This is a genomic window from Stenotrophomonas sp. Steno-C18, from assembly GCF_056393195.1.
The window spans coordinates 113,479-228,821 of record NZ_JBWJOX010000007.1; the positions used below are offsets into that span (position 1 = coordinate 113,479).

The 115,343-nt window shown below is 67.7% G+C and carries 94 protein-coding genes (2 of these 94 only partly in view); 27 read left to right on the forward strand and 67 right to left on the reverse strand.

From position 1 onward, the window contains the following. Positions 1-357 carry the beginning of an SDR family oxidoreductase gene (locus tag AC06FE_RS15005; RefSeq protein WP_192287837.1) on the reverse strand. It extends 420 nt beyond the left edge of the window, so the window shows 357 of its 777 coding nt (coding positions 1-357); the start codon lies at positions 355-357; the stop codon falls past the left edge of the window. A gap of 91 nt (positions 358-448) precedes the next feature. Here AC06FE_RS15005 and AC06FE_RS15010 point away from each other — a divergent pair, with 91 nt between their 5' ends. After that, entirely contained in the window at positions 449-679 is a 231-nt protein-coding gene (locus AC06FE_RS15010; RefSeq protein WP_313252476.1) for a hypothetical protein, read from the forward strand. 156 nt (positions 680-835) lie between these two features. On the opposite strand, the gene sppA is transcribed toward AC06FE_RS15010, so the two are convergent. The 4 genes from sppA to AC06FE_RS15030 form a co-directional block, all read right to left on the reverse strand. Then, entirely contained in the window at positions 836-2,746 is a 1,911-nt protein-coding gene (gene sppA / locus AC06FE_RS15015) for a signal peptide peptidase SppA (RefSeq protein ID WP_478073493.1), read from the reverse strand. A gap of 69 nt (positions 2,747-2,815) precedes the next feature. Further along, a complete protein-coding gene (locus AC06FE_RS15020) occupies positions 2,816-4,180 on the reverse strand; it encodes an MATE family efflux transporter (protein WP_192287840.1) in 1,365 nt (454 codons plus the stop codon). 130 nt (positions 4,181-4,310) lie between these two features. Then, positions 4,311-4,877, reverse strand: a complete 567-nt coding sequence (locus AC06FE_RS15025; protein WP_478073494.1) for a DUF3106 domain-containing protein — start codon at positions 4,875-4,877, stop codon at positions 4,311-4,313. Continuing rightward, positions 4,864-5,859, reverse strand: a complete 996-nt coding sequence (locus AC06FE_RS15030) for a hypothetical protein (RefSeq protein WP_478073495.1) — start codon at positions 5,857-5,859, stop codon at positions 4,864-4,866. Before AC06FE_RS15030 ends, AC06FE_RS15025 begins: the two co-directional genes overlap by 14 nt. 427 nt (positions 5,860-6,286) lie before the next feature. Between AC06FE_RS15030 and AC06FE_RS15035 the strand changes: the two genes are divergently transcribed. Beyond that, entirely contained in the window at positions 6,287-8,482 is a 2,196-nt protein-coding gene (locus AC06FE_RS15035) for a primosomal protein N' (RefSeq protein ID WP_478073496.1), read from the forward strand. A gap of 11 nt (positions 8,483-8,493) precedes the next feature. Here AC06FE_RS15035 and AC06FE_RS15040 read toward each other — a convergent pair whose 3' ends face one another. The 11 genes from AC06FE_RS15040 to AC06FE_RS15090 form a co-directional block, all read right to left on the reverse strand. After that, positions 8,494-8,763: a hypothetical protein gene (locus AC06FE_RS15040; protein ID WP_478073497.1), complete on the reverse strand. Its 270-nt coding sequence runs from the start codon at positions 8,761-8,763 to the stop codon at positions 8,494-8,496. A 34-nt stretch (positions 8,764-8,797) separates the two neighbouring features. Continuing rightward, positions 8,798-10,276, reverse strand: a complete 1,479-nt coding sequence (locus tag AC06FE_RS15045) for a hypothetical protein (RefSeq protein WP_478073498.1) — start codon at positions 10,274-10,276, stop codon at positions 8,798-8,800. 362 nt (positions 10,277-10,638) lie between these two features. Further along, entirely contained in the window at positions 10,639-12,465 is a 1,827-nt protein-coding gene (locus tag AC06FE_RS15050) for a sensor histidine kinase (protein ID WP_478073499.1), read from the reverse strand. Beyond that, the gene (locus AC06FE_RS15055; protein WP_478073500.1) at positions 12,462-13,118 is read right to left on the reverse strand and encodes a response regulator; all 657 of its coding nucleotides are present in this window, start codon (positions 13,116-13,118) and stop codon (positions 12,462-12,464) included. Before AC06FE_RS15055 ends, AC06FE_RS15050 begins: the two co-directional genes overlap by 4 nt. Before the next feature lie 196 nt (positions 13,119-13,314). Further along, a complete protein-coding gene (locus tag AC06FE_RS15060; RefSeq protein ID WP_478073501.1) occupies positions 13,315-14,751 on the reverse strand; it encodes a glycoside hydrolase family 47 protein in 1,437 nt (478 codons plus the stop codon). Further along, positions 14,751-17,459, reverse strand: coding sequence for a beta-mannosidase (locus AC06FE_RS15065; protein WP_478073502.1), 2,709 nt, complete (start codon positions 17,457-17,459; stop codon positions 14,751-14,753). Before AC06FE_RS15065 ends, AC06FE_RS15060 begins: the two co-directional genes overlap by 1 nt. Before the next feature lie 144 nt (positions 17,460-17,603). Beyond that, positions 17,604-18,842 (reverse strand): AGE family epimerase/isomerase, encoded by a 1,239-nt coding sequence (locus AC06FE_RS15070; RefSeq protein ID WP_478073503.1) that lies wholly within the window; start codon positions 18,840-18,842, stop codon positions 17,604-17,606. Beyond that, positions 18,839-19,834 carry a carbohydrate kinase family protein gene (locus AC06FE_RS15075; protein WP_192287850.1) on the reverse strand — a complete coding sequence of 332 codons (996 nt, stop codon included), beginning with the start codon at positions 19,832-19,834 and terminating at the stop codon, positions 18,839-18,841. The genes AC06FE_RS15070 and AC06FE_RS15075 overlap by 4 nt, the downstream gene beginning before the upstream one ends. A 211-nt stretch (positions 19,835-20,045) precedes the next feature. Then, complete coding sequence (gene fucP, locus AC06FE_RS15080; RefSeq protein WP_478073504.1) at positions 20,046-21,353, reverse strand: L-fucose:H+ symporter permease; 1,308 nt, start codon at positions 21,351-21,353, stop codon at positions 20,046-20,048. Between the two features lie 40 nt (positions 21,354-21,393). Then, a complete protein-coding gene (locus AC06FE_RS15085; protein ID WP_132865885.1) occupies positions 21,394-22,455 on the reverse strand; it encodes a LacI family DNA-binding transcriptional regulator in 1,062 nt (353 codons plus the stop codon). A 98-nt stretch (positions 22,456-22,553) separates the two neighbouring features. Continuing rightward, positions 22,554-25,016 carry a GH92 family glycosyl hydrolase gene (locus AC06FE_RS15090; RefSeq protein ID WP_478073505.1) on the reverse strand — a complete coding sequence of 821 codons (2,463 nt, stop codon included), beginning with the start codon at positions 25,014-25,016 and terminating at the stop codon, positions 22,554-22,556. A gap of 656 nt (positions 25,017-25,672) precedes the next feature. Here AC06FE_RS15090 and AC06FE_RS15095 point away from each other — a divergent pair. After that, complete coding sequence (locus AC06FE_RS15095) at positions 25,673-28,753, forward strand: TonB-dependent receptor (protein ID WP_446539810.1); 3,081 nt, start codon at positions 25,673-25,675, stop codon at positions 28,751-28,753. Positions 28,754-28,756: 3 nt separating this feature from the next. On the opposite strand, the gene AC06FE_RS15100 is transcribed toward AC06FE_RS15095, so the two are convergent. From AC06FE_RS15100 to AC06FE_RS15110, 3 genes are all read right to left on the reverse strand, one after another. After that, positions 28,757-29,056, reverse strand: a complete 300-nt coding sequence (locus tag AC06FE_RS15100) for a hypothetical protein (RefSeq protein WP_478073506.1) — start codon at positions 29,054-29,056, stop codon at positions 28,757-28,759. Between the two features lie 119 nt (positions 29,057-29,175). Further along, entirely contained in the window at positions 29,176-29,796 is a 621-nt protein-coding gene (locus tag AC06FE_RS15105; RefSeq protein WP_192287854.1) for a glutathione S-transferase family protein, read from the reverse strand. Between the two features lie 43 nt (positions 29,797-29,839). Beyond that, a complete protein-coding gene (locus AC06FE_RS15110; RefSeq protein ID WP_478073507.1) occupies positions 29,840-30,706 on the reverse strand; it encodes an NYN domain-containing protein in 867 nt (288 codons plus the stop codon). Between the two features lie 134 nt (positions 30,707-30,840). Here AC06FE_RS15110 and AC06FE_RS15115 point away from each other — a divergent pair, with 134 nt between their 5' ends. Continuing rightward, a complete protein-coding gene (locus tag AC06FE_RS15115; protein ID WP_313252504.1) occupies positions 30,841-32,124 on the forward strand; it encodes an NAD(P)/FAD-dependent oxidoreductase in 1,284 nt (427 codons plus the stop codon). A gap of 66 nt (positions 32,125-32,190) precedes the next feature. Here the strand turns inward: AC06FE_RS15115 and AC06FE_RS15120 are convergent, their stop codons facing one another. From AC06FE_RS15120 to rhlB, 7 genes are all read right to left on the reverse strand, one after another. Then, positions 32,191-32,592 (reverse strand): GFA family protein, encoded by a 402-nt coding sequence (locus AC06FE_RS15120; protein ID WP_478073508.1) that lies wholly within the window; start codon positions 32,590-32,592, stop codon positions 32,191-32,193. Positions 32,593-32,753: 161 nt separating this feature from the next. Then, positions 32,754-33,629 carry an RNA polymerase sigma factor RpoH gene (gene rpoH / locus AC06FE_RS15125; protein WP_192287858.1) on the reverse strand — a complete coding sequence of 292 codons (876 nt, stop codon included), beginning with the start codon at positions 33,627-33,629 and terminating at the stop codon, positions 32,754-32,756. A 181-nt stretch (positions 33,630-33,810) separates the two neighbouring features. Next, complete coding sequence (gene ung, locus AC06FE_RS15130) at positions 33,811-34,539, reverse strand: uracil-DNA glycosylase (protein WP_478073509.1); 729 nt, start codon at positions 34,537-34,539, stop codon at positions 33,811-33,813. Continuing rightward, entirely contained in the window at positions 34,536-35,378 is an 843-nt protein-coding gene (locus AC06FE_RS15135; RefSeq protein WP_165931219.1) for a response regulator, read from the reverse strand. The genes ung and AC06FE_RS15135 overlap by 4 nt, the downstream gene beginning before the upstream one ends. 7 nt (positions 35,379-35,385) lie before the next feature. Then, a complete protein-coding gene (gene ftsX / locus AC06FE_RS15140; protein WP_478073510.1) occupies positions 35,386-36,333 on the reverse strand; it encodes a permease-like cell division protein FtsX in 948 nt (315 codons plus the stop codon). A 10-nt stretch (positions 36,334-36,343) separates the two neighbouring features. Then, positions 36,344-37,030, reverse strand: a complete 687-nt coding sequence (ftsE, locus tag AC06FE_RS15145) for a cell division ATP-binding protein FtsE (RefSeq protein WP_132865894.1) — start codon at positions 37,028-37,030, stop codon at positions 36,344-36,346. A 106-nt stretch (positions 37,031-37,136) separates the two neighbouring features. Beyond that, positions 37,137-38,801 carry an ATP-dependent RNA helicase RhlB gene (gene rhlB / locus AC06FE_RS15150; RefSeq protein ID WP_446539806.1) on the reverse strand — a complete coding sequence of 555 codons (1,665 nt, stop codon included), beginning with the start codon at positions 38,799-38,801 and terminating at the stop codon, positions 37,137-37,139. A 196-nt stretch (positions 38,802-38,997) separates the two neighbouring features. Here rhlB and trxA point away from each other — a divergent pair, with 196 nt between their 5' ends. The 3 genes from trxA (at position 38,998) to AC06FE_RS15165 (ending at position 42,505) form a co-directional block, all read left to right on the forward strand. Next, positions 38,998-39,327: a thioredoxin TrxA gene (gene trxA, locus AC06FE_RS15155; RefSeq protein WP_132865896.1), complete on the forward strand. Its 330-nt coding sequence runs from the start codon at positions 38,998-39,000 to the stop codon at positions 39,325-39,327. 289 nt (positions 39,328-39,616) lie between these two features. Beyond that, positions 39,617-41,308, forward strand: coding sequence for a transcription termination factor Rho (gene rho, locus AC06FE_RS15160; protein WP_478073542.1), 1,692 nt, complete (start codon positions 39,617-39,619; stop codon positions 41,306-41,308). Positions 41,309-41,668: 360 nt separating this feature from the next. Further along, positions 41,669-42,505: a class I SAM-dependent methyltransferase gene (locus tag AC06FE_RS15165; protein ID WP_192287862.1), complete on the forward strand. Its 837-nt coding sequence runs from the start codon at positions 41,669-41,671 to the stop codon at positions 42,503-42,505. A 264-nt stretch (positions 42,506-42,769) separates the two neighbouring features. Here AC06FE_RS15165 and AC06FE_RS15170 read toward each other — a convergent pair whose 3' ends face one another. The 12 genes from AC06FE_RS15170 to AC06FE_RS15225 all read right to left on the reverse strand — a co-directional run bounded on the left by AC06FE_RS15170 (position 42,770) and on the right by AC06FE_RS15225 (position 55,830). After that, a complete protein-coding gene (locus AC06FE_RS15170; protein ID WP_478073511.1) occupies positions 42,770-43,660 on the reverse strand; it encodes an energy transducer TonB in 891 nt (296 codons plus the stop codon). A gap of 89 nt (positions 43,661-43,749) precedes the next feature. Next, the gene (locus tag AC06FE_RS15175) at positions 43,750-44,628 is read right to left on the reverse strand and encodes an energy transducer TonB (RefSeq protein ID WP_478073512.1); all 879 of its coding nucleotides are present in this window, start codon (positions 44,626-44,628) and stop codon (positions 43,750-43,752) included. Between the two features lie 68 nt (positions 44,629-44,696). Continuing rightward, a complete protein-coding gene (gene aceK / locus AC06FE_RS15180) occupies positions 44,697-46,427 on the reverse strand; it encodes a bifunctional isocitrate dehydrogenase kinase/phosphatase (RefSeq protein WP_478073513.1) in 1,731 nt (576 codons plus the stop codon). A 526-nt stretch (positions 46,428-46,953) separates the two neighbouring features. Then, positions 46,954-47,370 (reverse strand): roadblock/LC7 domain-containing protein, encoded by a 417-nt coding sequence (locus tag AC06FE_RS15185; protein ID WP_132865912.1) that lies wholly within the window; start codon positions 47,368-47,370, stop codon positions 46,954-46,956. Continuing rightward, the gene (locus AC06FE_RS15190; protein ID WP_132865913.1) at positions 47,363-47,911 is read right to left on the reverse strand and encodes a GTP-binding protein; all 549 of its coding nucleotides are present in this window, start codon (positions 47,909-47,911) and stop codon (positions 47,363-47,365) included. The genes AC06FE_RS15185 and AC06FE_RS15190 overlap by 8 nt, the downstream gene beginning before the upstream one ends. Beyond that, the gene (locus AC06FE_RS15195) at positions 47,908-48,873 is read right to left on the reverse strand and encodes a hypothetical protein (protein ID WP_478073514.1); all 966 of its coding nucleotides are present in this window, start codon (positions 48,871-48,873) and stop codon (positions 47,908-47,910) included. Before AC06FE_RS15195 ends, AC06FE_RS15190 begins: the two co-directional genes overlap by 4 nt. Before the next feature lie 272 nt (positions 48,874-49,145). Next, positions 49,146-51,377: an NADP-dependent isocitrate dehydrogenase gene (locus AC06FE_RS15200; protein WP_478073515.1), complete on the reverse strand. Its 2,232-nt coding sequence runs from the start codon at positions 51,375-51,377 to the stop codon at positions 49,146-49,148. Positions 51,378-51,778: 401 nt separating this feature from the next. Further along, a complete protein-coding gene (locus AC06FE_RS15205) occupies positions 51,779-52,261 on the reverse strand; it encodes a hypothetical protein (protein WP_132865916.1) in 483 nt (160 codons plus the stop codon). A 49-nt stretch (positions 52,262-52,310) separates the two neighbouring features. Then, positions 52,311-52,610, reverse strand: coding sequence for a LysM peptidoglycan-binding domain-containing protein (locus AC06FE_RS15210; protein ID WP_132865917.1), 300 nt, complete (start codon positions 52,608-52,610; stop codon positions 52,311-52,313). A 97-nt stretch (positions 52,611-52,707) separates the two neighbouring features. Continuing rightward, the gene (queF, locus tag AC06FE_RS15215; protein ID WP_313252526.1) at positions 52,708-53,520 is read right to left on the reverse strand and encodes an NADPH-dependent 7-cyano-7-deazaguanine reductase QueF; all 813 of its coding nucleotides are present in this window, start codon (positions 53,518-53,520) and stop codon (positions 52,708-52,710) included. 82 nt (positions 53,521-53,602) lie between these two features. Next, on the reverse strand, positions 53,603-54,466 hold the full coding sequence (locus AC06FE_RS15220) for a DUF4261 domain-containing protein (RefSeq protein ID WP_478073516.1): 864 nt from the start codon (positions 54,464-54,466) through the stop codon (positions 53,603-53,605). A gap of 47 nt (positions 54,467-54,513) precedes the next feature. Further along, entirely contained in the window at positions 54,514-55,830 is a 1,317-nt protein-coding gene (locus tag AC06FE_RS15225) for an amidohydrolase (RefSeq protein ID WP_132865920.1), read from the reverse strand. 330 nt (positions 55,831-56,160) lie between these two features. On the opposite strand from AC06FE_RS15225, the gene AC06FE_RS15230 reads away from it, so the two are divergent. The 3 genes from AC06FE_RS15230 to AC06FE_RS15240 are packed head-to-tail and all read left to right on the forward strand — an operon-like array spanning position 56,161 to position 63,797. Next, positions 56,161-57,399: an efflux RND transporter periplasmic adaptor subunit gene (locus AC06FE_RS15230; protein ID WP_478073517.1), complete on the forward strand. Its 1,239-nt coding sequence runs from the start codon at positions 56,161-56,163 to the stop codon at positions 57,397-57,399. Positions 57,400-57,446: 47 nt separating this feature from the next. Then, entirely contained in the window at positions 57,447-60,671 is a 3,225-nt protein-coding gene (locus AC06FE_RS15235) for an efflux RND transporter permease subunit (RefSeq protein WP_478073518.1), read from the forward strand. 9 nt (positions 60,672-60,680) lie between these two features. Then, positions 60,681-63,797 (forward strand): efflux RND transporter permease subunit, encoded by a 3,117-nt coding sequence (locus AC06FE_RS15240; protein ID WP_478073519.1) that lies wholly within the window; start codon positions 60,681-60,683, stop codon positions 63,795-63,797. Between the two features lie 552 nt (positions 63,798-64,349). Here AC06FE_RS15240 and AC06FE_RS15245 read toward each other — a convergent pair. From AC06FE_RS15245 to AC06FE_RS15290, 10 genes are all read right to left on the reverse strand, one after another. Next, entirely contained in the window at positions 64,350-65,849 is a 1,500-nt protein-coding gene (locus AC06FE_RS15245) for a vWA domain-containing protein (RefSeq protein ID WP_478073543.1), read from the reverse strand. 197 nt (positions 65,850-66,046) lie between these two features. After that, positions 66,047-67,411 (reverse strand): 2-oxoadipate dioxygenase/decarboxylase HglS, encoded by a 1,365-nt coding sequence (gene hglS, locus AC06FE_RS15250; RefSeq protein WP_478073520.1) that lies wholly within the window; start codon positions 67,409-67,411, stop codon positions 66,047-66,049. A 168-nt stretch (positions 67,412-67,579) separates the two neighbouring features. Then, positions 67,580-68,143 (reverse strand): hypothetical protein, encoded by a 564-nt coding sequence (locus tag AC06FE_RS15255; protein ID WP_478073521.1) that lies wholly within the window; start codon positions 68,141-68,143, stop codon positions 67,580-67,582. Between the two features lie 2 nt (positions 68,144-68,145). Then, a complete protein-coding gene (locus AC06FE_RS15260) occupies positions 68,146-68,883 on the reverse strand; it encodes an HAD family hydrolase (RefSeq protein WP_478073522.1) in 738 nt (245 codons plus the stop codon). A gap of 103 nt (positions 68,884-68,986) precedes the next feature. After that, positions 68,987-69,343: an EF-hand domain-containing protein gene (locus AC06FE_RS15265; protein ID WP_132865927.1), complete on the reverse strand. Its 357-nt coding sequence runs from the start codon at positions 69,341-69,343 to the stop codon at positions 68,987-68,989. Between the two features lie 224 nt (positions 69,344-69,567). Further along, a complete protein-coding gene (locus AC06FE_RS15270) occupies positions 69,568-69,948 on the reverse strand; it encodes a hypothetical protein (RefSeq protein WP_478073523.1) in 381 nt (126 codons plus the stop codon). 51 nt (positions 69,949-69,999) lie between these two features. After that, the gene (locus tag AC06FE_RS15275) at positions 70,000-70,677 is read right to left on the reverse strand and encodes a M15 family metallopeptidase (RefSeq protein WP_478073544.1); all 678 of its coding nucleotides are present in this window, start codon (positions 70,675-70,677) and stop codon (positions 70,000-70,002) included. Positions 70,678-70,687: 10 nt separating this feature from the next. Then, positions 70,688-72,235: a serine hydrolase gene (locus AC06FE_RS15280; RefSeq protein WP_478073524.1), complete on the reverse strand. Its 1,548-nt coding sequence runs from the start codon at positions 72,233-72,235 to the stop codon at positions 70,688-70,690. A gap of 57 nt (positions 72,236-72,292) precedes the next feature. After that, a complete protein-coding gene (locus AC06FE_RS15285) occupies positions 72,293-75,301 on the reverse strand; it encodes a TonB-dependent receptor (protein WP_192287876.1) in 3,009 nt (1,002 codons plus the stop codon). A 47-nt stretch (positions 75,302-75,348) separates the two neighbouring features. Next, entirely contained in the window at positions 75,349-76,731 is a 1,383-nt protein-coding gene (locus tag AC06FE_RS15290; RefSeq protein WP_478073545.1) for a transglutaminase-like domain-containing protein, read from the reverse strand. Between the two features lie 246 nt (positions 76,732-76,977). Here AC06FE_RS15290 and AC06FE_RS15295 point away from each other — a divergent pair, with 246 nt between their 5' ends. The 5 genes from AC06FE_RS15295 to AC06FE_RS15315 all read left to right on the forward strand — a co-directional run bounded on the left by AC06FE_RS15295 (position 76,978) and on the right by AC06FE_RS15315 (position 82,858). Beyond that, entirely contained in the window at positions 76,978-78,426 is a 1,449-nt protein-coding gene (locus AC06FE_RS15295; RefSeq protein WP_446539788.1) for a C40 family peptidase, read from the forward strand. Continuing rightward, positions 78,423-79,520 carry a dipeptide epimerase gene (locus AC06FE_RS15300; protein ID WP_446539787.1) on the forward strand — a complete coding sequence of 366 codons (1,098 nt, stop codon included), beginning with the start codon at positions 78,423-78,425 and terminating at the stop codon, positions 79,518-79,520. The genes AC06FE_RS15295 and AC06FE_RS15300 overlap by 4 nt, the downstream gene beginning before the upstream one ends. Before the next feature lie 391 nt (positions 79,521-79,911). Beyond that, positions 79,912-80,760 carry a MurR/RpiR family transcriptional regulator gene (locus tag AC06FE_RS15305; RefSeq protein WP_323438606.1) on the forward strand — a complete coding sequence of 283 codons (849 nt, stop codon included), beginning with the start codon at positions 79,912-79,914 and terminating at the stop codon, positions 80,758-80,760. Positions 80,761-80,777: 17 nt separating this feature from the next. Continuing rightward, positions 80,778-81,569: a L,D-transpeptidase family protein gene (locus tag AC06FE_RS15310; protein WP_478073525.1), complete on the forward strand. Its 792-nt coding sequence runs from the start codon at positions 80,778-80,780 to the stop codon at positions 81,567-81,569. Then, positions 81,566-82,858: a dicarboxylate/amino acid:cation symporter gene (locus AC06FE_RS15315; RefSeq protein ID WP_478073526.1), complete on the forward strand. Its 1,293-nt coding sequence runs from the start codon at positions 81,566-81,568 to the stop codon at positions 82,856-82,858. The genes AC06FE_RS15310 and AC06FE_RS15315 overlap by 4 nt, the downstream gene beginning before the upstream one ends. Positions 82,859-82,936: 78 nt before the next feature. Here the strand turns inward: AC06FE_RS15315 and yiaA are convergent, their stop codons facing one another. Continuing rightward, positions 82,937-83,371 (reverse strand): inner membrane protein YiaA, encoded by a 435-nt coding sequence (yiaA, locus tag AC06FE_RS15320; protein WP_132865935.1) that lies wholly within the window; start codon positions 83,369-83,371, stop codon positions 82,937-82,939. A gap of 160 nt (positions 83,372-83,531) precedes the next feature. Between yiaA and AC06FE_RS15325 the strand changes: the two genes are divergently transcribed. Next, positions 83,532-84,689, forward strand: a complete 1,158-nt coding sequence (locus tag AC06FE_RS15325; RefSeq protein ID WP_478073527.1) for a PQQ-dependent sugar dehydrogenase — start codon at positions 83,532-83,534, stop codon at positions 84,687-84,689. A 37-nt stretch (positions 84,690-84,726) separates the two neighbouring features. Then, on the forward strand, positions 84,727-85,905 hold the full coding sequence (locus AC06FE_RS15330) for a hypothetical protein (RefSeq protein WP_478073528.1): 1,179 nt from the start codon (positions 84,727-84,729) through the stop codon (positions 85,903-85,905). Positions 85,906-85,912: 7 nt separating this feature from the next. On the opposite strand, the gene AC06FE_RS15335 is transcribed toward AC06FE_RS15330, so the two are convergent. The 5 genes from AC06FE_RS15335 to tsaD all read right to left on the reverse strand — a co-directional run bounded on the left by AC06FE_RS15335 (position 85,913) and on the right by tsaD (position 91,815). Continuing rightward, positions 85,913-86,395 carry a CcdC protein domain-containing protein gene (locus AC06FE_RS15335; RefSeq protein WP_478073529.1) on the reverse strand — a complete coding sequence of 161 codons (483 nt, stop codon included), beginning with the start codon at positions 86,393-86,395 and terminating at the stop codon, positions 85,913-85,915. Between the two features lie 108 nt (positions 86,396-86,503). Beyond that, the gene (locus AC06FE_RS15340; protein ID WP_478073530.1) at positions 86,504-88,678 is read right to left on the reverse strand and encodes a glycoside hydrolase family 3 N-terminal domain-containing protein; all 2,175 of its coding nucleotides are present in this window, start codon (positions 88,676-88,678) and stop codon (positions 86,504-86,506) included. A 208-nt stretch (positions 88,679-88,886) separates the two neighbouring features. After that, positions 88,887-90,146, reverse strand: coding sequence for a mechanosensitive ion channel family protein (locus AC06FE_RS15345; protein WP_313252565.1), 1,260 nt, complete (start codon positions 90,144-90,146; stop codon positions 88,887-88,889). 100 nt (positions 90,147-90,246) lie between these two features. Then, complete coding sequence (gene folB, locus AC06FE_RS15350; protein ID WP_192287887.1) at positions 90,247-90,606, reverse strand: dihydroneopterin aldolase; 360 nt, start codon at positions 90,604-90,606, stop codon at positions 90,247-90,249. A gap of 174 nt (positions 90,607-90,780) precedes the next feature. Further along, positions 90,781-91,815, reverse strand: a complete 1,035-nt coding sequence (gene tsaD, locus AC06FE_RS15355) for a tRNA (adenosine(37)-N6)-threonylcarbamoyltransferase complex transferase subunit TsaD (RefSeq protein ID WP_313252566.1) — start codon at positions 91,813-91,815, stop codon at positions 90,781-90,783. Between the two features lie 122 nt (positions 91,816-91,937). Here tsaD and rpsU point away from each other — a divergent pair, with 122 nt between their 5' ends. From rpsU to AC06FE_RS15385, 6 genes are all read left to right on the forward strand, one after another. Next, positions 91,938-92,153 (forward strand): 30S ribosomal protein S21, encoded by a 216-nt coding sequence (gene rpsU / locus AC06FE_RS15360; protein WP_002808376.1) that lies wholly within the window; start codon positions 91,938-91,940, stop codon positions 92,151-92,153. Between the two features lie 136 nt (positions 92,154-92,289). Then, positions 92,290-92,736 (forward strand): GatB/YqeY domain-containing protein, encoded by a 447-nt coding sequence (locus AC06FE_RS15365; protein ID WP_132865943.1) that lies wholly within the window; start codon positions 92,290-92,292, stop codon positions 92,734-92,736. 197 nt (positions 92,737-92,933) lie between these two features. After that, positions 92,934-93,812 (forward strand): YihY/virulence factor BrkB family protein, encoded by an 879-nt coding sequence (locus AC06FE_RS15370; protein ID WP_478073531.1) that lies wholly within the window; start codon positions 92,934-92,936, stop codon positions 93,810-93,812. Between the two features lie 189 nt (positions 93,813-94,001). Then, complete coding sequence (gene dnaG / locus AC06FE_RS15375) at positions 94,002-95,738, forward strand: DNA primase (protein WP_192287890.1); 1,737 nt, start codon at positions 94,002-94,004, stop codon at positions 95,736-95,738. A 22-nt stretch (positions 95,739-95,760) separates the two neighbouring features. Then, positions 95,761-96,252 carry a protein tyrosine phosphatase family protein gene (locus AC06FE_RS15380; RefSeq protein WP_478073532.1) on the forward strand — a complete coding sequence of 164 codons (492 nt, stop codon included), beginning with the start codon at positions 95,761-95,763 and terminating at the stop codon, positions 96,250-96,252. 40 nt (positions 96,253-96,292) lie between these two features. After that, entirely contained in the window at positions 96,293-97,270 is a 978-nt protein-coding gene (locus tag AC06FE_RS15385) for a bile acid:sodium symporter family protein (protein ID WP_478073533.1), read from the forward strand. Between the two features lie 147 nt (positions 97,271-97,417). Here AC06FE_RS15385 and cyoE read toward each other — a convergent pair whose 3' ends face one another. From cyoE to AC06FE_RS15405, 4 genes are all read right to left on the reverse strand, one after another. Further along, positions 97,418-98,311 carry a heme o synthase gene (cyoE, locus tag AC06FE_RS15390; RefSeq protein ID WP_132865948.1) on the reverse strand — a complete coding sequence of 298 codons (894 nt, stop codon included), beginning with the start codon at positions 98,309-98,311 and terminating at the stop codon, positions 97,418-97,420. Between the two features lie 4 nt (positions 98,312-98,315). Then, a complete protein-coding gene (locus AC06FE_RS15395) occupies positions 98,316-99,479 on the reverse strand; it encodes a COX15/CtaA family protein (protein ID WP_323437691.1) in 1,164 nt (387 codons plus the stop codon). Positions 99,480-99,489: 10 nt separating this feature from the next. Then, complete coding sequence (locus AC06FE_RS15400) at positions 99,490-100,065, reverse strand: hypothetical protein (RefSeq protein ID WP_132866241.1); 576 nt, start codon at positions 100,063-100,065, stop codon at positions 99,490-99,492. 214 nt (positions 100,066-100,279) lie between these two features. Beyond that, positions 100,280-100,999: an SURF1 family protein gene (locus tag AC06FE_RS15405; protein WP_478073534.1), complete on the reverse strand. Its 720-nt coding sequence runs from the start codon at positions 100,997-100,999 to the stop codon at positions 100,280-100,282. A gap of 57 nt (positions 101,000-101,056) precedes the next feature. Between AC06FE_RS15405 and AC06FE_RS15410 the strand changes: the two genes are divergently transcribed. Further along, positions 101,057-101,275 (forward strand): twin transmembrane helix small protein, encoded by a 219-nt coding sequence (locus AC06FE_RS15410; RefSeq protein WP_132865951.1) that lies wholly within the window; start codon positions 101,057-101,059, stop codon positions 101,273-101,275. Positions 101,276-101,342: 67 nt separating this feature from the next. Here AC06FE_RS15410 and AC06FE_RS15415 read toward each other — a convergent pair whose 3' ends face one another. The 6 genes from AC06FE_RS15415 to AC06FE_RS15440 all read right to left on the reverse strand — a co-directional run bounded on the left by AC06FE_RS15415 (position 101,343) and on the right by AC06FE_RS15440 (position 106,071). Beyond that, positions 101,343-102,218, reverse strand: coding sequence for a cytochrome c oxidase subunit 3 (locus AC06FE_RS15415; RefSeq protein WP_192287895.1), 876 nt, complete (start codon positions 102,216-102,218; stop codon positions 101,343-101,345). 22 nt (positions 102,219-102,240) lie between these two features. Next, the gene (locus tag AC06FE_RS15420) at positions 102,241-102,834 is read right to left on the reverse strand and encodes a cytochrome c oxidase assembly protein (protein ID WP_132865953.1); all 594 of its coding nucleotides are present in this window, start codon (positions 102,832-102,834) and stop codon (positions 102,241-102,243) included. Next, on the reverse strand, positions 102,831-102,962 hold the full coding sequence (locus AC06FE_RS15425; protein WP_263863716.1) for a hypothetical protein: 132 nt from the start codon (positions 102,960-102,962) through the stop codon (positions 102,831-102,833). Before AC06FE_RS15425 ends, AC06FE_RS15420 begins: the two co-directional genes overlap by 4 nt. A gap of 10 nt (positions 102,963-102,972) precedes the next feature. After that, positions 102,973-104,583 carry a cytochrome c oxidase subunit I gene (gene ctaD / locus AC06FE_RS15430; protein ID WP_132865954.1) on the reverse strand — a complete coding sequence of 537 codons (1,611 nt, stop codon included), beginning with the start codon at positions 104,581-104,583 and terminating at the stop codon, positions 102,973-102,975. Positions 104,584-104,650: 67 nt separating this feature from the next. Further along, a complete protein-coding gene (gene coxB / locus AC06FE_RS15435) occupies positions 104,651-105,580 on the reverse strand; it encodes a cytochrome c oxidase subunit II (protein WP_478073535.1) in 930 nt (309 codons plus the stop codon). Between the two features lie 2 nt (positions 105,581-105,582). Further along, complete coding sequence (locus AC06FE_RS15440) at positions 105,583-106,071, reverse strand: DUF2244 domain-containing protein (RefSeq protein WP_132865956.1); 489 nt, start codon at positions 106,069-106,071, stop codon at positions 105,583-105,585. 293 nt (positions 106,072-106,364) lie between these two features. On the opposite strand from AC06FE_RS15440, the gene putA reads away from it, so the two are divergent. After that, complete coding sequence (putA, locus tag AC06FE_RS15445; protein WP_478073536.1) at positions 106,365-109,574, forward strand: bifunctional proline dehydrogenase/L-glutamate gamma-semialdehyde dehydrogenase PutA; 3,210 nt, start codon at positions 106,365-106,367, stop codon at positions 109,572-109,574. Positions 109,575-109,829: 255 nt separating this feature from the next. Here the strand turns inward: putA and AC06FE_RS15450 are convergent, their stop codons facing one another. After that, a complete protein-coding gene (locus AC06FE_RS15450; protein ID WP_478073537.1) occupies positions 109,830-111,197 on the reverse strand; it encodes an outer membrane protein transport protein in 1,368 nt (455 codons plus the stop codon). Between the two features lie 205 nt (positions 111,198-111,402). Between AC06FE_RS15450 and AC06FE_RS15455 the strand changes: the two genes are divergently transcribed. Together AC06FE_RS15455 and AC06FE_RS15460 are read left to right on the forward strand one after the other, a co-directional pair. Further along, on the forward strand, positions 111,403-112,095 hold the full coding sequence (locus tag AC06FE_RS15455) for a rhomboid family intramembrane serine protease (RefSeq protein WP_192287900.1): 693 nt from the start codon (positions 111,403-111,405) through the stop codon (positions 112,093-112,095). Positions 112,096-112,116: 21 nt separating this feature from the next. Then, on the forward strand, positions 112,117-112,440 hold the full coding sequence (locus tag AC06FE_RS15460) for a DUF1820 family protein (RefSeq protein ID WP_446539772.1): 324 nt from the start codon (positions 112,117-112,119) through the stop codon (positions 112,438-112,440). A 42-nt stretch (positions 112,441-112,482) separates the two neighbouring features. Here the strand turns inward: AC06FE_RS15460 and AC06FE_RS15465 are convergent, their stop codons facing one another. Then, entirely contained in the window at positions 112,483-113,958 is a 1,476-nt protein-coding gene (locus tag AC06FE_RS15465) for a S41 family peptidase (RefSeq protein ID WP_478073538.1), read from the reverse strand. 154 nt (positions 113,959-114,112) lie between these two features. Then, on the reverse strand, positions 114,113-115,343 hold the 3' portion of the coding sequence (locus AC06FE_RS15470) for a murein hydrolase activator EnvC family protein (protein ID WP_478073539.1). It continues 113 nt past the right edge of the window; 1,231 of the gene's 1,344 nt are visible here — the last part of the coding sequence; the start codon falls outside the window, past its right edge — the gene reads right to left on this strand; the stop codon is at positions 114,113-114,115.

The window sequence follows — 115,343 nt, forward strand, 5'->3', positions numbered from 1 at the left end:
GTTCTCGAAGATGCCGCGCCATTCGTCCTCGGTGTAGTCGTTGGCCGGCCGGCTGATGTTGCCACCGGCGTTGTTGACCAGCAGGTTCAGGCCGTCGCAATGGTCTTCGACCCAGTCGAGGATGGCATGGCGGTCCTCCTCGTCGGACACGTCGGCCGACAACCCGTGGATCCCGCGTTCGGGGAAGGCATCGGCCAGTTCATCACGCGCGGTTTCCAGCGCATCGGCATCACGGCCGACGATCAGCACGTCGGCACCGAAACCCAGCAGCTCACGGGCGATCGCCAGGCCGATGCCGGCACTGGCACCGGTCACCAGTGCGGTCTGTCCATCCAGTCGCCAACGCTGCGGGTTCATTGCGCTTCCTCTTGCTTGCTTGCGGCGCCACGGAAGGACGCTGCGGGGGGATGCGGCTAGGATAGCGGCCACAGCCCCGCGGAGCATGCCGATGAAATTTCTTTCCTGCCTGATGCTGCTGTCCCTGGTGACGCTGGCCGGTTGCGGCAAGCCGCAGCCACCGGAGACCGAGCGCCGCCCGGATCCCCAGGCCACGGCGATGCGCGATGCCATGGCCAAGCCGCTGGAAGAGGCCAAGGCGGCGCAGGCCGCGACCGAGCAGGCGACCAAGGCGCAGGATGCGGCATTGGATGCCGCCACCGGGGATGCCTCGCCGCAGTAAGTCGTGCGGGGCGCGCAGTGAAGCGCCCCTCCCCTTCGCTGCGTGAAAGGACGAGGGCAACGCGGGGCCGCCCTGCAAGCCGCCACGAACCCGACTCCTCAAACGAACAACGCCGCCCCTCGGGCGGCGTTGTTCGATCCATCGCGGCGTTAGGGCTTACAAGCCGCAGAAGCAATAGGCCAGCGACTTCACCGGGGCACCGTTGCGATCCTTGACCGCGTCCTCGACGAAACGCAGCTGGGTGTCCAGTTCCGGCATCTGCCGGGCCAGCATCATCCGCGCGATGCCGGAGTCGGCCAGCATCCACGCACCGGCGCGGCTGCCGGCGAAACCGGTCATGAACTGCGCGAACGGCGTGGCGCCCTTCTCGATGTAACGCACGCGGTACGCGTCGCCTTCACCCAGCTTGGCGCGGTTGGCGGCATCGGCGACGGCGGCCTTCAGGCCACCGAAGGCATCGACCAGGCCGCGCTCCTTGGCCTGTGCACCGCTCCACACGCGGCCACGCGCCACTTCGTCAACGGCCTCGACCGGCTTGTTGCGCGCCTGGGCGACCTTGCCGGTGAAATCGGCGTAGCCCTTGTTGATCACCGACTGGATCACCTGCCCCACGGCCGGGTCCATCGGACGGGTCACGTCGAACGCACCGGCGAAACGGGTGGTGCCCACGCCATCGGTGTGCACGCCGATCTTGTCCAGGCTGCGCGCGAAGTTGGGGATCATGCCGAAGATGCCGATCGAGCCGGTGATGGTCGATTCGTCGGCGTAGATGCGGTCGGCGTTCATGCTGATCCAGTAACCACCGGAGGCCGCCATGTCGCCCATGGACACCACCACCGGCTTGCCGGCGGCCTTGAGCGCTTCCACTTCGCGGCGGATCTGCTCGGAGGCGAACACCTCGCCACCCGGCGAATCCACGCGCAGCACCACCGCCTTCACGTCGTCGTCGTCGCGCGCCTCGCGCAGCAGCGCCGAGGTCGACACGCCGCCGATGCGGCCGGCCGGCAGGTCGCCGCCGGCGATCTCGCCCTCGGCCACCACCACCGCCACCTGCGGACGCGAATCCACCGGCGAACGACGGGCGTCAACCTGGGTCAGGTAGTCGCTCAGGCCGATCTGGCGGAAGCCACCTTCGGCATCGCTGTCGGCGGCGCCACGCTCGGCCAGCAGCGCATCGACTTCCTCGCGCGTCTTCAGGCCATCGACCAGCTTCTGCTGCAGGGCGAAGCGGGCCAGGTCGCCTTCGACGGCGGCGATGCCTTCGGGCAGCGTATCGATGCCGGCCGCCAGCTGCGCCGGGTCGAGCTTGCGCGCCTTGGCGATGTCGGCCAGGTAGCGCTGCCACACGTCGCTCATCCAGAACAGGTCCGCTTCCTTGGCCTGCGGCGAGGCCGCGTCCAGCACGTACGGCTCGGCGGCGGACTTGTACTCGCCCACCTTGAACAGGTGCACGTCCACGCCCAGCTTTTCCTGCAGGCCGGTACGGAAGTACTGGCGGTAGCGACCGAGGCCTTCCAGCAGCAGGCTGCCCATCGGGTCGAGGTAGACCTCGTCGGCCTGCGCGGCCAGCAGGTACTGCGACTGGCTCAGGTTCTCGCTGAAGGCCACGACCTGCTTGTTGGCCGCGCGCAGGTCCTGCAGCGCGTGGGTGACCTCGCGCATGGAGGCGAAGCCGCTGGGCTGGAGCTTGTCCAGGTTCAGCACCACGCGCTCGATCTTCTTGTCGTCCCTGGCCGCTTCGATGGCGCGGATCAGGTCGCGCAGCTGCAGTTCCTCGGCGTTGCTTTCCCCCAGCGCCTTGGCCAGCGCGCGGCTGACCGGGTCGGTGCTGTACTGCTCGACCAGCCGGCCTTCCGGCGCGATCACCAGCGTGGTGCGGTCCTGCAGCACCTTCGCCGAGGAGGCGCCCTTGCCCAGGATCACCATGAACATCATCAGCGCCAGGAACAGCAGGCCGAAGAACAGCAGGTTGAGGATCAACCGGCGGGTGAAATTCATTACATCCCACAGACCCACGAAGAAGCTGGCGATGGGATTGCGACGCGGCAGGGGGGGAGGGGAGGACATGGACGCTCCGGAAGGGGCTGGTTGCAAGGCAGGATAACCACTACCGGCAAGGCCGGCATGGCCTTTAAGTCAGGGTGAAGCCTGGAGAATCAAGCGCCGGCTGCTCACCCGCAGGCGCCAGCCGAGCAGTATCGCGGCCACCGTCAGGCCCATGATCAGGCCCACCCACATGCCCTGCGGTCCCCAGCCCAGGCCCAGGCCGAAGCCCGCGCCCAGCGGCATGCCGATGCCCCAGTAGGCCAACATGGCAATGAACATCGGCACGCGGGTGTCCTTGAGCCCGCGCAGCGCGCCGGCCGACAGCACCTGGATGCCATCCGGGATCTGGAAGGTCGCCGCGTACAGCAGCAGCGTCGATGCCAGTGCCGCCACCGCCAGGTCGTCGGTGTACAGGCGCACCACCGCGTTGTGGCCGAGCAGCAACGCGGTGATGGAGACCAGCTGGGTCACCATCACGATCGCGTAGCCGGCCCAGGTGGCGCGGCGCACGCCCAGCGGGTCGTTGCTGCCGACCGCGTGGCCCACGCGCACGGTGGTGGCCTCGGCCACGCCCATCGGGATCATGAAGCACAGCTGGGCGACGTTGATCGCGATCTGGTGGGCACTGGCTTCCACCGCGCCGATGCGGCCGATCAGCAGCGCGGTGATGATGAACAAGCCGCCTTCCATCAGCACGGTGATGCCGATCGGCAGGCCGGTGCGCAGCAGGTCCCAGATGGCGGCCAGGCGCGGCAGCTCAAAGTGCGTGAACAGCCCCAGGTGCGCGAACCGCCGGGTGACGGCCAGGTAGGTGGCAAAGGCCAGCGCCTGCACCCACATGGTCACCGACGAGGCGATACCCAGGCCGGCGGCGCCCATTTCCGGGAAGCCGAACCGGCCGTTGCACAGCGCATAACCCAGCGGCCCCAGCACCAGCAGGCCACCGAAGCCGATCAGCATGGTCGGCAAGGTCCAATGCATGCCTTCGCTCAGGTAGCGCATGCAGAAGTACAGCGTCAGCGCCGGCACGCCCCAGCGGATGGCATGCAGGAAGTCGGTCGCGCCCGGGACGATCTCCGGGGCGATGCCGAAGGCCGGCAGGAACGCCGGCACCACACTCAGGAACAGGAACATCAGCGCGCTCAGGCCCACGCCCAGCCACAGCGCCTGGCGGAACAGCGGCCCAATCTCGCGCTCGCGGCCAGCGCCGTGCAGCTGCGAGACCGACGCGGTCAACGAGATCAGGGTGCCGATCGGCACCAGCATCGGCAGCCACAGCAACGCCGTGCCGATGCTGACCGCGGCGAACGTGTCGGTGCCGTGGTGGCCGGCGATGGTGTTGTCGACGAAGGAGATCAGACCGGTGGAAACGTGGCCAAGCACCAGCGGCAAGGCGAGCAGACCGGTCGTCCGCACTTCATGCGAGAAGCGCGGCGTAGCGGGAGAACTGGACATAAAGCAGAAGACGCGGACTGCGGCCGGCGCAGGGAGTGCGCGGATGCCGGGTCGCGGAGTGTGCGTATTCTAGCGTGGTGATGGCGTCATGACCCTGCCCGGGGCATGAATGCTCTGTCCCGCCGACTGCTCAATGGCCAACCTTCTCGCGCAGCCACGCCGCGCGCTGGGCCGGCGCCACCGCCAGCAGCGCCTCGCGCAGCGCGGCCCGGTCCTGCGGTGGGGTGCGCAGCGAGATCAGGCTCAGCTGCTCCAGGCTGTCGGCATCGAGCTGCTCCAGCAGGCTGAGCATCGGCTCGCGCTGCGCTGCCGGCAGGTAACCCAGCAGCGGCTGCAGGCGCGCATAGGCCGCGCCCAGGCGCGGGCCGAGCAGCCAGCCTTCGCGGTGCATCTGGTCCATGCCGGCAAAACGCGCCTGCAGTGCCTGCCGCTCCGCGGCCGGCATGGCCACCAAGGCGGCGCCGGCGCGGCGCACGCGCAGCTTCTCGGCGTCCGGCAAGGCCTGCCAGGCGGCGTAGCGGGCGCGCAGGTCGCGCTTCTGCTGGGGGGTCATCGACGCCCATGCCGGCTGCGCCGAGGGCGCGCTGGCCGGTGCCGGCTGTGGCACCCCGGGCAGGCCGTTGGGTGTCGTCGCGCTCGCGGCACCGGCCAGGGCCAGCAGCACGCCGCAGGCACGCAGGCGATCAGTTCTCCGCATCGACCGTCTCCAATGCCGCGCCGGCCGGCTCCGGCCGGCTCGGCTGCGGTTGAGATTCGTCCACCGGCAATGGCCCGCCGGCGGCGTACCAGGCCAGGAAGTCGGCCTCGCTGGCCACCGCCAGGTCGGGATCGGCCAGCATCGCGGCGTCACCGGCGGCATGCGGGTCCTGGCCAGGACCGGCCGGGGTGCTGCTGTCAGGCAACGCTTCCACCTGCACCGGGTCCTCGCTGGCCAGCCCGGAGGGCGGATCGACCGCACCGCCGAAATGGGAACGCCACCACCACAGCGCCACGGCGACCAGCAACAGCAGCGGCAGGCACAGCAGCAGCCAGGTCACCAGGCTCCACGGCGCGCGCGCGCGGCGGCGCGGCGACGGACGGCGGTCTTCGGCCTTGGCCGGTTCGGCCTTGGCAACCGCCGGCCGGGCCGGCAGCACGCCGCTGATCACCGACTCGCGCAGTTGTTCCAGTTGGCGCACGCGCGGCTGCGACAGGTCGCGGATCTGTACCTGCACCTGTTCGGCCAGGGCGCGCCAGCCGGCCGCATCCGGGTTGCCGCCGGCGTCGAGCGGACAGGCCGCCGCCAGCGCCCGGCGATAGGCCGAAGCGTCCACGCCGAGCACGGCCGAGGCCATTTCCTCGTCCAGCCCGGCGCCGATCCGCAGCAGCAAGGCCAACCGTTCGGCCGGGGCCAGGGTCTGCAGGTGGCCCAGCGGGCCTTCCCAGTAACCACTGGCCGGCGGGTTGAGCAGCTGCGGGGTGCTGCACAGCAGGCCCCAGAAGCGGGCCGGCCATTCGGCCATCTGCAGCGCGGCGGCCGGGCCGACGAAGGCGCGCATGGCAACCGCCACCGCGCGTTCGGCCAGGCCGGAGTCACCGGTCTGCAGTTCGGAAACGACCAGCGCACGCCGCTCCACCCCCCGCAGGAACGCGGAAAGGGCATTGGCTGCGGCCGGGGAAAGAGGGGCTGGTGCAGCCATCACGTGAACTCCGTCATGCCCGGAATGATACCCAGAGCGCCCCGCACTGCCGATCCGCTGCACATACGCTTCACGGGCGTTGCGCATGGCGTGCCGCAACTTGTGCACAGCGTCAAGACGCGGTAACAGTCGCCGTGTCCAGCGCTCGCCGCGCTTGCATTTCGTTTTTGTTTCACGGCTAAGCCATTGATTTTCATTGAATAAACAATGTGGCGATTTTTTGTCCAAGTTGACCCTGAGGCTTGAACCATCGCCCAAAGCGCGTGGAGCACAACGCTCACCCACAGAGTTATCCACAGCAAATGTGGATAAGCCGAAATCCTCAATCGGGGCGAGCGTTTACATGCCATTTATGGATCCGCGCACAACAAACCGACGCAAGTGAACGGCCGCGGCGCGATGGTCTGCTGCGGCTACACTTCCCGCCATGCCTGCCTGCCCCACCCTGCGCATCGCCCTGCCGGTGCCGTTGCCGCATCTGTTCGACTACCTTCCGCCCGATGGCAGCCCCGCTCCGGTGGAGGGCGACATCGGCCGGCGGCTGCGCGTACCGTTCGGGCCGCGCGAACTGGTGGGGGTGGTCGAGGGCATCGGCCAGGTGGACGACCCGGCACCGCTGCGGGCCGCACTGGAATGGCTCGACCCCACCCCGCTGCTGGCCGGCGAGCTGGCAGCCTCGCTGCTGTGGCTGGCCCGCTACACCCACGCACCAGTGGGTGAAGTGATCGCCACCGCGCTGCCGGCGCCCCTGCGCCGCGGCGAACCGCTGCCCGCTACCCATGGCTGGGCGTGGCAGCTGACCGAGGCCGGGCGCACCGGGCTGTCCCGCCTGCGCGCCGGCACCCGCCCGCAGCGCCTGGCCCAGGTGCTGCAGGACGGCGCGGTCAACGAGGACCGCCTCGACGACCTGCTCGAGGACTGGCGCAGCGCCGCCCGCGCGCTGGCCAAGCGTGACTTCGCCCATCGCATCGAGGTGCCAGCGCAGGTGCCGGTACCGCACCTGCATCCCGGGCCGGTCCCGAACCCGCAGCAGCAACTGGCCATCGATGCCATCGCCGCGGCGCCCGGCTTCCAGCCGTTCCTGCTCGACGGCGTCACCGGCAGCGGCAAGACCGAGGTCTACCTGCAGGCGATCAGCCGCTGCCTGGAACAGGGCCGTCAAGCGCTGGTACTGGTGCCGGAAATCGGCCTGACCCCGCAGATGCTGGCGCGCTTCCGCAAGCGACTGGGCATCCCGGTGCATGCGCTGCATTCGGGCCTGAACGACAACGAGCGTGCGCGGGTCTGGGCGGCAGCCTCACGCGGCGAGGCGCGGGTGATCGTCGGCACGCGCTCGGCGGTGTTCATCCCGTTGCCGCAGCCGGGCCTGATCGTCATCGACGAGGAGCACGATGGCAGCTACAAGCAGCAGGACGGCATCCGTTACCACGCCCGTGATTTCGCGCTGGTGCGTGGCAAGGCATTGGACGTGCCGGTGGTGCTGGGCAGTGCCACGCCCTCGTTGGAATCGCTGCACAACGCGCGCAGCGGACGTTACACGCACCTGCGCCTGAAGCAGCGCGCCGGCGACGCCAAGCCACCGGGCGTGCGCATCTACGACGTGCGCAAGCGGCCACTGCAGGATGGCCTCTCGCCCGAAGTGCTGGCCGGCATCGGCCAGCACCTGCAGGCCGGCAACCAGGTGCTGGTGTTCAAGAACCGCCGCGGCTATGCACCGGTGCTGCTCTGCCATGACTGTGGCTGGACCGCGCCCTGCAAGCGCTGCAGCACGCCCCTGCACAGCACGCCGATGACCGTGCACGGCGCGGGCCGACGGCTGCAGTGCCACCACTGCGGCGCGCGCCAACCGGTGCCGCTGGCCTGCCCGGACTGCGGCAGCTTGGCCCTGCAGCCGCAGGGCATCGGCACCGAGCGGCTGGAAGAACGCCTGCTGCAGCTGTTCCCCGAGTACCCGGTGCTGCGCATCGACCGTGGTACCACCGCGCGACGCGACGCGCTGGAGCAGACCCTGGCCACGCTGGGCGAGCAGCCCGGCATCCTGGTCGGCACGCAGATCCTGGCCAAGGGCCACGACCTGCCCAAGCTGACCCTGGTGGTGGTGGTCGGCATCGATGAAGGCCTGTTCTCGGCCGACTTCCGCGCCAGCGAGAAGCTGGCCCAGCAGCTGATCCAGGTCGCCGGCCGCGCCGGCCGCGCCGACCGCCCCGGCGAGGTCTGGCTGCAGACCCACCACCCGGACAATGCGCTGCTGCACACGCTGGTCAACGGCGGCTACCACGCCTTCGCCGAAGCCGAGCTGGTGCAACGCGAGGCTGCGAGCTTTCCACCGTTCGCGCACCTGGCATTGCTGCGCGCCGAGGCCAAGCAGGTGGAACAGGCCAATGCCTTCCTGGCCGCGGTGAAGCAGTTGGTCCCCACCGAGAGCGTCGTCGAGCGTTATGGCCCGATGCCGGCACCGATGCCGCGGCGGGCGGGATTCCAGCGCACCCAGTTGCTGCTGTCAGCCACGCAGCGGCGGCCCCTGCATGGCCTGCTGGATGGGCTGATGCCACAGGTGTATGCGTTGCCGCAGGCGCGGCGCGTGCGCTGGTCGCTGGATGTCGACCCGATGGACCTGTACTGACGTGGCAGCGTTCAACCGCCAATGGAGGACGCCGCGGCGGCCTCCATGCGGGTGATCACCGAGGCGAACGCCTGCTGCTGCGCGATCACCGTGCGCCAGGCATCCCGGTTCGCATCGCGCTCGATGCAGCGCCGCAGGTCCGGGTCGTGGACCAGCCATGCACCTGCAACCGGCCCCGCGGCGGGCCAGCGGATCGGGCTGCACGCGCGCCACGCGTTGTTCTGCCGGCCCGGCGCGCCCTCGGCACGACGTGCCTGGACCATGCACCTGAAAGTGTTCATGACGCCCCCGCATCGCTGGCGCGGATCGAACGACCTACAGATCCACGCCGAAGCCGATACCGCCTGATTTCTCGCTGCCACTGAATGCGCCCCCCAGCGAGAACGAGCCGCGCGCACCGAGCTTGCGGCCGTAGCCGATCGACAGGGCCTTCTCGCTGCCCTGGAAACCCGCGCCGACCGAAACGCGCCCGCCATTGCTCTGCGAACCCGCCGCATTCACCGCCATGTTGAGCATCGCGCTGCTCATCGCGCCCATCCGGTCGATGCGACGGTCCTGGCGGGTGAAGCGGTCATCCATCTCCCGCCGCAACCCGTCGAACTGCAGGTCCACGGCCTCGAAACGGCTGTCGGTATAGCTGTTCGCGGCGGCGACGGCCTGGCTGGCGGTGCCATCGGCGTAGCTGCGGGCCGACTGCAGCGTGGTGGCATCACCGCTGTCGGCATGCGCCTTGGCCGAGGACAGCACGTTGGCGTCGGCGGTGGCCATGTCCGTGCGGATCGCGGCTTCACGGTTGTCGGTATGACCGTTGGCCGCCGCCAGGGTGGCTGCATCACCGCTGTCGGCATGCGCCTTGGCCGAGGACAGCACGTTGGCGTCGGCGGTGGCCATGTCCGTGCGGATCGCGGCTTCACGGGTATCGGTGTAATTCCCGGCCGCGTCGATGGCGGCCGCATCCCCCGCATCCATCTGCCCCTTGTTGACTGCATGGTCGGCGGCGGTGCCATCGGCCACGCCCGCCACCTGGGTCCCCCCCGATGTTCCCCCCGAACCCGAGCCGGAGCCGGAGCCGCCGTCAAGCGTCAGCGAGGCCTTGCTGGCGTCGTCGTAGTACACCGCCAGGTCCGCGCGGCCCTTGATCGCGGTGAGCTGGGTATCGATGGCCGACAGCGCGGCACCGACATTGCCGTAGCTGTTGCCCTGGACGGCGAAGGTCGGCGCGGTGAACACGCCGCCGCTGTAAGCGGCCCCACCGCCCAGCCAGGCCGCGACCCCACCCAGGTTCGCATTCAACGACGTGCCCAGCGCGGTGAGCTGGCCCACATTGGCGGCATCGGTGGCGGCAACGCCGGCGGCAACGTTGACGACGCGCCGTTGCTGGCTGGCCGAACCGACCGACACCACGTTGGCCAGGCCGGCATCGGTGCTGCCCGCCCCCAGTGCAACTGAACTGCCGCCCGTTGCCTTGGCATTCCTGCCGATGGCCACGTTGTTGTCCGTACCTGCGGTGCCAGACGTGCCCTTGAAGCCACAACAGCCTTCCTTGCCATCGCCGCCGTTGCCCGCCTCGCTGCCATCGCCCAGAGCGATGTTGTAGTTTCCGCCGGCACCACCATCTCCGCCGGTGCCGCCGGCACTGCCGTCGCCGGCCTTACCGCCATTGCCGGCGCTGCTGCCGGCACCAAAGGCGAGGTTGTAGCCTCCACCGCTGCCACCCACCCCACCGCTCCCACCGGCCGTCCCGTTGGCACCTTGCCCGCCCATGCCGACCGAGCTGCCCTTGCCGATCGCCATGTTGCCCGTCGCATTTCCCAAGCCGCCGGCCGAACTGGAGTAACCGAGCTGGTATGGCCCAGACGCACCGTCACCGCCCACCCGACTGCCGTCCAGGCAGGCCAGGGCACCGGTACTTGCATCCTGAGTGCAGGGGGCCGTTGGCGTGGTTCCACCGACCACTTCGGCTGCATCAGCAGGCAGCGATGGGAACAAGATGAGCAGGCCGGCGACCGCCAGTGCCGCGGCTACTCGATCAGCCTTTGAAATGACACGGCCGCGCATGATGGTGTCCCCCGATTCAACAAGGGGCAAACCCTATCGCCATCGTTGCAGGATCAGCATCCACGAAATCAGGTACGCAGGTGTCCTTAGGACGCGGATCAACGGGCGAGGTCGAGCTCCAGCTGTACGCGGGTTCCGTTCCGGTCATCGGCCGGACCCACCTGCAGGTCACCGCCCATGCGCCTGGCCCGCAGCTGCATGCTGGCCATGCCGGCGCCGCCCACTGCCCTGCCTGGGACGGTCGCCGGCAGGCCGATGCCGTCGTCGTCGATCTGCAGCTGCAGCCGGTCACCGTCCCGTCGCAGGGTGATGTCCACCCGTGTCGCACGGGCATGCTTGAACGCGTTGGTCAGGGCTTCCTGCATCAGCCGCAGCAGGTCCAGGCTGCGTGAGGCGCCCAGTTCCACCCCGCGCAGGTCCTGCAGGTGCCAGTAGGTATCGATGCCGCCGGCTTCCAGCAGGGTGCTGGCGCGGTGCCGCAAGGGCACCAGCATCTCGGCCAGGTCGGCATGCTCGCGTGCGGTGCTGTCGATCACCAGGCGCAGGTCGTCGCGCATCTCGCGCAGCAGTTCGATCACCTTGGAACGCGGCATCTCCTGCGGGGCCTGCTCCAACCGCGCGATCGCCCCGACCAGGGTGCCGCCGAAACCATCGTGCAGGTCGCGCACCAACTGCAGACGCTCGCCGGCGCGGCTGTGCGCCAGCTCCAGCGCATGCTGCGCGTTCAGGGTTTCCGACAGCTGGGACGTGGCCTGCTGTACTTCATGGCGCAGCTCGGCGTTGAACCCTTCCACGCGTTTCATCGTGTTGGCGAAACGGTAGGCCAGCACGAAGCCCATGCCCAGCAGCATCAACGGCGAGGTGAAGGATCCCAGGTAACTGACCCCGCCGTACCAGCCCATGTACACGCCCAGGTCGTGCAGCGACACCAGGATCGGCAGGACGATGCACAAGGCCAGCACCTGCGCGTCACGACGGCCACTGCGCAGCGCATAGCCCATGAAGGTGAACGACACCACGTACAGGAAGGCGATGAGCGGCACCAGGTAGAGGTTGCGGTGCGGCCCCATCCACTGCGGCCACAGCAGCGCCGCCGCCATCGCCACCGCCGCCAGGCCCATCAGCACGCGCTCGAAGCGTGGCCAGCGTCGCTCGCTGAAGCGCAGCAGGAACACGGTGTGCGCCGCCGCAGCCACCACGTAGCAACCAGCGATGAAGGCCTGCCAGCCATCGGTGGTGGAAAACGGCCACGGGCTGGTGGCCACGAAGTTGGTGTCGTACATGCGCCCGAACACCGCGCTCAGCGCATACCAGCCGTACATCGCCTCCTTGCGCCGCAGCAGCCAGAACAGGCCGATCACGCCGGCCAGCACGAAGCCGATGGCGGTATCGAGCAGCTGCAGGTCATGCCGCACGCGTACTTCCTGCCGGTAGCGTGCCTGCAGCACGGCGGCATCACCCACGTCGACCACGCCGAACGATGGCTGGTACGCCGCCCGCCCCGACACCCGCACCAGCAGTTCGTTCTCACCCTGCCGCAGCAATGGCGACTGCAGCAGGTAGTAGCGCGGCACATGCCAGCTGCGCGACAACGGTTCGACCAGCGACGGATCGCGGTCGATCAGGCTGCCGTTGAGGTAGACCGCCGCGGCCAGGCAGGTGTAGTCCAGCAGCAGGCCGGTGGGTTCGCCGGCATCGCCCTGCTGCCAGCGCAGCCGGTACCAGACCACGCCGTCGTGGTCGGGCCAGCGCGCCTGCCATTGGTCGGCCAGGGTCACCGGCTCCCACCCCTGCAACGGTGGCGCCTGCGCCTCCCAGCCGCTGCGCACCGCTTCGGCCTGCACGATGCGCGCCACCGCCGGCGGAGCGGCCAGCGCGCCCCCCATCACCAGCAGCAACAGCAGGCCCAGCAGCCCGCGGATCATGGCAGCAGCCCGAGCACGCGCGCCTCGAACACCGCCGCGGTGCGCGAACCGACGGCCAGCTTGCGGTAGATGTTGCGGGTATGCGCCTCGATGGTCAGGCGCGACAGGCTGAGCAGCTCGGCGATCTCGCGGTTGCCGTAGCCCTGCGCGACCAGCCCGAGGATGCCCAGCTCGCGTTCAGACAGCGGCACGCTGGCCGCCGGAGCAGGTGCCGTGGGTGTCGCCGCGGGCACGAAGGCAAGGATGCGCCGGGCGATCATCGGGTCGATCGGTGCGCCGCCACGCTGCAGGCTGCGCAACGCCACGCGCAGCTCGATGTCATCGCGGTCCTTGAGCAGGTAGCCCACCGCACCGGCACGCAGCGCGGCGAAGATCGCCTCTTCCTCGGCGAACGCGGACACGATCACCGCCTGCGCCTGCGTGACCTGCTGCTGCATCCACGCGATCAGATCGGTGCCGGTGCCGTCGGGCAGCTGCATGTCCACCAACGCCAGCGCGAAGGATTCGCGCTGCAGCAGGTCGCGGGCATCGGCAAGGTTGGCGGCGGTCCGGAGCCGCACCGGCTGCGGGTCCAGCAGTTCGGCCACGAGCCGTGCCAGCCGCGCCAGCGACGCCGCGTCATCATCGACAATCAGGATGGAAGACAACTCCATCAGCGCCCGCCTCGCTCCCCGTTGCGGTGGAGTTTAGCGCGCTCTTACGGCAAGTCTCGTGCCTGCCCGGATGAATGAGCGCGCCCTCCACCCCCTCCCCCGCAGGCGGGAGAGGGGCTTTGAGCAGAAAGCCGATGCAGATCTGAACCCCACCCCCGCCTGCGGGAGCGGGGGTGGGGTGAGGGTCGCTTTCGCTTTACCAGGTCTTCCGCAGCGGGTGTGCTTCGGTGTTGAACACCACGCCGTCGAAGTCCAGGGTCTTGGCCGGCGCGAACAGCAGGTAGTAGTACTTGAAGGTCTCGGCGAACAGGAAGCTCTCCATCGAGTCGTCCTTCTCCTTGCTGCGCACATCCTTCAGCGCGGCAAAGCCGTGCTCGGTGCGGGTGTGCTTGACGAAGTCGTCGAAGAACTCCTTGCCCATGCCGCGGTAGCGGGTGTCACCGGTGTAGTGGTGCAGGTAGTAGGCCGACTCGACGATCTCCGGACGCAGCGCGTAGCCCGGCGAGCGTACTTCCATCGCCGCGTAGTCCAGCGACTCCGGCTCGATGCCGTGCAGGCGCCACATCTTCAGGTTGGACTCCTGCAGGCGCTTGGCGCGGTCCAGGTCGCCGCCCAGCGCGAGCAGGCCCGGCATGAACGCATCCAGCGCGCCGTAGGTGGTGGAGGTGCGCGCGCCGGTGTTCATGTCGGCGTGGCCGTACCACAGCTCGCCTTCACGCACCTCGTCGGCCAGGTACTGGTTCAGCGGGCCGATGCTCTCGTCCCACATGCGCTTGCAGTCCTCGTCGCCGAACAGCTTCCAGCACTTGAGCAGGTACTCGTAGTACGAGTCGATACCGCCGGCGATGGAGGCGTCGGTGTTGGTCCACTCGCCGGTCTCGACGTTGATGTTCAGGCCGACCAGGCCGATCTTGGAGCGGCGGTTGTGGGTTTCCACCAGCGCGCGCTTGGCCTTGTCGTAGTACTCCTGCTTGCCGGTGAGCTTGGCCAGGGTGCCGAACTCCAGCAGCAGCGTGCCGGTCTCGGCCGGGTTGCTGATGGTGCCGCTGGTCTTGCCGGTGCGCAGGTTGACGTGGGTGTACGGCAGGCCGGTGGGGCTGTCGAACACCGGCGACAGGCGGGTGCCCAGGTCATCGGCGAGCTTGAGCAGGCGCTCGTCGTTGGTCATCTGGTAGGCCGACAGCAGGCCACCCAGCAGGCGGATGGTGACCTCGAAGTTCTGCACGTCGATGTCCTGGTCGAAGGACAGCTGGCTGACGATCAGCTCGCGCGCTTCGTTGGCTTCCTTGTCCATGCCCAGCAGCAGCAGGGTATCCAGGGCATCGACCGGCGACATCAACAGCGGCTGCGGGTACCAGTCGCGCGGCTTGGCGCTGAGCGGCTTCAGGTCATCGTGGCCCTTGGCGTACTGCATGTAACCCTGCCAGGCGTGGCGGGTGGCTTCGCGGACCTGTTCGGCCATGCGTGCCGCTTCGGCCTCGTCGACGGCCGGCACGGTGGCCAGGGTGGGCGTGGCAGCGGCGGCGGCCGGTGCGGCGGGCGTGCTGTCGCTCGGGGCGGGCGACGGGTTGCAGGCGCTCAGCGCCAGCATCAGGGCGGCGACCAGCGGGGCGGTGCGCAGGGCTCGGTTCATCATCGGGTCCTCGGAGTGGGAACGTCTTGCGGTGGTGCAAGGGTGGAGTGCAGCGTGTCGCCCAGCGTCTGCAGACGCAGCGCGGCACGCAGGGTCGACAGGTCGGCGCGGCTGCGCACGACCACGTCGCGGGGGGAAGCGGGCAGCAGGTCGAAGGCGTTGTCCTCAACGCGCGCGTCGACGTTGCCGAAATCAATCCACAGCGCACGCGCCAGTGAGGGGCTGCGCAGGCGCAGCAGGTAATGGTCGCCCTGCGCGACGAGCGCGCTGGCCACCTGCCCGGCCGCCAGCGGCTGGTCCTTGGCGGCGGCGAAATAGACGACCCGCTCGGCGATGACCGTATCGCCCTGCTGCAGCTCGAACACGGCCAGGCTGCGCCGGGGGTCGGCCCCCTGCAGCAGCGCGGCATCGCTCAGGCGCGCGACCTCGGTGGCCGCCTGCGCGGCCAGCGTCACCGCCTGTTGCTGCTGGTGGAGCTGCCTGCCGTCGACATCGAGCACGCGGATCCGTAGCTGCGCCTGCAGCGCGCTGCGGCCGTCATTGAGCAGGCTGACCCGGGTCACGCCCTCGTCACGCAGCGCCGCCACCGCGACATCGGCGAAGAAGCGCCGCGCATGGAAGTGCAGCGCCTTCCAGTGGCCGTAGTAGTCCACGCTCGACCACGACGCACCGGGCCAGACATCGTTGAGCTGCCAGTACAGCGATCCCATCGTGTACGGCCGCGAGGCGCGGTGGTGCAACGCCGCCAGCGCGATGCCCTCGGCCTGCATCACCTGGCTCAGGTAGACGAAGTCGGCGAACGAACGCGGCGTGCCGTACTCCATCTGGATGTAGTGCAGCAGCCGCTCGTTGCCCTTGCCGGCCATGAACTTCTGGTGCGCCTGGATCACCGGGCCGTCGATCTGCTGTTCCTGGCCGGTCGCGAAGGCGTCGATGGTGGATTGTTGCGGCCACGCCTGCAGCCCGTACTCGGACATGAAGCGCGGCGTCTCGCGCAGGTAGGCGGTCACCGGCAATGCCGGGTTGCCCCAGACCTGCCAGTAGTGCTTGTCGCCGCGGGTGGAATCATTGGCCTTGGCATCGAGGTCGTTGCTCGGCGAGCTGGACCAGTACGGCACGCCCAGGCCTTCCTCGGCCACCACGGCGCGCAGGTCGGTACCGAACAGGTCCACGTAGCCCTGCCAGACCTTGGCCGCGAACACCGGGTCGGCGGCGGTCAGGTCCTTGCCGTGGCCCCAGTCCTTCCACGCGGTTTCTTCCTCGTTGTTGCCACACCACAGCACGATGCTGGGGTGGTGGCGCAGCCGGCGCACGTTGTCGCGCGCCTCGGCCACCACGCTGGCGCGGAACGCCGGGTCGTAGCCGGGCTGCATGCCGCCGCCGAACATGAAGTCCTGCCAGACCAGCAGGCCGAGCTCGTCGGCGATGTCGAAGAACGCATCATCCTCGTAGTAGCCACCGCCCCAGTTGCGCAGCATGTTCATGTTGGCATCGCGCGCGGCCTGCAGGTCGCGACGCAGGCGTTCGCGTGTGACCCGCGCCGGGAACGCCTCGAACGGGATCACGTTGGCACCCTTGGCGAACACCGGCACACCGTTGATGACGAAGGCGAAGCCCTGCCCGCCCTGTGCATCGTTCTCACGGCGCAGCTCCACCGTGCGCAACCCGGTGCGCAGGCGCGCCTGCTGTTCATCGCTACGGCCACCCTCGACCCGCGCCTGCACCGTGTAGCGGTCCTGCGCGCCCTGCCCCACCGGCCACCAGCGACGCGGCTGCGCGATGCTCACCGGCAGCTGCAGGCCGTTGTTGCCGGGGCGCAGCATCACCTTCCGCTCGATGCGCTGCACGCGCTTTCCGTCCGGGTCCAGCACATCCACGGCCACGCTGGCGCTGCCGGCGGCGTCGCTTTGCTCGACCTGCAGCAGCACCATCAGCGCGGCATGTGCCTCGTCCAGCGCGTCGGTGCGCACCGCCAGGTCGGTGATGCGGTTGTCATCCCAGCTGGACAGCTGCACCGCGCGCCAGACACCGGCGGTGACGTAGCGCGGGCCCCAGTCCCAGCCGAAGTGGTAGGCCGGCTTGCGCGCGAAGTTGCCGACCATCGCGTCCTTCGGCTCGTCGCCGTAGGGCGAGGGATAGTTGCCGGCAATCTTGTGCGGCATCGCCTGCACCTGCGGCAGCAACGTGCGGATCGGCGAGCGGAACACGATGCGCAGCTCGTTGCCGGTGGCCTTCAGCCGCCCATCGACGCGCGCGCGCCAGGTGCGGTGGGCATTGTCGGCGCGCAGCAGTGGCGCACCGTTGAGGCTGACCTCGGCAAACGTATCCAAGCCGTCGAAGCGCAGTTCGGCATGGCGGCGCTTGAGCGTGGTCGCCTCCACGTCGAAACGGGCGCGGTATTCCCAGTCGCCCAGGCCGATCCACTGCAGGCCGGCCTCGGCCGCGCCGACGTAGGGATCACCAATCGCGCCGGCGGCCTGCAGGTCGGTATGCACGCTGCCCGGCACCTGTGCCGGCCGCCACGCATCCAGCCCCGGATGGGCCTGCAACTGCGCATCGCCCGGCAGCAGCCGGAAGCTCCACTGCGCCTGCAGGGGAGCCGCCGACGCAACGCCCGCCACGGTGCACGACACCACCAGCAGGGCCAGCCCACCGAACCGGATGAAACGATTTTGTATCGATCCAAATTTCGTGCGCACGTACTGCATGCGAGCTCCTTCGTGCTGCCGGTTGCGGGAGGGCCACGCCTGCCGGCGTGTCGTTCATTGCATCCACGGCACCGGGGCGCCGTGGGGATTGCCGGTGATGCCCGGACGCCCGCAGTCACGCAGGCGTCCGCTGTTCAGTGCTGCTCAGTGCGCGCCACGCACCACGTTCAACACTTCGTGGCAGGCACCCATGGTGTGGTAATCGGTCTTGCCGGCCGGGCTCTTCTCGTTGCTGTACTTGTGGTTGTCGGCGTCCAGGATCCGGAACCAGGCACCGTAGGTGTGGTCGACCATGTGTTCCCACGAGTACGCCCACAGCCGCTCGTACCACTGCCAGTAGGCATCGTCGCCGGTGCGCTGGGCCAGCAACGCGGCCGCGGCCAGCGACTCGGCCTGCACCCAGAAGTACTTGTCGTCGTCGCAGACGAAGCTGTCGGTGCCGATCGGCGCACCGTGCATGTCCGGCTGGCGGCGGGCTTCCGGCGCGAAGCCGTAATACAGGCCACCGCGCGTGGCGTCCCAGGAATTGGCCACCGCCACGTCGAACAGGTGGCGTGCGGTCGGTACCAGCCAATCGGCCTGCACGTGGCGGTCCAGGATCATCAGCAGCTTGGCCCACTCGGTCTGGTGGCCGGGCTGGAAGCCCCACGGGCGGAACAGGTGCTTGGGATTGTCCAGGTTGTAATCCCAGTCGATGTTCCACGCGGTGTCGTAGTGCTCCCACACCAGGCCACCGGCCTTGGCTGCCTGGCGGCGGGTCATGTTGTCGGCCAGCTGCAGCGCACGGTCCAGGTAGCGCTGCTCGCCGCTGGCTTCGAACGCGGCCAGCATCGCCTCGCACATGTGCATGTTGGCGTTCTGGCCGCGGTAGCCGGTGAAGTTCCACTGCGCATCGGCCTCGTCGCGGTACAGGCCGTGCGGCGCTTCCCAGAAGTGCCGCTCCAGCAGCTGCCAGGTCTCGTCCATCCATTCCCGGCCCTGCGCGATGCCGGCTTTCAGCGCACAGCTGTAGGCCAGCAGCACGAAGGCCAGGCCGTAGCAGTGGTTCATGTCGTCCTCGACCTTGCCATCGCGCAGGGTCCAGGCGTAGCCGCCGGTGGCCGGGTTGCGGTGCACGTTGCGCAGGTAGTCCACGCCGTGCTTCACCGCGGCCAGGTATTCGGCGTTGCCGAACTCGCGGTAGGCCATCGCATAGTTGAAGACGAAGCGCGTGCTGCTGACCAGGTGGCGGTGGCTGGCGTCATACACCGTGCCGTCGTCCAGGTAGTAGTGGAAGAAGCCGCCGTTCGGGTCGATGCAGTGCGGGTGGTAGAACGCCATCGTCCTGGCGATGTGGGCGCGCAGGAACTCCGGCGAGCGGAACGCGGGCGATGCGGTGGTCATGCGGTTTGCTCCTGTTGCTGCAGCAGGTGGTGCACTTCGGCACGGTCGGGCATCGCGGCGAACGCGCCCTTGCGGGTGACCGCCAGCGCGCCGACGGCGGCACCGAAGCGCAGGGTATCGGTGATGGCCTGCGGGTTGGCGCAGAACGCGGCAAAGCCCTGGCCGGACCCCTCGCGCTCGCTCATCGCCACCAGCACTCCGCCGACGAAGGCATCGCCGGCCGCAGTGGTATCCACGGTCGCCACCTTGAAGCTGGGCACCTGGCCATGGCCGTGCCGGGTATGCCATCGCAGCGGCGCGGCGCCGTCGGTGATGATCACCCAACCGGCACGCGCGGCCAGCAGGCGCGCGATCACCCGGGCTTCGCCATCCTCGCCCAGCGGCGCGGCCAGGTAGTCCAGTTCCTCGCGCGAAAGCTTGACCAGGTCGGCACGCTCCAGCGCCTGCCACAGCCACGGCGTGGGATCGGCATCGGCCGGCCACAGCGCCGGGCGCAAGTTGAGGTCCAGGCTGACCATGGCACCGGCCGCGCGCGCGCGGTCCATGCCGGCGTAGGTGGCCGCGGCAATGGCCGGCTCGGTCAGGCTGTTGGAGCAAACGTGGAAGCAGGCCGTCCCGTCGAAGCAGGCCGGCACGAAATGCGCGTCACGGAACAGCAGGTCCGCCGCCGGCGGACGATAGAAGCTGAAGCTGCGCTCGCCCGCAGCATCCAGCGCCACGAACGCCAGCGCGGTCTTGGCCGCATCGGTACGCACCACGCAGTCGGTCGCCACGCCGGCCTGCGCCAGGCTCTCGGCGAGGAAGTCACCAAACATGTCGCGGCCCAGCATGCCGGCGAAATGGCTGCTGGCACCCAGCCGCGCGGCGGCCACCGCGACGTTGGCCGGCGCGCCACCGGCGTACTGCAGGAACGCGCGCGGGGTATCCGGCGTGGCCGGCGGCTGCGCGAGTAGATCGATCAAAATTTCGCCGAAACAAACAATCTTGCCCATCTGGCCTCAGTCTCCTTGGGCGATGACGGCGGCGGGCGACATGCCCGTCCTGCCATGGGATAGCGGATGGCCGCACTGCGGCACGGAACCTTCGTCACCGGACCACGCGCCGGCAACGGAGGTGTAGGGAAAACTTGGCCCTGCCCCGTCCTGCCGGGGGCCGGAGCGGTTGGCGCACGGGGATGGCATGCGTGGAGTACTCATGGCTGGCTCATGCGGCCCCAGTGGCGGCCGCGCCGCGGCGGGCACCGAACAGGCCATAGAAGATGATGTAGCCGTAGCACAGCAGCGGCAGCACGAACGAATGGTGCAGACCGATGCGATCCGCCAGCTGGCCCTGCAGGTACGGCACGATCGCACCACCGACGATGGCCATGATCAGCAGGCTCGAACCCTTGCTGGTCAGCGGCCCCAGGCCCTCGATGCTGAGCGCGAAGATGGTCGGGAACATGATCGAGTTGAACAGGCCGATGCCGATCAGGCTGTACACCGCCGGCATGCCGGTGCTGCTCATGGTGGTTATCAGCAGCGCGATGTTCACCGTCGCGAAGATCGCCAGCAGCTTGCGCGGTGACAGGTTGACCATCAGCGCCGAGCCGGCGAAGCGTCCCACCATCGCCAGGAACCAGTACGCCATCAGGTACTTCGAGGCCTGTGCCTCGGTGATGCCACCGATCTCCGGCAGCGAGAAATAGTTGACCATCAGGCTGCCAACCGCCACTTCCGCACCCACGTAGAAGAAGATGCCGAGCACGCCCAGCACCAGGTGGCGATGGCGCAGCACGTCGGCCCAGGTGTGCGAGCCCGCGTCGGCCTTCTCGGTGGTCTCGGTGAGCCTGGGCAGGCGGAACAGGAGCACGAACACCGCCAGCAGGAACAGGAAGATGCCCAAGCCCAGATAGGGCCCCTGCACCGCACTGGCCTCGTGGGCGAAGTACGCCGCGCGCTCGGCGTCCGGCAGCACCGCGATCTGGTCGGTGGTCTTGACCGTGTTGGACAGGATCAGCACGCCACCGAAGTACGGCGCCAGCGTGGTGCCCAGCGAGTTCATCGCCTGCGCCAAGGTCAGCCGGCTGGAACTGGTGCGCTCCGGGCCCAGCAGCGCCACATACGGGTTGGCCGCCACCTGCAGCACGGTGATGCCGGTGGCCAGCACGAACAGCGCGGTCAGGAACGCGCCATACACGCGCAATTCCGCCGCCGGCCAGAAACCGATGGCACCGATGCCGGCGATCACCAGCCCGATCACGATGCCCTGCTTGTAGCCCACGTGCGCGACCAGCCGCCCGGCCGGCAGCGACATCAGGAAATACGCCCCGAAGAACGTGAACTGCACCAGCATCGCCTGCGCGAAGTTGAGCTGGAACACGCTCTTCAGGTGCGGGATCAGGATGTCATTGAGGCAGGTCAGGAAGCCCCACATGAAGAAGATCGTGGTGACCACCGCCAGCGCCACCTTGGTGTTGACCACCGGTGCTGCAGCTGTGGATCTCAGCGGGGATGGAGGAAGTGTCGGCATGGGAAGGCGCCTTGCGGTGGATGCGGTGGAAAGGGGGCGGTCAGCGTGGCAACGCCGCGCTGCTCTCACGGACACGCAGCTGCACCGGCGCGACCACGCGCATCGGAGCCGCGTCAGGGTTGTCCAGGCGCTGCAGCAACAGCGACGCCGCCTGCCGGCCACGCTCGCGCGGGTCGGCGGTCAGCGTGGTCAGCGGCGGGACCGCCACCGACGCTTCGGAGATGTCGTCGAAACCGGTCACCGCGAAGTCGGCGCCGGGACGGATGCCACGCGAGGTCAGGCCCAGCATCAGGCCAAGGGCGACGGTGTCGTTGTAGCAGACCGCGGCGCTGGGACGCTGGCCACCCTCGAACAGCTCGCCGGTGCGTGCGGCGGCCTCCAGGCGGTTCGGTGCCGATTCGATCAGCCAGTCCTGGCGCAGATCCAGGCCTGCTTCGGACAGCGCACGCTGGTAACCGATGCGGCGCTGGTGGCACGAGCTCGACGCGGCATGCCCGCCGAAGAAGGCGATGTCGCGATGGCCCTGCTCGATCAGGTGGCGGGTGGCCAGGTAGGCACCGTTCTGGTTGTCCATGGTCAGGAAGTCCCAGTCGGCGCCTTCCAGCTCACGGTTGAACAGCAGCACGTTGGCGTTGACGCCGAGCACCTGGCGCAGCGCCTGGGTGTCGCTGCCTTCGGCCGGCGACAGGATGAAACCGGTCGGGGTGTGTTCCATCAGCGTGGACAGCACCGCCTGCTGCCGGGCCGGCGACTCGGAGGTGCTGCCCAGCAACGTGACATATCCCTTCTCGCCCAGGGCTTCGTCCACGCCGGAAGCGAATTCGGCGAAGAACGGGTTGGACAGGTCGTTGATCACCAGCGCGATCGAGGAGGAGGTGCGGCGGCGCAGGTTGGCCGCGGTGCGGTTGTAAACGTAGCGCTGGCGACGCAACTCCGCCTCCACCTTGGCGCGCGTGTCCACGTTGACCAGCGGGCTGCCACGCAGCACCAGCGACACCGTCGCACGTGACACGCCCACCGCCTGGGCGATGTCGGTCACGGTCACCGCACGTTTTGCTTCCTTGCCGGCACGCTGGCTGGCGGCGGGTTTCTTATCGTTCATGGCTCAGGCTGACGGCTCGATTCGCGGAAATCCTAAAGGATCGGGGCAGCGCGTCGACGCGCCCTGCCCGGACCCACTGGCAACGGCGTCGCAGCAGCTCACTTCATTTCACTGCCCGGCGTGGCGCAATAGGACACCGGCAGATCCGCAATGGCCGTACCCCAGCCCTGCGTCGGAACGTCTTCGCCCAGCTGGAACTCCACCGTCCCACCCTTGCTCAGCCGCTCCCAGTCGAGCCACACCGTGTTGAGCGGCTTGCCCTCGAACTGGACGGCGTGAATGTACTGCAAGCGATTCGCATCGGCACGCTGTGCCCTCAGCTGCAGTCGCTTTCCGTTGCCGAGATTGATTTCAGCGCTGGAAAACCGCGGCGTATGCAGCAGGAACTGTCCCGTACCCGGCACCGCCGGATACAGCCCCAGGGCACTGAACAGATACCAGGCCGACATCGTGCCCAGGTCGTCGTTGCCGGTCACGCCGTTGGGCGCGTTGGTGAACAACTGCTGCGCGGCGCGCACCACGGTGGCCGTCTTCCACGGCTGGCCGATCAGCGTGTACATCCACGGTGCATGCAGGTCCGGTTCGTTGTTGGGGTTGTAGCGGTACTGGTTGTAGTAGCTGTACGGCCCGACCACCCATTCCTTGCGCGCGGCGGTCTGCGGCGACTTGAGCAGTTCGTCATAGGCGAAGAACGCATCCAGCCGGCGACCGGCCTCCTCGCGGCCATGCATCGCCGTCACCAGGCCCGGGATGTCCTGCTGCGCCAGCCACTGGTACTGCCAGGCGGTGCCTTCGTGGAAGCCATGCTGCGAGCGCGGGCTGTAGTGGCCATCGGCCGGTGTGTACCACTGGCCGCCTTCGGCACGCGGACGCGGGAAGCCACTGAAGCCGGCGTCGGCGTCACGCACGTCGGCGTCCCACACCTTGTGCCAGTTGCCGCCGCGGGCGCGCAGCACCTGCGCATCGTCGGCATGGCCCAGGCCATCGGCCATCTGTGCCAGCGCGCAATCGGCCAAGGCGTACTCCAGCGTGGCCGAGCCGCCGTGGTGCGGGTCCACGTCCATGCCCCTGGACGGGAATGCGCGGTCATAGGCGACATACCCGTCGGCAAGATAGGTGGCATTGCCCGAGCGGCCGGCATGGCGCGAGTTGATCGGCGGCATCGAGAACGCATTGCGACGCAGCGCGGCCCAGGCCTCGGCCTCGCGGCCGGTCAATGCACCGAAACGCCACAGGTCGACCAGGAACGGCGTCACCGGGTCACCGGTCATCACGTTGGTCTCGAAGTTGGCGTAGCCCCAGCGCGGCAGCCAACCGCCCTGCGCATCGATGGCCAGCACGCTGCGCGCGATGTCCCGTGCCACGTCCGGGCGGGTCAGCGCCAGCCACTGGTTCTGCGAGCGGTAGGTGTCCCACAGCGAGAAGTACTCGTAGTAGGTCCAGCCATCGGCACGGTGGATCGCATCGTCGTAGCCGCGATAGCGCCCATCGGCGTCACTGCCGGTCATCGGCTGCAACAGCGCGTGGTACAGCGCGGTGTACAGCACCACGCGGTCATCGGCACTGGCGCCCTGGACGCGCACGCTGTCCAGCTGCTCACGCCAACTCTGCTGCGACAGCGCGCGCATGCGGTCAAAGCCGAGCAGACGATCGCCCTGCTTGCCGTCGGCGCGCAGGTTGTTGCGTGCGCCCTCGGCGTCAACGTGCGAGATCGCGCTGGTGGCGGTCACGCTGCGACCGTCGGCCAGGTCGAAGCTCAACCAGGCGCCGTTGGGCTTGAGTTCGCCTTCCATGCTGTGCCGCGCATCGGGCAGGCCGCCGTTCTCGCCCCAGGTGCCATGCGCCTTGAACGGGCGGTCGAACTCGATGCGGAACCACGTCGTGTACTGGTGTCCGCCGCAGAAGCTCTTGGTCACCAGCTTGCCCTCCACCGCGCGGTCGCCGACCACGTCGACGACGCTGCCGATGACCGAATGGCGCTCGTTGGCCTGGCCGACGTTGACCAGCACATGGCCCAGCCCGCTGCCGGCGGTGAACGTATACCGCTCGGCCGCGGCACGGGTACGCGCGGTGGTCTCCACGTCGATGCCGCCGTAGTCGGTCAGGCGCACCTTGTAGTAGCCGGCCTGGCCCACTTCGCCGTCGTGCGCATAGGCCGAGGCGTAGCTCTTGTGGTCGAAGCGCTTGGCATCGCGGGTGTCGAAGTCGCCGCCCGGACCGATGCTGCCGGTCACCGGCAGGACCGAGACCTGCCCGCCCTGTTCCCAGCAGCCGGCGCCGGAGATGAAGGAGTGGCCAAAGCCGCGGATCTTCTCGTCGTCGTAGCGCCAGCCCGAGTAGTGGCTGCCGATCGGGCTGACCTGGATCAGGCCGAACGGGGCCGACGCCCCCGGGAACGTATTGCCGTCGTCCTTGCTGCCGATGAAGGTGTTGACCTCGCGCTCCAGCGCCACCGGCGCGGCCTGCAGCAGCGGGACCACGGACAGGGCCAGCACGCAGGCCAGGCGCGCCAGCGGCCGTGGCCGGATCAGGCGGGAGGAAACAGACGGCAATCGGCTCATGCGATGGATCCTTTGGGTCGATGTCGGTACGGCGTCGTCAGGTTGGCCCGGCCGAAGCCGGGCCTGTGAGGCCGGCCCGTCCGTCGGCAGGACGGGGGAGAGAGTCGGCCTCAACAAGCGGGCAGGCGGCTGCCGATGGAAAAGCCCAGCGGCGGCGATCAGGTGGACAACGGCATCGATCAGCTGCCGATCAGCCCGCCATGGAGGCAGGAAAACCAGCATTTCAATCGGTGCAGGTCCGCCCTCCTGCAAATTTAGATCGATTTAAGTAGAACACGAGATTTTCTGGACTTGCATTCTGCGGCGCACCATTGCGCCTGCGGATCGCCCTACACGTCATCCGGTGCCCGCCCCCTCCCGGACCGGACGCCCGTGACCTGAGCCCCCTGCCCCGACACCGGCCCAAACGGCCAGGCCCCGCTCATATTGCGCAGCAGCATGCGTCGCACCCGGCTGCTGTGGTAAAAATTTGCCGCCAATCGTTTAGATCGATCCAAATAACTCGGTCGCGATTGCCTGATCGTGAAAGGCGCAAAGGACCGAGGCAACGCCACGGGCAACACCTGCAACGTCAAAAAGAAATCGGCTTCAAAAATTAGATCGATTCAAGTTTCCGTATCAGCTACCAGTTCAATCCAGGAGAGGGAGAGAGTGGAATGAAACAGATCACCCGCATGCAGGGCCGCGACGCATTGTCCGCCGCCATTGCCGCTGCATTGTTCGCCGTCGCGATCGCACCGGGCGCGGCGTTCGCACAACAGGCTGCCACGCAGCCCGACGCCACCACACTGGACAGCGTGACCGTCACCGGTTACCGCTACGCCATCGAGAAGAGCCTGGAACAGAAGCGTGATGCCAACGCCGTGGTCGAGGTGATCACCGCCGAGGACGTGGGCAAGTTCCCCGACAAGAACGTCGCCGACGCGCTGCAGCGCGTGCCCGGCGTGATCATCACCCGCAGCGGCGGCGAAGGTAAGAACGTCAGCGTGCGCGGCCTGTCCTCGGAGCTGACACTTACCGAGTTGAACGGCAACTACGTGGCCACCGCCGAATCCAACGGCGACCCCACCCGTTCGTTCAATTACACGCTGCTGCCGTCGAACATGCTGGGCAGCGCCGAGCTGTTCAAGTCGCCGGAAGCCCGCATCGACGAAGGCGGCATCGGCGGCACGGTAATCCTGCACACGCGTCGCCCGCTGGACATGGAAGCCAACACCGGCTTCGTCTCGGTTGAAGGCACCTGGGCAGACACCACCGAGAAGGCCGACGGCCAGCTCTCCGCCTCCTACGCCTGGCATGACAAGGACGACCGCTTCGGCGTGTTCGTCGGTTATACCGACCAGAAGCGCACCACTCGCACCCTGGGCGCCAGCACCGAAGGCTGGTCCTGGTATGGCCGTGACGAAGGCGGCACTGCGGTTGACGTCAACGGCAACCCCTCCGACTTCAACTCCAACTGGTGGGGCGGCACTGGCTTCTACGACCAGAGCGGCAAGTACTACACCGGCTTCATGATGCCCACCTCGGTGAACCTCGACGTCAAGGACGAGAAGCGCGAGCGCAAGGGCGGCCAGATAACGCTCCAGTTCAAGCCGCTGGACAACCTCACCCTGACCGCGAACTACTTCCGCTTCGACCTGTCGCAGGACTCCCAGACCCACACCATCAAGGTGCCGGAATGGAACATCGCCCGCTACTGGGGCGACGGCAACTGGGCCGGCGGACGCCTGCTCGATGGGCTGACCATGGACCCGAGCGGCACCATCGTCACCGGCGCCGACTACAGCCGGCACCCGGGCAAGACCTATTACTGCAGCGAGGACGAGGCCGCGGCCGGCGGCATGGCGCCTGGTGGCTGGGGTTCTGACGACTGCACCGTGCCGACCCCGCAGATCACCGGCAGCTACAACCTCGAAAAGGCACTGTCGCAGACCGCCGATTTCTCCGCCGAATGGCGCGGCGAGTCGGTCGACGTCGCCTTCAAGGGCGGGCGCACCTGGGCCAAGGGCGGCCCGTCGCTGCAGTTCTCGGTGCCGCTGAAGCCACGCAGCCAGAATGCGGACGGCAGCTGGAACCTGGGCAACCTGGCCAGCGCCTGGAGCCTGGCTGGCACGCCGTCGATGGCGTTCTCGCCGGAACTGATGCAGAACCTGAAGAACGGCATCCTGCAGGTTGACCTGGGCTCCACCGGCTCGTCGTGGACCCGCAACACCAACGAGCAGAAGTACGCCCAGATCGACACCACCTGGCACAACGACAGCGGCTTCCTGGAATCGCTGCAGTTCGGCGTCAAGTACCGTGACGGCGGCATCCACCGCAGCACCGGCAACAGCTACTGGGCCTGCCCCGGCACCGATGCCAGCGACTACGAGAACCGCTACTGGAACGGCGGCTGCAACGACCTCGCCCTGCAGTTCTCGCCCGACTTCATCTACGGCATGGGCAACCTGGCAGGCGGCATCAATGCAAGCGCGTTCCCGGCCATCAACTACCCGGCCTACATCTCGTACCTGAACAAGACCTACGGGGGGATGCAGACCCGCAACGAGGACAACTTCGTCTACAACGTGGACGAAAAAATCTACTCCACCTACCTGCAGGCCAACTTCCGCACCGAGCGCCTGCGCGGCAACGTCGGCGTGCGCGTGGTCAGCACCCGCCAGCATGCCGATTCCACCGACAAGGTCACCTCGTACAACGATTACTTCTACGACGATGCCAATGGCAACCCGCTGGCCTGCCAGGCCGGCGACACGGTGCCCGGCGCCGCACCGGCACGTACCTACTGCGGCACCGAGGGCTATTGGCGCCTCTCCGACAGCGAAGCGCGCGCCGAGTCGTTCGCGGTCAGCGGCCTGGACCGCAACTACACCGACGTGCTGCCCAGCTTCAACCTGGCCTATGAACTGACCGAGAACCTGTTGCTGCGTGCAGCAGCCTCCAAGGTGATCGCGCGCCCGAGCTACAGCAACATCGCCGCACCGGGCAGCCTGGAATACTTCAGCCCCGAATACGTCAACGACCGCCGCCTCACCGGTGGTGCCAGTGAGCAGGGCTGGTACGGTTCTGGCAGCAACAAGAATCTGGAAGCCTACAAGGCCACCCAGTACGACATCGGCGTGGAGTGGTACTTCCACCCCGGATCAGTGCTGGGCCTGGGCCTGTTCCGCAAGGACGTCAGCAACTTCTCGGTACCGGTGGTGCAGGACGTCACGCAGAACGTCGGCGGCCAGACCGTCGTCGTGCAGAACTACTCCACCACGGCCGGTGGTCGTGACGCTGTGTCGCAGGGTCTGGAGTTCTACGCCCAGCATACGCTGGATTTCGGCCTGGGCTTCCAGGCGAACTACACCTGGAACGACACGAACGAAGCGGCGATCACCCTGGAAGACGGCACCCAGATCGGCAAGTCGCCGCTGGTCGGCAGCGCCGAGAACCAGGCCAACTTCACCGTGTTCTATGAAGTGGAAAAGCTGCTGCTGCGCGCCTCGTGGAACCGTCGCGGCGAAGTGGTGCAGGGCCTGATCAGTGGCCTGAACCTCTACCAGGAGCCCTACCAGCAGATCGATCTGAACGCCGCGTACAACATCACCCCGGCGCTGAGCCTGAGTGCCTCGGTATTGAACCTGACCAAGGAAGAGACGCGCACCCACCTGGGCAACGACACCAAGGCCCGTTTCTACTCCAACGGTTACGCGGGCCGTGTCGTCTACTTCGGCGTGAACTGGAAGTTCTAAGCCTCACCCCTCCGCGCTGAGCGCGCGGGGCGCTCCTCCACGGCAGTCGCGCTGGTACCGGGCGGCTGCCGTTTCTTTTTCAGGAAGGGAAAGCAGGAAGCGCAGCCAACGCCAGCAAACCGCTTTGGCTTTGGCTTTGGCTTTGGCTTTGGCTTTGGACTTGGCTTTGGACTTGGCTTTGGACTTGGCTTTGGCTTTGGCTTTGGCTTTGGACTTGGACTTGGACTTGGAATTTCCCTTCTCCCGCCGGCGGGGGAAGGTGCCCGAAGGGCGGATGGGGGCGCTGTTGCGGTTGCTCTTCAACCGAAACCCATAGCAGCACCGCGTCTTCTCGGAAAGCAGCGCTGAAAGCTCACCTCACCCCAGCCCCTCTCCCGCAAGAAACGGGAGAGGGGCTCCAGGAAAAGCCCAAGGCCGCGCGCTCAGGTCAACGCCGTCATAACCGCCGCCTGATACGCCGGGCGCGTCTTCAACCGCGCATACCACGCCTCCAGATGCGGTAGATCCGGCCGCTGGATGGGCATCTCGAACCAGGCATAGGCAAACGCGCCCAGCGGGATGTCGCCCATCGCGAACTGCTCGCCGGACAGCCATGGCTGCCGCGCAAGCTCGGCGTCGGCCAGCTTCAACAACTCGCCACAGCGCTGCAACGCGGCCGCGATGCGTACTTCATCGCGATCGGCCGGCGCGGTCCGCACCACGCCCCAGAACAGGTCGCGGAACGCCACCGCGAAGCTGGAGATGGTCCAGTCCATCCACTTCTCGCTCTGCGCGCGCGCGGCGGCATCTTCCGGATACAACGTGCCCAGCGCGTAACGTGCGCTCAGGTAGCGCACGATGGCGTTGGACTCCCACACCGGCAGGCCGTTGTCCTCGATCACCGGTACCAGCCCGTTGGGGTTCATCGCCAGGTAGTCCGGCGACTGGGTGCCACCAAAAGCGCCGCCGACCTCGATCGATTCGTACGGCAGGCCGATCTCCTCGGCACACCACAGCACCTTGCGCACATTGCTTGAATTGCGCCGACCCCAGATCTTCAACATCCGCTTGCTCCGTTGTGTTCGCTTTGCATCATTGAACTGATTGTCACGGCTTCGCCTCGGCCCGCTTCGTACTTGTCTTGCTTGCCTTGCTTACCTTGCTCGCCTTGCGCGGCGCTGCACGCACGGCCGACGACTTGCCGTCTTTCTTCACCTCGAACAACCCGGTCGCCTTCATCAGGTCGCTCAACTTGCGATAACCGTAGTTGCGCGAATCGAACGAGGCGCGGTTGGCAATCTGGTTGCCCACCGCGCTGAGCATCGCCCAACCCTGTTCGTCAGCGGCGGCTTCCACCGCGCCGCGCAGCAGGTTGATCAGGCGCGTGTCGCCGCGCAACTCGCCGCTGGAACGCGGCGTGATCGGGGCCGCTTCCGGGGGCGCTGCATTCGGCGCGCCCTCGCCGGCATTGGCTGCGGCCGGCACTGGCGCGGTCGCCACGGGCTCCGCGCTCGGCTCATGCGGCTCGGAGCGATCGTTGCCCAGGGCTTCCAGGTAGATGAACTTGGAGCAAGCGTTGACGAAGGCCACCGGCGTCTTCTGCTCGCCGAAGCCGTATACCTTCACGCCGTCGGTCAGCAGCCGCATCACCAGCGGCGTGAAGTCCGCATCGCTGGACACGATCGCAAACCCGTCCAGGTTGCGTGCGTACAGCAGGTCCATCGCATCGACCACCATCGCCATGTCCGAGGCGTTCTTGCCCTTGGAATAGGCGAACTGCTGGATCGGCCGGATCGCGAACTCATGCAGCACGTGCTCCCAGCCCTTCAGGCGCGGGTTCTTCCAGTCGCCGTAGGCACGGCGCACGTTGGCCACGCCAAAGGCCGCCACCTCGACCAGGATTTCATCGATCTTCGATGCAGGCGCGTTGTCGGCATCGATCAACAAGGCAATCCGCTTCTCCGGCTCGGACATGACACAGCTCCATGACGAAAGGCTGAGCCGCAGTATCGGCCATCTATGTTGTCCGCACATCACATGACATCATCGACAGCGCCCGTTGCCCCCATCAATGGCCGGCCCGATGCCGGTCTTTCTGGAGAACGTACATGCCACACGACCCAGTCCCCCACCTGGTCATCGTCGGCGGCGGCTTTGCCGGTCTCTGGGCCACCCGTGCCCTGGCCAAGGCCCGTCTGCGCATCACCCTGATCGACCGCCGCAACCATCACCTGTTCCAGCCACTGCTCTACCAGGTCGCCACCGCCGGGCTGTCCTCGCCGGATATCGCCGCTCCGCTGCGCCACATCCTGCGCCGGCAGCGCAATGTCGACGTGCGCCTGGGCGAGGTCACCGCCATCGACAAGCAGCAGCGCGAAGTCGTGCTGGGCGACGGCACCCGCGTCGGTTATGACCTGCTGATGGTCGCCAGCGGTGCCACCCACGCCTATTTCGGCCACGACGAGTGGGCCGGCGACGCGCCGGGCCTGAAGACGCTGGACGATGCCCTGCTGCTGCGGCGCAAGCTGCTGCTGGCCTTCGAGCGTGCCGAGGCCGAGAACGACCCGGAGAAGAAAGCCGCCTGGCTCAGCTTCGCGGTGGTCGGCGCTGGCCCCACGGGCGTGGAACTGGCCGGCACCCTGGCCGAGATCGCCCGGCACACCTTGCGGAACGAGTTCCGCCACATCGACCCCGCATCGGCACGGGTGCGCCTGGTCGAGGCCGGGCCGCGGGTGCTGTCCAGTTTCCCGGAACGCCTGTCGCAGAAGGCGCGCGAGCAGTTGGAACGGCTCGGCGTGGAGGTGCTGACCGGCACCCCGGTCAATGACATCAACGCCTTCGGTTTCCAGCTCGGCGACGTGCACGTGCCCGCGCGCACCGTGGTGTGGGCCGCCGGCGTGGCCGCCTCGCCGCTGGCGCGCACGCTGGACGTGCCACTGGACCGCGCCGGCCGCGTGCAGGTGCAGCCGGACCTGACCGTCCCCGGCCATCCGGAGATCTTCGTCGCCGGTGACCTGGCCGCGCTGCAGCAGGACAACGGCCGCCCGGTGCCCGGCGTGGCGCCGGCCGCCAAGCAGATGGGGGCCTACGTCGCCCAGGTGATCCGTGCACGCCTGGACGGTGCCTCGCCCCCTGCCCCGTTCCGCTACAACGACCAGGGCAACCTGGCCACGATCGGACGCATGGCCGCCATCGTGCACATGGGCAAGCTGCAGCTGTCCGGGGTGCTGGCCTGGTGGTTCTGGCTGGCCGCGCACGTGTTCTTCCTGATCGGCTTCCGCAACCGCCTTGTGGTGCTGCTCAACTGGGGCGTGGCGTACTGGAGCTACCAGCGCAGCGCGCGCATCATCCTGGGCAACCCCTACGACGACCGGAAGCCCGATCCCCGGTAGAGCGGAGCCGTGCCCCGCTGGGCATCACCGCCCCCCGTGCCGGGCACCACCCGGCACGGCCCCGGTTCATTGCCCGGCAGCGAACTGCTCGAACACCTGCTTGCCGGTCATCGTCGGCGTGTCATTGGCCAATGCGTAGAACGGCGGCTTCTCGTCGATGAAGATCTGGCTGACCAGCTCCAGCGGTGCCTGCTGGAACAACCCTGCCGACACGAAGTACTCCCCGTCCGGCACCAGCCGGTAGAACAGGTGGGTGCCGCAGTCGCCGCAGAAGCCGCGCTCGGCCCATTCCGAGGAACGGTAGCGCCGCGGTTCGGCGCCGTTGAACCGCACCTTGTCATCGCAATGCACCGCGAAGAACGGCCCGCCGGACCAGCGCCGGCACATGCTGCAATGACACAGGCCGATCTGCACGTGCGCGTCACCGGCAATCACTTCGATCGCGCCACACAGGCAAGTACCCTTCATCGTCGTCTCCCTCCAGGATGCAAGCGCGGAATCTACACCGTCGCGCCGGGCCACGCTCGGCCGGGAGCTTCACCGGAAGAGCCCGCCGCGCATGGCACGGCACGACCGCCCACGAAAAAGCCCGGGTTTCCCCGGGCTTTTCGGTGCACCTCAACGCCTGATCAGGCGGCGAACAGTGCCTTCATCTTCTTCAGCGCGTTCGCCTCGATCTGGCGGATGCGCTCGGCCGACACGCCGTACTCGTCGGCCAGCTCCTGCAGCGTCACCTTGCTGTCGGCATCCAGCCAGCGGCGGGCGATGATGTCACGCGAACGCTGGTCCAGCTTGGCCAGGCCTTCGCGCAGCAGGCTCAGCTGGTTGTCCTCGCTGTCCTCGCGCTCGTAGGCCTGCGACGGGTCTTCATCGCGTGCGACCAGGTAGGCGGCCGGCGACGGCGGTGCATGGTCGTCGTCCTCGTCGGACGGCGCATCGAAACCGACGTCACGACCGGACAGGCGCGACTCCATCTCCATCACTTCACGCTCGGAGACGTTCAGGTCCTTGGCAACGGCGCTGACTTCGGCCGCGTTCATCCAGCCCAGACGGGTCTTGGACTTGCGCAGGTTGAAGAACAGCTTGCGCTGCGCCTTGGTCGTGGCGACCTTGACGATGCGCCAGTTCTTCAGGATGAACTCGTGCATCTCGGCACGGATCCAATGCACGGCGAAGGACACCAGGCGCACGCCCATTTCCGGGTCGAAGCGCTTGACCGCCTTCATCAGGCCGATGTTGCCTTCCTGGATCAGGTCGCCCAGCTGCAGGCCGTAGCCGTTGTAGCCACGGGCCACGTGCACGACGAAGCGCAGGTGCGAATGCACCAGCTCGCGCGCGGCATCCAGGTCCTGCTCGTCGCGGAAACGACGCGCCAGTTCCTGTTCCTCATCGACCGACAGCACCGGGATCTGGTGCACGGCACCGATGTAGGCATCCAGCGAGCCGAGCGCACTGGGAATCGGGAGATTGTTTGCCACAAGGGCAGTGGAGGTATGCAGGCTCATAGTGTCCCAATCTTAGCAGTCAGAACTATTGGACTGACCGGTACAGAAAAAGTTCCAGCATTCTGTTTTTGGCACGACACCCGGCCTTCAGCCTGAATAGGTGCCACAAACAGCTGCTTTCCCCATCCCCCACACCCTACCAGAGCAGGCATCTCAGTCAAATGACAGGGAGCACGCTGATTCAGCCGCCAGCGAGCGCGGCGTCGAGCACCGCCCGCGATGGCAGCCCCCAGTCGACCGGGGCCTGCCCGCGGCGCTGCAGGTAGTCGTTGGCCTGGGAGAAATGGCGGCAGCCCAAGAAGCCGCGGTGGGCCGACAGCGGGGAGGGATGCGGGGCCTTGAGCACGCGGTGGCGGCGGGTATCGATCACCTTGCCCTTCTGCTGGGCGTAACTGCCCCACAGCAGGAACACCAGGCCCTCGCGCTCGCGGTTGAGCACGTCCACCACATGATCGGTGAAGCCTTCCCAGCCCCGCCCCTGGTGGGCCCCGGCCTTGCCCTCCTCCACCGTCAGCACGGCGTTGAGCAGCAGCACGCCCTGCTTCGCCCACGGGACCAGGCAGCCATGGTCCGGGCGCGGGATGCCCAGGTCTGCCTCGATCTCCTTGTAGATGTTCAGCAGTGACGGCGGCACCGGTACGCCCGGCGGCACCGAGAAGCTCAGCCCATGCGCCTGGCCATGGCCGTGGTACGGGTCCTGGCCAAGGATGACCACCTTGGCCTGCTCGAACGGGGTGGCGTCGAAGGCGGCGAAGATCTGCGGGCCCGGCGGGAACACGTGCGCGCCGGCCGCCTTGCGCTGGCGCAGGAAGGCCGACAGCTCGCGCATCTCCGGACGCAGCAGCCAGTCGCCGATCTGTGCCTTCCAGCTCGGCTCGAGCTGGATCTGCGCCGCCTGCTCCGGGTTCACAGCGTCACCGCCGGCTGGGCCATGCGCGCCAGCCGGAGCTGGAACAGCACCTTGGTCACCAGCAGGCGTTCTTCGATGGGTTTCTGCACCAGGTCGTTGGCCCCGGACTGCAGCAGCGCCGACTGGTTGTGCGGGTTGCCGTCGCCGGTCATCACCAGCACCGGCAGGCGGCGCTTGCCGTAGCCGAAATCGATGCGGATCCGCTCGACCACGTCACGCCCGCTCAACTCGCCCTTCAGGGTCACGTCGGTCAGCACCAGGTCGATCTCGCGCTGGGTACGGCCCAGCGATTCGGCGGTCAGCAGCGAGAACGCGTCCTCGGCGGTGAGCACGTGCACCACGTGCAGGTCGTGCCGCTCCAGCATGCGCTTGGTCGCCTCGGCCACCACGCGGCTGTCCTCCACGTACAGCACGGTCGCATCCGGCACCGGCTCGGGTTGCACGTAGCCACGGATGAAGGCCGCCAACGCCTCGTGGCCCAGCGACTTGTCGAAATAGTCGGTGACATATTCGGTGAAACGGCGCTGCTCCAGGTGCTGCTGGGCGTCACCGGACACCACGATCACCGGCACGTAGGCCTGCCCGGCGGCGTCGCGTACGCTGCGCGCCAGGGTCAGTCCGTCGCCATCGGGCAGGGCCAGCGAGGTGGTGACCAGATGCACCGGGCCAGCCGCCAGCGCGGCGCGGGCCTCGGCGATGCTGGCGCACCCCACCACCTCCACGTCGGGCAGCTCGCGCGTGAGCACATCGCTGATCAGGCGCCGCACCAGTTTTGAGCCATCGACCACCATCACCCGGGGGGCGTCGCTGATCAGATGCTTGAGTTCGTGCTTCGCCATGCCTGCCTCAGGTTTCAGTCGGGCGAGTCTGCCTGAGGAAGTGGCCGGTCACCAGCCATGCCCCGAGCCAGCCCAGGATCGTGGTCGCCACCAGCACCATCAGCGAGTGGACCAGGTCCAGCCCGTGCAGCACGAAGGGACTGCCATAGCTCTGCGACAGCGTCGCCAGCGGCGGGCGCAGCGCCAGACCGCAGATGCCGATCAACCCCAGCGCCACCGCGCCGGCCCCCAGGCCATACCACGCCCCCAGGTAGACGAACGGACGGCGGATGAAGCCGTCACTGGCACCGAGCAGCTGCAGGACACCGATTTCCTCGCGCCGGGCCTGGATGTCTAGCCGGACGGTGTTGCCCACCACCAGCGCCGCGCCCACGCCCAACAGCACCGACAACACCTGCACCAGCCGTGCGCCGAACGCCAGCCAGCCGTCCAGCCGTTGCCGCCACAGCGCATCGTGCTGGACCAGGTCGGTTTCCGGCAGGGCTTCCAGCGACTTGGCCAACGCGGCGTCATCGCCCGTGGCCGGGGTGACGATCAACAGCGTCGGCAGCGGGTTGTCGCCCAGCGCATCGATCGCCTCGCCCAGCCCGGCACTCTGCCGCAGCTCGGCCAGGCCTTCTTCCGGGGTGCGCACGGCCACCTCGGCCACGTCGGCACGGGCGCGCAGCGCGGCCACCACCGTCTGCGCGGCGGCCGCGTCCAGCTCGGGTTTCAGGAACAGGTTGATGTCACGCGACTGCTGCACGCTGCCGGCGAAATGCTTGAGGTTGTCCAGCGCGATGGACAGGCCCAGCGGCAATGCCAGCGCCAGCGCCATCACCGCCACGGTCAGGATAGTGGCCCACGGCTTGCGCAGCGCGCGGCCAAGGCTGAACACCACGCTGTGCAGGTGGTGGCGGAACCAGGTGAGCACGCGCGACGGCGCGGCGGCTTCGGTGTTTGCGGGTTTGCTCATCGTCTTGCGCTCACTCCGCCAGCTCGTGCGGCGAGATGTCATCGACCAGCTTGCCGTGGTCCAGGATCAGCACGCGCTTGCGCATCTGCTTGATCAGCGCCAGGTCGTGGCTGACCACCAGCACGCTGGTGCCCCGACCGGGCAGCTCGGCGAACAGCGACATGATCTCCGCGGCCAGGGTCGGGTCGAGGTTGCCGGTGGGTTCATCGGCCACCAGCAGCCGCGGTTCACCCACGATGGCGCGGGCGATGCCCACGCGCTGCTGCTCGCCGGCCGACAGTTCGGTGGGCAGCGCCTTCTCGCGGTGCGCCAGGCCCATGCGTTCGAGCACCGAGCGCACCCGCTTGGCGGTATCGGCACGGCGGTCGCCGCGCAGGATCAGTGGCAGGGCGACGTTCTCGCCGATGCTGCGGTCCACCAGCAGGCGGTGGTCCTGGTAGACCGCGCCCACCTCGCGCCGGTGCAGGGCGACCTTGCCGCCACGCACCTTCAGCAGGTTGCGCTCACCGAACAGCACCGCGCCGCGCGTGGGCCGTTCGCTCAGGTGGATCAGCTTGAGCAGGGTGCTCTTGCCGGCACCGGAGTGCCCGGTGACGAACAGCATCTCGCCGGCCGCCACCTCGAAGCTGACATCCGCCAGCGCCTGATGGCCACCGGCGTACTGTTTGCTGACATTGTCAAAACGCAGGACGCTCATCCGCCGATTATGCAGGAGCGCACCCGGTAGTGCCGAGCCATGCCCGGCACATGATCCCCGCACTGCCCGGCGCCGAGCAGGGCTCGGCGTTCCCGGGCCGGGCCGATCAGCTGCCGGAAAGCATCCGGCGGATCTTGCGGCCCAGGCGGGTCAGGAACGAGTCGTTGTCACTGCCGCCGCGCATCGACTTGGCCTGTACCTGCACCGGTGCATTGGCCACGGCCGGTGCGGCCACGCCCTCGGCACCTTCGACCGGACGCCCGTGGCGACGACGACGGCGCTTGCGCGGGGCGCGCTCGCCTTCCACCGCCGGGGTGCCCGATGCATTCGGTGCGCTGCTGGCGGTGTCCGGGCGCGGCGGCTTCGGTGCGGCAGCCTGCTCGCCTTCCACGCGCGGCTTGCGCTCACGACGCGGACGGCCATCGGCACCACGCTCGCCACCGCCACGGCGCTCGCCGGGCTTGCCGCCACGGCCACCACCACGACGGGCCTCGTCAGCGGCCTTCTGCTCGCGGGCTTCGCGGAAGATGGCCCCCACGCTTTCGTTCTCCTCACCCTCGGCGCCTTCCACCGGCGCGCGCTCCGGGCGCGGCAGGGGGGTCAGCAGCTCGCTGGTGACGGACTCGACCGGGATCTTCTGCTCGATGTAGGCCTCGATGTCCGGCAGGCTCATCGCATAGCGTTCGCAGGCGAAGCTGATCGCATCGCCTTCCTCGCCCAGGCGCGCGGTGCGGCCGATGCGGTGCACGTAGTCCTCTGCATCGAACGGCAGGTCGTAGTTGTAGACGTACTTGATGCCGTCGATGTGCAGGCCGCGGGCGGCCACGTCGGTGGCGACCAGGATTTCCAGCTGGCCCTTCTGGAAGCGGTTGAGCAGGCTCTCGCGCTTCTTCTGCGGCACGTCGCCGGACAGCACGCCGACGCGGTAGCCGGCCCGCTCCAGCGCGCGCGCGACGCGCTCGACGAACACCTTGGTGTTGACGAACACCATGGTGCGGGCGCCTTCGCTGCGCGACAACAGGCCCAGCAACAGCGGCAGCTTCTCCTCGTCGGCCGGGAAGTAGATGCGCTGGCGCACGCGGTCGGCGGTGACGTGTTCGGTCTCCACCACCAGCTTCTGCGGCTCGTTCATGTGCTCGTAGGCGAGCTCCAGCACGCGGTGGCTGAGGGTGGCGCTGAACAGCAGGGTCTGGCGCGTGGTGCGCTCGGGCATGCGGCGCAGCAGGAAGCGGATGTCCTTGATGAAGCCCAGGTCGAACATGCGGTCGGCTTCGTCCAGCACGCAGATCTCGCAGGCGTGCAGCGACACCACCTTGTGCTGCTTGACGTAGTCGATCAGGCGGCCCGGCGTGGCGATGATCACGTCCACGCCCTGCTGCAGCAGTTCGCGCTGCTTGTCGTAGTCCACGCCGCCGTACACCAGCGCGAAGCGCAGGCCGGAGTCGGAAGCGAACTTCATCGCGTCCTTGTGGATCTGGATGGCCAGCTCGCGGGTCGGCGCCAGGATCAGCGCGCGCGGGTCTTCCGGCTTGCGGTCGGCCAGCGCCGGCCGGGTCAGCAGCCGGTTGACCACCGCCACCAGGAAGGCCAGCGTCTTGCCGGTGCCGGTCTGTGCCTGCCCTGCCACGTCGCCGCCTGGCAACGCGACCGGCAAGGTCAGCGCCTGGATCGGGGTACAGCGGGTGAACCCTGCTCCTTCAAGCCCTGCCAGCAATGCTGGCTGCAGTTCGAAGGAGGAAAACGTCACATCGGTCAGCGGTTTGTCGCTCATTATTCTGTCTTTGTAGTGCCAGGCGGCCAGTGTGGCCGGGCGGCTTGCATCAATACGGGCACCGTCGCACACTGCGGCCCCTGCGCCGGGTCGCGCGGCTTGGGCTGTACCCTTTTTGTCCGCGCAATAACCCAGTTTACCGCAATGCGACGGTCAACCCGGCATCGACAGTCGCATTGACCCAGGAGACTCACAAGTGAGCGATAAGGTTTTACACGTCGGCGACGCCGACTTCGACAGCGCCGTCCTGCAGTCCGGCGAACCGGTCCTGGTGGATTTCTGGGCGGAATGGTGTGGCCCGTGCAAGATGATCGCCCCCGTGCTGGACGAGCTGGCCGACGCCTATGACGGCAAGCTGAAGATCGTCAAGCTGAACGTGGACGACAACCGCGCCACCGCGGTGAAGTACCACGTGCGCTCGATCCCGATGCTGCTGCTGTTCAAGGATGGCCAGATCCAGGCCACCCAGATCGGCGCCGTCGGCAAGGGCCAGCTGAGCCAGATGATCGACAAGGCCCTGGCCTGATCGATCCACCCGGCCCGGTGGCGCTCCGCCGCCGGGCCATGCGGGCCTTGCCAATACGGCGGCCCAACAGGGTTTCCGGGCAACTTGCACCCCCGCGCGCGGCGGTGTTAGTGTCGTCCTATCCGGCAGCGTTCGCATGCCGCACCCTCCGGCCGGGTTCTCGACCGGATCACTCCCAACCAGTTCGCCGCCCCCAGGGCGCTCGCACGTCTTAGCGAGAGGAATCAAGCACTTGTCCGAGAACACTCCTTCCGAAACCGGGAGCCCCGACGCGCCCGTCGAGAAGCGCGTGCGCAAGCCGCGTGTTGCCAAGGCCACCGAGGGCAGCGATACCAACGCCGCCCCCGCTCCGGCCCAGCCCGCACTGCCGCTGCCGCCCGCCGCACCGACGCCGGCTCCGGTTGCCCAGGAATCTTCCGCCCCGGCGCCCGCTGCGGGTGGCAACGACAGCCCGGCCACTTCCGGCAACGCCTCCGGCGGCCAGGAAGGCGGCGAGCCGCGCGGTGACGGCAACAACCCGCAGCGCCACAACAACCCGAACGGGCAGCAGGGTGGCCAGGGCCAGCAGCAGGGCCAGGGCAACCGCCGCGACCGTTTCCGCAACCGCCGCGACCGCGATCGCAACAACCGCTTCCGCGACGACAACGGCATGCCCAACGAGGGCGGCAACGAGAACTACGCACCGCGCCCGATGCCGAGCGTGCCGGAAGGCTTCCCGGTCTACTCGCTGAGCGACCTGAAGCGGATGCCGGCGCAGAAGCTGCTGGAAATCGCCGAGCAGCTGCAGATCTCCGAAGGCGTGGCCCGTGCCCGCAAGCAGGACGTGATCTTCGCGCTGCTGAAGGTGCTGACCCGCCACGGCGACGGCGTCGCCGCCGACGGCGTGCTGGAAATCCTGCCGGACGGCTTCGGCTTCCTGCGCGCGGCCGAGGCCAGCTACCTGGCCGGCCCGGACGACACCTACATCTCGCCCAGCCAGATCCGCCGCTTCAACCTGCGCACCGGCGACCACCTGTCCGGCCGCATCCGCTTCCCGAAGGACGGCGAGCGCTACTTCGCGCTGTCGATCGTGGACACCATCAACGGTGAGCCGATCGAAGCATCGAAGAACAAGGTGCTGTTCGAGAACCTGACCCCGCTGTTCCCGCGCAAGCGCTTCACCCTGGAGCGCGGCAATGGCTCCTCCGAAGACATCACCGGCCGCATCCTCGACCTGATGGCACCGCAGGGCAAGGGCCAGCGCGCCCTGATCGTTTCGCCGCCCAAGGCCGGCAAGACGATGATGATGCAGCAGATCGCCACGGCCATCACCACCAACCACCCGGAAGTGCACCTGATCGTGCTGCTGGTGGACGAGCGTCCGGAAGAAGTGACCGAAATGCAGCGCACCGTGCGCGGCGAAGTGGTCTCCTCGACCTTCGACGAGCCGGCCGCGCGCCACGTGCAGGTTGCCGAAATGGTGATCGAGCGCGCCAAGCGCCTGGTCGAGCACAAGAAGGACGTGGTGATCCTGCTCGACTCGATCACCCGCCTGGCCCGTGCCTACAACAACGTGGTGCCCAGCTCCGGCAAGGTGCTCACCGGTGGTGTCGACGCCAACGCCCTGCACCGTCCGAAGCGTTTCTTCGGTGCTGCACGTAACGTTGAAGAAGGCGGCTCGCTGACCATCATCGCCACCGCGCTGGTTGAAACCGGCTCAAAGATGGACGAGGTGATCTACGAAGAATTCAAGGGCACCGGCAACAGCGAAGTGCACCTGAACCGTCGCATCACCGAGAAGCGCGTCTACCCGGCCATCGACATCAACCGTTCCGGCACCCGCCGCGAAGACCTGCTGATCGAGCCGGAGCTGCTGCAGAAGATCTGGATCCTGCGCAAGCTGCTGCACCCGATGGACGAAATCGCCGCGATGGAATTCCTGCTGGACAAGATGAAGAACACCAAGTCCAACGACGAGTTCTTCGGTTCGATGAAGCGGTAACACCCGAGAATGCCCTCGGAAGCAGAAAGGCCCCGGATATCCGGGGCCTTTCTGCTTATTGCCGAGTGACACACTGGCATCCCCTGAAATATCTGGAGAAAGCTTATCGAACCACCTCCCAAATGACGCTGGGCATAGGTCTTCCTGTCCCTGCATCGCTGCCTGCCGAGTGTGCTTTGGCAGCATGGCCACCAATAGCAACCCACAATCTGGCCGAACCATTGCTCACATGCTGCGCTAACGGCGATTGCAACAACCACCGAGACCTCCTCCATTCTTCAGTCGTCGACGGAACATGCCCTCTGTTCCACACAAATGACTTGCGATAGATTAAGTGAGACAAGCACCTTTGGAATCGCCGTGTACGCTGCCTGCCGCCGCCTCGCTCGACGCACATTGAGCAGCGTCCGTCCCTATGCTTTTCCACAAGCGAAACCATCGATTGAGAAGCCCGCGTGCAACATCTGCGGATTTCGCCTCAAGGCATCGCGTGAGGCTCTCTCGGACAGGGAGGCACCGAGCTGCCCGGCCTGCGGTTCGTCAATGCGGTTTCGCGCCATCATGGCGGCCTTCCAGACCGAGCTGGACAACACTCATCAGATTCAAGTACTTGAGCGCCTCCCAAAGCGAAAGAGCATCAAGGGAATAGGCATGAGCGATGCGAATGTGTATGCAGCCGGCCTACGGCGCAAGTTCGACTACCTCAATACATTCTTCCATACCCAACCGAGGCTCGACATCCGCTCTCCTGATCCACACTACATCGGGCAATACGACTTTGTGGTCAGCTCCGATGTCATGGAACACGTGGACGGCCCCTGCGAACGCGCACTCGGCAACCTGCGCATGTTGCTCAAGCCCGGCGGCCTTCTCGCGCTCACGGTGCCATACACGTTCGAAGGGGGCACAGTCGAGCACTTCCCCGAACTCCATGACTATCGGATCGAGGGCAAGGGCACGGATAGAGTGCTCGTCAATGTCACCAGGGACGGCCGCGAGCAACGGTTTTCCGATCTGTGCTTTCACGGCGGTGATGGTTCAACCCTTGAATTGAGAATCTACGCATTCAACGATCTGATGAGATTGCTTGGCGAAATGGGTTTCACCGATATCAAACTGCACGATACTGATCACCCGCAATGGGGCATCATTCACCGTCACCGACTGGGTGCTCCCGTTACGGCACGGGCCGGGTAGCAGATCGCCGCGATGGAGTTCCTGCTGGACAAGATGAAGAACACCAAGTCCAACGACGATTTCTTCGGTTCGATGAAGCGCTGATCCCTCGGGATTGGCCGCCACAGAAAGCCCCGCGCAAGCGGGGCTTTCTGTTTTCCCGGAAAGAGCGGCCCCGGCAGCAAAACCGGCGACTCCTGGCACCTCAACCACGCAGGAACAAATCTGGCCGCCAAGCCGATGATTCTCGTCGGGCTTCGCGGCCGAGGCCGCTCCTGCCAGCGATCAGCCGCCCTGCAGCGGGGTCAGCAGGCGCGGGCCGGTGTTGCGGTCGGCCATGTAGACGCCGCCTTCGGCCAGGCTGTCGGGTGAGGTCTCCACGTTGCGGTCTTCCGTGCGCCAGGGCGCACGCTCACGCGGGCCGGCCACGTAGCTGACCCAGCGACCATAGGTTTCGGCCCCCTTGTCCCGGCCGCGGTCCATCGCGTAATTGATCGGCACGCGCACGTTCCAATAGGGCCGCGAGGCGACGTCGCCTTCGGTGGGGACCCGGAACGTCCAGCCCTTCGCCGCCGCTATCGCATTGCGGGCCAGCACCTCGCGGAAACGCCGCTGGTCGGATTCACGGCTGAGGAAGGTCAGGTTCACTTGCTCGGCGAAGGCATCCTCGACCTTTCCGTCGCGGCCAACCTTCACCAGCAGGTAGACGCTGCCGGTTGCGCCTGCGCGGAAGGCCAACTCGGGATACCGCGGCGGGTTCATCTGGATGCTTGCGACGTTCTGCGGATCGGTGGAGTCGTACTTCTGGAAGCTCACCCCACGCAGGCTGACCTCGTAGCTGCCGCCCTCCAGCTTGCGCGCGACCACCCGCAGGCTCATCGGTGCCACCGCGCGGACCGGCTTCCCGTCCATGACGATGGGTTCGAAACGCCACTGCAGCGCACTGTCGCGCACCAGCTTGACCACGCCCTCGGGCAACGTCTCCTCCTGGCGGAGCAGCAACCCGGACACCGATCCATCGGTCTCGATATGCACATCGCCACTGACCAGCATGCTGCTTTCCACCTGCTGGCGGACCTGCGCCACGCTTCCCGGCGACGGCTCGGCAACCACCAGCGCGGGAAGGCCCAGCAACAACACCCCGGCCAGGCCCAACGCGCCGATTCGAACGTTCATGCTCACATCCTTGAGATTGAAGTGCCCCGATTACAACGCAAACCCGATGACCGCATCAATCACGCCACGCCGGGATACCTGTCGGTTGCTCAACCGCCTTGCAGCGGGGTCAGCAGGCGCGGACCGCCGTTGCCGTCGGCCATGTAGACGCCACCGTCCTCCAAGGCATCCAGCGAGAACCACGCCTGCGTGGCCGAATCCGCCCACGGCGCACGCTCGATGGGGCCGGCCACGTAGATCTGCCAATGGCCATAACCTGCCCCCGCCCCATCGCCGATCGAGTAGTCCACCGGCACCCAGATGTCCCAGTACGGCCGACCGGCGTACTCGCCTTCCGTTGGCGTGCGGAAGCTCCATTTGAGCGCCTGCGCGGTCGCAGTCCGGGCAAACACCTGGCGGAACTTCTGCTGATCCCGCTCGCGGCTGATGAACTTCAGGTTCACCTGCTCGGCGAACGCCTGCGTCACCTTGCCATCACGGCCTACCCGCACGCGCAGGTAGACGCTGCCACTGGCACCGGCAAAGAACGCGTCGCGCGGAAAGCGCGGCGGGTTCATGCCATCACTGGAGAGACGGCGCGGATCACCCTTGCCGTTGCCGATGAAGTTCACCCCGCGCAGTACCACGTCGAAATTGCCGTCGTCCCGTTGCTTGGCCACTACCCGCAGACTGACGGGCACCTTCGCTCGCACCGGCTGACCCAGCTCGCGAACCGGCTCGAACCGCCATGGCAATACCGTGGCACGCACGTAATCGACGATCGCCGGCGGCAGCGCCTCCTCCTGGTCCAACTGCAACGCGGTCACCGTACCCTCCTCGCTGAGCAGCAGCTCCCCCTTGACAAGCATGCTGCGCTCGACCCGCTCGCGCACTTCCGAAATGCTGCTGCCTCCCGCTGCCATACCGGCGCCGGACATGCCCAGCAACACCCCGGCCACCATCACCCACGCACTGAACCTGCCACGCATAGCCCACCCCGTTGGATCCCCTTGGTCGGCGGATTACAGCGTAGGCATCGCCCGGCCGCAATGCCCCCTCAGGCCACGCGCAGCGCGCGCGGATACGGCGGTGTGTCCGGGAACTCGCCCCTGCCGAAGCCCTGTTGCAGCCCCTGCCACCACGGTGGCTCGAACAGCTCGCCGTAGCGCTCCTGCACCACGTCCAGCAATGCGCGGGGCAGGCCCATGAACAACGCGAAACGTTCCGGGAACACGTCGTTGGGCGCGACGTGGAACCACGGCTCGCTGGCCATGGCCTCCTCCTCGCTGCGCGGTGTTGGCCAGGCCCGGAAGTTGCAGTCGGTGACCAGGCACAACTCGTCGTAGTCGTAGAACACCGCGCGCCCGTGCCGGGAGACACCGAAGTTCTTCAGCAACATGTCGCCGGGAAAGATGTTGTTGCAGGCCATGTCACGGATGGCCTGCGCGTAGTCCAACGCCGCGGCGCGGGCGGCTTCACTGCCCTGCTCGCGCAGGTAGAGGTTGAGGGGCCGGAAACGGCGCTGCACGTAGCACAGCGCGATCACCACGTCGCCGCCTTCGACCTGCACGCTGTGGCTGCATTGGTTGACCAGCTCATCGAGCAGTTCCGGCGCGAAGCGGCTGACCGGGAAGCGCAGGTGGCGATAGGGCTGGGCGTCGAGCAGGCGACCGATGCGATCCAGGTTGAAGACCAGCGCGTACTTCTCCTCCACGTCCTGCCGGCTCATGGTCTTGGGCCAGGCGAAGCGGTCGCGGATCAGCTTGAAGACCAGCGGATAGCTCGGCAGCGTGAACACCGCCATCACCATGCCGGGGGTGCCTTCGGCATGCACCAGCCGCTCGTTGGCATGCTGCTGGAAATGGCTGAAGAAGGTGCGATAGCGCTCGGTCTTGCCCTGCTTGGCGCGGCCCAGCACGGTGTAGATCTCATCGACCGGCTTGCCCGGCAGGATGCTGCGCAGGAACACCACCGCGTCGGCGACGGTGGGCAGGTCGGCCTGGAAGTAGCTGCGCGAGACACCGAACAGGTGCGCCACGTCGCGGCGTCGGCTCAGCACCGCTTCCACGCGGACGCCTTCCTCCCCGTTGACCAGCGCGATCACGCAGGGCGAGAAGCGGTGCTCACCGAACACGCGTCCGACCAGGTATGCACGGCGCTCGCGGTAGAACACGGTCTCCAGCAGTTCGATGGCACGCACCGGGTACGTGCCCCAATGGGCGAGGTCGTCCTGCAGGCGCACCGCGATGGCCGCAGCGCAGCGCAGGCGGTGCTGGTAGGGCACGTCGAAGGCATAGTCGGCGAGCAGGCGCGAGAACGCATCGGCCGGACGCGCTTCGGAAACGGCGTAGACGTGACGCGCAACCGGGTGGGTGATGGCATCGGACGGCTCGATGTCCAGCGCCATGAACTCGATGTCGTCATCCACGCCATGGGTACCGAACAGGCGCCGGGTCAGGGTGTTGTAGAACGTCTTGTACAGCTCGCCATCGATGCGCGATGAAACCCGTGCGTCGAAGCACTGCTTCACTTCCCGCCACAGCGCCTGCGTGGGCGGGATGCCGGCCAGCAACGCCTGCAGTTGCGCCCGGCAGCGTGCCACGCAGACGTCGTACAGCTCGATGCGTTCCACCGCATCCGTCCTGGCTGCGCTCCAGTCGCGTGTCTGGAAGCGCGTGCGCGCACGACGGGTAATGTCGGCGAAGCCCTGGTGGTAGTCCTCGAACCCCGTGGCGATGCCTTGGGCAAGGTTGTCCGCCAGGGCGGCATCGATGACCGTTGCATTCATCACGGTCGCTCCGGCAATGCACGGACTGCAGGGAGAAGATGGGATCGCATGGCTGTCGCCGGAGGGGGGATGGACATGACCATACGACACCGCACGCCTCCCGCGACAGGGCGCCCGCCCGGCGGAGGCGTCCTTGGGCGTGAAGCAGGGAAGTCCACGTCGCGCGAAAGGCAACCCCTCCCCCGCCCTCTCCTTGCCTGCGGCAAAGGGAGGGGGTAATCCGCGCATCGTCGGGACTGATGGCACGCCGCAACCGTAGGAGCGTTCTTGGACGCGAAGCCTGGAAGTCCACATCGCGCGAAAGGCACCCCTCCCCCGCCCTCTCCTTGCCTGCGGCAAAGGGAGGGGGTAATCCGCGCGTCGTCGGGCCTGATGGCCCGCCGCCACCGTAGGAGCTCCCTCGGGCGCGGAGCCGGGATGCCCACACCGCACTAAATGCCCTCCTTCCCTTCGCCAGCAGCAAAGGGAGGGGGCGGTCCGTGCGTCATCAGGCGTACCGGCTCGCCACCACCGCGGGCTCCAGCGCTCAGCCGCTGGACAACTCCGCCTGGATCTTGCGACCGCATTCGCGGGCGCTCCACAGCACGTGGCCGATCACGCTGCGCTGGCCGCAGGCGGCCATCAGCAACAGCGAACCACGCGCCAGCGGGATCGACTGCATCAGCACCTTGCCTTCGCTGGCTTCCAGCATCAGCACTTCCATCGTGCCCAGCGACAGCTCGCGACCCACCGCGCTGGCCAGCGCCAGCATCGCGCTGGTCATCGCCGCCAACCGCTCGCCACTGGACTGCTGCGTGGCCGATTGGGCCAGGGCGAAACCGTCCACGCTGGCCACCACCGCCGCACGCACGCCATCCACCGATTCGGTGAACTCCCTGAGCCGGGCATCCACCGCCGTGACTTCCCAGTCCTCCAGCACCGCTACCCCCCTTGGTTCACCCATGTGCTTCGACCAGTGCCGCCGCTTCCACTTCGCCCATCAACACGTCCATCAACATCATCACTTCGTCTTCCGAACGCGCATCGAACGGCACCAGGGGCAGCGGGCGCCCGGCCACCTCCTGCACGCGCAGCTGGCACGCATCCAGGTCCACGTCGGGTACCAGGTCGAACTTGGACACGCCCACCACCGCCGGAACCCGGTCGGCATGGGTGCGCAGCGTGCGCAGGTAGGTATCCAGTTCGGTCGCCACCTCCGGGCTGGAGGCATCGGCGAGGATCACCACGCCGCGCGCGCCCTGCAGCAGCACCGGCCAGATGAAGGAGAAACGCTCCTGTCCCGGCGTACCGTACAGGCGCAGGCGGTCGCCGTTGGGCAGGCTCACGTCGGCATAGTCCATGGCCACGGTGGTGGCCAGCTTGGACGAACTGACGTCGGTGTTGAGCACGTCGGTATCGATCACGGTGCCACCGGCCACCGCACGCACCAGGGTGGACTTGCCGGCGCCCATGGCCCCGAGGACAACGATCTTGTGCTCGATCATGCATGCATTCCCGTGCGGCCGCGGACGCTGCGCCACATCCTGGCCAGCAACGCACTGGCACCGTGCTTCTGCGCCACCGGCACCGGTGGCGGTGCATCGACCGGCACCTTCACCTCGGCGTAGCCACACAGGTAGGCCGAGCGCATGAACGCCCGCGTGGCATTGATGTCCAGGTCCAGCAGCTGGGTGCACTCGATCAGGCTGCACGGCTTCTTCAACAGCAACGAGCACAGCCGGAACCCATCGTGCTGGTGGGCCAGGACACGGAAATCCGGCCAGCGCAGCAGGTGCATCTGCGCGTTCTGCTGGAGGCGGCGTTCGAAATCGCTCCAGTAGTCGCCGTGCTGCGCCATCTGCCACAGCAACGGCCGCAGCGGCTGCCGCGACAGGTTTTCGGCCAATGCCTCGTAGCGCGCCGGCGAGAGCTCCTGCAAGGCGAGCAGTTCAAGCAGTTCGCCCAGTTGCTGGGCCAGCGTCGGTCCCGCGCCGGGGTGCAGGTAGAGCGGGACGGCCTGGTCATGCTCGAAATCGATCAGCAGTTGCGGCTGGCCCTGCAGCGTCAGCAGCGCCCGGCCTTTGCGCTCCTGCAGGCGCTGCCGCAACAGGCGGGTGACCTGCTTGGCGCCGCTGGCCAGGTACAGGCCATCGGTGGTGACATCGACCCGGGGGGCGAGCGCGGACTGGATCTGCTGGTCGTCCAGGAACACCGGCGTGGCCGCGCGTCCATCGTGTACGGCACCGTCGTCGTCGTGCATCCACAGCCGCATCGATGGCCGCTTGCTGGCCATGTGCAATGCCGCGCTGCGCAGTGCCGGTGTGTCGCGCACCAGCAACAGGTCGCATTGATCCAGGTCCACGCAGCGTTGCAGCGCCTCCGGCGGCAACCCCGCAGCCTTGCGCAACCGGCCGAGCAATACCTGCTCTTCACGGTTGTCAGAGCCCACCACCAGCACTCTGGTCATGCCTGTCCCCTTTCGACGCCGTGCGTCATGCATTTCCATGGCAGTCCAATGAGGCTATGCCAGATGCCGGCTGTGAAAGGGTGACTGCTCCCACAGTTCGATTTGTCAGGAAGTCTTTCACGCCTATACGTTCGTCGTAGGCATGCGTAGGCGGTAACCAAAATGAAAGAAGCCTGCATCCGACAACGGATGCAGGCTTCTCTTACGTGCTGACGCCCGCAGCGGCTTGTGTAACGGCCGCTACTGAAAGGCGTCGTCGCGCTTCACATCACTCAACCCTTCAGCTTGGCCAGCGCCGCATTGAAGGTGGCGCTCGGGCGCATCGCCGGGCCGGCCTTGGCCAGGTCCGGGCGGTAGTAGCCGCCGATGTCCACGGCCTTGCCCTGCACCGCGACCAGTTCGTCGACGATGGTCTGCTCGTTGCCGGCCAGCGCCTCGGCCAGCGGTGCGAACCTGGCCTTCAGCGCAGCGTCGTCGTTCTGCTCGGCCAGGGCCTGCGCCCAGTACATGGCCAGGTAGAAATGGCTGCCGCGGTTATCGATGGTGCCGAGCTTGCGGCCCGGCGAGCGGTCGTTGTCCAGGAACGTGCCGTTGGCCTCGTCCAGCGCCTTGGCCAGCACGGCGGCGGCCTTGTTGTCGTAGCGCTGGGCCAGGTGCTCCAGCGACGCGGCCAGGGCCAGGAACTCGCCCAGCGAATCCCAGCGCAGGTAATCCTCTTCGACGAACTGCTGCACGTGCTTCGGGGCCGAACCACCGGCGCCGGTCTCGAACAGGCCACCGCCGGCCATCAGCGGCACGATCGACAGCATCTTGGCGCTGGTGCCCAGCTCCAGGATCGGGAACAGGTCGGTGAGGTAGTCGCGCAGCACGTTGCCGGTCACCGAGATGGTGTCCTGGCCCTTGCGGATGCGCTCCAGCGAGAACGCGGTGGCTTCCACCGGCGACAGGATGCGGATGTCCAGGCCGTTGGTGTCATGGTCCTTGAGGTAGCGCTCGACCTTGGCGATCACCTGCGCGTCGTGGGCGCGGGCAGCATCCAGCCAGAACACCGCCGGGGTGCTGCTCAGGCGGGCGCGGGACACGGCCAGCTTCACCCAGTCCTGGATCGGCGCGTCCTTGGTCTGGCACATGCGCCAGATGTCACCGGCTTCCACGGTGTGCTCGAACACCACGTTGCCGGCGTCGTCGGTGACGGTGACCACGCCATCGGCCGGGATCTGGAAGGTCTTGTCGTGCGAGCCGTACTCCTCGGCCTTCTGCGCCATCAGGCCGACGTTCGGCACCGAGCCCATCGTGGCCGGGTCGAACGCACCGTGTGCCTTGCAGTCTTCAATCACCGCCTGGTACACGCCGGCGTAGCAGCGGTCCGGGATGACGGCCTTGGTGTCCTGCAGCTTGCCTTCGGCGTTCCACATCTTGCCCGAGTCGCGGATCATCGCCGGCATCGAGGCGTCGACGATCACGTCCGACGGCACGTGCAGGTTGGTGATGCCCTTGTCGGAGTTGACCATGGCCACGGCCGGGCGCTTGGCGTATTCGGCGGCGATGTCGGCCTTGATCGCTTCCTGGGTGGCTTCGGGCAGCTGCGGCAGGCGCGCGTACAGGTCGCCGATGCCGTTGTTGGCGTCGAAACCGACTTCCTTCAGGGCGGCGGCGTGCTTGGCCAGCACGTCCTTGTAGAACTCCTCCACCACCACGCCGAACATGATCGGGTCGGAGACCTTCATCATCGTCGCCTTCAGGTGCAGCGAGAACAGCACGCCCTGCGCCTTGGCATCGGCCACCTGGGCGTCGATGAAGCTGGCCAGCGCCTTGCGGCTCATCACCGAGGCGTCGACGATCTCGCCGGCCTTGACCGCGGTCTTTTCCTTCAGCACGACGGTCTTGCCATCGTTCTGGACCAGCTCGATCTTCAGGTTGCCAGCGTTGGCCAGGGTGGCCGACTTCTCGCTGCCGTAGAAGTCACCGCCGTCCATGTGGGCGACGTGCGACTTGGAATCGCCGCTCCACGCGCCCATGCGGTGCGGGTGCTTGCGGGCGTAGTTCTTGACCGACAGCGGCGCACGGCGGTCGGAGTTGCCTTCGCGCAGCACCGGGTTCACCGCGCTGCCCTTGACCTTGTCATAGCGCGCCTTGATGTCGCGCGAGACGTCGTCGGTGGGTGCGTCCGGGTAGTTCGGCAGCACGTAGCCCTGGTCCTGCAGCTCCTTGATGGCGGCCTTGAGCTGCGGCACCGAGGCGGAGATGTTGGGCAGCTTGATGATGTTGGCGTCCGGCTGGGTCGCCAGCTCGCCCAGCTCGGCCAGGTCGTCGCTGATCTGCTGGCCGTCCTTCAGGTAGTCCGGGAACTGCGACAGGATGCGGCCGGACAGGGAGATGTCACGGGTCTCGACCGAGATACCGGCGGTGGCGGTATAGGCATCGACGATCGGCAGCAGCGACTGGGTCGCCAGGAACGGAGCTTCGTCGGTGAGCGTGTAGATGATCTTCGGCGTATTCGACATGGGGGCAGGAACTCTCTTGCTGACGGATGCGTTGCGTGGTGAACGGGGGTGGCCGGTGCAGCGGGCGCGGGCAATGCCCGGCCCCGGGCCGGGCCGCCGTGGGGAAACCTTTGCATTGTCGCGTTTTCACCCGGGTCCGGCAAAAGCGCGCCATACGCAAACGTAGGGATGATCGCGGCGTTTCCAATGCAACCGTGCGCAGGCCTTGGCGTGCCTTGCATCACGGCCCGGTGCACGCTGCTGGTCTCAGCTGCAACCGATGCGGTTGTCCCGGGACAGGCCCGGCGGACGCGCAGGCGCGGTGGCGTGCGGCCGGAAGCGGCGCATAAAAAAGGCGCAGCCAATCGGCTGCGCCCATGCGTACCACCGGCGGGAGAGAGTGCGCCGGTGGACGCCCTACCTCACTTCACTTCGAACTGCTGCGAGCCAGCCGACTTGCCATCAACGGTCACGTCGGCGGTGTACTTGCCTGCCGGCCAGCCGCTGGGCTTGGTGAACTCGACATTGGTGGTGCCGGTGTCGGTGGCATTGAGCGTCGCGCTCTGCTCGCCGGCCACCTGGCCGTCCTGGTAGGTCAGCTTGGCGCCGACGGTGACATTGTTGGCGGTGCCACTGGTCTTCACCGAGACGACGATCTTGTCCTTGGTGCCGAGCATGGCCACCGGCGCCACGGACTGGTCGGCGGCAACGGTGTTGCCCACCGTCACCGAGGTGACGGACAACGCCGGCGCAGCCGGTTCAGCCATCGGAGCCGGGGCCGGAGCCGGGGTGCTGGCGGCCGGCGGCGGCGGTGCGGCTTCCTCTTCCTTCTTCTTGCAACCGACCAGCGCGACGGCGCCGATCACAGCGATCATCAGGGCACTGCTGAGCGAAGTCTTCTTCATGGATTGCTCCGGTATGTGTTTGGTTTTGGACAGCGGAAACGGGGCTGCATCAGGCCTGGCGCGGCGGAATCCTGAGGACCTGGCCGGGGAAGATCTTGTCCGGGTCGTCCAGCGCATCCCGGTTGGCCTCGAAGATCTGCTTCCACGCGTTGGCGTCGCCGAGCAGGTGTTTGGCGATCTTGGAAAGGTTGTCACCCTTCTGCACCGTGTACTGCTGCTCGCTCACGATCTGCTCGGTGCTGGTCACCGATGCGGTCACGTCTGAAAAGTCCGCTTTCTGCACGATCTGCTCCGTACTGGTGACGGAGGCAGAAACGTCAGAGAAATCCGCCTTCTTGTCGGTACCCATCCAAGCCACTCCGCTTCTTGACTGGCGACCACGATTACACGCCGCCTGTTAAGGTTTTATCTCGGCCGTGTAAAAACCAGCGTACGGGGCTGAATGTTCATTGACGCAGGTCGCGGATCGGCGCGGTGGCGGCGGTCCGGTCCGGGCTGGCCCGGCGCGGATTGATGTCCAGGCCGCCACGGCGGGTATAGCGGGCCTCCACCTCCAGCGAGGCTGGGCCGCAGCGGCGCTGCAGGTCCAGGAAGATGCGCTCCACGCACTGCTCGTGGAACTCGGCATGGTCGCGGTAGCTGACCAGGTAGCGCAGCAGGCCTTCGCGGTCGATGCGCGGCCCGTGGTAGCGGATGCTGACGCTGGCCCAGTCCGGCTGGCCGGTGACCGGGCAGTTGGACTTGAGCAGGGCCGAGGTCAGGGTCTCCTCGACCAACGTGCCGGCGTCGGCCAGCAGGAAGCCGGCGTCCGGCGGCCCGTAGCAGTCGATGTCCACGTCAACGTGGTCCACGGACTCACCGTCCGCCCCGGCGAAGGCCGGCAGGCCGAACTCGACCCGCACGTCGGCGCCGGCGCAGGCCGACAGGTCGGTGGCGATGCGCTCGCGCACCGCCTCGGGCCGGTTGAAGCGCGCGTTGTTGAGCGAGTTCAGGTACAGCTTGAGCGACTTGGACTCGATCAGGTTCGGCGAGGTCGCCGGCACCCACAGGGTCAACGTCTCCACGCACGGCTTGCCGCGGGCGTCCAGCCAGCCCAGTTCATAGGCGTGCCAGCGGTCTTCGCCGTGGAAAGGCAGGCCGCCGCCCAGGCCGATTTCCGCGCGGGCCCCGGCACGGGGGATCGGGAACAGCAGGCTGGCGTCGTACTGGCGGGGGTAGTCGACCTCGCGGCCGAGGCTGGAATCTTGGGGGGTATTCATCGGCGCCATTGTAGGGGCAGCAGTTTGAGCGGCGGATTTACCGACACCCGCTTTCACTGCACACCCCACCCCAGGCGCAGGTTCAGTTCAGCAGCCGCTTCCACCACGACGTGCCCGGCTTGGCCTGCGGCACTTCCTCGCTCTGCAGGCGCATCACCTGCCGTTCCGGGTCCAGCGCCGAGGGGCCGTAGACGACGCGGATGCGCTCCTCGGCGGTCGCCCCAAGGGTGTCGCCATCGCTGATGACCATGCCGTTCTCGACCAGGTAATCGACGATCCCGGTGAGCCGGCCGAACACCTCCTCGGCACTGTCCTGGGTCTCGGGAATCTCGATATCCATCAGCCCCAGCATGTCCATGCCACGGGTATGGCCGGTCATCACCCCGTCCGGGCGCTCACCGACGTTGATCGCCACCCAGGCGATCGGCATCGGCTCGGGCAGGGTGGCCTGGGTCAGTTCACGGAACAGGCCCGGCAGCACCACGTGGTTGGCACTGCCGAAATACACCGCCTGGATGCTGTCGGACAGGGCGATGGCCGAGGCCAGCACGCGGCTGAGCAGCGCGGCCTGGGCGACCAGGTTGGTGTCCTGGCCGTCCTGGCCGAACGCCATCACGGTGACGATGGTGTGCGCGGCGTAATCCACCGGCGCCGGCGTGGCGTCGGGCCACAGCCGGCTGTGCGCGCAGATCTGGTCGATGTCGTCGCCGATCTGCACCGGGATCGGCATCAGCGCGATCAGCGCATCGCCGTACTCCAGGCATTGCATCGGCGACTCGTCGCCGCCGGCCGCCTTGTCCTGGCCGTCCTCGGCGGGCATCTCGCCCAGCCGCAGCAGCGACGGGTCCAGGTCGGGCCAATCGCTGCGCATCTGCGCCAGCAGGGCGTCGGCGGTGAGCGTGGGATCAAGCTGCGATTGCAGCAGCATGGCCAGGCTGGCGCTCATGGGAGTGTCCTTCTTCCGTGTCGAGGGGGGCACGACACTACCGGGAGTCAGCCAGCCTTGCCACCGTGCAGGTAGTCCAGCGACACCTGAAGCAGCGCGCGCAGGCCGACGTCCAGCGCCTTTTCATCGAGCAGGAACTTCGGCGAATGGTTGCTGGGCGCGGTCGCCGGGTCGATGCCCGGGGACGTCGAGCCGACGAAGAAGAACATCGCCGGCACCTGCTGGGCATACAGCGAGAAGTCCTCCGAGCCCATCTGCAGCGGCGGCTCGTAGACGTTGTCCGTGCCCACCACCGCCTGCAGGCTGGGCAGCATGCGCGCGGTCAGGGCCGGGTCGTTGACCGTGGCCGGGTTGCCGTCGTTCTCGTAGATGTCCGTCACGGCGGTGGCGCCGTGCGCGGCGGCGGTGTGCTCGGCGACGTTGCGCAGGTCGGCGAAGATCTGCCGGCGCATGTCCGCATCGAAGGTGCGGATTGTGCCGACCATCTCCACCGAGTCGGGGATGATGTTGTAGCGGATGCCGCCCTTGATCGCGCCGACGGTCAGCACCGCCGGCTGCCTGGACAGGTTGGCGCGGCGGCTGACGATGGTCTGCGCGGTGCCGATCAGGTCGGAGGCGGCGACGATCGGGTCGATCCCGTTCCACGGTGCCGAGCCGTGGGTCTGGCGGCCGTTGACGGTGATCGAGAAGCGGTCCGAGGCCGCCATCAGCGGGCCGCCGCGCACCGCGATCTGCCCGGCCTGGACGCTGGAGAACACGTGCAGCCCGAACACGGCCTCGGGCTTGAAGTCCTTGAACAGGCCCTGCTTGAGCATCAGGTCGGCGCCGCCCTGCTCCGGCGGCGGTGCGCCTTCCTCGGCCGGCTGGAAGATCAGCATCACTTCACCCGGCAAGCGGTCGCGCATGGCCACCAGCGCGTCGGCCACGCCCAGCAGGGTGGCGGTATGGGCATCGTGGCCGCAGGCGTGCATCACCCCGACCTGCTCGCCGCGGTACTCGGCCTTGGCCCTGGAAGCGAACGGCAAGCCGGTCTGCTCGGTGACCGGCAGCGCGTCCATGTCGGCACGCAGGGCGATCTTCGGGCCCGGCAGGCCGCCCTTGATGATCGCCACCACGCCGTGCACGGCAACACCGGTCTTCGGCTGCAGGCCCATCGCGCGCAGGCGCTCGGCGACCTTGGCGGCGGTGCGCTCCTCGCGGTTGGAGAGCTCGGGGTGTTCGTGGAAATCGCGACGCCAGTCCACTACCTGCTGCTGCAGCCGCCTGGCCGCCTCCGCCACTTCCGGGCGTTGTGCCTGCTGGGCCTGCGCCAGCGGGGAGAGGGCGCACAGCAGCGCGGTCAGCAACACGGTCGTGCGGGCCATCGGCAATTCCTTGGAAAGGGAGCGTTGGGGGACTGTAAGCCAGAACCGGGGCGATGCGCGGCGGGCGGACCCGTCGGTGGACGGTAGCGCGGGGCCGTGCGCCGCCGGGGCGTGACCGGAAGACTCGCGCCGTGCGTGGCTCGGCACTGCCGGGACCATGACGGCCGGCGTGGCGCTACGGCGGTCAACCCGGGGCGCTCTGGAACGTTCACGACCCTGTCGCGGTCTGAGCGCGTAGGCCATCGGTCATGAAACAGACCGACACGGGCCGGCGCTATCCTTGGCAGCTTGATCGTTTCTTCCCCTTATCGGTTTCTCAGGAGTTTTCGCATGTCGCGTTTCTGGAAGATTGTGCTGCTGGTCATCGCAGTGCTGCTCGTGGCCGGGATCGGCTACCGGGTGATGGGGGGCGGCAAGCAGAAGGCGGGCGCGCCGACGGCAGGTGCCATGCGCGGGGGCCAGGGCGGGGGCAACGACGCCCCGGTGCCGGTCACCGTGGTCGCCGCCGAGCGCAGGAACGTGCCGGTATACGTGACCGCCCAGGGCACGGTGACCGCCTACAACACCGTCACCGTCAGCCCGCAGGTGGGCGGTGAGCTGCTGAGCGTGAACTTCCGCGAAGGCCAGGCCGTGAAGAAGGGTGAGCTGCTGGCGCAGATCGACCCGCGCACCTTCCAGGCCCAGTACGACCAGGCCGCGGCCAGCAAGCGCCAGAACCAGGCCCTGCTGGCCACCGCGCAGTCCAACTTCGAGCGCTCCAACTCACCGGAATACCGCCAGTTCGTCGCGCAGACCGACCTGACCACGCTGCGCAACCAGGTGGCCCAGTACCAGGCCGCGGTCGCCGCCTCGCAGGCGTCGATGGACCAGGCCAAGGTGCAGCTGGACTACACCCGCATCACCTCGCCGATCAATGGCGTTGCCGGCATCCGCGCGGTGGACCCGGGCAACGTGGTCAGCGCCGGCACGCAGATCGTCACCGTGACCCAGCTGCAGCCGATCTACGTGCTGTTCAACCTGCCCGAGCAGCAGCTCGACGCGGTGCGCAGCGCCCAGCAGGCCGGCCCGCTGCAGACCGCCACGCTCGACCGCGAGGGCGGCAGCGTGGTCAACGCCGACGGCAAGCTGCAGGTGGTGGACAACCAGATCAGCAGCACCAGCGGCACCTTCCGCCTGCGCGCCGAGTTCGGCAACGCCGAGGGCGCGTTGTGGCCGGGCCAGTTCGTCAACGTGCGCATGCAGCTCAACGAGCTGCCCGATGCGGTGGTGGTGCCGGCCGAAGCCGTGCAGCGCAGCAGCAACAGCGACTTCGTCTACCTCATCAAGGCCGATGGCACGGTGACGCTGCGCGACGTGGTCCAGGGCGGCCAGGTCGATGACAGCCACGTGGTGATCAGCAAGGGCCTGCAGGGCGGCGACAAGGTGGTCACCGAAGGCCAGTTCCGCCTGAAGGAAGGCAGCAAGGTGACCCAGCTGGCGCCGGGCCAGGCACCGCCGGAACCGACCGAGGACCAGCTCAAGGCGGCCAGCCAGAAGGGCCGTGGCGGCAGGGGTGGCCCGCCGCGCTGACGCGCCGCGCGCCCTCCGTCCCTCCCCCTTCGCACCAGGAATCGCCCGTGGGCTTCTCGACTATCTTCATCCGCCGACCGATCGCCACTTCACTGCTGATGATCGGCCTGATGCTGCTGGGCATCCTCGGCTACCAGCGCCTGCCGGTGGCCGCGTTGCCCGAGATCGAGGCGCCCAGCCTGGTGGTGACCACGCAATACCCCGGTGCCAGCGCGCAGACCATGGCCTCGCTGGTGACCACGCCGCTGGAGCGGCAGCTGGGCCAGATCTCCGGCCTGGACATGATGACCTCCGACTCCTCGGCCGGGCTGTCCAGCATCGTGCTGCAGTTCTCGATGGAGCGCGACATCAACACCGCCGCGCAGGACGTGCAGGCGGCGATCCGCCAGGCCACCCTGCCCAGCTCGCTGCCCTACCAGCCGGTCTACAACCGGGTGAACCCGGCCGATGCGCCGATCCTGACCCTCAAGCTGGCCTCGGACACGCGCCCGCTGCGCGAGGTCAACGACCTGGCCGACTCGGTGCTGGCCCAGCGCCTGTCGCAGACCGACGGCGTGGGCCTGGTCTCCATCGCCGGCAACGTGCGCCCGGCCGTGCGCATCCAGGCCAACCCGGCGCAGTTGTCGAACATGGGCATGACCCTGGAGGACCTGCGCAGCGCGCTGACCCAGGCCAACGTCAACGCGCCCAAGGGCTCGCTCAACGGCAAGACGCAGAGCTACACGCTGTCCACCAACGACCAGCTGGCCGACGCGGCGGCGTACAACGACATCATCATCCGCTACCAGAACGGTGCGCCGGTGCGCCTGCGCGACGTGGCCAAGGTGGTCGACGGCGTGGAGAACGACCAGATCGCCGCCTGGGCCGACGGCAAGCCGGCGGTGCTGCTGGAAGTGCGCCGGCAGCCCGGCGCCAACATCGTCAAGACGGTGGAGAGCATCCGCCAGATCCTGCCCAGCCTGCAGGCGATGCTGCCGGCCGACGTGACGCTGGACGTGTTCTCCGACCGCACCGTGACCATCCGCGCCTCGGTGCACGACGTGCAGTTCACGCTCATCCTCACCATCTGCCTGGTGGTGGCGGTGATCTTCGTGTTCCTGCGCCGCCTGTGGGCCACGGTGATCCCGTCGGTGGCGGTGCCGTTGTCGCTGCTGGGCACCTTCGGGGTGATGGCCTTCGCCGGCATGTCGCTGGACAACCTGTCGCTGATGGCGCTGACCGTGGCCACCGGCTTCGTGGTCGACGATGCGATCGTGATGATCGAGAACATCGTGCGCTACATCGAGCAGGGCAAGGACGGCCAGGAAGCGGCCGAGGTGGGTTCGAAGGAGATCGGCTTCACCGTGCTGTCGCTGACGGTGTCGCTGATCGCGGTGTTCCTGCCGCTGATCCTGATGCCCGGCGTCACCGGGCGCCTGTTCCACGAGTTCGCGTGGGTGCTGTCGATCGCGGTGGCGATCTCGATGCTGATCTCGCTCACGCTCACGCCGATGATGTGCGCCTACCTGCTCAAGCCCGACGCCCTGCCCGAGGGTGACGACGCCCACGAGCGGGCGGCGGCCGCCGGCAAGGTCACCGCCTGGTCGCGGCTGGTGCACGCCTACGAGCGCAGCCTGGACTGGGTGCTGCGCCACCAGCGCCTGACCCTGGGCATCGCCTTGGCCTCGGTGGCGCTGACCGTGCTGCTGTACATGGTCATCCCCAAGGGCCTGCTGCCCGACCAGGACACCGGCATGGTCACCGGCGTGGTGCTGGCCGACCAGAACGTGGCCTTCGACCAGATGCAGCAGCGCACCCAGGCCGTGGCCGAGGCGCTGCGCCACGACGAGGCGGTCACCGGCGTGGCCGCCTACATCGGCGCCGGCACCATGAACCCCACGCTCAACCAGGGCCAGCTGAGCATCGTGCTCAAGGACCGTGGCGAGCGTGACGGGCTGGACGTGATCCTGCCGCGCCTGCAGGCCGCCGCCGCGCATATCCCCGGCGTCGCGCTGTACCTCAAGCCGGTGCAGGACGTGACCCTGGACACGCGCGTGGCCGCCACCGCCTACCAGTTCTCGCTCTCGGACATGGACAGCACGGAGCTGGCCGCCCAGACCGAGCGCGTCACCGATGCGCTGCGGCGCCTGCCGGAGCTGGCCGACGTGGACAACAACCTGGCCAACCACGGCCGGGCGCTGCACGTGCAGGTGGACCGCGACAAGGCCAGCCGCTACGGCGTGCCGATGCAGACCATCGACGACACACTGTACGACGCCTATGGCCAACGCCAGATCTCCACCATCTTCACCCAGCTCAACCAGTACCGCGTGGTGCTGGAAGTCGCACCGGAGTTCCGCAACAGCGACGCGCTGATGAACCAGCTGGCGATCGGCAGCAACGGCAGCGGCACGCTGACCGGCAGCAACGCCACCACGCTGGGCCAGGTGAGCTCGAGCAACTCCTCCACCGCCACCGGCATCGGCAACAGCAACACCGGCATCGCGCTGGGGGGCGGCGGCAGCATCCCGCTGTCGGCCATCGCCACCGCGGTGCCCGGCACCGCGCCGCTGATCGTCAGCCACCAGCAGCAACTGCCGTCGGCGACGATCTCCTTCAACCTGGCCCCGGGCTACTCGCTGTCCGAAGGCGTGGACGCCATCAACAAGGCGGTGGCCGAACTGCAGCTGCCCCAGCAGATGCAGGCCCAGTTCATCGGCACCGCCGCCGAGTTCTCCAGCAGCCAGACCGACGTGGTGCTGTTGCTGCTGGCGGCCATCGCGGTGATCTACATCGTGCTGGGCGTGCTGTACGAGAGCTACATCCACCCGCTGACCATCATCTCCACGCTGCCGCCGGCCGGCGTCGGCGCGTTGCTGGCGCTGTACCTGTGCGGGATGAGCCTGTCGGTGGACGGCATCGTCGGCATCGTGCTGCTGATCGGCATCGTCAAGAAGAACGCGATCATGATGATCGACTTCGCGCTGGACGCGCAGCGGGCCGGCACCAACGCGTACGACGCGATCCGCCGTGCCTGCCTGCTGCGCTTCCGCCCGATCATGATGACCACCGCGGCGGCGATGCTGGGCGCGTTGCCGCTGGCGCTGGGCACCGGTATCGGTTCGGAGCTGCGCCGCCCGCTGGGCGTGGCCATCGTCGGCGGCCTGCTGCTCTCGCAGCTGGTCACGCTGTACACCACGCCGGTGATCTACCTGTACTTCGAGCGCCTGTCCGAATGGGCGGCCAGGCGCCGCGAGCAGCGTGCCGCCGCGCGCCTGCACGCTGCCCGCTGAGGCGCACGGATGAACATCTCCGCGCCCTTCATCAAGCGCCCGATCGGCATCGGCCTGCTCGCCATCGGCCTGTTCTTCGCCGGGCTGGTCTGCTACCTGCGGCTGGGCGTGGCGGCCCTGCCGAACCTGGCCATCCCGGTGATCTTCGTGCAGGCCTCCAACACCGGTGCCGACGCCAACACCATGGCCGCCACGGTGACCGCGCCGCTGGAGCGCCACCTCGGCCAGGTGCCGGGCATCGACACCATGCGCTCGAGCAGCAGCGACGGGCGCAGCATGGTGTTCCTGATGTTCAACACCAGCCGCGACATCGACGCCGCCGCGCAGGACGTGCAGGCCGCGATCAACGCGGCGATGGCCGACCTGCCGGCCGGCATCAACACGCCCACCTACCAGAAGGCCAACCCCAACGACGACCCGGTGATCGCGCTGGCGTTGACCTCGGAAACACAATCGGTCGCCGAGCTGTACAACCTGGCCGACTCGCTGCTGGCGCAGCGGCTGCGCCAGCTGCCGGGCGTATCGCAGGTGGACATCGCCGGTGCCTCGACGCCGGCGGTGCGCATCGACCTCAACCTGCGCGCGATGACCGCGCTGGGACTGAGCCCGGACGACCTGCGCAACGCCATGCGCGCGGCCAACGTGGCCTCGCCGCTGGGCTTCCTCAGCGACGGCAGCAGCCAGACCGCGATCGTCCTCAACGACCAGGTGCGCAAGGCCTCGGACTTCGCCAACGTCGCCATCTCCACGCATGACGGCTCGGTGGTGCGGCTGAAGGACATCGCCACCGTCTACGACGGCCAGCAGGACGCCTACCAGGCCGCCTGGTTCAACGGCAAGCGCGGCGTGCTGATGTACGTGTACCTGCGCAGCGGCGACAACCTGGTCGCCACCGTGGACCGGGTCAAGGCCTCGGTTCCGTCGCTGGCCGGCTACCTGGACGCCGGCACCACGCTGACCCCGTACTTCGACCGCACCCCGACCATCCGCGCCTCGCTGACCGAAGTGCAGATCACGCTGATGATCAGCCTGGCGATGGTGATCCTGACCATGGCGCTGTTCCTGCGCCGCCTGGCCCCGACCCTGATCGCGGCGGTGACGGTGCCGTTGTCGCTGGCCGGCGCGGCCCTGGTGATGAGCACGCTGGGCTTCACCCTCAACAACCTGACCCTGCTGGCGCTGGTGATCGCCATCGGCTTCGTGGTCGATGATGCGATCGTGGTGATCGAGAACATCATGCGCCACCTCGACGAAGGCTTGGACCGCAAGCAGGCGGCGCTGGCCGGCGCACGCGAGATCGGCTTCACTATCGTCTCGATCACCGCATCGCTGGTGGCGGTGTTCCTGCCGATCATCTTCGCCCAGGGCATGCTCGGCGCGTTCTTCCGCGAGTTCACGCTGACCCTGGTGGCGGCGATCGTCGTTTCGGCGATCGTCTCGCTGACCCTGACCCCGGCACTGTGCGCGCGCTTCCTGCAGCCGCATGAGGCCCACGTTCACGAGTCGCGTACCCATCGCATGCTCGACCGCATGCACGAAGGCATGTTGCGCCTGTATACCGTGGCGCTGGACTTCTCGCTGCGCCACTGCCTGCTGCTGGCGCTGACCCCGCTGCTGCTGATCGTGGCGATGGTGATGCTGGCCGGCGCGGTCAGCAAGGGCTCCTTCCCCGAGCAGGACACCGGGCTGATCTGGGGCCGGGCCAGCTCCAGCGCCACCGTGTCCTTCCAGGAAATGAGCACGCGCCAGCGCCGCCTCAGCGACATGTTCCTGGCCGACCCGGCGGTGAAGATGGTCGGCTCACGGCTGGGCTCCAGCCGCCAGGGCAGCAGCGCGCAGTTCAACATCGAGCTGAAGACCCGCCAGGACGGCCGCCGCGAGCCGACCAAGGATGTGGTCGCCCGCCTCAGCGCCAAGGCCGCGCAGTTCCCCGACCTGGACGTGCGCCTGCGTGCGATCCAGGACCTGCCCTCCGACGGCGGCGGCGGTGGCCAGGGCGCGCAGAACCGCGTGACCCTGCAGGGCAACGACGCCGACCAGCTCGCCGAGTGGCTGCCCCGGCTGGTGGAAGTGCTCAAGCAGAACCCCAAGCTGCGCGACGTGGGTTCGGACGTGGACAAGGGCGGGCTGATGCAGAAGATCGTCATCGACCGCGAGAAGGCCTCGCGGCTGGGCGTGAGCATCGGTGCCATCGACGGCGCGCTGTATGGCGCGTTCGGCCAGCGCCAGATCTCCACCATCTACGCCGACCTCAACCAGTACGGCGTGGTGGTCAACGCGCTGCCCAGCCAGACCGCCAGCCCCTCGGCGATCGAGGACCTGTACGTGGCCTCCAGAAGCGGGCAGATGATCCCGCTGACTGCGCTGGCCCACCAGGAAGCCGGCCTGGCGCCGTCGCAGGTGACCCACCAGAACCAGTACACGGTGATGGACCTGAGCTACAACCTGGCCCCGGGCGTAAGCAGTGGCGAGGGCGATGCCATCGTCAAGGCCGCCATCGATGGCCTGCGCATGCCCGGGGACATCCGCCAGACCGAACGGGGCGGCTTCGGCCAGGCCACCGATCCATCGGCGATGCTGATGCTGATCATCGCCGCGATCGCCACGGTCTACATCGTGCTGGGCATGCTGTACGAGAACCTGGTGCACCCGGTGACGATCCTGTCGACCCTGCCCGCGGCGGGCATGGGCGCACTGCTGGCGCTGTGGGTGACCAACACCGACCTGTCGGTGATCTCGATGATCGCGCTGGTGCTGCTGATCGGCATCGTCAAGAAGAACGCGATCATGATGATCGACTTCGCGCTGGTGGCCGAGCGCGAGCACGGCAAGTCGCCGGCCGAGGCAGTGCGCGAGGCGAGCATCGTGCGGTTCCGCCCGATCATGATGACCACGATGGTGGCCATCCTGGCCGCGCTGCCACTGGCCATCGGCATCGGCGAGGGTTCGGAACTGCGCCGCCCGCTGGGTATCGCGATGATCGGCGGCCTGCTGATCTCGCAGAGCCTGACCCTGCTGAGCACGCCGGCGCTGTACGTGATCTTCTCGTGCCTGCAGAAGCATTGGCGCAACTGGCGTGCGCGTGCGAAGGAGCGTAAGCGCCTGCGCAGGCTGGCCCGTGCGTGAGTGACCGACAGGCCGGGAGTGCATTCCGGCCTGCATGACGCGACGGACGTGCAGCGCGACACGCTCTGCCCTTCCCTTTGCAGGACGCGCTCTGCCCCCTCCCTTTGCCGCAGGCAAGGGGAGGGCTGGGGAGGGGTGCTGTTGATCTGGCTGTTCCGTTGCAGTGGTTGCTAGGTGTGCCGCGGAAAGCGCAGGACCATCAGGCACCCAAGCGCAAAGCCAAAGCAACCCCTCCCCGGCCCTCCCCTGCGCTGCGCGCAAGGGAGGGGGGACGATCAACGGCAGTGCGCGTGGTCGTTGCAGGTGGACGCAAACCGCCCCCTCCCCTTGCCGCAGGCAAGGGGAGGGCTGGGGAGGGGTGCCGTTGATCTGGCTGTTCCGTTGCAGTGGTTGCTACGTGTGCCGCGGAAAGCGCAGGACCATCAGGCACCCAAGCGCAAAGCCAAAGCAACCCCTCCCCGGCCCTCCCCTGCGCTACGCGCAAGGGAGGGGGAAGATCAACCGCAACAGCAGTGGCGGTGGCAGCTGCACCGCTGGCACGGCTCCGTCGCGTCAATCCGCCTTCGGCGCGGGGCGTGCAGGCGTTTCCACCAGCCCCTGCCCCGCCTTGACCAGCTGGATGAACTGCGCGCGCTCGCCTTCCGGGTCATCACCGCGCGCGTCCCGCGCCGTTGCGATGATCTGCTCCCAGCTCCAGCCCGGCATGCGCTCGCCACCGCGCAGCGCATCGGCAAAGCCCGCCACCGCCGAGGCGAACCGCAGCGACTCGCTCGGCGTCGCGCGCAACGTGCTGGCCAGCACCGGCTGGCGGATCAATTCACTGCTGTCGCTGCCCGGCAGCTTGTAGCGCAGGCGTACATCGGCCACCTCGTCCCCGTGGGCAGTGCCGGCCGGTGCCTTGTCTGCGTACCGCAATGCCGGCAACTGCTCGGCACCACTGCCCACCGGCACGATCTCGTACAACGCGGTCACTTCATGGCCGGGGCCGATGTCACCGGCATCCACCTTGTCATTGGCGAAGTCCTCGTTGTTCAGCACGCGATTCTCGTAGCCGATCAAGCGGTACTCCGACACCCGCGCCGGATTGAACTCGACCTGGATCTTCACGTCACGGGCGATGGTGAACAGCGTGCTGCCCATCTCGCGCACCAGCACCCGCCGCGCTTCGGACAGGCTGTCGATGTAGGCATGGTTGCCGTCGCCGACATCGGCCAGGCGTTCGGCCATCGCATCGTTGTAATTGCCCGTGCCGAAGCCCAGCGTGGTCAGCGCGATGCCACTCCTGCGACGGTCACCGACCAGCGTCTCCAGCGCCTGGCGGTTGGCCACGCCCACGTTGAAATCACCGTCGGTGGCCAGGATCACCCGGTTGGCACCCCCTTCGACGAAGGACTGCTGCGCCATTGCATAGGCCAGCTCGATGCCCGCACCGCCGTTGGTGCTGCCGCCGGCCTGCAGGCGTTCGAGCGCGGCGATGATCTTCCCATGCTGGTCGCCCGGGGTCGGCTCCAGTACCAGGCCCGCCGAACCGGCGTAAGCGACGATGGCCACCCGGTCCTGGCTGCGCAGCTGCGGCACCAGTTGCGCGAAGGCGCGCTTGAGCAGCGGCAGCTTGTCCTGCGAATACATCGAGCCGGAGGTGTCGACCAGGAACACCAGGTTCATCGGCGGCAGCGCGGCCCGGGACTGTTCGTAGCCCTTGATGCCGATCATCAGCACCTGCCTGCGCGCGTCCCAGGGCGCGCGTGCCAGCTCGGTATGCACGCGGAACGGCACCGCCTTGTCGGCCGGCACCGCGTAGCCGTAGTTGAAGTAGTTGATGAACTCCTCGGCACGCACCGCATCGGCCGGTGGCCGCACGCCATCATCGAGCATGCGCCGCACGTTGCTGTAGCTGCCGGTGTCCACGTCCACCGAGAAGGTCGAGACGGGTTGCTCGGTGGTGCGCTTGACCGGGTTGTCGTCCGGCCGCTCGTAGACCTCGGTGTTGGCCGCAGGCACAACCTGCGAGCCGGTCATGACGATGCCATTGAGGGCCGGGGCGCCCGCCATCCTTGCCATCGGCGCCGGTGGCGCGGGCAGCGGTGAAGGCATGGGTCCAACGTGCCTCACCTTCTGCGAGCAGCCCGCCACGACCACGGCGGCCACCAGCACCATCACGCAACTGCGTACTTTCATCGGCCAACTCCTTGCCTGGGGTTGGGCGGAGCATAGCGCCCCGCCCGCCATCGGCAAGCATCGGCCGCCGGTCAGGCGCGCAGGCTGGCCAGCGATGCGTCCTGAAGCTGCTGGTAGATGCCGAACTCGTCGCTGACCTTGGCCCCCAAGGCCTGCTCGAAGGCATCGCGGTTGGCGCGGGCGGCGTAGGCACGCTGCTCGTCACCGCCCAGGTTGGACTGGAAGATGCCCGCGGCACTCACCGGCAGGAAGTCCTCGTAGATGATCGGGTCGGCGCTGGCCAGGCCGCGCTCGATCAGCACCTCGGCCGGCAGGTCGCGCTCGGCCGCCGGCAACGAACGGCCCGCCTCGGTCAGCGCGTAGCGGTAGTAGCCCAGCCCTTCGCGGCGCAGCACGTCGTGGTCGTCCGGGAAGCCGGCGAAGGCGGCCTGCAGGCGCTGCATGTAGTCGCCGCCGGTGCTGCCGGCACCGCCGCTCTCGCGCGCCTGTGCCAGCAGGGTGTCATACAGCGCACGCCCCTTCGGGGTCAGCGCCAGGCCGCGCTGCTCGATCTCGCCGAAGCGCGCGGTGTGGGTACCGGCCTCGTTGTCGGCACCGGACGGGAAATGCACCATCTCCTCCAGCGCCTTGAAGCTGGTCTGGCGCAGCAGGATCGGGCACTGCCGGCGCGGCGGGCCTTCGATCACCGCCTTGGCGGCCAGGCCACGTTCGTGCATCGCTGCCTGCGCAGCATCGATGTCCAGCGTGCGCGGGGTGAGGTGGTTGATGTGCGGGCCACGGAAGCTGACCACGTCGGCCACCAGGCGATGCGCGCCATGCAGCGCATGGTAGGTCTGCAGCGAGACGGTGGCTTCGTTGTGCCAGCGGAAGGTCTCCAGCGCCTCGACCACGAAGCGCCAGGCGTCGTCTTCGACCAGGCCACCGTCGCGCTCGCACTGCTCGATCAACTGCAGCACGCCCGGGGTGAAGATGTTGCGGCGGGACAGGATCTGCGCGGCCTGCGTGCGCAGCGCTTCATCGTCGATCAGCTCCAGCCGCAGCAGCGAGGTGAACACGCGGAACGGATTACGGTTGAGCGACTCGCCGTCCACCGGGCGGAACGCGGTGGAATGCACCGGCACGCCGGCCACTGACAGGTCGTAGTAGCCCACCGGCTGCATGCCCATCACCGCGAACAAACGACGCAGCGTCGCCAGTTCCTGCGCGGTACCGACGCGGATCGCGCCATGGCGCTCCACGTCCAGCCGCTCGCGCTCGCCGCTGCGCTGCATCTGCTCGGCCATTGCCGGCTGCGCCGCCAGCACCTCGGCGTTGATCTCGCCCACCAGTTCCACCAAGGTGCCGTACAACGGCACTTCGGTGCGGTACATGTGCGACATGGCCTGCGAGAACAGACTGCGGATGTGGTCGGAGGAAACGAAACGGTCGGCGGTCATGACTGGGCGCGCTGGCGCGAAATCGAAGGAACCGCCATTTTCGCCCGGAATGCGGTGCCGCGCCTATCCGCCCGGCAACAAAAGCCTCCGTGCCAGCGGTGTCAACGACGCCCGCCCGGCGCGATGCCCCGCCCCGCCGCCATCAGGCTCGCAGGGGGTTCCGCTCGCTCACTGCGCCTTGCGCGCGGCCGCATCCCGCTTCGCGCGATCGCCCAACTGGCGCTGCAGCAGCGGATCCAGGCGGATCGGCCGGTCCCAGTGGTCGTAGCTGGCCACGATGGCATGGCGCAGGGCCCGCCATTGCAGGTTGTCCACCGCCCGGCCATCGCGCTCGAGCACGGCCTTCCAGTCCGCGTCCGGCTGGGCGGTGCGGGCACGCACCCACTCCCGGCAACCGGTCGCGCTGACCTGGCCCCAGAAGCAGGCCAGGTAGACATCGGCCGGTGCCCAGCCATGCGCCTGCATCAGTGCCTGGACATACCCCGGGCGTGCCCCGGCATAGCGCACCAGTTCATCCAGGAAGGCATCCGGATAGCGCGCCGCATAGGCGTTGATGTCGGCCAGCTGCCGGTCCACCCAGGCATCGCCGGTGGCCGCCGCGTACGCAGGTGCGGGGGCCGTGGCCGGTGCCGCGGCGGGCTGCTGCGCGCCCGCCACGGGGGCTCCCGTGAGCAGGCCCAGCACCAGCAGCGTCAGCACGGGCCGGCGCTGCGGATGGCGGACACTGCCCATGCTCAGCCGGCCTGTGCCGCGATGGCGCGTACCGCCTGGACCCACTGGTGCGCGGTATCGGCCTGGTGCAGGCGCGGTGCATCGTCGGATACACCGTGCTCGGCCTCGTGCGCCCAGGTGACCGCATACGGCGTGTACACGCCCCAGCCGCCGAGCTCCAGCACCGGCTCGATGTCCGACCGCAGCGAGTTGCCCACCATCACGAAGCGCTCGGCCGGCAGGTTGAACTCGGCCAGCACGCGCGCGTAGGTGGACTGGTCCTTCTCCGAGACGATCTCGATGCGCGGGAACAGGTCGCGCAGGCCCGAACGCTCGATCTTCTGTTCCTGGTGGAACAGGTCACCCTTGGTGATCAGCACCACCGGGTACTCGGCGGCGATGGCGGCAACGGCGTCGCGCACGCCGTCGATCACCTCCACCGGGTGCTGCAGGGTGCGGCGGCCGATCTCGATCACCTGGCGCAGGTGGTGGGCGGAGATCTTCTCGTCGGTGAGCTCGATCGCCGCTTCCAGCATCGACAGGGTCATGCCCTTGGCGCCATAGCCGAAGATGGCCAGGTTGCGCCGCTCCACGGCCAGCAGGTGGCGGGCGGTATCGGCATCGTGCAGGTCGATGTAATGGCCGAGGATGGATTCGAACTCCTGCTCGGCCAGGCGGTAGTAGTCCTCGCTCTTCCAGAGCGTGTCATCGCCATCGAAGCCGACCAGGCCGATGGCGGAGGGGGAAGTGGTCTGGTTCATGCGCGACAGGATACCGCGTTACCCCGTACCGCCATGCCGCGCGCGCCCCTTAAACAGGAGCGCCCCTCTCCCCACCCGGGAAAGGGGCGCCCCACCTGTGGGCTTACTTCTGCTGCTTGGCCGCGTAGGCGCGGTACTCGTCCGGGGTCAGCTTGCCGTCCTTGTCGGCGTCGGCGTCATCGAACACCTGCGACAGGCCGGCGTTGGCCTGCGCCTCGGTCTTGCTGATGCTGCCGTCACCGTCGGTATCGACGCTGCCCCAGGTCTGGCCGCCATTGGCGGCGGCTGACGCCTGTGCGGCGTTGGCGGATGCATCGGCCGCGGCATCCTGCGCCTGCTGCGCCGCGGCTTGGGCGGCGGCGGCCTGGTCCTGTGCATCCTGGGCCATGGCCGGCATCGCCAGAGCGGAGCCCATCAGTGCGGCCAGGGCGAACAGCGGGGCGCGATTACGAATGGTCATCAGGTTTTCCTCGTCGTTGTTGGGAAAGCGCGGCAGGTTCCGCACGGCCCCAACCCTGACGGCCTCCAGCTGAATCGTCCTTGCCCCGGAAATCCGCTGCAGACGTGGCCTTAACCACTCCCCGGCCCACGGCCGTTACCGCCGCGGTTAGCCGCTCGTGAAGTGAATGTAAGCCATCGATTCAACTGTTCCAGCAAAGGCACCTATCGGCCTGGAAACGGCGCTCAGGGTGCATCGGTGGCGTCCTGCGCCAGGTGCCGGGAACTGAATGCCCACCAACCCAGGCCCACGCCGATCAATGCACCGATCACTTCCAGCACCACGCGCGTCCCCAACTGGTCCGGATCGTGGATCGCCGCCAGCGCCAGGCGGGCATACAACGGTGACTCCAGCCGCACCATGCCCAGGTAGAACAGGTTCCAGCCATCCACGCCGCTGGAGATGGCCGCCGCGGCAAGGCTGGACCAGCCCACCGCATGCCCATGCGACAAGCCATGCCGCCGGCACACCTGCCACCACAGCGCGTAGACCACGAAGCCGACGGCCAGCGCAATCAATGCCGCTTCGAAGGAGCCGAGCAGGCCGTAGTGCAGGACCAGGTTCATGGGGCAACGGGGGGATGACAGGGACAGGCAGTCTACCTGCCATGCCCCGGCTCAACGCACCGGGAAGTCGTACGCCGTGTCCGGCGTGGGCTCCGGCTTGAAGGTGAAATGCCACCATTCCATCGGATAGTTGGCAAAGCCCTCGGCCTGCATCGCGTCGAGCAGCAACCGGCGGTTGTGCGCCTGCGCCGCGCTGATGTCCGGGCTGGCGGTATGCGCCAGCGGATCGAAGCGATCGAAGCCGGTGCCCATGTCCAGCGCCGTGCAGGCGTCGCCACGGCAATCCAGCAGGCCCAGGTCGACGGTGGCGCCGCGGCTGTGGCCGGAGGTCTCGGCGATGTAGCCATCGAGCAGGTTACGTTTGTCGACGTTGGGGTAATAGCGCGGCTTGGCGATCTGGTCGGCCGGGTCATGCACCCAGGCCACGAAGGCCTTCACCGAGCGTACCGGCCGATAACAGTCGTACAACTGCAGCGCCATGCCCTGCGCCTGCAGGCTGCGCTGTACCCGCGCCAGCGCCGTGGCCACCGGTTGCAGCAGATAGCAGCGCGGCGCCTCGTAGCCGGGCACGACGCGGCCGGTGAAGTTGTCCTGGCCGGCGTAGCGCATGTCCAGCACGAAGCCCGGCGCCAGGGTGGCGACATCGACCATGTCCGCCTGCTGCGGCGTGGTGGCGGGCGAGACATCGACCGCCATCGCGGCGCCGGCGGCGCAGCCCAGCAGCACCATCAACACCGTGTTACGGACACGCGCCGACACGGTGGAATTCCAGGTCCTGGTAGTCATAGCTGAAGTCGATCTCCGGGTCGATGGCGCGCATGCGCATGACAGGGTGCGCCGCATCACCGGAGAATTCCAGCCAGGCATCGGCGTCCTCGCCCAGGTCCTGGAACGCGACGAACCACTGCGTGCCGCTGCGCATCACCGGGCCTTGCAGCGTGGGTGACTTGACCGAAGCGAACGCGACACCGTCCCCCGTGGCACACAGCCGCACCTCGCCGAACCACGGATCGCGCCAGACACCCAGCGCATCCGCCACTTCGGCCGGCTGCGCGGCCTTGCGATCGGCCAGTGCCGGACGCACGTGGCCGGCGGCCTGCCGCTGCCGCGCGGCCTGCTCCATCTGCCCGGCGTAATACAGCACGTCCGGCGCGTTGGACGGCGCCGTGTACTGCTTGAGCAGGGCCTGGGTCAGGGCGGTGCGCGCGTCCTCCGCCTCGCCGTTGATCAGCATCACCACGCCGGTCCTGCGATCCGGCAGCAGCGCCAGCGACGAATACATGCCCGACAGCGTGCCGGTATGCGCGACCTTCCATTGCCCATCCATGTCGGACAGGCGCCAGCCATAGCCATAGGCGGAGAAGTGGCTGTTGTCCCAATCGCGCTGGCGCTGGCTGATCGGCATCGGCATGTGCGCCGTCCACAACGCGCGGCGCTGGGTCTCGTCCAGCCACCCCGGCGCCTGCGCCGGATCCAGCAGCACCTGCATCCAGCGCAGCATGTCATCCAGGCTGCAGCGGATGCCGCCGGCGGCCATCGACGGGAAATCCTCCACGCGTGCCGGGTCGGCCGCGGCGGCGACGTTGCGCCCGTCGTTGCGGTAGTGCGGGCGCGCGATGTTGTCCACCGTGGCCGGCGACCATTCGCCCACCTGGCAGCGCCGCATGCCCAAGGGTTCGAAGATCTCCTGCCGCACCAGCTGCGCGTAGGGTTTGCCGCCGGCCACCGCGGCCACTTCGCCGGCGACCACGTACAGCAGGTTGTCGTAGGCGTAGTCGGCGCGGAAGCTGCCGGTCGGCTTGAGATGCGCCAGCCCGGCGATGATGTCGGCACGCCCGAAGTGGTTCGGCTCCGGCCACAGCATCAGGTCGCCGGCCCCCAGCCCGAGCCCGCTGTTGTGGATCAGCAGGTCGCGCACCTGCAGGTTGCGCGTCACCCACGGGTCATGCATGCGGAACTGCGGCAGGTACCGCGTGACCGGGTCATCCCAGCGCAGCTTGCCGGCCTGCACCAGCCGCGCCAGCACCGCGGCGGTCATCGCCTTGGTGTTGGAGGCGATCTTGAACAGCGTCTCCGGATCGACCGCCCGGCCCTCGCCTACGGCCAGTTCACCGCGGCTGATGCGCTGGACGACCTTGCCGTCCTCGATCACGCCCACGGCGATGCCAGGCAGGCGGTAATGCTGCACGGCCTGGTCGACCAGCACTTCGCTGCGCGACGGCCCGGCCGCCTGCGCCACGCCGGTGACGGCCAGCGCGCAGAACCATGCAAGTTGCTTGATGCCCATCACTGCCTCCCCAAAAGCGGACGGCCCGCCGAGGCGGGCCGTCCGTTCAACGCACCATCAGAAGTTCCAGGTCACGACCAGGTTGGTGTAACGCGGTGCCTGCCAGACGGTGCCTTCGCCGAAGTAGGCCATCTTCGAGCCGGGCGCACTCTCATACCGCGAGTGGACGTTGACCGTGGTCTGCCGATTGAGCAGGTTGTACACCGACAGGCGAGCCTTCAGGTCGATACCTTCCACCGGCAGCGTCCACATCACACTGGCGCCCAGGTCCACGACCCACGGCATGCGGCCGAAGGCACCGCGCTCGGAGTACGTCAGCTGGCGGGTCTTCCAGTCGCTGCAGTTGTTGGTCGGCGACGACTCGCACAGCCAACCCGAACCACCACCACTGAACTCACCCGGGCCGCCGGCATTACGGCTGTCATCCGGCCAGACCACACCGAACGCGGTGATCGGGCCGCCCGAACGGGCCGACAGGGTGCTGCCGAAGGACCACTGCTCGTTGAGCTTGTAGGTGCCGCGCAGCTTGAACTGGTGGCGGAAGTCATTGAACAGCACGCCATAGCGTTCATTGACGGCCGGATGGTCGTAGTACTGCACCAGGTTGGTGTCGGCGTAGCCGGTATCCGAGTTCACCGGGCCTTCGATGTTGCCCTCGCTCTTGGACCAGATGTAGCTGGCATTGAACGACCACTTGTCGTTCCACGCGCGGTCCAGCTGGAACTCCACCGCCTTGTAGGTGCGCTTGGGCTTCTTGTACCCCATGACCAGGCCGCTGCCACCGGCCTTGTAGCCGTCCTTCGACGAATCGAAGGTGACCCAGCTGTTGGTGTCCGGGCACCACAGCGTGTTCTTCTCGCCGGGGTTGATGATCGGCCAGTCACCGGAGTACCAGTCGCAGCCTTCGACATGGTTGATGCGTGCGTCTTCCACCGCGCGGGTCATCTTGCGGTAGGTGGCGTTCACGCCATACGACCATTCCTGGTTGATCGCCTGCTGGAAGCCGAGGATGAACTCGTCCTGGTAGACCTGCTTCAGGTCCTTCGCCACCGCGGTGCGGACGTCGCTCGGCGCCGGTGCGTTGCCGTCGGTGTTGACCGGGCCGATCTGCTGGCCGAGCTTGGGCACCAGGTACGGCTTGCCGGTGAGCGGATGGGTCATCTCGGTCCAGCCGTCGAGCGCATAGTAGGTGTGCTCGTCGATCGTGCCACCGCCAAAGTAGTCGGCGATCTTGTTGGTCAGCGGCGTGTAGTAGCGACCCGCGTTGCCGAACACCTTGGTGGTGCCATCGCCCTTCACGTCCCAGCTGAAGCCCAGCCGCGGCGAGATCATGTCGTTGAACTTGGTCTTGGCGAACGTCGCGCCCGAGGCCAGCTTGTTGTGGAACTGGTCGAAGCGTACGCCCAGGTTCAACAGCAGGTTCGGCGTGACGTTCCAGTTGTCCTCCAGGTAGAACGCCTGCGCCTTGGTCGTCACCGGTGAACCGGTCACATAGCGGCGCGCATCGACGATGTCGGTGACGCCTGCCGGCAGCACGGTGCCGTTGACCGAATCGCCCGGCTTGAGCACCAGCGCCTGGTAGCTCCTGCCATCGCCCGGGTAGACGACCGAACTGTCCGAATCCATGTCCTCCTGGTCCACGCCGAAGCGCAGCAGGTGGTCACCCAGGGTCCACTCGAAGTCCAGGCGTGCCGCCTCGCGCTTGTCTTCGCGGCTGCTGATGCTGCTGTTGGTCGGATGGCAGCCCTGGTTGGACTTCGGGCCATACTTGGTGGTGTAGCTGGCGGCGAGCGTGATGATGCTGCAGTCGCCGTCCAGCGGGCTGTCCGCCACCGAACTGCGCTTGTTCACGCCATACATGGCCTTGGCGACGAAGTTGTCGGTGAGGTGGCCGGTATAGGTGAGCGACCAGTTGTCGCCGCCCGAGCTGCCGCTGCTGACACCCGTGGTTTCACCGAACTGGTTGGTGTCCCACACGTAGTCTTCGTAGCTGTTGGTGACGAAGTCCGACTTGTCGGAGAACGCCAGCAGTTCCAGCATGTGGTTGTCGGTGATGCGCCAATCGAGCTTTCCGCCCCAGAAATCGTTGTTGCTCTTGGTCTTCCAGGCCTCGTTCTCGTCGACGTCCTTGGAGTCGCTGTCGCGGTTTTCGTACATCGCGAAGAAGAACAGCTTGTCCTTCACCAGCGGGCCGGACGCCCACACATTGGTCTTCGTCAGCGGGCTGGTATCACGACTGGTGCGATCACGCTCGTCGATGGTGCCATCGCGGTGGAAGTGATCCTTCTTTGACGAAGCCCACGCCGACGGCTCCATCGTGACCTCGACGCCGCCCTTGAACTCGTTGCCGCCGGACCGGGTGATGGCATTGATGACGCCGCCGGTGCTGCGTCCGAACTCGGCCGAGTAGCCGCCGGTCTTGACCTGGAACTCCTCGTAGAAGTTGAACGGAACGGTCGAGAAGCCCTGGCGACGGTACGGGTCGGTCACGTTCAGGCCGTTGATGTAGGCCACGTTCTCGGCCACCGACGAACCCCCGAAGGTCAGGCCGCCGAAGGTCGCGCCCGATGCCACCACGCCCGGCGCCAGCAGCGCGACGGCTGCCACGCTCTGGTCCACCGGCATGCGCGAGAGTTCTTCGCGCTTGATGTTGAAGGAGGACTCGGTGGAGTACACGTCCACGCGGTTGACGATCTTCGAACCAGTGACCTGCACCGAGTCCAGGGTCACCGCGCCACCGTCACCGCCCCCCAAGTTGACCGCGGTGGTGCCACCCAGCGACACGCTGACGGCCAGCGGCTCCTTGTCGGTCTCACCGTCACGCTTGACCTGCAGGCTGTAATCGCCCACCGGCAGCTGGCTCAGTCGATAGGAACCATCGGCACCGACGGTCACGGTGCGGGTCAGGCCGGTGGCCTTGTTGACGATGGTGATCTGGTCACCGCTGCTCGCGCGGCCTGCGATCGCGCCGGTGGCGCTCTGCGCCATGACGCTCGGCGCCAGTGCCCCCAGACACGCGCCCAATGCGACGGTCAGCGCCGCCCGCTTCAACATTTTGCTGTTCATCCCCTGCTCTCTCCTGCAGATAGTGAAGTAACGACTCGAACTGCTGTCTATTGCCCTTCCAGCGGCAGCACCTGCGTCTGGAAGTCGTATTGCCACTGGTTGAAATAGAGGTTCCCGCCCTTCCACTCCACTTCACCACGTTGCAGGTCCACGGTCTCCGAGCGGAAGTGCTGCTTGGCCGGCACCAGCGCCCGTGAGTAGTCGTCGTTGAAGGCGATGCGGTAGGCATCGATGCCGCCGAAGTAGAAGTCGCGCTCGGCCGGCACGCTGCTGTCCAGCGCGCCGGTGGTCACGTCCATCGGCACCCAGCCGTACGGAGCCAGGTACACCGCGCCCCAGTCGTGCAGGTTGTTGTAGCCCACCGCGTCATCGGAATAGACCATGCCCGACTGCCAGCGCGCCGGGATGCCGTTCAGGCGTAGCAGCGCCACCAGCAACAGCGTCTGCTGGCCGCAGTCGGCATGGCCGGCGTGCAGCGCGTAGTCGGAGATGTTGCTGATGGTGGAGTATTCGCGCGCCCCACCCCACGGGATCTGGTCCACCGCGTCGAACAGCTTCCGGGCGACGCGGTAGGGGTTGGTCTCGTTGCCCACCACCTTGCGCGAGAACGCACGCAGTGCCGGCGTGAACACCACGTGCGGCGCGCGCTGCGCCAGGAAGGGCGCCAGCGCCGAGTCGGATGGCGTCGGCAGCACCTTGTCCGGGTCGATCACGAAGCGACGCGCGGAGATGGTGACTTCATAGTTGACCGAAAACTCGGTCGGCGTGCCCGCCACCGCGGTGCGCTCCAGGTAGGCGGTGCGCTGCAGGGTGTCTTCGGGCGCGACCTGCGCACCGTCCGGCACGCTGCCCAGCCAGCGGATGTTTTCCTGCTGGCCCGGGATCGCGCGCGGGTACGGGATCCAGGCACGCACGGTCTCGCCGGCGGGCACGGCGTCGGCCTTGACCGTGATCGACTGGGTCACGCGGATGCGGCGCGGACTGACACTGTTGCGGCCGCTGCGGTCGGAGGCCGCGATGACTTCGGCGTGGTGCGGCCCCAGCCGCTCGTACGGCCCCGGTCGCGAGATGCGCTTGTCCGCGGGGCGACGCTGCGAGGCTTCCTCGCTCAGCAGGAACAGGTTGTTCGGGGCACGGTTGAACCAGCGGCGCTGGCCGTCGATGTCCAGGTGCTCGATCAGGCCAGCATCGTCCCAGGCCTTGAACTCGGCCTCGCGCAGGTCGGGGATGGAGCGGCGCACCGCGGCCTTGGCCTGCGCTTCGTCCAGGCTGAAATCCAGCCGCATCCGGCGCATGCGCTCCTGCTGGAAGGCATAGGCCTGGCGCGCCTGCGCATCGGTCCCCGGCGCGGCCAGGGCAGCATCGATCTCGGCCTGCGCACCGGCGAAGTCACCGCGGTCGATCCGTGCTTCCAACGCCGGCAAGGACACCGTCGGTGCCTCGCCGGCCTGCGCCGTGCAGGCGATGCCCAGCCCCAGCAGGGAGACGGCTACCTTGCGGGCGAGAGCGACACGGACAAAGCAGGCAGAATCGACAGTTGAAGCCACGGCAACACATCCAGAGGTGCAGGGTGGTAACGGCTGTTTAACACGCACCCGATAGCCGGTCAATAATTTATTCTTGCTTTCATGGATGAAAGGAATAAATATTCCGAAGCATCTCCAAGGGGAGTTCCAATGAACGTGATCCCGGCACACCTTCCGCGCCGACGCCTCGCCCCGCTATCGCGGGCCCTGCTCCTCGCTGCGGCGCTCTGCGCCGGCCCGGCGTGGGCACTGTCGCCGCCGCAGGCGCCTGCCCCGGCCTACGCGGGCATCCTGGGCCTGGAGGAGAGCTTCCTCGCACCGCAGCATTGGATCGCGCAGTTGCCCGATCCCGACGCGGTGATCCTGGACCGCGCCGGGATCGACGCGCAGAACGCGCGCATGCGCCAGCAGGACAGTTCCATCCACGACCTGCGTGCGTTGCCGGCCAACCTGCCGCGCGCCCTGGTGCTGGAGCAGATCAACGGCATCTCCCGCGCCCCCACCCGCCCCCTGTACGACGTGCAGGGCAAGCCGGTGGGCGCGGCCCAGCTCAAGGCCATCACCGACAACCTCGCGCTGGAGCGCGTGCCGGCCAGCCGCCCGATCCAGTACGGCCTGGTGGTCCACCGCGCCGCGTTGCGGGCCTTCCCCACCGAACTGCGCGTGTTCAGCAGCCAGGGCGACACCGACATCGATCGCTTCCAGGAGTCGGCGCTGTTCCCCGGCGACGCCGTGGCGGTGCTGCACGAGAGCGCCGATGGCAAGTGGGTGTTCGTCAGCAGCGAGCGCTACGCCGCCTGGATGGAGAAGCGCTTCGTCGGCATCGGCGACGCCGCGCAGGTGTTCGGCTACGGCAGCACCGGCCCGTACCGGGTCATCACCGGCGCCACCGCACGCACCGTGCACACGCCGGAGGAGCCGCGCGTGTCCGACCTGCAGCTGGAGATGGGCGTACGCGTGCCGGTGCTGTCCGACTGGCCGGCGATGACCCCGGTCAACGGCCAGCAGGGCCATGGCAGCCATGTCATCCAGCTGCCGGTCCGCAACGCCGACGGCAGCCTGGCCCTGGTGCCGGCCCTGTTGCCGCGCTCCCAGGACACCGCCGCGGACTACCTGCCACTGACCCCGCGCAACCTCATCACCCAGGCCTTCAAGTTCCTCGGCGAACGCTATGGCTGGGGCCATTCCTACGACACCCGCGACTGCAGCGGCTTCGTCTCGGAGATCTACCGCAGCTTCGGCGTGCTGTTGCCGCGCAACACCAGCGCCCAGGCGGTCAGCCCCGCGCTGGACCGCACCGCCTTCAGCGAGGCCGACGGCAAGGCCCGGCGTGACGCGGCCGTCGCCAACCTGCAGGTCGGCGACCTGGTCTACATCCCGGGCCACGTGATGATGGCCATCGGCCAGTCCAACGGCATGACCTGGGTGATCCACGACACCTCCGGCGGCAGCTGGTTCGACGCCAGCGGCAAGCGCGTGCACGCCAGCCTCAACGGCGTGTCGGTAACGCCCCTGGACCCGATGATGGCCAGCGACACCGCCCGCTACATCGACCGCATGACCAACATCCAGCGCATCGGCCCGCACACCACCAAATGAAGATCACCGACATCGAACTGGGCATGCTGCGCGTGCCCCTGAAGACCCCGTTCAAGACCGCGCTGCGCACCGTGGAAACCATGGAGGACGTGGTGGTGCTGGTCCGCACCGACAGCGGCCACACCGGCTATGGCGAGGCCCCGCCCACGGCGGTGATCACCGGTGACACGCACGGCTCGATCATCGAGGCCATCAACACCTTCATCAAGCCGCGCCTGATCGGCGAGGACATCAGCAACCTCAACCGCATCTGCGGCCTCATCCAGTCCTCGTTGGAGCGCAACACCAGCGCCAAGGCGGCGGTGGAAATCGCCGTGTACGACCTGTGGGCGCAGCTGCACGGCGCCCCGCTGTACCAGATGCTGGGTGGCGGCGACCCGGTGATCACCACCGACATCACCATCAGCGTGGACTACATCGACAAGATGGTGGCCGACTCGCTGTCGGCGGTCGAGCGCGGCTTCGAGTCGCTGAAGATCAAGGTGGGCAAGGACATCGGCCTGGACATCGAGCGGGTCAAGGCGATCCACGCCGCGGTCGAGGGCCGCGCCCTGCTGCGCCTGGACGCCAACCAGGGCTGGACCGCCAAGCAGGCGGTCTACGCGATGAGCGCGCTGGAGAACGCCGGCGTGGTGCTGGAACTGCTGGAACAGCCGGTCAAGGCCGCCGACATCGCCGGCATGAAGTACGTGACCGAGCGGGTGAACACCCCGGTGATGGCCGACGAAAGCGTGTTCAGCCCGCACCAGGTGTTCGACCTGATCCAGCAGGGCGCGGCGGACATCATCAACATCAAGCTGATGAAGACCGGCGGCATCTCCAACGCGATCAAGATCGCCGACATCGCCTCGCTGTACGGCGTGCCGTGCATGATCGGCTGCATGCTGGAGTCGAGCATCAGCGTGGCCGCCGCGGTGCACCTGGCGGTGGCCAAGTCCGGCGCGATCACCAAGGTCGACCTGGACGGCCCCTCGCTGAGCCAGTTCAATCCGGTCGAAGGCGGGGTGATCTTCAACGAGTCGGAGATCACCATCACCGACGCCCCCGGCCTGGGCATCCTCCAGGTGCGCGGCCTGGAGATGATCAAGCCGTGATGCACGCGGCGACGGCAACCGCTGCTGCAGCCGTTGCCGCCGACGCACGAATTGCCGTTGCTGTTGCTTATGCCCCCTCCCTTGCGCAACGCGCAGGGGAGGGCTGGGGAGGGGTAGCTCCGGCTCTGCCCTTGCCGTCCCGTAAAGCGAGCCGAGCACCGCAGCCCACCGAGGGAACAAGGCACGGGGGTTGGAGCGCAGCGCCTCCCGGCGATGCTTTCTTCTGGAGCCCCCCTCCCCAACCCTCCCCCGCACCGCGTGCGACGGAGGGGCACACGCAAATGCAACCACCACACTGCGTGCGAACGAGGGAGCACAGGCACGTACCCGACCCTCTCCAAAGCGACCGTCCATCCCGTAAAGTCACCCACGAACTCCCGGCACACCGCCCATGGCCCCACTGCTGAAAATCCGCGCCGAACGCGAACAGATGTCGGCCATTGAACGTCGCATCGCCGACTTCATCCTCGACAACGCCCACCTGCTGCGCGACTACTCCTCCCAGCAGCTGGCCAATGCCCTGGGCATCAGCCAATCCAGCGTCGTCAAGTTCAGCCAGAAGCTGGGCTTCAAGGGCTATCCCGACCTGAAGTACTCGGTCGGCTCGGCCGTCGCGCTGGCCGGCAACGGCGACGCCACCGACTGGCCGCCGGAAGAACAGCCCGGCGGCTACCTGCTGGCCGCCGACACGCTGCGCCGCGCCAAGTCCGCCGCCGAGGAAGAAACCATGGCGGCCAACCCGCAGGCCGACGTCGAGGCCGTCATCGCGCTGGTCGACAACGCGCCCAAGGTCTTCATCTACGGCCTCGGCGACGACGGCCTGTACGCCCGCGAATTCGCCATGCGGTTGTCGCTGCTGGGCATCCTCACCGTCCAGCACGCCGACCCCATCCTGATGACCGCCAACCTCTCCGCCGCGCGCCCCGGCGACGTGCTGCTGGTGTTCTCCGAGTTCGGCAAGCTGCCGCAGCTGTGGCAGCTCTCGCGCCAGTTCCAGGAGGTCGGCGGCAAGGTCGTGTCGATCACCCGCCACACCGCCAATCCGCTGCGCGCACACGCCGATGCCGCGCTCGCCATCTGCGCGCATGACCGGCAACCGCAGATCGCGCAACTGCTGTACCGTTGCTCGCTGCAGTACCTGCTGGACTTCGTGTTCGTGCTGTTGTGCCAGTCCAATCCGGACCGGCAGCGACAACTGGCATTGAACCAGGAACGCATCCAGCACCTGATCGACAACTGACAGCCGGAGCCGCCGCCATGCCATCCCTGTTTCCCTCCCTCGCCCGGCAGGTGCTGTCACCGCTGTTGTGCCTGTTCGCGCTGGCGGCCCCGCTCGCCTCGGCCCATTCGCTGCCTGCGCCGGTGCACGCCGCGCGCCAGTTGATCGTGGTCACCACGCCCAGCTGGGACACCCCGTCGGGCCACCTGCAGGCCTTCGAGCGCACCGAACACGGTTGGCAGGCACATGCCGGCGGCTTCGACGTGGCCCTGGGCCGCAACGGCAGCGCCTGGGGCATCGGCCTGCATCCGGCCCCGTCCGATGGCCCGCACAAGCGCGAGGGCGACGGCCGCAGCCCCGCCGGCATCTTCGCCATCGGCCCGGCCTTCGGCTATGCCGAACACATCCACAGCGCCCTGCCCTACCTGCCGATGCAGGCCAGCAGCTACTGCATGGATGTACCGGCCTCGCCGCTGTACAACCGCATCGTCGATGCCGCCCAGGTCGGTGCCGACGCGGTCAAGGGCTCGACCGAGGCCATGCGCCTGGACCTGCACAACGACGGCGACCGCCGTTACCGCGAAGGCTTCGTCATCGAACACAACCCCGGCAACGTGCCGGGCCAGGGCAGCTGCATCTTCGCCCACCTGTGGCGCGCACCCGGCGAAGCCACCGCTGGCTGCACCGCGATGGAGCCGCAGCAGATGAGTGACCTGCTGGCCTGGCTCAGCCCCGCCGCCCAGCCCGTGTTCGTACTGCTGCCCCAGGCCGAGTACGAACGCCTGCGCCGTGACTGGGGACTGCCCTCCCTGGCGGAGGCCGCGCCTTGAGCACGCCTGCACGCCGCTTCACCGTCTCCGCGCCGGTCAAGGTGCTGATCGCGCTGGCCATCGCCGCCATCGTCGGCCTGTCGCTGGCCCGGTACGATCCGGCGCTGGCGCTGAAGGTGGCCGATGTCGCCCGCCCGATCGGCCGGCTATGGCTCAACGCGCTGCAGATGACCGTGGTGCCGCTGGTCACCGCGCTGGTCATCGTCGGCGTCAACACCGCCAGCAATGCCGCCGCCTCGGGTCGTACCGCGCGCAACGCGATCATCGTGTTCCTGATCCTGCTGGTCGGCTCGGCCGCGTTCTCGGCCCTGGTCACCCCCGCACTGCTCGACCTGGTGCCGCGTGATGCCGAAACCATCCGGACCTTCCGCGAGGCGCTGCGCTCGCCGGCCACTGCCGCCACGCCGCCATCGGCGGCGCAGTGGATCAGCGGGCTGATCCCGAGCAACGCGTTGGCCGCGGCCGCATCGGCCTCGATGCTGCCGCTGGTGGTGTTCGCCATGTTCTTCGGCTTCGCCCTGAGCCGGCAGGAAGCCGGGCGCCGCGAGCGGCTGCTCGACCTCATCCGCACCGTCTCCGACACCATGATCAGCATCGTGCGCTGGGTGCTGTGGGCCGCGCCGGTGGGCGTGTTCGCGCTGGTGCTGGTGGTCTGCGCCGAGGTCGGCATGAGCGTGCTGGGCGTGATCGGCTACTACATCGTGCTGATGTGCGTGATCTACATCCTGATCACCCTGCTGCTGTACGTGGTCGCACGCTTCGCCGCCGGCGAACCACTGCGCCGCTTCGCCGCCGCGCTGGTGCCGGTGCAGGTGATCGCCGGCAGCACGCAGTCCTCGCTGGCCTCGTTGCCGGCGATGATCGACAGCGCGCGCAACCGGCTGGGCTACCCGCCGGCGCTGACCGCGCTGGTGCTGCCGATGGCGGTGTCGCTGTTCCGCATCACCAGCCCGGCGCAGTACATCGCCGTGGCCAGTTTCATTGCCTGGCTGTATGGCTTCGAGATCCACGCCTCGCAGTACGCGGTGGCGGTGCTGCTGGCGGCCGTCATCAGCATGGGCTCGACCGGCCTGCCCGGCCAGGCCAACTTCATGACCAACAACCTGCCGATCACCCAGAGCATGGGGCTGCCGGTGGAACCGCTGGGCGTGCTGCTGGCGGTGGACACCATCCCCGACGTGTTCTGCACCATCGGCAATGCCACCGGCGGGGTCACCGCCACCGGCATCGTGGCCCGCCATACCGCGTCCCACCCGGAACCGGGACCGGAACCCACCGAACCGGGCTGAGCCTGGCCGGAGGGGGTGAAATGACGAAGGGCGGGTGCATGGCACCCGCCCTTCGTCGTTGCGCTGTACCGCGCGGGCTCAGTCCTGCGGCGGCAGCGGCGGTGCGCCGTACAGCGCGTCGGCCGCCATCGTGTCGCGGGTGTTCTTCTGCACGGCCACCGCGCCAAACAGCGACAGCGCGTAGGACATGCCATAGAACCCCTTCTCGCTCAGCAACAGGGTCGCGTTCCACAGCCCGACCACCAGCAGCAGCAAGGCCGACAACAGGGCGAACCAGCACAGGCTGTAGTACAGCGCACTCACTGGGATTCCCTCCACGCGGTCGCGCACGCTCTTCTGCAGGGACACCGCGGCGAACAGGCCGAACAGCAGCAACGACAGGTAGTAGCCCTTCTCGTTGAGCATCATCTCCGCGTTGAACAGGCCCACCAGATAAGCGACCGCGCCGAGCATCAACGCCGTCCACGATGCGGCGATGAAGGCTGCCGAGGGTCGTTGCACCTGAGGTTTCATCAGCCAAACTCCTTGTAGGGACACACCGCCCGGTCTTGGACGTGAGCCGCTACGTTATGCGATCCATCGCCACCTTCCCAGAGGCCCGGGCCCGGAAGACCCCGACGGGCATGGTGTAATGGCGCGGTTGGACAGACGTTTCCCCTCATTGGAGAACCCCATGCCCCGTCCCCTCCTGCTCAGCCTCGCACTGGCGATCACCCCGGCGCTGTTCAGCACCGCCTGCGCCGCCGACCCCGCCGATCCGGCCGCCGAAGCGGCCATCAAGCCCGCGCAATGGCCCTTCGCCGCCACCGAGGTCGCCCGCTTCAACGAGCCGTGGGCGATGACCTTCCTGCCCGATGGCAGCCTGCTGGTCACCGAAAAGGCCGGCAAGCTGCTGCACGTCGACCCGGCCAGCGGCAAGCGGAACGAGATCAGCGGCGTACCGACCGTGGCCTATGGCGGCCAGGGCGGCTTCGGTGACGTGCTGACCCATCCGCAGTTCGCCAGCAATGGCTGGGTCTACTACAGCTATGCCGAGGACGGCCAGGATGACACCCGGGGGGCCGCGGTGGCGCGCGCCCGGCTGGTGCTGGCCGCCGACGGCAGCGGCCAGCTCAGCGACGCCCAGGTGATCTGGCGGCAGACCCCCAAGGTCAGCGGCCGCGGCCATTACGGCCACCGCCTGGCCTTCGGCCCGGACGGCAAGCTGTGGATCAGCTCCAGCGAGCGGCAGAAGTTCGACCCCGCCCAGGACATGAAAACCAACCTGGGCAAGATCATCCGCCTCAACGACGATGGCAGCGTTCCGGCCGACAACCCGTTCGTGGCGCAGGGTGCGCCGGCCGACCAGGTGTGGTCGCTGGGCCATCGCAGCGTGCTGGGCATCGCCTTCGACGGCAACGGCAAGCTGTGGGAGCACGAGATGGGCCCCAAGGGCGGCGACGAGCTGAACCTGATCCAGCGCGGCGGCAACTACGGCTACCCCATCGTCTCCAACGGCGACCACTACGACGGCCGGCCGATCCCCGACCACGACACCCGCCCGGACTTCATCGCGCCGGTGGTGACCTGGCGCCAGGTGATCTCGCCCGCCGGCTTCGTCATCTACAACGGCGCGCTGTTCCCGCAGTGGAAGGGCAGCGGCTTCATCGGCGGGCTGTCCTCGCAATCACTGGTGCGCGTGGCCTTCGACGGCGACACGGCCCACGAAGCGGAACGCTTCGACATGGGCAAGCGCATCCGCGAAGTGGAGCAAGGCCCGGACGGTGCACTGTGGTTGCTGGAAGACGGCAACAACGCCCGCCTGCTCAAGCTGACCCCGAAGGCCGGCTGATCGCGGCCGTTGCATCCGGCGACAAGGACCTGTTGCGATGTTGCTGCGTTACCTGCCCGCCATCGTGATCGGCGCGGTGGTGGCGGTCCTCACCGCCACCGCCTCGACGCTGATCCTGCTCGATCACCCCGCCGCGCTGCTGGTCGTCCTCTACGCGCCGCTGCTCGGCATCGTGTTGTTGCCGGCGCTGCTGCTGGCATGGCTCTACGCGCTGGTCCGCGACCGCGGCAGGACACCCTGGGTGGCGCATCTGGCGATGCTGGGCCCGGCCGTGCTGGCGGCGCTGATCGTGCCCGCGGGACAGAGCCTGCGCAGGCAACATGACGGCCTGTTCGGAGCCCCTCCGGTTTCCGAAGTCCACGTGAACCTGACCGGCCAGACACTGTGGCTGGACGACAGCGTCAGCACCGGCTTCACCAGCACGCCGGGCATCGGCCATGTCATGCCGGTCCCGGCCCTGCCGGTCGGGCAGACCACGCAGGTCACCCGCTGGCCGCCGGTGCGGCGCGCCGACGGCCGTGCGTTCCCCTATGCCGGGCACGCGCTGAAGCCGAGCCGCCTGCAGATCGGCCGGGCCCTGGGCGATGGGCGGCCCTCGCCCGATGTCGTGCCGCTGCGGCGGCCATCGGCCGCCTTGCCGCGCGACCTGCCGGCGCGTGACCTCCGCCACGTCTACTACCACTACCCGGACCATGTGGACGTGGTCCTCACGCCGATACGATCACCGCTACTGGTACGCACCCCCGCCCGCCGTGCGCCCGCGGGCTTGACCCTGGTTTCGGTGGCCGATTCCAGCACGGTGCCGATCGTTCGGCTGGAGCTCAACGGGCAGAACGTCGACCTGCTCCACGCGGATCTCGCGCAGGCCACCTGCCCCAACCGGCGCGAGCCACAGGCGCCGGTCGTGCTCGGCACCGACACCCCGCTCACGGTCCGCTGGCAGCGCGCCGACGCCCCGCAGCATTGGCACGAAGCGCAGCTCGCCTACCCCGCGTTGCCATTGCCCAGTGGCCTGGCGAAGCAGGCCTATACCGCGCAGCTGATGCTGTATTTCAGCGACGCGCTGCCACCGGCCGTGCAGCGCTTCCAGGAGGTCCCCACCGGCGACATCCGGCTGAGCCTGGCCACCAGCCCCGCACCGGCGGCATATGCAACGGTCTCGGCCTGCGCGGACGTGGCCAGCGGCTACGACCTGCAGGTGGTGACGCCGCTGTGACCCGCGCTCAGCGCAGGCGCAGGCGAAGGCCGATCGCCTGCACCAGCCCATAGCAGAGCAGCGCGGCGACCAGGCTCATCGTCAGCGGGCTGGCATTGCTGCCGCCCTGCATCGCCCCGGCGCTGAACGCGCCGCTGTACCAGCGCCACGCCAGCCGCCCGACCAGCACCAGCGACAGCACGCCACCGATCCACGGATTGGGGATGTACCCGGCATGGCCGTCGCGTGTGCTGATCCGGGTGTGCTTCAGCGCGAACAGCCCCAGCGCCACGCCGGCCACCGCGCCGCCGAGCATTCCCCAGGCCACGTGCGGCAGGAACAGCGCCGCCCAGCCGAGCAGCAGCACCAGCACCGACAGCAGCACGATGCGCGCGACGTTGCGGTGCGGACGCCACGGCTGCCAACCGAAGTGCCGGCGGATGCGCCGGTAGTACAACAGGCCGAAACCGGCGGTCATCAACCAGGGCATGTAGACGGGCAGCGCGGCCATTCGTGTCTCTCCGGGGAATGGCGCGAGCATCGCATGCCGGCCCGCCGCCGGCAGGTGTCATCTGTCACCCACGTCGCAGGAGCGCCCTTGGGCGCTCCTGCCGGACGATCACGGCGCCAGCAGCTCGAAGCTGGCCGCCTCGCCGCTGGCCGACGACGCACATACCCACACGTCGAACAGGCCCGGCTCGGCGCCGAACTCGCCGTCCACGCCAGTGAAGGCCAACTGCTCGCGGACCAGCCGGAACGTCACCTGCTGCGACTGCCCCGGTGCCAACGCGACCTTGCGGAAGTCCTTCAGCTCGCGGACCGGCCGCACCCGGCTGGCGACGCGGTCGTGCACGTACAACTGCACCACTTCCTCGCCGGCAACCTCGCCGGTATTGGTCACCGTCGCGCTGACCTCCAGCGTGCCGTCCCAATCCATCTGCGCGGTGCTCAACCGCACCGCATCGTAAGCGAACGTGGTGTAGCCGATGCCATGGCCGAACGCGTACAGCGGCGCATTCGGAATCTCGCGCCAGCGGGCCTTGAACTCGGACATCGTCGGCAGCTCCGGGCGCCCGGTGCGCGGGTGGTTGTAGAAGTACGGCTGCTGCCCGGAAGCGAGCGGGAAGCTCACCGGCAACCGCGCCGACGGGCTGTAGTCGCCGAACAACACGTCGGCCACCGCATGGCCGGTCTGCGTGCCAAGGAACCAGGTCACCGCGATGGCCTGCGCATCACGCACCGCGCCGTGCAGCGCCAGCGCGCGGCCGTTGCGCAACAGCACCACCAACGGCGTGCCGGTGGCCGCCACCGCATCGGCCAGCGCCTGCTGTGCGGGCGGCAAGGTGATTTCCACGCGCGACTGCGCCTCGCCGGTGTAACGCTGCGGCTCGCCCAGCGCCAGCACCACCACCTCGGCGCGCCGCGCAGCAGCCACCGCCGCGGCGATGCCGCCGTCCAGCGGCGCCTCCAACGCACAACCGGGCACGACCTCCACGCTTGCCGCGTCTCCCAGCGCCGCACGCACGCCATCCTCCAGCGTCACGTAGCGCGACTTGTCGCCGAACAACGTCCAGCAACCTTCGATGTTGTCGCGGTCCTGCACGAACGGGCCGATCAGCGCGATCTTCTGCCCCTGCTTCTTCAGCGGCAGCACCGCGTTCTCGTTCTTCAGCAGCACGATCGAGCGGCGCGCGGCATCGCGCGACAGCGCATCGTGCGCAGCGATATGCGATTGATCGGCCTCGCGCGCGGCATCCAGCGAACGGTACGGGTCATCGAACAGGCCGATGGCGTCCTTCAACCGCAGGATGCGGCGCACCGATTCATCCAGCACCGACATCGGCACCTCGCCCGCCTCGACCAGCCCGGCCAGGTGGCGGTCGTAGAAGCCGCTCTGCATGCTCAGGTCCAACCCGGCCAGGAAGGCCTTGCGGGTGGCGTCCACCTCGTCGGCGGCGTAACCGTGCGCGATCAATTCCATGTCGGCGGTGTAGTCCGACACCACCACGCCATCGAACTTCCATTCGTGGCGCAGCAACTCGGTCAGCAGCGCACGGTTGGCGCTGGCCGGCACGCCGTTGATGTCGTTGAAGGCGCTCATCAGCGACAACGCGCCGGCTTCCAGCGCGGCCTTGAACGGCGGCAGGTGGATGTCGCGCAGGCTCTGCGGCGAGATGTCCACCTGGGCGTATTCCATGCCCGCGGCGACCGCGCCGTAGGCCGCGAAATGCTTGGGCGTGGCCAGCAAGGCATCGGCAGCGGTCAGGTCCTCGCTCTGGAAGCCACGCACGCGGGCGGCGGCGAACGCACAGCCCAGCACCACGTCCTCGCCTGCGCCCTCGGCGCCACGGCCCCAGCGCTGGTCCCGGGCGATGTCCACCGCCGGCGCGTAGGTCCAATGGATGCCGGCCGCGGTGGCCTCCACCGCGGTGGCGCGGGCGGTGCGCTGGGCCAGGTCCGGCTCGAAGCTGGCGGCTTCGCCCAACGGGATCGGGAACACCGTGCGCATGCCATGGATCACGTCGGCGGCCAGGATCACCGGAATGCCGAGCCGGCTCTCCTCCACCGCCACCTTCTGGATCTGGCGGCCCTGCTCGGCGCCGACGCCGTTGAACAGCGACCCCACCCGTCCCGCACGGACCTGCTCCAGCACCTGCTCGGCATTGCGGACGTTGGCCTCGGGATTGATGTCCGGAACGAAGGGCCGGACCATGTCGGCGAATACGCTCAACTGGCCGACCTTCTCTTCCAGGGTCATGCGGGCGATCAGGGACTCGATGCGGTCGTGGGCCACCGGCAATCCTTCTTCATGTAAACGTTTGCAGTGTGCGGATTCTAGCGCCACCGCCGTGAATCACGGCGCGCGCGATCACAGCCCCGCACGGTGGGCGCCGGGCCGGTAGCGTCCGGCGCAGCACGGCCCCGCCCGACCGGCGTCCCGTCCCAGGGGAAGCGCCGGGCCACGCGCGGCAGGCGCCTTCCCGGCAATCCCCGCCGGTGTCCTACACGCCTGCGTCCTGGCGCTCGCGCACCGCCATCAGCATCGCGTCGCTGGACTCCTGGAACACTCGCAGCCCGAACTCCGGCAGGATCGCCAGCAGGTGGTCGAACACGTCGGACTGGGTGCGCTCATACTGTGCCCACGCCGTCGGCGCGAAGCAGTAGATCTCCAGCGGCAGGCCCTGCGGGGTGGGCGCCATCTGCCGCACCAGCAGGGTCATGTTCTGCTTGATGTCCGGATGGCTGCGCAGGTAACGCTCCACGTAGACGCGGAAGGTTCCCAGGTTGGTCATGCGCCGCGCGTTGACCGGCTCCGGGTGGGCCTGCGCCACCTGCGCGTTCCACTGGCCCAGCTCTTCCTGCTTGGCCGCGAAGTAGTCGTCCAGCAGGCCGAACTGGCCCAGCCGCTCCAGCGCGGTGGCATCGAGGAAGCGCACGCTGTGCTGGTCCAGGTAGATCGAGCGCTTGATCCGCCGCCCGCCCGACTCCTGCATGCCGCGCCAGTTGCGGAACGACTCGGTCACCAGCTTCTTGGTCGGGATGGTGGTGATGGTGTTGTCGAAGTTGCGCACCGTCACCGTGTGCAGGGCGATGTCGGTGACGTCGCCATCGGCGTTCTGGCTGGGCATCTCGATCCAGTCGCCGATGCGCACGCGGCCATCGCCGCTGATCTGCACGCTGGCCACCAGCGACAGGATGGTATCCTGGAAGATCAGCATCAGCACCGCGGTCGCCGCGCCCAGGCCGGTGACCACGTGCAGCAGCTTGACCCCGGCCAGGGTCGCCACGATCGACAGGCCGGCGAGCACGAACACCACGATCTTGGCCACCTGCAGGTAGCCCTTGATCGGCTTGTTGCGCGCGTCCGGGCGACGCTCGTAGAAATCATTGAACACGTCCAGCGCATGCGCCACGGCCAGGGCGATGGTCAGCACGGTCCAGGCATGGCACAGCGCCTTCAGCCCGGCCACCAGCTCCGGCGGCAGTTCCGGCACGATCGACAGGCCGGCGGCGATCACCACCGACGGCACGATGTTGGCCAGCCGTGCGATCACGCGCAGCGGCTGCTTGGCGTTCTTCTCCGGGCCGGAGAAACGCTCGATCGCCTTGCGCAGGCCGCTGAGCAGGATGCGCTTGGTGACGAAGTTGGCCAGCCAGGCCACCAGCAGCAACGCCACCAGCACCACCGCCGGGTACGCCAGCGGATAAGGCGCCAGCGTGCTTTCCAGTTGGTCCAGCCAACGGATTCCCATTACCGCCATCGGTTCTTGCTCCTCTTTGTTGCAGGGTCCTGGCCGCGACGGGGCGCGCGCGCCCGATGGGCGGCCCGGGCAGGCCGTCCGGCAGCTTCAGGACAGGGGGTTACCCGGCAGCGCGCGAGCGCTCGATGATCACGCCCACCGCGCGCGCGCCGCGCACCGCGCCGGGCTTGCTCAGCTTCAGGCGCAGCCACTGCACCTCGAACTCGTCCAGCACGATCTGCGCGCAGCGCTCGGCCAGCGTCTCCACCAGGCCGAAGTCCGAGCCACGCACGAACTCCATCAAGCGCTTGCTCACCGCCTTGTAGTTCAGCGTGTCGACGATGTCGTCGCTCGCCGCGGGCTTGCGGTTGTCAAAGCCCATTTCCAGATCGAACACCAACGTCTGGCGGATGCGCCGCTCCCAGTCGTAGATGCCGATCAGGGCGTCGATCTCGAGCCCTTCGATGAATACTTTGTCCATTGAACACAGGGAACAGGGATTGGGGAACGCGCAATGGTACGTGCCGGGGCGTTAAGCAGGGGCGTTTGGCTGAACGGCGCCCGCGGCGATCCCGCGTGCAATCGCGCGGAGTGGTGCCCCCGCAACCGCGATCAATCCGGCGATGCAGCCGCGACCCCGCGCGCCGTTCCTGCCCTATTCGTCCACCAGCGGCGGCAGCGTCGCCATGTCCCAACGCGGGGTGACCTTCACTTCCGGCGGGCTGTGCTGGCCGGCCTTCAGGCGCAGCGCACCGGCGAAGGCGATCATCGCGCCGTTGTCGGTGCACAGCGCCGGGCGCGGGAAACACACCCGGCCACCGCGCCGCTGCGCGGCCTCATGCAGCTTGGCGCGCAGGCGCTTGTTCGCGCCCACGCCGCCGGCCACCACCAGTACGTCGCAACCGGCCGCATCCAGCGCGCGCTCGCACTTGATGGCCAGCGTGTCGACCACCGCGTCCTCGAAACCGCGCGCGATGTCGGCGCGGGTCTGCTCGCTCTGGTCACTGTCGCGCCAGGCCAGCAACACCTGGGTCTTCAGGCCGGAGAAACTGAAGTCCAACCCCGGCCGGTCGGTCATCGGGCGGGCGAACCTGTAGCGTCCCGGCGTGCCGATCTCGGCCAGCCTGGCCAGTTGCGGGCCACCCGGATACGGCAGCCCCATCAACTTGGCGGTCTTGTCGAAGGCCTCGCCGGCGGCGTCGTCCAGGGTCTCGCCCAGCAGCCGGTACTTGCCGATGGCATCGACCGCGATCAGCTGGGTGTGGCCGCCGGACACCAACAGCGCCACGAACGGCGGCTCCGGCGGGTCGTCCTCCATCAGCGGCGCCAGCAGGTGGCCTTCCATGTGATGCACGGCAATGGCCGGCACATCCAGGCCCCAGGCCAGCGACCGTGCCACCCCGGCGCCGACCAGCAATGCCCCGACCAGACCCGGGCCGGCGGTATAGGCCACCCCGTCGATATCGGAGATGGCGATGCCGGCCTCGTCCAGCGTCTGCCGGATCAACGGCAGGGTCTTGCGCACGTGGTCGCGGCTGGCCAGCTCCGGCACCACACCACCATATTCGGCGTGCAGCGCGATCTGGCTGTAGACCGCGTGGGCGCGCAGCGCGGCGGCGCCGGACAGGTCAGTGTCATAGACGGCAACGCCCGTCTCATCGCAGGATGATTCAATGCCGAGGACTTTCATGGGCGTATTGTGAACCTCCCCAGCCTCGGGGCAAACCCCGGGGGACTTGCGCACCCGCTCAAAGCGACTATAATGCGCGGCTCACCGGGCGTGACCCGGTTTCATTGTGTCCCGGAGATTCCATGCCCAGCGTCAAAGTCCGCGAGAACGAGCCCTTCGAGTTTGCTCTTCGCCGCTTCAAGCGCACTTGCGAAAAGGCCGGCGTGCTGGCCGAGACCCGCAAGCGCGAGTTCTACGAAAAGCCGACCCAGGAACGCAAGCGCAAGGCCGCTGCTGCCGTCAAGCGCCAGCTGCGTCGTTCCTCGCGTGACGTGACCAAGCGTCAGCGCCTGTACTGATCGGACGCGACTCCTGAACGGGGGGCTTTGGCCTTCCGTACTGGGGTAAGAGCCGGCACGCGCAAGCGTAGCCGGCTTTTTGCGTTCCCGGCCCCCGTGTTTCCAAACCGTATTCCGATCCCGAAAGAGGTGATCCATGAGCCTGAAGCAACAGCTGACCGATGACATGAAGGCCGCCATGAAGGGCGGCGACAAGCACTCGCTGGGCGTGATCCGCCTGATCAACGCGGCCATCAAGCAGCGTGAAGTGGACGAGCGCATCGAACTGGACGATACCGCCGTGATCGCCGTGCTGGACAAGATGGTCAAGCAGCGCAAGGACTCGGTGACCCAGTACGAAGCGGCCAACCGTGAAGACCTGGCCTCGATCGAACGCGAGGAGATCGTGGTGATCGAGCGCTACCTGCCGGCCAAGATGGACGAAGCCGCCATCAGTGCCGCCATCGCGGCGGCCATCGCCGAAACCGGCGCGGCCAGCGCCGCCGACATGGGCAAGCTGATGGGCGTGCTCAAGCCCAAGCTGGCCGGACAGGCCGACATGGGCCTGGTGTCCAAGCTGGTCAAGCAGGCACTGGCCGGCTGATCCCCCAAGGCCCGCGGCAACGCGGGCCTTGTCCGTCCGAGCGGCCTCGGCCGCGAAGCCGACCGACTGCGTGCATCCCGCACCCCGACGCACCACCGGCTTCGCGCCGGAAGGTGCTCCCGCGGCCACTTGGTGCTTCACCCTCTTTTTTCATCACATCGCTTAACGTGCATGGCCTGCCGTGCCGTGCGACCGCAATGCCCTACCTGTCCCCCGACAAGCTGAAGCAGCGCCTGGATCAGTTGCAGCAGAGCCTGCCCGGCGCCCTGGTGCGCCGCTTCGCCGAAGCCGACGTGATGACCCAGGCCGCGTCACTGGCCTTCTATACCCTGCTCTCGCTGGCACCGCTGCTGGTGCTGCTGCTGTGGCTGACCGCTTCGTTGTACCCGCCCGCACAGCAGGCGTTGGTCGACCAGATCGCCTCCCTCGCCGGCCGCAGCGTGGCTGAGGTCGCGCAGACGGTGATCAACAACGCCACCTCGCGCCCCGACCTGGGCTCGTTGGCCGGGCTGTGGAGCGTGGCCCTGCTGTTCATCGGCGCGACCGTGGTGTTCGCCCAGCTGCAGGGGGCGCTGAACCTGATCTTCCGCACCGACATCCGCCGCTTCGAGGGCGTGCTGGGCTGGCTGAAGAAGCGCGTGTTCTCGGCCGGCGTGGTGCTGGCGCTGGGCTTCCTGCTGATCGTCTCGATGGTGGCCACCACCGCGTTGCAGGTGGTGTTCTCGCACCTGCCCTCGGCCCTGCCCGCCGTGGGCTACATCACCACGCTGGTGATGTATGCGCTGGGCTTTGCCTTCCTCTACCACTACCTGCCCGACCGGCCGGTGGAATGGCGCCAGGCCTTCATCGGCGGCGCCATCACCGCCATTCTTTTCACCCTGGGCCGCTACGGCATCGGCCTGTACATCGCCAATGCCGCCCCGGGCAGTGCCTATGGCTCGATGGGGACGCTGGTGATCATGCTGGTGTGGATCTACTACGCCAGCGTGGTGTTCTTCGGCGGTGCACTGATCACCGCGGTGATCGATGAGCGGGCACGGCGCGCGCCGCCAGATACGCCTGCAGAGACGGACTGAAGCAGCGGCCGTTGCTCTGTCCTTCGGCCTCGCCAACGGTAAGAGCTGAAGTCCGCGCCCCATCCGCCTGCCCGCCACCAGGGCAACCCCTCCCCAACGCTCCCGGCGGCCAAGCCCGACGCAGGCGAGTACACTTCTCCTCCATCCCTGTTGTGTGCCCCGCCCTCCGGCGGCGCTGTTCATTGCCGCATGGCCCGACTTCCCGACGCGTTCATCGACGACCTGCTTGCCCGCACCGACATCGTCGAGGTGATCAACACGCGCGTCCCGCTCAAGCGCAAGGGCAAGGAATACGAAGCGCGCTGCCCGTTCCACGACGAGCGCTCGCCCAGCTTCTACGTCTCGCCGACCAAGCAGTTCTACCACTGCTTCGGCTGCGGCGCGCACGGCACCGCGATCAGCTTCCTGATGAACTACGACCGCCTCGAGTTCCTCGACGCGGTCGACGAGCTGGCCAAGCGCGTCGGCATGGAAGTGCCGCGCGAGAACAACCCGCGCAGCCAGCAGCAACAGGACGACAGCCGCGACCAGTACTCCGCGCTGGATGCGGCCAGCCGCTTCTTCCAGAAGCAGCTGGAAGGCAACGACAAGGCGCGTGCCTACCTGGACAGCCGTGGCGTCGATGCCGACACCCGCGCGCGCTTTTCCATCGGCTACGCGCCGGACGGCTACAGCGCGCTGAAGGATGCGCTGGGCAAGGACGAGCGACGCATGAAGCTGCTCGACCGCGTGGGCCTGTTCTCCAAGAACGACCGCGGCCACGTCTACGACAAGTTCCGCGACCGGGTGATGTTCCCGATCTTCGACCGCCGCGGCCGGGTGATCGCCTTCGGCGGCCGCGTCATGCAGAAGGACGACGGCCCCAAGTACCTCAACTCGCCGGAAACCGCGCTGTTCCACAAGGGCCGCGAACTGTACGGGCTGTGGCAGGTGCGCCAGGCCAACCAGAAGATCGAGCGCCTGATCGTGGTCGAGGGCTACATGGACGTGGTCAGCCTGTTCCAGTTCGGCGTCACCCAGGCGGTGGCGACGCTGGGCACGGCGACCACGCCGGACCACGCCGAGCTGCTGTTCCGCAACGCGCCGGACGTGTACTTCTGCTTCGACGGCGACAACGCCGGCCGCAAGGCCGGCTGGAAGGCGCTGGAATCGGTGCTGCCGCGCATGAAGGACGGCCGCCAGGCGTTCTTCCTGTTCCTGCCCGATGGCGAGGACCCGGACACCATCGTGCGCAAGGAAGGCGCCGAAGCCTTCGACGCACGCCTGAAGCAGGGCACGCCGCTGTCGCAGTTCTTCTTCGACGAGCTCAGCCGCGAGATCAACCTCGGCACGCTGGACGGCAAGGCCCGCCTGGCCGAACGCGCGCGGCCGATGCTGGCGCAGATCCCCGACGGTGCCTTCGGCGACCTGATGAAGCAGGAGCTGGCGCGCCTGACCGGCATCGGCGCCAACAGCTCCGTGCCCGCCAGCGCCGCAGCGCGGCCGGCCGCACGCGGCAACGTGATGCCGGTGCAGAAGCGCAGCCTGGTGCGCGCGGCCATCGCCATCCTGCTGCAGCAGCCATCGCTGGCCATGAACCTGCATGGCCACCACGCCATCGGCGGCCTGCGCCTGCCCGGCATCGAGCTGCTGCTGGAACTGCTGCAGCTGGTCGAGCAACGCCCGGACATCAGCACCGGCGCGCTGCTGGAGCATTTCAACGAGCGCGAGGAACAGGCCGCGCTGCACAAGCTCGCCGCCATCGCCCTGCCCGGTGATGAGGCCAGCTGGGGCCAGGAACTGCAGGACGCCATCAACCAGCTCGAAAAACAGCTGCTGCAGCAACGCCTGGACGAACTGCAGGCCAAGCAGCGCCAGCAGGGCCTGGATGAAGCCGACAAGTACGAGCTGCGCGAGTTGCTCAAGACCCGGGCCACGCTGCGCTGACCCATCCACCGGAGGTTGTTCGATGACTGGTTTCCGTTCGCTCCTGCTGCTGGCCGTGCTTGCATCGGCCAATGCGATGGCCACCGACGCTCCGCTGCGCCAGCCCCGCCCGCAGTTGCTCACCGCCGGCCAACCCAGCGCGCAACAGCTGCGCGATGCCGCCCGCTCCGGCGTCACCACCGTCATCGACCTGCGTCGGCCCGAGGAAGACCGCGGCTACGACGAAGGCGCGCAGGCCGAGCAGCTCGGCCTGCGTTATGTCCGCCTGCCCATTGCCGGCGCCGCCGACCTCACCACGGCCAACGCGCGCACCCTGCAGCGCCTGCTCGCGCAGGACGACGGCACCACCCTGCTGCACTGCGCGTCGGGCAACCGTGCCGGTGCACTGCTGGCCCTGCTCAATGCCCGGCTCGAAGGTGCCTCCACCGCCGACGCATTGCAGCTCGGCCGCGCGGCCGGCATGACCTCGCTGGAGGCCAGCGCGCGCGACGCCATCGAGGCCCCTGTCCCCTGAGCATGCCTTCACCCGCACCTGATCGAGGAACCCCTGCCTGATGAAACGCCGGTGGTCGCGCCTGCGGCCTGACAACTTCACCCTCGCGCTGCTCGCCACCATCGCGCTGGCCACCGTGTTGCCGATGAGCGGCGCGTTGGCCCGCGGCTTCGACCACTTCACCGACATCGCCATCGCCGCGCTGTTCTTCCTGCACGGCGCGCGGCTGTCGCGCGAGTCGATCATCGCCGGCATGCTGCACTGGCGCCTGCACCTGGTGATCCTGGCCTGCACGTTCGTGCTGTTCCCGCTGCTGGGGCTGGCCTTCAAGCCGCTGTCCGGCGCGCTGCTGACACCGGAGCTGTACCTGGGCGTGCTGTTCCTGTGCACCCTGCCCTCCACCGTGCAATCGTCGATCGCCTTCACCTCGATGGCCGGTGGCAACGTGCCGGCCGCGGTCTGCGCCGCGTCGCTGTCGAGCATCCTCGGGGTGTTCCTGACCCCGTTGCTGATGACCCTGCTGGCCGGCACGCAGGGCGGCATGGCCAACCCGCTGCATGCGGTCGGCGCGATCATGCTGCAACTGCTGGTGCCCTTCGTCGCCGGCCACCTGCTGCGCCCGGTGATCGGCGGCTGGGTGGAGCGACAGCGCCCGCTGCTGCGCTACACCGACCAGGGCACGGTGCTGCTGGTGGTGTATGCCGCCTTCGGTGAGTCGGTCAACGAAGGCCTGTGGACCAAGACGCCGCTGGTCTCGCTGCTGACCACCGCGGTGATCGCCGTGGTGTTGCTGGCCATCGCCATGCCCGGCATCACCTGGCTCGCGCGCAGGCTGGGCTTCAGCCGCGAGGACGAGATCCCCATCGTGTTCTGCGGCTCCAAGAAGAGCCTGGCCACCGGCGTGCCGATCGCCAAGGTGCTGTTCGCCGGCGGCAGCCTCGGTGCGATCGTGTTGCCGATCATGATCTACCACCAGATCCAGCTGATCGTCTGCTCGATGGTCGCCCAACGCTACGCCGCCAAACAAAAAGCCCCGTAGGAGCGGCCTCGGCCGCGATGCCGATAGACATGCGGTCCGCAGCAAAGCACGCCATCACGGACGCTACGGGTGGACGGGGTTCATCAACGGTGGCGCCTTACCGGCTTCGCGGCCGAGGCCGCTCCTACACGGTAGAACGGCCCGGCTTCACAGCCAGGGCAGCAACCAGTGGTCCACCAGCAGGAAGGCGAACAACGCCATCAGGTAGACGATGGAATACCAGAACGTCTTCATGTTGAACATTTCGTCCGGCGGGTCCTGCATCTTCCATGCGTACCACAGGAACACGATGTTCAACACGCTGGCACCGCCCAGGTAGAACATCCCGCTCATGCCGATCGCCACCGGCAGCAGCGTCACCACCACCAGCACCACGGTGTAGATCAGGATCTGCCGGCGCGTATGCGGCACGCCGTGGGTCACCGGCAGCATCGGCACGTCGGCCTTGGCGTAGTCGGCGCGGCGGAAGATCGCCAGCGCCCAGAAGTGCGGCGGCGTCCACACGAAGATGATCAGCACCAGCAGCGAGGCATAGGCCCAATCGGAGCTGCCCTGCATGCCGGTCACCGCCGCCCAGCCCAGCAGCGGCGGAGTCGCGCCGGCCAGGCCGCCGATGACGATGTTCTGCGACGTCGCCCGCTTCAGGTACACGGTGTAGATCACCGCATAGCCGATCAGCGAGGCAAACGTGAGCACCGCGGTGATCACGTTCACCCACAGCACCAGCAGGGTCATCGACAGCGCCGTCAGCGCGCCGGCGAACACCAGCACCTGGCGCGGCGTGACCTTGCCCACCACCAGTGGCCGCCACGAGGTGCGTGCCATCTGCGCGTCGATGCGCGCGTCCAGCAGTTGGTTGATCGCCGCCGCGGCGGCGGCCGACAACCAGATGCCGATGAAACCCACCGCACCGGACACCACCTGCGCGGTGGTCGGCAGGGTCGGGATGGCCAGGCACATGCCCACCAGGGCGGTGAACACGATCAGTGCCACCACCTTGGGCTTGGTCAGGTCCCAATAGTCTTGCCAGGTCGCGCTCATGCCATCACTCCGGGGCACGCAGGCGTGCGAGCAACGACACCAGCACGAACAACAGCGCCACCGCCCCGCCGCTGTGCATCACCGCCACCGCCAGCGGCAGGGCCAGCTTGACGTTGAGCACGCCCAGGCTGATCTGCAACAGCACCAGCAGGCCCAACGCGGTCGACCAGCCGCGCATGCCGGGCAGGCGGAACATGCGGACCGAGAGCACCAGCAGGTACAGCGACACCACGATGGCCATCATCCGGTGCGCCATCTGGATCGCGATGCGCGATGCGCCGTCGAGCACGCCACCTTCGTAATCCACGCCGATGCCGCGCCACAGGGTGAAGCCTTCGCCGTAGTTCTGCTGCGGCCACCACTGGCTGACGCAGCGCGGGAAGTTGTCCAGCGACACGCTGCCGCCACCGCAGGCCAGCGCCGCGTAGTTGGCGCTGACCCAGCCGCCGAGCGCGATCTGCAGCACCAGCAGGGCCAGGCCGGCACGCAGCCACCAGCGCAGGCGCGGCGCCTCGGCCAAGGTGATCGGCAGGTGCGTGGCCCGCCAGGCCATCCACACCAGCAGGCCGAACATGGCCATGCCACCGAGCAGATGGCCCATCACCACGATCGGCTTGAGCAGCCAGGTCACCGTCCACATGCCCAGCAGGGCCTGGAACACCACCACCGCCAGGGTCAGCACCGCCGCCCGTGCCAGGTCGATGTTGGACCAGCGCAGCGCCGCCAGCAGCAGGATCGCCTCGCCGCCGATGGCCAGCACGCTCGAAGCCACGTGCTCGCCGCGCATGTACAGGGGAATGGCCAGCGCCACCAGCACCGAGGCGGTGACGATCTGGGCGATGCCATGCCGGCGCCGGCGTGCCGCCAGCAGCGCCAGGGTCAGCACCTCGACGCCAAGCAGGCCGGCCAGGAAGCGATGCACCTGCTCGCGCCAGGCCTTGTGGCTCTCCAGCGGGCGGATCTCGCTGGCCACGTGCTGGGCGGCTTCCATCTGGGTCTGCGGCCAGGTCACGCGGCCATAGCAGGTCGGCCAGTCCGGGCAGCTCAGCCCGGCATCGGACAGCCGCACGAACGAACCGAACATGATCGTGCTGGCGGTCATGATCAGTGCGAACCACGCCAGGCGGTGGAAATTGCGGTACAGCGCCGGACGCGCGTGGGCATTCATCGAACGGGACTCACTTCAGTTTCAACAGCCTGGAAAGGTCGGCCCGCAATCCACCGGGTTCGAAGCCGGGCGCATAGCGCAACACCACAAAGCCATTGGGATCAATCACATACACCGGGGTTCCAGCCGGGTCATCGACACCCGGCAGCTTCGCCCGGAACGCGGGCTGGGCCTGCAGCACCTTCAGTGCCGGCGTGACCGCCACCGCTGCCGGCGGCGAGCCCAGCCACAATATCTCGACATTATCCGCGTTATGCCCGAACAGCTGCCAGACCTTGTCCAATTGCTGCGACAAAGTGACGCAGGCCGGTGCGCAATCGGCCGGCGGCGCCAGCACGATGCGCCAGGTGCGTTCGGCCGGATTCCAGGCATAGGGCTGGCCGTCGGCCAGCCGCAGCGGTTCCTGGCGCAGATCGATCGGCGGCTCGTACAGCTGCCCATGGTTGCGGTTGATCTGCGGGGTCCAGCCCGAGAAGCGCAGGATGCCGGCCAGCGCCATCGAACCGAAGAACATCGCGAAGATCAGCAGCAGCACGCGGCGGCCCTTGTTGCGGACGGCAAGCTGTTCGGGCGTGAGGGCATTCATGCGTGGCAGTTTCCCATGTGGACCAGTGAACTCGAACGTCTGTCGGTGGGCAACCGGGGCCATTCCCCGCCCGGCACCAACGCCGGGAAGAAGGGAATGACGAGCAGCGCCCTGCATGCCATCGGCAGACAGGCCGATGAACACCCGTGGCGCTGCCGAAGAATCGAACGGCCCCGGGAGAAACGGCTCCTGCCCGCGCCGCGGCATCGACCCGTCACCGCCTGGCCCGCCCGCGCCGCCATTGCAGCACCACGGCGATCACCAGCACCGCCAAGGCCATCGCGAACCATTGCACCGCGTAGCCGAGGTGGCGTGACGGCGGCAGCGTGTTGGGCAGCAACTCCAGGTCGCGCTCGTATCCCAGCGGCAACGCAGGATCCAGCCGCAGCACCTGCGGGGCCATGGGCGCATCCGTCACTCCCAGCGCGCGGGAAATGGCCGGCAATTCGATGCGCGTGGCCAGCCAGGTCCGCGGCTGGTCGGCCGCTGCCAGTGCGGGGCCCAGCGCCAGCCCCGCCGAAGGGGGTGGCGCCCACAGGCCTTCCAGCGTCTGTACGCCCGGCTGCGGCGTGATCGCCGGCATCCGCCGGTCCGCCGGCAACGGCAGCCAACCCAGGTCCACCAGCACCACCTGCCCGCCGTCGGCACGCGCCGGCTGGTAGACCTTCACCCCGGCCCGGCCGTGGCGCAGCTGGTTGTCCAGCAGGATGCTGCCGGGCAGGAACTGCAGCCGGTCGCGCACCCAGTGCAGCACCCGCGGCGCCTGCATGGCCTGCTGCACGGTCATCGCCTTGTCGCGCCCGGGTGGCACCTGGTCCAGCAGGGCCTGTTTCTCGTGCATGCGATGCAGCTGCCAGATGCCCAGGCCGCAGAACACCGTCGCCACCAACAGCGCCAACGACCAGCCGAACGCGCTTGTGTGCTGTCGCGTCATGACAAGCGGCCCCGGAGCGGGTGATATAGCGTTGCCAATTCACCCATCGGGCCGCGCATGAACGATTCGTTGAAGACCTTGCTGGTAATCGCGTTTCTGATCGTCATCGTCTGGAATCTGGGAGCCGGCCTCTACTACCTGATGATCGATCGTGGCCAGACCAAACGCACGGTCAACGCGCTCACGCGGCGCATCGTCCTGTCGGTGGTGCTGATCCTGCTGGTCGGGCTGGGCATCTACACCGGCTGGATCAAGCCGCACGGCGTCGGCGGCTGAGTCGCAGCAGAACGGGCGTGAAGCCCATCAGCGCTTCACTTCCCTGCGTGCCGTGCGTCCGCGTCGATCAGAGCACGTAGACGAACAGGAACAGCATCAGCCACACCACGTCGACGAAGTGCCAGTACCACGCCGCCGCTTCGAAACCGAAATGGTTGTCGCGGGTGAAATGCCCCTTGGCCGCGCGCAACCACATCACGATCAGCATGATCGTGCCCAGCGCCACGTGGGCACCGTGGAAGCCGGTCAGCATGAAGAACGTGGAGCCGTAGATGCCCGAACCCAGCGTCAGGTTCAGCTCCTTGTAGGCATGGATGTATTCCTCGGCCTGCAACGTCAGGAACACGCAGCCGAGCACGATGGTCAACCCCAGCCAGGTCAGCAGCTGCCTGCGGTTGCCGGCCTTCAGTGCATGGTGGGCGATGGTCAGGGTCACGCCGGAGGTCAGCAGGATCAACGTGTTGATCAGCGGCAGGCCCCACGCCGGGATGGTCTGGAACGCGCCGCCGATATCGGCCGGACCGTTGGTCGGCCAGGCCGCCGAGTAACCGCTCCACAGCAGGTCGTTGGTCGCCACGCCATGGCCTTCGCCACCGAGCCACGGCAGGCCCATGTTGCGCGTGTAGAACAACGCGCCGAAGAACGCGCCGAAGAACATCACCTCGGAGAAGATGAACCAGATCATCCCCATCCGGAACGAGCCGTCGACCTGCCGGTTGTAGTTGCCGGCCACCGATTCGCGGATGACGTCGCCGAACCAGAGGAACAGGGTGAACACCAGCATCGCCAGCCCGACGAAGAAGGTCCAGCGCCCCCAGCTGGCGTCGTTGAGCCAGCTGGCCACCCCCACCATCAGCACCAGCATGGCGATCGAGCCGACGAAGGGCCATTTGCTCTGGCTCGGCACGAAGTAGACGTTGGCATCAGGCGTGTTGTGGGCCATGGCGTTGCTTCCGGGTCCGTGATCAGGGAGCTGCATGGGCGGCGGCCGCGGTCGAAGCCGGGGCCAGCTGCTCGGTCAGCGCATCATTCTTGTAGAACGTGTACGACAGGGTGATGGTGCTCACGTCGTCCGGCAGGTCCGGGTCGACGATGAAGCGCACCGGCATCTCGCGCTGCTCCCCGGCCTGCAGGGTCTGCGCGGTGAAGCAGAAGCATTCGGTCTTGTTGAAGAAGCCGGAGGCACGCGCCGGCGCCACCGACGGCACCGCGCTGCCGACCAGCGGCCGTTCGCTTTCGTTGCGGGCGTAGTACAGGGCCTCGTTCAACTCACCCGGCACCACGTCCATCGTCAGCTTTTCCGGATGGAACGCCCACGGCAGCTTGGAGTTCACGCCACCATCGAACTCCACCCGCACCGTGCGCCGGGCCTTGCCGGCACCGTCATGCGTGGCCGCCGCCTGGCTGGCGCCGCGTTCCAGCCGCACGCCGAACACCTTCTCGCAGGCGATGCGGTACAGCGGCACCAGCGAGAAGGTCAGCACGAACACGCCCAGCGCGACGCCGATCAGCCGGACCATGCCGGCATTGCGGGCGGGCTTGGGCGCAGGTGTGGTCACTGCGCCAGCACCCCGGACAGGATGAAGCCGACGTACACCGCCACCGCGATCACGCCCACCACCAGCGCGGTGCGGCGTGCACGCCGACGGCGCTGGGCCAGTTCATCGGGTTGCCACTGGCTGTTCATGCCCTGCTCCTCAATGGGTCACGTCGTCGTGGGCCAGGTCGCCCGGCTTGATCACCGGCGGGACGGTGAAAGTGTGCGCCGGTGCCGGCGACGGCACGGTCCATTCCAGGCCCCTGGCGCTTTCCCAGGCACGCGCTTCGGCACGCTTGCCGCTGCGCAGCGAGGACAACAGGATGCCGGCCATCAGGAACGGGGTGACGAACATGCCGAACGCACCGATCGAGCTGACCAGGTTCCAGTCGGCGAACACCGGGTTGTAGTCGGGGATGCGGCGCGGCATGCCGGCCAGGCCCAGGAAGTGCTGCGGGAAGAACAGCAGGTTGACGAACACCATCGTCCACCAGAAATGGAACTTGCCCCAGAACTCGTTGTACATGCGACCGGTCCACTTCGGCCACCAGTAGTACACCGCCGCGATCAGCGCCAGCACCGCACCGGTGACCAGCACGTAATGGAAGTGTGCCACCACGAAGTAGGTGTCGTGGTACTGGAAGTCGGCCGGCACGATGGCCAGCATCAGGCCGGAGAAGCCACCGATGGTGAACAGGATGACGAAGGCGATGGAGAACAGCATCGGCGTTTCGAACGTCAGCGAGCCCTCCCACATCGTGCTGACCCAGTTGAACACCTTCACGCCGGTCGGGATCGAGATCAGCATCGTGGCAAACATGAAGTAGATCTCGCCACCCAGCGGCATGCCTACCGTGAACATGTGGTGCGCCCACACGATGAACGACAGGAAGGCGATGGCGGCCGTCGCGTACACCATTGCCTGGTAACCGAACAGCGGCTTGCGGCTGAAGGTGGGGAGGATCTCGCTGACCACGCCGAACGCCGGCAGGATCATGATGTAGACCTCCGGGTGACCGAAGAACCAGAAGATGTGCTGGTACATCACCGGGTCACCGCCACCGGCGGCGTTGAAGAAGCTGGTACCGAAGAACTTGTCGGTCAGCAGCATGGTCACCGCACCGGCCAGCACCGGCATCACCGCGATCAGCAGGAACGCGGTGATCAGCCAAGTCCAGCAGAAGATCGGCATCTTCAACAAGTCGATGCCCGGCGCGCGCATGTTCAACACGGTGGCGATGATGTTGATCGCGCCCATGATCGAACTGATGCCGGCCACGTGGATGGCGAACACGCTGAAGGCCACGTTGTAGCCGCCCTGCAAGGACAGCGGCGGGTACAGCGTCCAGCCACCGGCCGGTGCACCGCCGGGCAGGAACAGCGTCATCAGCAGCAGGGTGAAAGCCACCGGCAGCAGCCAGAACGACCAGTTGTTCATGCGCGGCAGCGCCATGTCCGGCGCGCCGATCTGCAGCGGGATCATCCAGTTGGCCAAGCCGACGAAGGCCGGCATCACGCCACCGAAGATCATCACCAGCGCATGCACGGTGGTCATCTGGTTGAAGAATTCCGGCTTGACGTACTGCAGGCCGGGTTGCGCCAGCTCCAGTCGGATCACCACGCTCATCGCCGCACCGATGATGAACATCGTGAAGCTGAAGAGCAGGTACAGCGTGCCGATGTCCTTGTGGTTGGTGGAGAAGAACCAGCGTTCGAAGAAGCTTTGGTGGTGACCGTGGTGCTCGGAGTGATCCACTGCGGAGTTCGCCATTGCAACTACACCTCGTTAATCCAGTTTCCAGGCATCGCGCCGGCCTGCCGGCCGGCACGCAGTGGGATCAGGCGCCGGTCGCGGCCGGCGTCGCCGGCGCGGCTTCCGGTTGCGGTGCTTGCTCGGAGGCCGGCGCCGCGGGTGCAGCGGCCGGTGCCGCCTCCGCCGCGGGTGCGGGTTTGCGCGAGGCCAGCCAGGTCTTGAAGTCTTCCTTGGACACGGCCTTGACCACGATCGGCATGAAGCCATGGTCCTTGCCGCACAGCTCGGCGCACTGGCCGCGGTAGACGCCGACTTCCTCGATGTTGGTCCAGCGCTCGTTGATGAAGCCCGGCACCGCGTCCTGCTTCCAGCCCAGCGCCGGCACCCACCAGGCGTGGATCACGTCATCGGAGGTGATGACGAAGCGGACCTTGGTATCGACCGGCAGCACCAGCGCGTTGTCCACGTCCAGCAGGTAATGCGGATCGGTGGCCAGGGTCGGCACCGCCCCGCTCTGCCGCAGCGCGTCGGACTTGCGGTCCAGGCGGCTGGTGAAGGCGACATCCTCGCCCAGGTATTCGTACTTCCACATCCATTGATAGCCGGTGATCTTCACCGTCATCTCAGAATCGCGGGTGTCGTACATGGCGATCAGCTTGGCCGTGGCCGGCCAGGCCATCACCACCAGGATCACGATGGGAATGACGGTCCAGATGATCTCGGCCTTGGTGTTGTGGCTGAACTGCGCGGCCACCGCTCCCTTGGACTTGCGGAACTTGAACACCGCGTAGAACAGCGCGCCGAACACCAGCACGCCGATCACCACGCAGACCCACAGCGCCACCATGTGCGCTTCCCACGCCATGCGCGCGGTATGGGTCACGCCCTTGCCCATGTTGAGCTGCCACTGCTTGGGGTCGGCGGACTGCGCCCACGCCACAGGTGCCGACAGCGCCATGGCTGCCAGCATGCATCCGTACTTCAACTTCCCGCCCCACCCGCTGCTTTGCTTCATGCCTAGACCCTTGACGTCGTCGGTTTGCAGCCATTGCTGGCTGCGAGCAAGCCTTCAAGTGCCGCCGCAAGTTCCTGGCGTTCGGCAGGTGCGAGGAAACTCCCCACTTCCACCCGCTTTCCACTGGAAACCAGCAGGACCCGTCCCTCTCCGGTGACCAGCCGCACCCAATACGGGTGTGCCCGGAACACCGGTGAACTCCCGGCCGCGGGGATCACCTCCACGCAGTCCGGTCCTACCCGGATCTCTTCCCGGCGGTCGCCGCTGCGCCAAGCCGCACGCAACGCCCAACCCACCAGCAAGCAATGCACCAACGCGAAGACCGGAGCGAAGACGTTCCCGGACAGCCAACCCAGGCCTGCGGTGAACACCATCAGTCCAGCCAACGCGGCGAACAACAGGACGAACTGCCGGGCCGTGAGCGCCCGTGGGGGATGCAGCACCAGCTGCGCATGTGAGCCATCGGAAACCGACCGAAGCATCTGGATCATGTCGCAACCGCGTCCGTACCGCGGAAAACGACCCGATGGTAGCCCTGCAAATTCACACCGGCAAGCTTCCATTCATCGATGTCGGATTGTTGCAGCGCACACTCGAATCGCCGCCAGCCCGCCAAACATCGGCGGATAATTTGACGGTTTCGGCACAAACTGGAAATGCACCTCTCGCTTTACCGAAACGCCTGCCACACAAGGCTTTCGGCCGGGTGAAAGGACGCCGGGGGGACTGGGAAAACCGCCGGCAAGGATTAAAATGGCCGAATCCGACAACCCTGGTCCCAGGCATGAACGCAACACCTTCCACTGCTGTCGCTCCCTCCGCGGAAGCCCTGCTTTCGCCCGAGCTGCCACCGGTACCTGCCGCACTGCGACAGGCCATCACCGATGGTTGGCTGAAGGACGAAACCACCCACGTCCGTGAACTGCTGGCGCAGGCGCGCCTGCCCGCCGCCGAGCAGGCGCAGGTGCAGGCCACCGCCGCCGACCTGGTGCGCCGCGTGCGCGCGCGCGCCAAGAACCAGGGCGCGATCGAGGCCTTCATGCGCCAGTACGACCTCGGCAGCGAGGAAGGCGTGCTGCTGATGTGCGTGGCCGAAGCGCTGCTGCGCATCCCCGACCAGGAAACCGCCGACAAGCTGATCCGCGACAAGCTCGGCGAAGCGGACTGGAAGAAGCACATGGGCCAGTCCGACTCGGTGCTGGTCAATGCCTCCACCTGGGGCCTGATGCTGACCGGCCACCTGGTCGACCTGGCCGATGCCACCAAGCGCGACGTGCATGGTGCGTTCAAGAGGCTGATCGGCCGCGTCGGCGAGCCGGTGATCCGCCTGGCCGTGCGCCAGGCCATGAAGATCATGGGCCACCAGTTCGTCATGGGCCGCACCATCGACGAAGCGCTGGCGCGCTCGCACAAGGGTGACAACAGCAACTACCGCTACTCCTTCGACATGCTCGGCGAAGGCGCGCTGACCATGAAGGACGCGCTGCGCTACCTGGAGGACTACCGCCGCGCCATCCACGCCATCGGTGGCGACAACATCGCCCGCGGCGGCAAGGCCGACGGCGATGTCACCGCCTCGCACGGCATCTCGATCAAGCTTTCGGCGCTGTACCCGCGCTACGAGCATGCCAAGCGCGAGCGCGTGCTCAAGGACCTGGTCCCCGGCGTGCTGGAGCTGGCCCAGCTGGCCAAGTCCTACGGCATCGGCTGCACCGTCGACGCCGAGGAAACCGACCGCCTGGAGCTGTCGCTGGACATCATCGAGCGCGTGGTCAGCGATCCCTCGCTCAAGGGCTGGGAAGGCTTCGGCATCGTCGTGCAGGCCTACCAGAAGCGCACCCCGTACACGATCGACTACCTGGCCGACCTGGCCCGTCGCATCGGCCACAAGCTGCAGGTGCGGCTGGTCAAGGGCGCCTACTGGGACGCGGAGATCAAGCGCGCCCAGATCGAAGGCCTGGCCGGCTACCCGGTGTTCACCCGCAAGCAGAACACCGACGTGTCCTACATCGCCTGCGCCAAGCGCCTGTTCGGCCACAGCGACACGCTGTACCCGATGTTCGCCACCCACAACGCGGCCACCATCGCCGCGGTCAAGCAGATCGCGCAGGGCCGCACCTACGAGCACCAGAAGCTGCACGGCATGGGCGATGACCTGTACGCCGAGGTGATCCCGGCCGACCGCCTCAACGTGCCCTGCCGCGTCTACGCGCCGGTGGGTTCGCACGAGGACCTGCTGCCGTACCTGGTGCGCCGCCTGCTCGAGAACGGCGCCAACTCCAGCTTCGTCAACCGCATCACCGACGAGGACGTGTCCATCGACGACCTGATCCGCGATCCGGTCGAGGCGGTGTCCTCGTTCGCGTCCATCCCGCATCCCAAGATCCCGCTGCCCATCGACCTGCTGCGCAGCCAGAACCACGACAGGAACAATTCCATGGGCATCAACCTCGCCAACGACAACGACCTGCGTGCCCTCGCCCAGCAGTTGCATGCCGCCATCAAGCCATGGCAGGCAGCACCGCTGGTGCCAGGCGCCACCAGCACCGGCGCCACGCTGCCGGTGACCAACCCGGCCGACAGCCGTGAGGTGGTCGGCCAGTGGCAAGCCGCCGACAGCGCCACCGTGCAGCAGGCACTGGCCAACGCGGTGGCCGCGCAGCCGGCCTGGAACCGCACCCCGGCCGCCAGCCGCGCCGCCATCCTCGAGCACGCCGCCGACCAGCTGGAAGCCCGCATCGCCGAGTTCATGGCGCTGTGCGTGAAGGAAGCCGGCAAGAGCCTGCCCGACAGCGTCGCCGAAGTGCGCGAGGCGGTGGACTTCCTGCGCTACTACGCCAAGCAGGCACGCGAGCAGTTCGGCAGCGCCGAGAAGCTGCCCAGCCCGACCGGTGAATCCAACGAACTGCAGCTGCATGGCCGCGGCGTGTTCGTCTGCATCAGCCCGTGGAACTTCCCGCTGGCGATCTTCCTGGGCCAGGTCAGCGCCGCGCTGGCCGCCGGCAACAGCGTCATCGCCAAGCCGGCCGAGCAGACCAACCTGGTCGGCTACTACGCGGTGAAGCTGCTGCTCGACGCCGGCGTGCCGGAAGGCGTGCTGCAGTTCCTGCCGGGCGACGGCGCCACCGTCGGTGCCGCGCTCACCGCCGACCCGCGCGTGGCCGGCGTGGCCTTCACCGGCTCCACCGAGACCGCCCGCGCCATCAACCGCGCGATGGCCGCACGCGATGCCGCCATCGGCGTGCTGATCGCCGAGACCGGCGGCCAGAACGCCTTCATCGCCGACTCCTCGGCGCTGCCGGAACAGCTGGTCAAGGACGCGATCGGCTCGGCCTTCACCTCGGCCGGCCAGCGTTGCTCGGCCGCACGCGTGCTGTTCGTGCAGGACGACATCGCCGACAAGGTGATGGGCATGCTGGCCGGTGCGATGGCCGAACTGAAGATCGGCAACCCGGGCGAGCTGTCCACCGACGTCGGCCCGGTCATCGACGCCGACGCGCTGCAGATCCTCACCGACCATGCCGCACGCATGGACGCCGAAGCCCGCCTGATCGCCACCGCACCGCTGTCCGGCGAAGCCGCCAACGGTACCTTCTTCGCCCCGCGCGCCTACGAGCTGAAGGACCTGGGTCAGCTGCACAAGGAAATCTTCGGGCCGGTGCTGCACGTGATCCGCTGGAAGGCCGATCAGCTGGACGCGGTGATCGACCAGATCAACGCCACCGGCTACGGACTGACCCTGGGCGTGCATTCGCGCATCGACGAGACGGTTGACCGCATCGCCGCGCGCGTCAACGTCGGCAACGTGTACGTCAACCGCAACCAGATCGGCGCGGTGGTCGGCGTGCAGCCGTTCGGCGGCCAGGGCCTGTCCGGCACCGGCCCCAAGGCCGGCGGCCCACACTACCTGCTGCGCTTCGCCACCGAGAAGACGGTGACGGTGAACACCACCGCCGCCGGCGGCAACGCCTCGCTGCTGACCCTGGGCGACTGATCGCACTGCCGCAGGAACAAACAAGAACCCCGCGAAAGCGGGGTTCTTGTTTGGCCGCACCCACATGAAACAACGAGGGCCGGACCACCGCTGTTGCGGGTGCGGTTGCAGTTGTGGTTGCTGTTGCGGTTGCTCTTTCCCCTCCCTTTCGCGAAGCGAAGGGGAGGGCCAGGGAGGGGTGCCTTTGCCTTTGCCTCTCCCAAACAAAAAGCCCCGCTTGCGCGGGGCCTTCTGCTGCATCACTGCGGGGCTCGATCAGAACTTGTAGTTGATCGAAGCGGCGAGCACGTCGCCACCCACATCGTACTTGCCCTTCAGCGTGCTGCCAGTGGCCGAGACCAGGTTGATCGACGGCTCGTCGGTGAACAGGTGGGTGTAACCGAAGTTGAACTCGGTACGCTCGGACGGGGTCCAGCCCAGGCCGACCGACAGCCACTTGCGGGTCACGTCCGGCACGCGCACGTCACGGTGCTCGTTGCTGGTCGGGCTCTGGTCGTAGGCAACGCCGCCACGCAGGGTGAGGGTGTCGGACAGCTTGTACTCGGTACCGATCGAGGTGAAGGTCGTGTCGTTGTACTTGAACGGCAGCGCCTGGTCCGGCTGGTTCGAGGCGAAGTCGATGGTCACGGTGTCGAACGACGGCGACCAGGCGGTGCGGGTCACGTCGCCCATCACGGTCCAGCGGTCATTGATGCGGTGGGTCACGCTCAGGGTTGCCGAGGCCGGCAGCTCCAGGGTGGCCTTGCCCGAGGTGTTCACGTACTGGCCCGGACGTGCCTGTGCCAGCACGGCAGCGGCGGTCGGCGGCACGTTGAAGGTGGCCTTGCCGCCGGTGATCTTGTGCTCGACCTTGGAGCGGTAGCTCAGCGCGATGTTGGTGTCTTCGGTCGGGCTGAAGGTGCCGCCGATGGTCCAGCCGAAGGCATTGTTGTCGCCTTCCACCTTGTAGGAACCGTCGGCATTACCCGGACGGAAGCCCAGCTGCGCGCCACCCGGGCTGGCATACAGCGCGGTACCGAAGTCGATCGCGCTGGTCAGCTCGATGGTCAGGTGCTCGACGAACACGCCGGCGCCGAAGGACACGTACGGGTTCACGTCGTAGGAGAACGAAGCGCCCAGGTCGATGGCCTTCAGGTCGGTCTTGATGCCGTGGTAGCGGCCCACCCAATCCTTGTCGTATTCGGTGGTGAAGCCGAACGGCACGGTCAGCGACGCACCGAAGTGCATGTTGTCGTTCTCGCCGAACGGGATGTGCAGGTAAGCGGCCGGAACCGGCGCGATCATGCCGGCATCGCCGCCATTTCCGCCACCGATCGGGGTGCCGGTGCCCGGGCCGGTCGGGCCGACGTAACGGCCGCCTTCGCTCTTGAAGTCAGCCGAGAAGCTGATGGCGCTCACGTCGGCCTGGAACTGGCGGCCGTCCAGCAGACGCATCGAGGCCGGGTTGGTCGCCACGACGGAGGCATCGCCCCAGGCGCTGGTCGAACCTGCGAAAGCGCGGCCCAGGCCCTTGGCGCTGTTTTCCTTCAGCTGGAAGGCGGCAGCATGGGCGTGGCCGAAAGCCAGGGCGCCGGCGATGCCGACAGCCAGTGCGGTGACGCGGGCAAACGTGGAAGCGGTCATGTTCGAATGTCTCTCCGTAAACGGTGGTGGTCGTTTTTGCGCCTGCACTTCCAGTCCGCCAGGACGGCCTGGGAGCGCGCCGGAGTCCCCTCCCGACATACGACGCCGTATGCAGTATCACTCAGGGGCATTAACTAAACAATAACGTCGACCGGAAAAATTATGCCTCCCCCGGATGACGGTGCCGGGTTAGGCTTGCAGCCCGATGTTCGTCTCGATCCCCTCCCGCAAGAAGCCGGGCCTCCGCTGGGCCGTGCCGTTGCTGTTCACGGTCATCTGGCTGGCCTTTCTGTGGTCGATCTCACGGCCGGATGAGGCTCGCCGCTCGCTCTGGATGGACTGGGGCGCCTTGTCCACCGGCCTGGGCAACCCGCAGGACTGGTGGGCGGCGCTGAGCGACGGCAGCGTCCTGCGGCTGTTCACCGCGCTGTTCCTGCACGCCGATTGGCTGCACCTGCTCGGCAACCTGGTGTTCCTGCTGATCTTCGGGCTGCCGGCCGAGCGTGTGCTCGGTCCCTGGCGCCTGCTGCTGTTGTTCCTGGCCGGCGGTGCGGTGGCCAACCTGGCGGCCCTGTATGCGATGGGTACACCGGACCGCATCATCATCGGGGCCAGCGGTGCGGTGTCGGCGTTGATGGGCGCCTACCTGACCCTGTTCCCCGGTGCCCGGCTGGGCGTGGTGCTGCCCCTGGGCCTGTTCCTGGAGTTCGTCCGTGCCCCCGCCTTCCTGTTGATCGGGGTCTGGGCAGCACTGCAGGTGGTTTTTGCCTACATCGGCCCCAGCTTCGGCATGGTCGCCTGGTCGGCACATGTGGCCGGCTTCCTGTTCGGGATCGTCTACGGCCTGTACATCCGTGCCGCCATTGCCCGCAAGCTGCGCAAGAACCACGGCTTCTGAGCCGGCTTCTATAATCAGGCGATGAGCAGCAAACCCCTGTACAAGGTCACCTTCCTCAACCACGGCAAGGTCTACGAGCTGTATGCACGGCGCGTCGGAGGCAGCCACCTGTGGGGCTTCAACGAGATCGCCGAGCTGGTGTTCGACATCCACGACGGGCTGGTGGTCGACCCCACCGAAGAGCGCCTGCGCGAGGAGTTCGGCGACACCCGGGTGCTGCACCTGCCGATGCAGAGCATCGTGCGCATCGAGGAAGTGGAGAAAAAGGGCCAGTCCTCCATCCGCGACGCAGCCACCGGCGAGAAGGTAGTCACGCCCTTCCCGCTGCCCGGCAAGCCACGCTGAATCACCTGGAAAAAGGCCCCGCGATGCGGGGCCTTGTCTGTATTACTTGTCGCCGTCCACCGGCTCGGGCGTGTCAGCCGGCTCCACGGGCGTGGCCGGTGCTGCCTTCGCCGGCGCTTGGACAGCCTCCGGCTTGGCCGGTGCCGAGGGCGTTGCCGGTGCTGGCGCAGGTGTGGCGGCGGCGGGCTTTGCCTTTGCCGCGGCTGCCGCAGCGGCCTGCGCGGCGACCACCGAGCCGGGCTGCTTGAGTTCCTGCAACGCCTGCTGGATCGGCGCGTCACCCGGCAACACCACGCCGGCCTTGCCACCGTCGGCCTCATCGTCACCGTGCAGATGGCCGGGCAGGCTGGCTTCGCTGTAGTCGACCAGGCTGGGCGGCAGGTCCTTCGTGGCCTCGTCCTCTTCGGCGGTCAACTCCACCTCCGGCACGATGCCGGTGGCCTGGATCGACCGCCCGCTGGGCGTGTAATAGCGCGCGGTGGTCAGTTTCACCGAGTCGCCGTTGTCCAGCGGCAACACCGTCTGCACCGAGCCCTTGCCGAAGGTACGGCTGCCGACGATGCGGGCGCGCTGGTTGTCGCGCAGCGCACCGGCCAGCACTTCCGAGGCACTGGCCGAACCGGCATCCACCAGCACCACCACCGGCGCACCCTTGAGCAGGTCGCCCGGGGTGGCATCGAACCTGGCGTCGCTGATCGAGATGCGGCCACGCGTGCTGACGATGCCGCCCTTGTCGAGCAGGTCGTCGGCCACCTGCACCGCGGCGGTCAGCAGGCCGCCAGGGTTGCTGCGCAGGTCCAGCACCAGCCCCTTCAGCTTGCCGCCGGCCTGCGTCTGCAGCTGCGCCAGGTTCTTCTGGAAGTCGGCACCGGTATCGGCCTGGAAGGTACTGATGCGCACATAGCCATAACCCGGCTCCAGCATCCTGCTGCGCACGCTGGTGACGCGGATGGTCTCGCGCACCACGGTCACGTCGAACGGCTTCTGCTGGCCGCGCTCGATGGTCAGCACCACCTTGCTGCCGGCTTCACCGCGCAGCGGTTCCATCGCCTCGATCGCGCTGATCGGCTTGCCGTCGATCGCCACGATCAGGTCACCGGCGCGCAGGCCGGCGCGCGCGGCTGGCGTATCGTCGATCGGCGACACCACCTTGAGCGTGTTGTCGTCCTGCTGCAGCAGCTCCACGCCGATGCCTTCGTAGGCACCATTGGTCTGCTCGTCGAATGCCTCGGCGTCGGCCTTGTCGAAGTAGGTGCTATGCGGATCCAGTTCCAGCAGCAGGCCGCGCACGGCCGACTGCATCAGCTTCTTGTCATCGACCGGATCGACATACGCCGCGCGCACCGCGTTGTAGACGGCTACGAAACGGCGGATCTCATCCAGCGGTACGCGCGAGGTCACCGATTCCTTGGCGTCGGGATCGTCGGCCCGGGACGCCTTGTCCGGGGCGCTCTGCGCCAGCGATAGCGCGGGGGACAGGGCCAACAGCAGGGCAGCTGCAAGACGGGCTACACGCATGAACCACTCCATGAGAAAACGGATGCGTGCCAAGGCACGCCGGGTCCGATTATGCGCGAAGCCCGGCTAAATTCCCGTTGAACCCGGCCATGCCCGCCGCCCCGGCCGACATGTGCGGTTTAGCTGCGCGCCTGGCCCGTCAACGCCGCGTGTACTACTGGCGCTGCAGCCAGGTCGAAGGATCGACCGGCTGGCCGTTGCGGCGCAGCTCGAAGTACAGCGCGGTCACGCCCTGCCCGCCCGAGTTGCCGACCTTGGCCACGGCCTCGCCGCGGCGCACCCGCGCCCCGGCGTCACGCAGCAGGGCATCGTTGTGGGCGTACAGGCTCATGTAGCCGTTGCCATGGTCGACGATCAGGATCATGCCGTAACCGGTCATCCAGTCGGAGAACACCACCGTGCCGTCGGCCACCGCGTTGACCGTGCTGCCGGCCGGCGCACCGATCAGGACGCCGCTGCTGTTGCGGCCATCGGGGAGACGGCCGCCATAACGGGCCAGCAGGTTGCCCGACAGCGGCCAGCCCAGCCCGCCCACCCGGGGGGCTGGCGCATTGGCCACCACCCGCGGCGGCGTCTTGCCCGGCGCGGCGCGTGCCGCATCCCGCGGTGCCGTTGCGCCGTTCGCGGCCTGCCGGGATTGCGCGGCGGCGGCACGGCGGGCAGCGGCGCGGCGTTCGGCCTCGGCACGGGCAGCGGCGGCACGCAGGTTGGCCAGCAGGCGTTCCAGCGATTGCGCGTCCTTGCCCAGGGCCTTCTCGCGGTCGCTGCGGTCCTGGTAGCGCTGGTCCAGTTCGGCCACCACCGTGGCACGCTGGCGACGGTCCTGGGCCAGCGTGGCGGCATCGCGGCGCTGCTGCTCGCGCGCCTGCTCCAGCTCGCGGCTGCGTGCGGTGATCTGCTGCTCGGTACTCTCCAACGCCGTCAGGTCGGCCGTCAGCGCGGTGATGGCGGCGGCACGCTCGCGTTGCAGGTAACGGTGATAGGCCAGCTGCCGGTTGCCATCGGCCACCGTGTCCTGTGACACCAGCAGCTTCAGTGGCGCGTGGTTGCCCAACTGGTAGGCGCCGCGGAGCAAGGCCGCCAGTTGCCGGCGTTGCTGGGCAAGGCCGCCCTGCAGGGTGGCCTTGCGCTGCTGCAGCTCCGCCAGGGCCTGCTGCTCGCGGCGCACCGCGGCATCGGCCTCGGCCACCGCGCGGCCACTGCGCGCCACCTTCTGGTCGGCGGCGCGCAGCTGCTGCTGGGCCTGGTCACGCTGGCCCTCCAACTGGCGACGTTCCTGCGACACATTGCGCAGTTCACCGCGCAACTGCTGCAGCTTCTTCTCCGCATCACGGGACGTGTTCTGCGCCAGCAGCGGCCCGGCCAGCAACGCCAGCACCAGCAAC

Coding starts and splice junctions, on each gene's coding strand:
- AC06FE_RS15010 (WP_313252476.1), top strand. CDS start 449: ATGAAATTTCTTTCCTGCCTGATGCTGCTGTCCCTGGTGACGCTGGCC.
- sppA (WP_478073493.1), bottom strand. CDS start 2,746: ATGTCCTCCCCTCCCCCCCTGCCGCGTCGCAATCCCATCGCCAGCTTC.
- AC06FE_RS15020 (WP_192287840.1), bottom strand. CDS start 4,180: ATGTCCAGTTCTCCCGCTACGCCGCGCTTCTCGCATGAAGTGCGGACG.
- AC06FE_RS15025 (WP_478073494.1), bottom strand. CDS start 4,877: ATGCGGAGAACTGATCGCCTGCGTGCCTGCGGCGTGCTGCTGGCCCTG.
- AC06FE_RS15030 (WP_478073495.1), bottom strand. CDS start 5,859: ATGGCTGCACCAGCCCCTCTTTCCCCGGCCGCAGCCAATGCCCTTTCC.
- AC06FE_RS15035 (WP_478073496.1), top strand. CDS start 6,287: ATGCCTGCCTGCCCCACCCTGCGCATCGCCCTGCCGGTGCCGTTGCCG.
- AC06FE_RS15040 (WP_478073497.1), bottom strand. CDS start 8,763: ATGAACACTTTCAGGTGCATGGTCCAGGCACGTCGTGCCGAGGGCGCG.
- AC06FE_RS15045 (WP_478073498.1), bottom strand. CDS start 10,276: ATGGCGATCGGCAAGGGCAGCTCGGTCGGCATGGGCGGGCAAGGTGCC.
- AC06FE_RS15050 (WP_478073499.1), bottom strand. CDS start 12,465: ATGATCCGCGGGCTGCTGGGCCTGCTGTTGCTGCTGGTGATGGGGGGC.
- AC06FE_RS15055 (WP_478073500.1), bottom strand. CDS start 13,118: ATGGAGTTGTCTTCCATCCTGATTGTCGATGATGACGCGGCGTCGCTG.
- AC06FE_RS15060 (WP_478073501.1), bottom strand. CDS start 14,751: ATGAACCGAGCCCTGCGCACCGCCCCGCTGGTCGCCGCCCTGATGCTG.
- AC06FE_RS15065 (WP_478073502.1), bottom strand. CDS start 17,459: ATGCAGTACGTGCGCACGAAATTTGGATCGATACAAAATCGTTTCATC.
- AC06FE_RS15070 (WP_478073503.1), bottom strand. CDS start 18,842: ATGACCACCGCATCGCCCGCGTTCCGCTCGCCGGAGTTCCTGCGCGCC.
- AC06FE_RS15075 (WP_192287850.1), bottom strand. CDS start 19,834: ATGGGCAAGATTGTTTGTTTCGGCGAAATTTTGATCGATCTACTCGCG.
- fucP (WP_478073504.1), bottom strand. CDS start 21,353: ATGCCGACACTTCCTCCATCCCCGCTGAGATCCACAGCTGCAGCACCG.
- AC06FE_RS15085 (WP_132865885.1), bottom strand. CDS start 22,455: ATGAACGATAAGAAACCCGCCGCCAGCCAGCGTGCCGGCAAGGAAGCA.
- AC06FE_RS15090 (WP_478073505.1), bottom strand. CDS start 25,016: ATGAGCCGATTGCCGTCTGTTTCCTCCCGCCTGATCCGGCCACGGCCG.
- AC06FE_RS15095 (WP_446539810.1), top strand. CDS start 25,673: ATGAAACAGATCACCCGCATGCAGGGCCGCGACGCATTGTCCGCCGCC.
- AC06FE_RS15105 (WP_192287854.1), bottom strand. CDS start 29,796: ATGTTGAAGATCTGGGGTCGGCGCAATTCAAGCAATGTGCGCAAGGTG.
- AC06FE_RS15110 (WP_478073507.1), bottom strand. CDS start 30,706: ATGTCCGAGCCGGAGAAGCGGATTGCCTTGTTGATCGATGCCGACAAC.
- AC06FE_RS15115 (WP_313252504.1), top strand. CDS start 30,841: ATGCCACACGACCCAGTCCCCCACCTGGTCATCGTCGGCGGCGGCTTT.
- AC06FE_RS15120 (WP_478073508.1), bottom strand. CDS start 32,592: ATGAAGGGTACTTGCCTGTGTGGCGCGATCGAAGTGATTGCCGGTGAC.
- rpoH (WP_192287858.1), bottom strand. CDS start 33,629: ATGAGCCTGCATACCTCCACTGCCCTTGTGGCAAACAATCTCCCGATT.
- AC06FE_RS15135 (WP_165931219.1), bottom strand. CDS start 35,378: ATGGCGAAGCACGAACTCAAGCATCTGATCAGCGACGCCCCCCGGGTG.
- ftsX (WP_478073510.1), bottom strand. CDS start 36,333: ATGAGCAAACCCGCAAACACCGAAGCCGCCGCGCCGTCGCGCGTGCTC.
- ftsE (WP_132865894.1), bottom strand. CDS start 37,030: ATGAGCGTCCTGCGTTTTGACAATGTCAGCAAACAGTACGCCGGTGGC.
- rhlB (WP_446539806.1), bottom strand. CDS start 38,801: ATGAGCGACAAACCGCTGACCGATGTGACGTTTTCCTCCTTCGAACTG.
- AC06FE_RS15170 (WP_478073511.1), bottom strand. CDS start 43,660: ATGAACGTTCGAATCGGCGCGTTGGGCCTGGCCGGGGTGTTGTTGCTG.
- AC06FE_RS15175 (WP_478073512.1), bottom strand. CDS start 44,628: ATGCGTGGCAGGTTCAGTGCGTGGGTGATGGTGGCCGGGGTGTTGCTG.
- aceK (WP_478073513.1), bottom strand. CDS start 46,427: ATGAATGCAACGGTCATCGATGCCGCCCTGGCGGACAACCTTGCCCAA.
- AC06FE_RS15185 (WP_132865912.1), bottom strand. CDS start 47,370: ATGGGTGAACCAAGGGGGGTAGCGGTGCTGGAGGACTGGGAAGTCACG.
- AC06FE_RS15190 (WP_132865913.1), bottom strand. CDS start 47,911: ATGATCGAGCACAAGATCGTTGTCCTCGGGGCCATGGGCGCCGGCAAG.
- AC06FE_RS15195 (WP_478073514.1), bottom strand. CDS start 48,873: ATGACCAGAGTGCTGGTGGTGGGCTCTGACAACCGTGAAGAGCAGGTA.
- AC06FE_RS15200 (WP_478073515.1), bottom strand. CDS start 51,377: ATGTCGAATACGCCGAAGATCATCTACACGCTCACCGACGAAGCTCCG.
- AC06FE_RS15205 (WP_132865916.1), bottom strand. CDS start 52,261: ATGAAGAAGACTTCGCTCAGCAGTGCCCTGATGATCGCTGTGATCGGC.
- AC06FE_RS15210 (WP_132865917.1), bottom strand. CDS start 52,610: ATGGGTACCGACAAGAAGGCGGATTTCTCTGACGTTTCTGCCTCCGTC.
- queF (WP_313252526.1), bottom strand. CDS start 53,520: ATGAATACCCCCCAAGATTCCAGCCTCGGCCGCGAGGTCGACTACCCC.
- AC06FE_RS15220 (WP_478073516.1), bottom strand. CDS start 54,466: ATGAGCGCCAGCCTGGCCATGCTGCTGCAATCGCAGCTTGATCCCACG.
- AC06FE_RS15225 (WP_132865920.1), bottom strand. CDS start 55,830: ATGGCCCGCACGACCGTGTTGCTGACCGCGCTGCTGTGCGCCCTCTCC.
- AC06FE_RS15230 (WP_478073517.1), top strand. CDS start 56,161: ATGTCGCGTTTCTGGAAGATTGTGCTGCTGGTCATCGCAGTGCTGCTC.
- AC06FE_RS15240 (WP_478073519.1), top strand. CDS start 60,681: ATGAACATCTCCGCGCCCTTCATCAAGCGCCCGATCGGCATCGGCCTG.
- AC06FE_RS15245 (WP_478073543.1), bottom strand. CDS start 65,849: ATGGCGGGCGCCCCGGCCCTCAATGGCATCGTCATGACCGGCTCGCAG.
- hglS (WP_478073520.1), bottom strand. CDS start 67,411: ATGACCGCCGACCGTTTCGTTTCCTCCGACCACATCCGCAGTCTGTTC.
- AC06FE_RS15255 (WP_478073521.1), bottom strand. CDS start 68,143: ATGGGCAGTGTCCGCCATCCGCAGCGCCGGCCCGTGCTGACGCTGCTG.
- AC06FE_RS15260 (WP_478073522.1), bottom strand. CDS start 68,883: ATGAACCAGACCACTTCCCCCTCCGCCATCGGCCTGGTCGGCTTCGAT.
- AC06FE_RS15265 (WP_132865927.1), bottom strand. CDS start 69,343: ATGACCATTCGTAATCGCGCCCCGCTGTTCGCCCTGGCCGCACTGATG.
- AC06FE_RS15270 (WP_478073523.1), bottom strand. CDS start 69,948: ATGAACCTGGTCCTGCACTACGGCCTGCTCGGCTCCTTCGAAGCGGCA.
- AC06FE_RS15275 (WP_478073544.1), bottom strand. CDS start 70,677: ATGGTGCTGCTGGGCTGCGCCGCCGGCGCCGCGATGGCGGTCGATGTC.
- AC06FE_RS15280 (WP_478073524.1), bottom strand. CDS start 72,235: ATGGGCATCAAGCAACTTGCATGGTTCTGCGCGCTGGCCGTCACCGGC.
- AC06FE_RS15285 (WP_192287876.1), bottom strand. CDS start 75,301: ATGAACAGCAAAATGTTGAAGCGGGCGGCGCTGACCGTCGCATTGGGC.
- AC06FE_RS15295 (WP_446539788.1), top strand. CDS start 76,978: ATGAACGTGATCCCGGCACACCTTCCGCGCCGACGCCTCGCCCCGCTA.
- AC06FE_RS15300 (WP_446539787.1), top strand. CDS start 78,423: ATGAAGATCACCGACATCGAACTGGGCATGCTGCGCGTGCCCCTGAAG.
- AC06FE_RS15305 (WP_323438606.1), top strand. CDS start 79,912: ATGGCCCCACTGCTGAAAATCCGCGCCGAACGCGAACAGATGTCGGCC.
- AC06FE_RS15310 (WP_478073525.1), top strand. CDS start 80,778: ATGCCATCCCTGTTTCCCTCCCTCGCCCGGCAGGTGCTGTCACCGCTG.
- yiaA (WP_132865935.1), bottom strand. CDS start 83,371: ATGAAACCTCAGGTGCAACGACCCTCGGCAGCCTTCATCGCCGCATCG.
- AC06FE_RS15325 (WP_478073527.1), top strand. CDS start 83,532: ATGCCCCGTCCCCTCCTGCTCAGCCTCGCACTGGCGATCACCCCGGCG.
- AC06FE_RS15330 (WP_478073528.1), top strand. CDS start 84,727: ATGTTGCTGCGTTACCTGCCCGCCATCGTGATCGGCGCGGTGGTGGCG.
- AC06FE_RS15335 (WP_478073529.1), bottom strand. CDS start 86,395: ATGGCCGCGCTGCCCGTCTACATGCCCTGGTTGATGACCGCCGGTTTC.
- AC06FE_RS15345 (WP_313252565.1), bottom strand. CDS start 90,146: ATGGCGGTAATGGGAATCCGTTGGCTGGACCAACTGGAAAGCACGCTG.
- folB (WP_192287887.1), bottom strand. CDS start 90,606: ATGGACAAAGTATTCATCGAAGGGCTCGAGATCGACGCCCTGATCGGC.
- tsaD (WP_313252566.1), bottom strand. CDS start 91,815: ATGAAAGTCCTCGGCATTGAATCATCCTGCGATGAGACGGGCGTTGCC.
- rpsU (WP_002808376.1), top strand. CDS start 91,938: ATGCCCAGCGTCAAAGTCCGCGAGAACGAGCCCTTCGAGTTTGCTCTT.
- AC06FE_RS15365 (WP_132865943.1), top strand. CDS start 92,290: ATGAGCCTGAAGCAACAGCTGACCGATGACATGAAGGCCGCCATGAAG.
- AC06FE_RS15370 (WP_478073531.1), top strand. CDS start 92,934: ATGCCCTACCTGTCCCCCGACAAGCTGAAGCAGCGCCTGGATCAGTTG.
- dnaG (WP_192287890.1), top strand. CDS start 94,002: ATGGCCCGACTTCCCGACGCGTTCATCGACGACCTGCTTGCCCGCACC.
- AC06FE_RS15380 (WP_478073532.1), top strand. CDS start 95,761: ATGACTGGTTTCCGTTCGCTCCTGCTGCTGGCCGTGCTTGCATCGGCC.
- AC06FE_RS15385 (WP_478073533.1), top strand. CDS start 96,293: ATGAAACGCCGGTGGTCGCGCCTGCGGCCTGACAACTTCACCCTCGCG.
- cyoE (WP_132865948.1), bottom strand. CDS start 98,311: ATGAGCGCGACCTGGCAAGACTATTGGGACCTGACCAAGCCCAAGGTG.
- AC06FE_RS15395 (WP_323437691.1), bottom strand. CDS start 99,479: ATGAATGCCCACGCGCGTCCGGCGCTGTACCGCAATTTCCACCGCCTG.
- AC06FE_RS15400 (WP_132866241.1), bottom strand. CDS start 100,065: ATGAATGCCCTCACGCCCGAACAGCTTGCCGTCCGCAACAAGGGCCGC.
- AC06FE_RS15405 (WP_478073534.1), bottom strand. CDS start 100,999: ATGACGCGACAGCACACAAGCGCGTTCGGCTGGTCGTTGGCGCTGTTG.
- AC06FE_RS15410 (WP_132865951.1), top strand. CDS start 101,057: ATGAACGATTCGTTGAAGACCTTGCTGGTAATCGCGTTTCTGATCGTC.
- AC06FE_RS15415 (WP_192287895.1), bottom strand. CDS start 102,218: ATGGCCCACAACACGCCTGATGCCAACGTCTACTTCGTGCCGAGCCAG.
- AC06FE_RS15425 (WP_263863716.1), bottom strand. CDS start 102,962: ATGAACAGCCAGTGGCAACCCGATGAACTGGCCCAGCGCCGTCGGCGT.
- ctaD (WP_132865954.1), bottom strand. CDS start 104,583: ATGGCGAACTCCGCAGTGGATCACTCCGAGCACCACGGTCACCACCAA.
- coxB (WP_478073535.1), bottom strand. CDS start 105,580: ATGAAGCAAAGCAGCGGGTGGGGCGGGAAGTTGAAGTACGGATGCATG.
- AC06FE_RS15440 (WP_132865956.1), bottom strand. CDS start 106,071: ATGATCCAGATGCTTCGGTCGGTTTCCGATGGCTCACATGCGCAGCTG.
- putA (WP_478073536.1), top strand. CDS start 106,365: ATGAACGCAACACCTTCCACTGCTGTCGCTCCCTCCGCGGAAGCCCTG.
- AC06FE_RS15450 (WP_478073537.1), bottom strand. CDS start 111,197: ATGACCGCTTCCACGTTTGCCCGCGTCACCGCACTGGCTGTCGGCATC.
- AC06FE_RS15455 (WP_192287900.1), top strand. CDS start 111,403: ATGTTCGTCTCGATCCCCTCCCGCAAGAAGCCGGGCCTCCGCTGGGCC.
- AC06FE_RS15460 (WP_446539772.1), top strand. CDS start 112,117: ATGAGCAGCAAACCCCTGTACAAGGTCACCTTCCTCAACCACGGCAAG.
- AC06FE_RS15465 (WP_478073538.1), bottom strand. CDS start 113,958: ATGCGTGTAGCCCGTCTTGCAGCTGCCCTGCTGTTGGCCCTGTCCCCC.